The sequence below is a fragment of the Coralloluteibacterium thermophilum genome (assembly GCF_042654365.1).
In the GTDB taxonomy this organism is placed as follows: domain Bacteria; phylum Pseudomonadota; class Gammaproteobacteria; order Xanthomonadales; family Xanthomonadaceae; genus Coralloluteibacterium; species Coralloluteibacterium thermophilum.
The window spans coordinates 1-112712 of the sequence record NZ_JBHSGG010000017.1 but is presented as its reverse complement, the minus strand read 5'-3'; the positions used below and the strand labels follow the sequence as shown (position 1 = coordinate 112712).

Genomic DNA, 112712 nt, shown 5'->3' with positions numbered 1-112712 from the left:
GCTTCAACACCATGATGGACTGGGAGCGCGAGGACCTGATCCACAACATGGGCACCCTGCTCTCCGCCTGCGAACGCGACGTGCAGGAGCGCATGCTGTGGCACTTCTTCCTGGTCCACGACCAGTACGGCCAGGGCGTGGCGGAGAAGCTCGGCATGAGCGCGGACGACGTGCGCCACCTCGAGCCGCTCAAGGGCCAGGTGCTCACCGAGGAGGACCAGAAGCGCCTCGAAAACCTCGGCAACAACGGCGACACCATCGACCCCGACGTCTGGGGCCAGTGGACCAGCTCGGTGAAGAACCACCGCGCCACGGCGGAAGAGGTGCTCGAAGGCCGGCTTCCGTCGAGGAAGGAGGAAACGGAGACAGAGGCGGCCTGAACTCCGAACCGGCCGAACGGAAGAAGGCCCGCTCGAGCGGGCCTTCTTCGTTGGGAGAGGATCAGAACGGGATGTCGTCGTCCGGGAACGGATCGTCGCGCTGCGGGGGCGGTGCCTGCCGCGGGGCTTCGTTGCGCGGGCCGCCGCGGTCGTAGCCACCGCCACCGCCGCCGCGCGAGTAGCCGCCACCGGCACTGCCGCCACCGCCGCTGCGCTCGTAGCCGCCGCCACCGCCCTGGCCGCCGCGGCTGTAACCGCCGCCCTCGCCACCACCCGCGCCGGGGCCGCCGAGCATCTGCATCTCGTTGGCGACGATGTCGGTGGTGTAGCGCTCGATGCCGTCCTTGTCGGTGTACTTGTTGGTGCGCAGCGAGCCCTCGATGTAGACCTGGCGCCCCTTCTTCAGGTACTCGCCGGCGATCTCGCCGAGCTTGCCGAACAGCACCACGCGGTGCCACTCGGTGCGCTCCTGGTTCTCGCCCGTCTGCTTGTCGCGCCACTGCTCGGAGGTCGCGATGCGGATGTTGGTGATCGCGGAGCCGCTCTGGGTGTAGCGGGTCTCGGGATCGGCGCCGAGGTTGCCGACGAGGATGACTTTGTTGATGCCGCGCGCCATGGGCTTCGGATTCCTTAGCAAATGGCCCCGGAATGGGGCGAAACGGGCGCCGATGATACCCCTGCGCCGGCCCGGCGTCCCCGTGGGGGCACGCGCCGAGGGGTAGGAAAAGCTCGCGCCCGCCGCCGGACCGCGCCGCCGCCGCGCAGGGCGCGCACCGTATACTCGGCGGCTGTTTTCGCGCCCGCACCGCCCATGTCCGCATCCCTGCCCCAGGCCGCCCTCGACCTTCCTGCGATCCAGCGCCTGGCGCGGCCCGACATGGAGGCGGTGGACGCCCTGATCCGGCACCGGCTGGCGTCCGACGTGGTCCTGATCAACCAGGTCGCCGAGCACATCGTCGCCGCGGGCGGCAAGCGGCTGCGCCCGATGCTGGTGGTGCTGGCCGCGCGCGCGCTGGGCATCGAGGGCGCCGCGCACCACACGCTGGCCGCGATCGTGGAGTTCATCCACACCTCGACCCTGCTGCACGACGACGTGGTGGACGAGTCGGACCTGCGCCGCGGCCGGCGGACCGCCAACGCGCTCTGGGGCAATGCGCCGAGCGTGCTGGTCGGCGACTTCCTGTACTCGCGCAGCTTCCAGCTGATGGTCGAGCTGGACTCGATGCAGGTCATGCGCATCCTCGCCGACACCACCAACGCCATCGCCGAAGGCGAGGTGCTGCAGCTCCTGCACGTGCACAACCCGGACACGGACGAGGCCGCCTACCTGCGGGTCATCGAGCGCAAGACCGCCGTCCTGTTCGCCGCGGCCACCGAGCTCGGCGCCCTGCTCGCCGGGGCGGATGCGCCGACCGCAGCCGCCCTGCGCGAGTACGGGATGCAGCTGGGCTACGCCTTCCAGATCGCCGACGACGTGCTCGACTACACCGGCGACGCCGGCGCGCTGGGGAAGAACCTCGGCGACGACCTCGCCGAGGGCAAGGCGACCCTGCCGCTGATCCACGCGCTGGGCCACGCCGATGCCGCGCAGCGCGCGCGCCTGGCCGCCATCATCGAGCAGGGCGAGGTCGGGGCGATGCCGGAGGTCCTGGCGGCCATCCGCGCCAGCGGCGGGCTGGAGTACAGCCGCAGCGTGGCGCGTCGGCACGGCGCCGCCGCGGAAGCCGCGCTCGCCGACCTGCCCGACAACCCCTGGTTCGAGGCCCTGCGAGGCCTGGCGCGCTACGCGGTGGAGCGCGAACACTAGTCGCGAAAGCGGAGCCGCGCCTCCCGGCGGGGGGCGCTCCCGCGCCGGACTCCGGCGCCGGCGACTAGGCGGTGCAGATGCGGTCGCGGCCGCCGACCTTGGCCCGGTAGAGCGCCTCGTCCGCCCGCCGCATCAGGTCCGCGGGCGCCGCATCCTCCGCGACGAGCACCGCGGCACCGGCGCTGAAGGTCACCCGCAGCGCATCCATCCCGCCCCAGCCGCGATACGCGCCGAAGCGGGCGCGCAGACGCCCCGCCACCGCCAGCACTTCGTCCAGCCCCGTGTCGGGCAGGACCAGCGCGAACTCCTCGCCGCCGATGCGCGCGGCGGTGTCCGTGCCCCTGCACGCCTCGGCGAGCAGGCGCCCGACCTGGCGCAGCACCTCGTCGCCCACGGCATGCGAGTGCGCATCGTTGATCGCCTTGAAGCGGTCCACGTCCAGCAGCAGCACCCCGAGCGGCCGCTGCGTCCGACGGGCGGCCGCCACGCCGCGCGCCAGCGCCTCGTCGAAGCTGCGCCGGTTGGGCAGGCCGGTGAGGACGTCCTCGCGCGCCTGCCGCTCGAAGGTCTCGGCCTGGCTGCGCAGCCGGTCCAGCAGGACGTTCTTGTCGCTGTCGGCCTGCCGCAGCCGGTCCGCCTGGCGCTGCAGGGCCGCCGTGCGCTCGTCCACCAGTTTCACGAGTCGGTCGTTGATGGCGCGGTAGCGGCGGATCCGCAGGCGGTACAGCGCGGTCAGCAGCAGCGCCAGCGCGAACAGGCCCGCGGCCTGCACGCTGCGCCGCTGCCACCAGAGCGGAGCCACGGTGAAGCGCCAGACCGCCTCGCGCGCGCTCCACTCGCCTTCCGGGTGGGCCGCCGCGATCCGCAGCGTGTATTCGCCGGGCGGCAGGCCGATGATGTCCACGCTGCGCTGGCGGCCGCGCTCGATCCAGTCCGGGTCCAGCCCCTCGATGCGGGTGCGGAAGCGGATCCGCTCCGGCAGCAGGAAGCTCAGGCCGACGTAGGCGACCGCGATGCGCACGCCGCCCGGCAGGGACTGCCCGTCGCGCCAGGCCAGCGGCTGGCCGTCGGCCCACACCGAGGCGATCTGCGGCACCGGCGCGGGCCGGCCGCGGACGCCCAGCCAGCGCTCGGGGTCGACCACGCTGATGCCGCCTGCGGTCGCCATCCATACGCTGCCGTCGCGGCGGCGCAGCAGGCTCGGCCCCGAGCTGCCGTTGCCCTGGGCGTTCGACATGCCGTCGGTCTCGTCGTAGCGGTCCACCGGCAGGCGCGCCAGGCGGCCGTCGGCCACCGCATCCAGGTCGTCCATCCGCGCACGCAGCATGCCGCGGTTGCTGCTGATCCAGGCATTGCCGATGCCGTCCGCGACCACCTGGAACACGGTGTCCACCGGCAGCCCCTGCTCCAGCCCCACCCGTGCCAGCACGCCGCCCTGGTCGCGGTAGAGCCCGCGGTCGGTGGCGATCCACACGTCGTCGCCGATCGCCTGGAACCCGAACACGGTGCGGGCGCCGCTCAGGTCCGCGAGCGGGACGCTGCGCACACGCCCGTCGCGCAGCACGCTCGCGCCCTGGACCGACCCGACCCACAGCGCACCGTCGATCCAGGCCAGGGCGGTGATCAGCCCGCCCGGCAGCGCGCCCATCAGCGGCCGCTCGACCCGTCCGTCGACGATGCGCGCCGGCCCAAGCTGGGTCGCCACCCAGACCGCACCGCCGTCCGGCTCCGCCGCGATCGCGCGGACGTGCCCGCGGGGCAGCCCGTCGCTCGCGTCGTACTGCCGCAGCAGCCTGCCGCCGCGCACCTGGAACACGCGGCCCCCGAAGGCGCCCACCCAGAGGTCGCCATCCCCGGTCCGCGCGAGGCTGAGGACCGACGGCGGCACCTCCGCGTCCAGCACGAGCGGCTCGATCCGCCCGTCGGCCCGCACGCGGTCGAGCCCGCCTGCGCTGCCGACCCAGAGGTCGCCCGCATCGTCCTCCAGCAGTGCGCGGACGTAGTCGCCGCTCAGGCCGTCGCGCTGGGTGAGGCGGGTGAACAGGGTCTCGCGCAGGCGGAACAGACCGCCGTTGGCGCCGGCCCAGATGCTTCCTTCCGCATCCTCGAGCAGGTTCACGATGCGGCCCGGCGGCTGCACCTCGCCTCCCGGCAGCCGCTCCAGGCCGCGGGCGCCGATCCGGACCAGACTGCGGTTCTCGGTGCCGAGCCAGAGATCGCCGTAGCGGTCCTGCAGCAGGGCGGTGAGCGATCCGCGCCCGGGGACGCGATGCACCGGTTCGATCCCGTCGCCACGCAGGCGGTACAGCGTGTCGCCCGCGGCGATCCAGATGGCGCCGTCCGGCGCGCGATAGGGCCAGGCGAGCCCGCGCGGGAGCCGGAACGACTCCGGCGCGCGGCGCAGCGCGCCGTCGGCCTCGCGCACCATCAGCCCGTCCATGCCTCCGATCCAGATGCGGCCGTCGGCATCCGCGGCCATGCGCGGGAAGCTCAGCGCCAGTGGCACGCCCTCCGGCGCCTCGGCGTACTCGAAGCGGCCGTCGGGGTGCAGGCAGCCCAGGCCACGGCCCTCGAAGGACAGCCACAGCCGCCCCGCATCGTCCATCGCCATGGCATGGATGAGCACGCCCGGCCACGTGCCGCCGCTGTGCCAGAAGCGCCAGCTTCCGTCGGCCGCGCGACGGCCGAGGTTGCCTCGGGAATCGCTGAACCACAGGGCGCCCGCGGGATCGACGTACAACGCGCCGACCCCGTTGTCCGGCAGCGCGGGATCGGCGGTGCTGCGGTCGAACACCGTGAAGTCCAGGCCGTCGTAGCGGACCAGCCCCTCCCAGGTCGCGAACCAGAGATAGCCGTCGGGCGTCTGCGCGAGCGCGCGCACGGAGTTGTGCGGCAGCCCCTCCCGCGAGGTCCAGCGGTCCACGACGTAGTCGCGCAGCGGCGGCGCGGCGGGGGCGGCGGCCGTCGCGAGCCCGGGGACGAGCGCCAGGACGAGAAGGCAGAGGAACGACGGGCCCCATCGCGGCGGACGCGCAGGGCGCGGGGCGCATCGGGGCCGGAAAGCCAAGCCGAGCATCGCGGTCCGGAATCAATCGCCGCGCGACGCGTGGCCGGACGCGGGACGATACGCCGCCGCGGTCCGCCATGCAGGGGCGGTCGGAGCGGGACGGTCGGCGGCGCGATCGGCGAGCGTGGGCATGGTGGAGGAGACACGGGGGTCCGCCATTGTAGGCAGGAGAATGTGTCGGACGCCCGCGCGGGCAGAGCGGGCACGCACGCGCTCACGCCCGTCGGGCACCATGCCTCTCGACGCCGCTGCCGCCCCGCCCACCACGCATGAACTCGCTGATGATCCTCGGCGCCACCGGTCTCGTCGGTGGACACGCCCTCGCACAGGCAACGGCCGACCCGAGGGTCGGCCGCATCGTCGCCCCTACCCGCCGCCCGCTGGACCCACCCCGGCCGGGCGTGGAGAACCCGCCGCTCGACGTCGCGGCCCTGGAGCCCGGAGCGCCCTGGTGGTCCGTGGACGCCGTGATCTGCGCGCTGGGAAGCACCCGCCGCGAGGCCGGCTCCGCCGAGGCCTTCCGCGCCCTCGACCACGGTGCGGTGGTCGAGGCGCTGGGCATCGCCCGGCGCCACGGTTGCCGGGTGGCGGCTGTCGTGTCCTCGGTCGGTGCCGATGCGGATGCCCGCGCGCTCTACCTGCGCACCAAGGGGCAGATGGAACTCGACGCCGCCCGCCTCGGCTTCGAGTCGCTGACCCTGCTGCGGCCCGCCCTGCTGGAGGGCGACCGGCCGCGCACTCGTCCCCTCGAGCGCGCGGCGGGTGTCGCGATGCGCACGCTGGCCCCCCTCGTGCCGCGGCGCTATCGTGCCGTGCGGGCGGAGCGCGTCGCGCACGCCCTGCTCGCCAGTGTGATCGCCGCACGGCCGGGCGTTCACATCGTGGAGTCGGAACTGCTCTGACGCCGTGCCGCGGTTTCCCCAAACTGCGGCTGGCGGACGTTCCGTGTGCGTCGCGACGTCAGCGAGGCGCACCTGCATCGGCAGTCCCCTGCTCCGATGCTGCGGCACTGTCCGGTGGCGGGCGGAGACACCGCTGCGGACGCGCCGTGGACCATCTCGGGAAGAGATCCGGGAGCCACTTCCCTGTGGCGGCGCCTTTCGGCCAGAAGCCCGGTGCCGCCGGGCGGCGACGAAGCGAACGTTATGTGTTCAGCCCCATGTCAGCAACAGGCCGGTCGATCAGTATCACTGACGCCGACGTGTTTCGTCCTCGGATTCTGACCATCTCTGCCCGCCGCGGTCAGCGGAACCGGACATGTGGATGATAGTCTCGCTGTCAGTCCAGAAACACTGACGGAAAACGATTACAGCGTCCGGACCGCCGTATCGGCGGCCGAACGGCTCCGGGATGCCGCACAGTCAGAGCACTTCGTCGAGGAAAACCTCGACCATGGCGCGCGCGCGGCCGGCGGCGCGGGGGTCGTACACGCAGTTCGGATTGGCCTCGCCCGTCGCCGTCGGTTCCGCGAAGCAGTGTCGGGCGCCGGCGAAGTTGACGAACTGCCAGTCGGCGCCGACGGCGTCCATCTCGGCCTGGAAGGCCGCGATGTCCTCCGCACCCACCGCACTGTCGGCGGCGCCGTTGAGGACCAGGATCGGCGTGCGCACGCGCCCCTCGGCCGGCAGGCGCGAGGTCAGGCCGCCGTGCAGGCTGACCACCCCCGCCAGGCCGCCGAGGTCGGCCCGTGCCAGCTCGAGCACCGCCGTACCGCCGAAGCAGAAGCCCATGCCGGCGACGCGGCCCGCGTCCAGAGGCAGGTCCGGCGCAGCGCGCAGCGCCTCGACCGCGGCAGCCGCCCGATGGCGGAGTTCTGCCGGATCGGCATACATGCGCGTCGTCTGCGCACGCGCCTCGCCCGCGTCGGCAGGACGCACGCCCTTGCCGTAGACGTCGGCGACCAGCACCACGTAACGGTCGCCCGCGATGCGCCGGGCCTGGGCCACGGCGTCGTCCGTCACGCCCATCCAGTTCGGCACCATCACGATGCCCGGCCGCTGCGGCCCCGCATCGTCGTAGACCAGCACGCCTTCGAACGTCGTTTCGCCGACGCGCCACTCCAGGGTGCGCGACTGCATCGCGGCGGAGGCGACGAAGGGCAGCGTCGCGAGGCAGAGGGCGAACAGGCGGACGTAGCGCATGACGGCGGCTCCGGGTGGGGAGACCGCAGTTTAGGAGTGAGATATGAGGAATGGGCAAACGCGCGGGCGCGGGTCTGCCCGCACTCGTTTTCCCACTCCTACACGCGCGCTCCCCCCATCCCGGCCTTCCCGCAGGCGGGGAAAGGCGCACTCTTCGGTGAGGAGTGAGGCACGAGGAGTGAGAAACGACTGGAGCGCAGGGGCCCAAGGCCTCCTCACTCCCCCTCAAGCCACGCCCAGCCCCGGGATCGCGTCGAGCGCGGCGACGTCGAAGCCCGCGCAGGCGGCGAAGTCGCGGCCGCGGGCGGCGTAGTCGCGGTAGGCGTCGAAGCTGGGGGCGCCCGGCGACAGCAGGACGAGCCCCTCCCCCCGCAGTGCCGCCTGGGCGGCGCCGACGGCGCTGCGCATGTCCTGCGCCTGCACAAGGCGGCAGCGCTCCGGGTCCACCGCCGATGCCAGCAGGGCGTGGATGCGCGGGCCGTTGCGGCCCAGGGTCACGATCGCCTCGGGAGGCTGCGCCGCCACGTGCTCGGCGAAGGGCGTCCAGTCCAGGCCGCGGTCGTGCCCGCCGACGAGGATGGCCGTGCGGCGTCCGGCGAAGCACCGCAGCGCGGCGATGCTGGCGTGGGGGGTGGTGCTGATGGAGTCGTCGACGTAGTCGATGCCGTCGCGGCGGCCCAGCGGCTGCAGGCGGTGCGGCAGCGGGCGGAAGCCTTCCGCGGCCGCGGCGAGCGCGACGGCATCCAGGCCCATGGCCTCGACCGCGGCCAGGGCGGCGCAGAGGTTGCCGCCATTGTGCGCGCCGGGCGCGTGCAGCCGGGCCAGGTCGAACGCCCGCCGCACGCCGCGCCACACCGCGCCCTCGCGCACATGCCAGCCGTCTTCCCGGCCGAACCACGCCACCCGCGCCCCGCCCAGGGTCGTCGCGTCCAGCGCGGCGAGATGCGGATCGGCGGCATTGAGCACGGCCACGGCCGGACGCCCCTCGCGCAGCAGGGCCAGCTTGTCGGCGATGTAGCGGGCCTCGCCGCCGTGCCAGTCGAGGTGTTCGGGATACAGGTTGAGCACGACGGCGATGCCGACGCGGGTGTCGTGCCCGGCGAAGGCGTCGCGGGTCTGGTAGCTGGACAGCTCGATCGCCCAGGCGTCGGGCGGCGGGGCGACGTCCATCAGCTCGACCAGCGGCAGGCCGATGTTGCCGGCGAGCGCGGTGCGCAGGCCCGAGGCCCGCAGCAGGTGCGCGATCAGCGCCGTGGTCGTGCTCTTGCCCTTGGTGCCGGTCACGCAGACCGTCCGCGCCCCGGCGTGCTCGGCGAACCACAGCGCGCTGGCGCCGACGAAGCGCGTGCCGTGCGCCGCGGCGCCCTCCACCTCGGGGCGGTAGGGACTGATCCCCGGCGACTTCACGACGACCTCGAAGGACGCCAGCACCGCCGCATCCACGTCGCTGCGCGGGTGCAGCCCCGCGTCGCCGAGCGCCTCGACCTGCGCGACCTCCGCGGCCGCGCACAGCACCGTCAACGGCTGGGCGGGCAGGCGGGCGCGCAGCAGCGCGGCGGTCGCGCGACCTTCGCGGCCCCAGCCCCAGACCGCGACACTGCGGCCCTCAAGCTGCGAAAGCCGCACGCAGCCGCTCCCACAGCGCCGGCGGGACGCGATGCTCGCCGCCGGCGTCGAGCAGCGGCGCCAGGGCGAGCCCGTCCGCATCGAGCTGCGGCCGGATCTCCCGCGCGAAGCGGGCCACCAGTGCGTCCTCGGACCACGCCGGCGACGCGGCAAGCGCGGCGAAGGCCGCACGCGACTCGCGCGCCTCGCCCACGCACTCGAAGGGCTTGTGGTCGCGGTACTCGATCAGCGCATCGAAACCGGGCGCCTGCGCCGGCTCGTCGAGCAGGTTGCGGCCGAAGATCGCCACCAGCCGCGGCTTGGGCATGAAGTTCGCGAGCGCCAGGAACACGAAGTGGCACTTCGGGCACTGTCCGCACCAGCGGCTGGTGGGGCGCTCGCCCAGGATGTGGAAGTTGCGGTTGCAGCTCGAGAAGTGCGCGTCGTAGCGGTCGGTGCGCGCGAACTGCCGGGCCACCGCCAGCTCGGAGAACGGCCGCAGCAGCGAGTAGTACTGCAGGTCGGCGGCGACGTGCGCGGCGACGTGCTCGCCGAAGGCGCGCTCGAAGTCCCAGCCCTTGGACCACTGGTGGTTCACCTCGCCGCTGCCGGGGATCAGGCTGCCGTAGCTGGCCGAGCGCTCGTTGGAGAACACGACCTGGCCCGCCCCGTGCAGCAGGGCCGCGAGGACCAGGATGGCGGAGTTCACCGCCGTGACCGGAATGTGCCCGTTCCAGGCGCCCTGCCGGTTGTACTCGAACAGCTCGGGCGCGAGCGTGCGGCCGACGTTGAGCGTGGGCAGCCCGGTGCGCGCGGCGCAGGCCGCGATGAGCTGGGAGCCGCCGATCCAGGCCACCGTCTGCGCCACCCCGGCCGCGCGCAGCGCCTCGATGGAGACCAGCGAGTCCTTGCCGCCGCCGATGGCGGTCAGTGCGTGCGCCTCCAGGCCGAGCGCCGGAGCGGCCGGCGGCGGCGCATCGCCGTGGGGGAAGGCGATGCGGCCGCGCAGCGACAGCCCGTTGCGGTAGGCGAACTCGCCGAGGCCGTTCTCGTAGAGCGCGGTGAGCAGGCCCGCGGTCGCGGCGTCGATGGGCGCGCCCTCGATGCGGATCTCCGCCGGCACCGCCGCCTTGTAGTAGCTGACGCCGGCGACCAGATGCAGCAGGCGCAGGGCGCGCTGGACGGCCTCGGCCTTCGCGCCCTCCAGCACGAACGGCGCACCGGCGAAGCGCACGCGCTCGACCAGCTCCGGCCCGTCGTCGAAGGCGTAGACCAGCTCGGCCTCCCCGGTGGCGGGGTCCAGCCCGCAACGGACGAAGCGGAAGGCGGCGATCGCGTCGCGCCGGAAGCTCCACTCAGCCATCGATCGCCTCCTCGGCCGGCAGCGCGCGCAGGTTGTAGGTGTTGGCCATGACCATGCCGTAGGCGCCCGCGTCCGCCACCAGCAGCACGTCGCCCTCGGCGGTCGCCTCCGGCAGGCGCCGGCGGCGGCCGAGCACGTCGCCGCTCTCGCAGATCGGGCCGACCACGTCCGCCGGCGGCCCGGGCGGGGCGTCCAGGCGGCTCAGGTTGACGATGTCGTGGAAGGCGCCGTACAGCGCCGGACGCATCAGCGCGTTCATGCCGGCGTCGGCGCCGATGCGGCGCACGCCCTGCTTCTCCACCACCTGGGTCACCGACAGCAGCAGCACGCCCGCCTCGGCCACCAGCCAGCGCCCCGGCTCGATCCACAGCTCGTATTCGGGATGCGCCGCCTTCATCTCGGCCAGCTCGCGCGCATAGGCGTCGAGATCGAAGGCATCGGCCTCCGGGTCGTAGGCGATGCCCAGGCCGCCGCCCACGTCGAGCACCGCGACCGTGCCGATGCGCGCCGCGACCGAGGCCAGCACCGCGTGCACCTCGCGCCAGTGCGCGGCGTCGTGGATGCCGCTGCCGATGTGCGCGTGCAGGCCGACGATGCGCGCACCGGCATCGCGCGCGGCGTCCAGCAGCGCGGGCAGTGCGTCGAGCGCCAGGCCGAACTTGGCCCCCTTGCCGCCGGTGCGCACCTTCTCGTGGTGGCCGCTGCCGAAACCGGGGTCGATGCGCAGCAGCACGTCGCGCCCCGAGAACAGCTCCGGCCAGCGCCGCAGCGGCTGCACCGAGTCGATGGTCACGTGCACGCCGCGCGCCAGCGCATCGGCGTACTCCTCCCGCGGCGCGAAGCTCGGGGTGAACAGCACGCGGCGCGGGTCGAGCCCGGGCACGGTGGCGAACACGTGCGCCAGCTCGCCGGCCGACACGCACTCTAGCCCGCTGCCCTCCTCGACCAGGGCGCGCAGCACGGCCGGGTGCGGGTTGGCCTTGATCGCGAAGAAGCGGCGGTCCACGTGGGCGATGCCGGCGAGCGCGCGCGCCCGCTGGCGCACGGTCGCGACGTCGTAGACGTAGCGCGGGGTGCCCTGCCCCGCCACCGCGACCAGCGCGTCACGCGCGCCCTGCCACCAGCGCGTGCGCCGGCTACCCTCGGGCAGGCCGAGGCGGCGCCAGCTCGGGCCGAACACGGCGGTCTCGTCCACCGGCATGGCGCCCGAGGCGATCAGCATGGCGTGCAGCTTGGGGACCATGCCCTCGGCCAGCGCCTCGTCCACCACGAAGGTCAGGTTGAGGTCGTTGGAGGACTGCGAGATCAGGTGCACGCGCTCGCGGCCGAACTCGCTCCAGATGTCGGTGAGCTTGTGCAGCAGGCCACGGATGCCCCGGCCGACCAGGGTGATGGCCGCGCAGGGCGCGATCACCTTGACCCGGCAGACCTGGGCGAGGTCGGCGCACAGGGCTTCCAGCACGTTGGAGCTGACCAGGTTCTCGGACGGGTCGAGCGAGACCGTGATGTTGGTCTGCGAGGTGCCGATCAGGTCCACCGACAGCCCGTGCGCCTTGAACCGCGCGAACACGTCGGCGGTGAAGCCGACCTGCTGCCACATGCCGATGGACTCCATGGACACGAGCACGATCCCGCGCCGCGAGCTGAGCGCCTTCACGCCGGGGACGGGCGCGGCGCTCGCGCAGATCTCGGTGCCCGGCAGCGCGGGGCGGTCGGTGTCGCGGATCCACAGCGGCACGCCGGCGTCGCGGCAGGGCTGGATGCAGCGCGGATGCAGCACCTTGGCGCCGGTGGTGGCGATCTCCTGCGCCTCCTCGTAGTCGAGCCGGGTGAGCAGGCGCGCGTCCGGCGCCTGGCGCGGGTTGGCGCTGAACATGCCCGGCACGTCGGTCCAGATCTCCACCCGCCGCGCACCCAGCAGGGCGCCGAAGTAGGCGGCCGAGGTGTCGGAACCGCCGCGACCGAGGATGGCGGTGCCGCCGTCGTCGGCGCGGGCGATGAAGCCCTGGGTCAGCAGCAGGCGCGGCGCCTGCGCGGCGAAGCGGGCGCGCAGCGCGTCGTCGCGCGCGGTGGCGCAGGACACCGACAGCCGGCGCGCCCAGGCGCCCTGGTTCGGGATGGCCTCGGTGCGCAGCCAGTCGCGGGCGTCCATCCAGCCGATGTCGAGGCCCTGGCCCGCGAGATAGGCCGCGCCCAGGGTGGAGGAACAGAGTTCGCCCTGGGCCAGGACCTCGGCCTGCCAGTCGAGCGCCGCCCCGGCGCGGCGCGGATCGGCGGCGAGCCCGCGCAGCGCGGCGAAACGCGCGCCGAGCACGGCCTCGGGATCGAGGTCGAGCTCCAGGCAGAAGGCGCGGTGCCGCTCGACCAGCGCTTCGGCGGCGGCCGCGGTGGCGGCGGCATCCGCGTGCCCGTCGATCAGCGCCTGCAGCGCGTTGGTCACGCCCGACAGCGCCGACACCACGGTGACCACGCGCGCGCCGTCGCCCTCGGCGGTCGCCTGCATCAGGCGGCCGATGGTGTCCCAGCGGCTGCGTTTGGAGACGCTGGTTCCACCGAACTTGAGGACGATCCAGGGCGCGGCGGTCTCGCCGTGAGGTGCGGCTTGAGGCATGGGGTCTCGAACGGGAAAGGAGGCACCGGGCCCGGTGCGTGGGCGCATGATAGAGCGTGCCGTGCCCTTTGAGACGAGATGCGTCGGCCGTCGGCGGTGGGGCACCGGCAGCGCTGGGCCTGCGACGCGGCTATCCTGCCGCGCCCCGTCCAGCCGTTGCCGACATGTCCTCGAGCGCCTTCAAGCAGGTCGACGTCTTCGCCCGCTCCGCCTTCGCGGGCAATCCGGTGGCGGTGATCCTCGACGGCGTCGCGCTCGACGACGCCGCCATGCAGCGGATCGCGCGCTGGACCAACCTCTCCGAGACCACCTTCGTGCTGCCGCCGACGCAGCCGCAGGCCGACTACCGGCTGCGCATCTTCACGCCGGAGCGCGAGCTTCCCTTCGCGGGGCATCCCAGCGTCGGCAGCGCGCACGCCGTGCTGGAGGCCGGCCTTGCCGCGCCGCGCGAAGGCAGGCTGGTGCAGGAATGCGGCGCGGGCCTCCTGCCCGTGCGGGTGCTGGGCGAGGGCGAGGAGCGCGAACTCTTCGTGCGCGCGCCGGAACCCGCGCTGCGCCGCCTCGATGCCGCTCAGGTGGACGCGCTGCTCGGCGCGCTCGGGATCGGACCCGACGCCCTGGCCTCGCCCGCGGTACGGGCGATCGACATCGGGCCGGTGTGGATCACCCTGCGCCTGCGCGACGCCGCCCGGGTCCGGGCGCTGCGCCCGGACATGCGCGCGCTCGCCGCTGCGGCCGCCTCGGCCGGCGCGATCGGCGCGAACGTGTTCGGCAGCGAGGACGGCGGCGGGGCGGACTACGCGGTGCGCTCCTTCTGCCCCGGCGACGGCATCGACGAGGATCCGGTCTGCGGCAGTGGCAACGCCGCCGTCGCCGCCTGGCTGCGCGCCGACGGCGCGGCGCAGGGTGAGTGGGTCGCCAGCCAGGGCCGCGAGATCGGCCGGGACGGCCGCGTCGCCGTCCGCCTGGGCGCGGACGGGAGCATCGAGATCGGCGGGCGCGCCACAACCCGCATCGAGGGGTGGCTGCGGTTGCAGGGGTGAGCGACGAGAAGCGAGAACCGAGCGCATCGCTGCGCGCGATCCTCACTCATCACTCACTTCTCGCCCCCGCCCAGGCACAGGCGCGGGCGGCCAGGATCGCGGCAGATCGGCCGAGCAGCGGGTCGAGGTGGGCCAGGCCCGGCACCTCGATGGTCTCCGCGGCCCAGGCCCCGGCCATCGCGCGCATCGCCACCGGCGCCACGTCGCGATCGGCGCCGCCGATCACGACCAGGCAGGGGCAGGCCGCCGGAGCGACCGCCAGGCCACGCGCCACCGCATCGAGCACCGCCCCCGACTCGTCCCGCCAGCGCCGTAAGGCGTACAGCACCGTGGCGGGATCGGCATCGGGCATGGCCCGCCGGGTACCGGCGAGCGAGGCGCGCCCGCGCCAGGCCCGGACCGGCGGGCTCGGCGCCGGCTGGCCCGGATGCCAGGGCGCCGGCGGCGCCGGATTCACCAGCACCAGCCCGGCCACCGCCGTCCCTGCGCCCGCGGCGGCCGCCGCGAGCAGCCCGCCGAGGCTGGCGCCGACCAGCAACGGCGGCGGGCCGGCACGGCACAGGGCCTGCACCTGCGCCAGGTAGTCCTCGAAGCGCGTCGCCGCCAGGCCGCCCGCGACGGGCGACAGGTCCGGCGCCACCGTGCGCCAGCCCGCGGCCGCGAAGACCCGCCGCCAGATCGCCCACTCCCAGCCACCGCCGCCGGCGCCGTGGAGGAAGAGGGCTGGGGGTGGAGGTGGGGGCATGGCTGTCCGGGAATCGGGAATCGGGAATCGGGAATCGGGAATCGGGAATCGGGAATCGGGAATCGGGAGCAGGAAATCCGCCCTCGGCGCACCGGTCAAGCAGCATGTGCCGCCGCATGGGGAGCGATGCGCATCGGCAGCCTGTCGGAACCCTCAGGTCCCGATTCCCCATTCCCGATTCCCGCTCCTGCCGCCCCACCACGGTGACAGAGCGCGCAGCCCGGCTGCGCTAGGCTCCCTCCCCATGGACGCCCTCTCTCCGGCCCAGGCCGCGGTCCTCGCGGACGTGGTGCTCGCGGTGCACGCCGCCGTGGTCCTGTTCGCGGTGGGCGGGCTGCTGGCGATCGTGCTGGGCGGGCTGCTCGGCTGGCGCTGGGTGCGACGGCCCTCCTTCCGGATCGCCCACATCGGGCTGGTGGTGTTCGTGGCGCTGCAGGCGTGGCTCGACCGGCTGTGCCCGCTCACCGTCTGGGAACAGGCGCTGCGCGGCCATGCCGGGCAGCCGGTGCACGAGGTGGGCTTCATCGAGCACTGGCTGGGCGCACTGATCTTCTTCGAGGCACCGCCCTGGGTGTTCGTGCTCGCTTACACCGCGTTCGCGGCCGCGGTCGCCCTGGCATGGTGGTGGCTGCCGCCCCGGCGCGCCCTGCGCCAGCCCCGCTGACGCGCCGCGCGCGTCGCCGCCACCGTCGCGCGTCCGTCACCGCGGGGTGGGTCTTCTTCGTCCCGGCTGTACCACCCCGGCGTCCACCGACGCCGCCAACCCGGGAGACGCATCCATGAACCTTGGAACCATCCTGCTCATCGTCCTGATCCTGATCCTGATCGGCGCCCTGCCCAGCTGGGGCTACAGTCGGAGCTGGGGCTACGGTCCGTCCGGGATCGTCGGCGTGCTGCTGGTCGTGGTGATCGTGCTGCTCCTGCTCGGCATGCTGTAGCCGAAGCACGCACCGCGCCCGAGGGCCGCGCCTGCGCGGCCCTCGTCGTTTCTCCGCCTCAGGCCCTGGCGCGGCGCTTGGGGTGCAGCATGGTGCCGGTGCAGTTGGCCGCGCCGCACAGGCAGGTCCAGATCTTCTTCATCCGCGCGGTGTGCGGGACTTCGAGCGTGATGTGGTAGTCGTAGGTCAGCTCGTCGCCCGCCCGCACGTCCTTGATGGTCTCGATGAAGATGCGGTCGCGCTTCGGGTCGCCGCCGGCATCCTCCTCGATCACCGTCTCGCAGTTCGGGTCGTGGCTGTGGTTGGCCCAGCGCGCGATGTTGCCATCGACGTTGCCGTCGACGATGTAGGTGTCGTTGAGGGTGAACAGGAAGGTGTGCCCGCTCTCGCCGTCGTCGGCGTAGAGGCGGTCCGCCTGCCTGTGGGTGATCAGCCTGCCCTTGTACTGGATGAGGCGCGTGCCCTTGGGGATGTCGACGAGGGCGAACAGTCCGTTGCCGTGGATGGAGGAGCGGCGGGCTGCGATCTTGCGGGGCATCGGCGGTCCAGGCGTTGCAAAGCGTCCATTGTGGCCGGAACCGGCGCCACGCGCGATGCGCCAGCCTGCCTTCACCTCGACATGCGGTGCGTGAACGCCCGGCGCGCCCGGGCCGGGACCCGTGCCGGTCGGCTTGAGCAATCCGTACCAAATTAGTACCATTTCGGACTTTCCCGACCGGGACGTCCTTCCGTGCTGCGCGTCACCAAGCTGACCGACTACGCCACCGTCGTGCTGACCGTGCTCGCCGCGCGGCCGGGCGACGTGCACAGCGCGGCAGAGCTGGCCGACGCGGCGGGGCTGGAAGGCCCGACCGTGAGCAAGGTGCTCAAGCCGCTGGCGCAGGCCGGCCTGGTGGACGGGTTCCGCGGCGCGAGCGGGGGCTACCGGCTGGCGCGCGCGCCGGCCGACATCACCCTGATCGAGATCGTCGAGGCCATCGAGGGCCCGCTGGCGATCACCGCCTGCGCCGACCACGGCGGGCACTGCGACATCGCCGCCCGCTGCGGCGCCCGTGCGAGCTGGCGCCGCATCAACGACGTGCTCGCCGACACCCTGCGGGGAATGACCCTCGCCGAGATGCTCGCCCCTCCTCCTGCGCGACGCCGGGACATCCCCCTCAACGTCGCCAACGTTTGACATCCGACAGGCAGCCGCCATGGCCACCCAATCCCAGGACCTCCTCGACGCGCTCTCGCGCCGCTACAGCGCGGGCTTCGTCACCGACATCGAGACCGACTCGCTGCCCCCGGGGCTGAACGAGGACGTGATCCGCTTCATCTCCGCCAAGAAGGAGGAGCCGGAGTGGATGACGGAGTGGCGCCTGCGCGGCTACCGCCAGTGGCTGAAGATGACCCCGCCGAACTGGGCCAAGCTGCAGATCGCGGAAATCGACTTCCAGGCGATCAGCTACTACTCGGCGCCCAAGGCCAAGTACGCGAGCCTGGACGAGGTGGACCCCAAGCTGCTGGAGACCTACGACAAGCTCGGCGTGCCCCTGCACGAGCGCGCGCGCCTGGCCGGCGTGGCGGTGGACGCGGTGTTCGACTCGGTCTCGGTGGGCACCACGTTCAAGAAGGAGCTGGCCGAGAAGGGCGTGATCTTCTGCTCGATGTCCGAGGCGGTGCGCGAGCACCCGGAGCTGGTCCGCCAGTACCTCGGCTCGGTGGTGCCGGCCTCCGACAACTATTTCGCCGCGCTCAACTCCGCGGTGTTCTCCGACGGCAGCTTCGTGTTCATCCCCAAGGGGGTGCGCTGCCCGATGGAGCTCAGCACCTACTTCCGCATCAACTCCGGCCACACCGGGCAGTTCGAGCGCACGCTCATCATCTGCGAGGACAAGGGCTACGTGTCCTACCTCGAAGGCTGTACCGCGCCCATGCGCGACGAGAACCAGCTGCACGCGGCGGTGGTCGAGCTGGTCGCGCTCGAGGACGCGGAGATCAAGTACTCGACCGTGCAGAACTGGTACCCGGGCGACGAGGAAGGCCGCGGCGGCATCTACAACTTCGTGACCAAGCGCGGCGAGTGCCGCGGCGCGCGCAGCAAGATCACCTGGACCCAGGTCGAGACCGGCTCCGCGATCACCTGGAAGTACCCATCCTGCGTGCTGAAGGGCGACGACTCGGTGGGCGAGTTCCACTCCGTGGCGCTGACCCACCACCGCCAGCAGGCCGACACCGGCACCAAGATGATCCACATCGGCCGCAACACGAAGTCGAAGATCGTCTCCAAGGGCATTTCCGCCGGCCGCGGCCAGAACACCTACCGCGGGCAGGTGCGGGTGGAGCGCTCCGCCGCCGGCGCGCGCAACCACACCCAGTGCGACTCGCTGCTGATCGGCAAGGAGTGCGGCGCGCACACCTTCCCCTACATCGAGGTGCGCCACCCGGACGCCACCGTCGAGCACGAGGCCACGACCTCGAAGATCTCCGAGGACCAGCTCTTCTACTGCCGCGCGCGCGGCATCGGCGAGGAGGATGCGGTGTCGATGATCGTCGACGGCTTCTGCAAGCAGGTCTTCCGCGAACTGCCGATGGAGTTCGCGGTCGAGGCCAAGAAGCTGCTGGAAGTCTCGCTGGAGGGAGCGGTGGGGTGATGGGGTGAAGCGGGAAGAGGGATCGGGAAGAGGGACCTGGCGGTTCCATTTCCCGGCCCGGCTCCGCTTCGTCCCACGCGCCTGCAGGCCCTCCGTTCCCGATTCCCTCTTCCCCATTCCCGCTTCACCCCAACGACCATGCTCAAGATCGAAAACCTCCACGTCCGCATCAACGACCGCGAGATCCTCAAGGGCCTCTCGCTCGAGCTCGAGCCCGGCAAGGTCCACGCCATCATGGGGCCGAACGGCGCGGGCAAGTCCACGCTCGGCAACGTCCTCGCCGGGCGCGAGGGCTACGAGATCACGGCCGGCTCGGTCCGCTTCAAGGGCGAGGACCTGCTGGCGATGGAGCCGGAGGAGCGCGCCGCGGCCGGCGTGTTCCTGGCCTTCCAGTACCCGGTGGAGATCCCCGGGGTGAACAACACCTACTTCCTGCGCGCGGCGCTCAACGCCCAGCGTGCGGCCCGCGGCGAGCCGGAGCTGGACTCGATGCAGTTCCTCAAGCTCGTGCGCGAGAAGCTCGCGCAGTTGAAGTTCTCCGACACCCTGCTCCAGCGCGGCGTCAACGAAGGCTTCTCGGGCGGCGAGAAGAAGCGCAACGAGATCTTCCAGCTCGCGGTGCTCGAACCCGCGCTGGCCATCCTCGACGAGACCGACTCCGGCCTCGACATCGACGCCCTGCGCCTGGTCGCCGACGGCGTCAACACGCTGCGCGGCAGCGAGCGCAGCTTCCTGGTCATCACCCACTACCAGCGCCTGCTCGAGTACATCCGGCCGGACGTGGTCCACGTGCTGGCCGACGGCCGCATCGTCGAGACCGGCGGCCCCGAACTCGCCGAGCAGCTCGAGGCGCACGGCTACGCCTGGATCCGCGAGCGCGGCGCCCCCGCCGAGGCCGCACCGTGAACGCCCAGCTCTCGCCCCTGCTCGATTCGTTCCGGGCCGAGTTCGAGGCCGCGCCGCCGGCCGACCTCGACGGCGCCCACCTGCGCGACGCACGCCGCTACGCGCTCGCCGCGGCGCTGCGCGACGGCCTGCCGGGCCCGCGCAGCGAGGCCTGGAAGTACACCTCGCTGCGTCCGCTCGAACGCCGCAGCTTCGTGCCCGCGCCGGACGAGCGCGTGGCGGTCGATCCGGCCGTCGTGGCCGGCATCCCCACGCCGCGGCTGGTGTTCGTCAACGGGCATTTCGATCCCGGCCTCTCCGCCATCGACGACCTCCCGCAGGGCGTGCACCTGATCGCGCTCTCGCAGGCCCTGCGCGACTGCGATCCGCGCGAATGCGCCTTCCTGGCGCGCCGCTTCGACGGCGCGGAGGAGCTCTTCCCGCGCGTGAACTCGGCGCTCGCCATGGACGGCGTGATGCTCCGCGCCTCCGACGAGTCCGACGGCGCCACGCCGCTGCACGCGGTCTTCGTGGGCGCACCCGCCGCCGCCGACCGCGCCTGGCACCTGCGCCACCTGGTCGAGCTGCTGCCCGGCGCGCGCCTGACCCTGTGCGAGCACCATGTCGCGGCGGGCGAGCACGCCCACCTCGCCAACACGGTCATGCACGTCAAGCTGGAGGCGCGCGCGCGCCTGACCCACGTCCGCATCCAGGCCGAGGCCGCGGGCGCCAGCCTGATCCAGCGCACCGACGCCGCGCTCGCCGACGGCGCCGAGCTGCGCAGGCTCGACCTCGAGCTGGGCGGCGCGCTCTCGCGCCACGAACTCAACGCCGCCCTGCGCGGCCGCAACGCGCACGTGCACGCCAACGGCGTGCAGCTCGCCGGCGGGCGGCGCCACATCGACACCCGCCTCGCCTCGGACCACGCGGTGCCGGACACGACCTGCGAGCTGAACTGGCGCGGCATCGGCGCCGAGCGCGGCCGGGCCGTGTTCCACGGCGGCATCCTGATCCGCGCGGGCGCCGACCGCACCGACGCCAACCTCTCCAACAAGAACCTGCTGCTGTCGGAGGACGCCGAGGTGGACTCGCAGCCGGTGCTCGAGATCCACGCCGACGAGGTCAAGGCCGCCCACGGCACCACGGTCGGCAGCCTCGACCCTGCCGCGCTGTTCTACCTGCGTGCGCGCGGGGTGCCTGCCGCCCAGGCGCGCACCATCCTCACCGCGGCGTTCTGCCGGGAGACCCTGGCGGTGGTCGAGGACGAGGCCCTGCGCGCGCTCGCAGCCGCCCGCCTCGACGCCGCGCTGGCGGCGCTGCCGGCGGCATGAGCGCGCACGCGGACATCCCGGCCGTCCCGGACTGGGCGGCCGTGCGCGCGGACTTCCCGCTGCTGGAGCGCCAGGTCCACGGCAAGCCCCTGGTCTACCTCGATTCGGCGAACACCGGCCAGAAGCCGCGCAGCGTGATCGAGACGGTCGACGCCTTCTACCGCCGGCACAACGCCAACGTCAGCCGTGCCGTGCACGCGCTGGGCAGCGAGGCGACCGAGGCCTACGAGGCGGCGCGCGCGCGCCTGGCCGCCTTCGTCAACGTGCAGGCCGACGACCTCGTGCTCACCAGCGGCACCACCATGGCGATCAACCTGGTCGCCTACGCGTGGGCGCTGCCGCGCCTCGGCCCGGGCGACACCATCCTCACCACCCGCATGGAGCACCACGCCAACATCGTGCCGTGGCAGCTCGTGGCCGAGCGCACCGGCGCCACGGTGCGGGCGGTGGACGTCACCGACACCGGCGAGCTCGACGGCGATGCGGTGCGCGCCGCGCTGACGCCGGACGTGAAGCTGTTCGCCTTCACCCACGTCTCCAACGTGCTGGGCACGGTCAACCCGGTGCGCGAGTTCTGCCGCGAGGCGCGCCGGCGCGGCATCGCCACCCTGGTGGACGGCTCGCAGGCGCTGCCGCACCGGCAGGTCGACATCGCCGCGCTGGGCTGCGACTTCTACGCCTTCACCGGCCACAAGATGTGCGGTCCCACCGGCACCGGCGCGCTGTGGGCGCGCCGCGAGCACCTGCAGGCGATGCCGCCCTTCCTCGGCGGCGGCGAGATGATCCGCGAGGTCTCGTTCGAGCGCACGGTCTACAACGACCCGCCGCACAAGTTCGAGGCCGGCACGCCCAACATCGCCGGGCACATCGGCCTGGGCGCCGCGGTCGACTACCTGTCCTCGCTGGGCATGGCCCACGTCGAGGCGCGCGAGGCCGAGCTGCGCGCGCATGCGCTGGACGCACTGCGCGGCATCGAGGGCATCCGCGTGCTCGGTGCGCCGCGCGAGGCGGCCGCGGTGATCAGCTTCCTGGTCGAGGGCGCGCACGCGCACGACCTCGCGACCCTGCTCGACCTCGAAGGCATCGCGGTGCGCTCGGGCCACCACTGCGCGCATCCGCTGATGGCCTGCTTCGGCGTGGCGGCGACCTGCCGCATGTCGATGGCCTTCTACAACACGCACGCCGAGGTCGACGCCTTCGTGGCGGCGCTCGCCAAGGTGCGCCGGCTGCTGGCATGAGCCCGCCGGCCTCGCCACGCGCGGATAATCAGCGCATGGATCCCCGCACCCGCGCCACCCGGGCCTATGCCGCGCTCGCCGCCGCGCCCGACACCCGCTCGCTCGCCTTCCGCGACGCCACCGAGGCCGACGTCCCCGCCCTGGTGGCCCTGGTCACCGCCGCCTACCGCGGCGACGCCAGCCGCGTCGGCTGGACCACCGAGGCGGACCTGCTCGACGGCGAACGCATCGATCCCGAGCTGCTGCGCGCCGACCTGCGCCGTCCGCGCAGCCGCGTGCTGCTGCTCGAGGACGTCCGTCCCGCCGGCGCCGCGGCGCTGCTGGCCTGCGCGCACGTGGCGGACGAGGGCGGCACGGGCTACTTCGGCATGTTCGCGGTCCGTCCCGACCTCCAGGACGCAGGACTCGGCCGCCGCGTGCTCGCCGAGGCGGAGCGCGTGGCCGTCGAGGCCTGGGGCCTGCGGACCATGCGCATGACGGTGATCGACGTCCGCCACGAACTCATCGCCTGGTACGAACGCCGCGGCTACCGGCGCACCGGCATCCGCAAGCCGTTCCCGTACGGCGACCTGCGCTTCGGCGTGCCGCGGCGCGACGACCTGCGCTTCGAGGTCCTGGAGAAGGCGCTGCCGGGGGCCGCCGCATGAGCGCGATGGAGGGCTGGGTGCCCGTGTGCGCCACCGGCGAGCTGCTGCCGGGCGAGATGCGCCAGGTCTGGGACGGCGGAACGCCCATCGTGGTGGTCAACCTGGACGGCGCGCTCTACGCGCTCGAGGACCGTTGCAGCCACGAGGACTACGAGCTGTCCACGGGGCGCGTGGATCCTGCCGAGGGCAGCATCGAGTGCATCGTCCACGGCGCGCGCTTCGACGTGCGCGACGGCCGCGCCCTGTGCGCCCCGGCCTACACCCCGGTGACCAAGTTCCCCGTGCGGGTCGAGGACGGCCGCATCTGGACCCGCGACGACCGTTAGCGTCGCCGGCGGGCCCACTGTCGGGATTGCGCCTCGTCGGTGTGGGAGCGGCTTCAGCCGCGACGCAGCGGCATCCGCGCACCGCCTGCGCACGCTACGCCGGCGGCGCCTCAGGACGCGAGCTGGAGCAGGCGCGTCGGCACCGCGTAATCGGCCGGCCCGAGCAGGTCCACGCCGCAGCGCAGCGCGCCCAGCCAGTCGAGGAAGGCGGGAATGGCCGGTCCCTCCAGGGGCAGGCCGTGCTGGGGGACGACCAGCACCGGGTCGATCCGCCGCACCATGTCCGCCCACAGCGCGCAGGCGCGGTGGCTCGCCATGTAGCGGCGGTGGAAGCCCTCCATCCGGTGCACGTGGGCGGCGAAGTCCCGCACCGGTGCGTAGGCCTCGCCGGTGGGCACCAGCGAGGAGCCGACGTCGCCCGAGAACAGGATGCGGCTGACCGGATCGTAGAAGCCGAAGTTGCCCACCGAGTGCAGGAAGTGCGCCGGCACGGCGACGAGCCCGCGCTCGCCGAAGGGGATCACGCCGCCGGCGTCCTCCAGCAGGAGGTAGCGGTCGCGGCCGGTGTTCTTCTGGTAGTGCGGGACGCTGTGGGGGACGAAGCGCCCCCACAGCTTCGAGCACACCACGGTCGCCGAGGTGTACATGAGCCAGCGGTCGACCGCGCCGATGATGTCGGGGTCCTGGTGCGAGGCGATGATGTAGGTGAGGTCGGTCGGCTGCACGTAGCGCGTCATCGCGAGCGAGAGCGGCGTGTACAGGAGCGCCCCGCCCGGATCGATCAGCGCCGACTGCGCACCGTGCTGGATCAGGAACTGGTTGGCCTGCACGCCGTCCTCGCCGCGCACCAGGTCGCTGAACACCACGCAGCGGTGGACGTCGTCGTCGTACAGCACGTTCGGCATGATCGGGATCCGCGGCAGCAGGGAGCCGGGAGTCTCCGTCCGCCCCGCATGGGCGGGCGTTGATCCAGATCATGGACGTACGGCCGCCGCCGGCGCGCCCGATGCTCAGCCGGGGACGGGCAGCGGCCGCAGGCGGACGATGGCGAGTTCGGCGCAGCCCTGCAGGACGAGCCCGCGCACCGGCCCCGCATCGCGCAGCAGGCTGTCGCCGGCGCGCAGGCGCGCGTGCTCGTCGCGCCCGCGCCACTCGGCCTGGCCCGCGAGCACGTGCACGGCGAGCAGGTCGTCCGGCTCGATCCACGGCGACAGCCCCTTCGCCAGGCCGACGCGCTCCATGGCGGCGGTGCACGCGCCGCCGTCCCACAGCAGGTTCAGGGCTTCGCAGGGGCCGTCCAGCAGGCGGCAGTCCGGTGCCGGCGCACCGGGATAGGCCAGGGCCGCCTCGCCGGGCAGCACGCGCCGTTCGGCCCCGTCGGGAAAGCGCAGGACGAAGCCGTTGCCGCGGCACAGCAGCTGCAGCCGCTGCAGTTCCGGAAAGGCGGAGAAGACGCCGTCCTGCACGATCTCGGCCCGCGACAGGCGCCATGCCGGGCTGCCGCGCCCGGCGCGCGCGATCTCCACGGTGGTTCCACCGCCGTTGCGCCAGCGCTGCGCGATGCCGTCGACCGCGCGGACGACGCGCAGGCCCATCAGCCGAGCAGCTCCGCCAGGGCGCGCGTGCTGGCGCGCAGGGCCTCGTCCCATGGCAGGCCGACGATGGGTCGCCCGCTCCTGGCGTCGTCGAAGGTCTCGCGCTGGCCCGGCCCGAGCAGGTGCCGGTAGTCCACCGTCAGCTCGTCGCCGGCGGCGAGGTCGCGCGCGGCGAAGACGAAGCCGAGGTGCCACAGTCCGGTGGGCGCGAAGTCGTGGTTGACGAAGCACTCGTCGGGCCAGTCGAGGCTGACGGTGTAGCGGTCCTCGAACCAGCGCACCGAGGCCGCGAGCGCGTCGGCCGCGTCCGTGCGCGCCGCGATCTCCGCCCAGGACCAGGTGCGGTCGATGGCGTCCGGCGCGATCACCACCGCGCCGCGCGGCACCGCCTCCTCGAGGAACAGCCCGCGCCCGGCGCCGGGGATGCGCGAAGCGTCGATGCGGTAGCGCGGCTTGATCATGCCGGAGACGGGAAAGGGACGATCCTCGATTCTAGAGCGAGAGTCCCCTTCCGAGGCGAACGTCGCGGCCGTCCTGGCGACACGGCGCCGCTGCGCCGCGGAACGCCGCCCGGCCGCACGTCCCTGTGCGGCACCGGGCGACGGGAGCGCGGATCAGTCGGCGGCAGGCCCGGCCGCCGCGCCGGCATCGGCGTCGGTCGGCGCACTGCCGAGGCTGATGAGGTCGCGGTTGCGGTCCACGGTGGCGAGGCCGATGCCCTTGATGGCGGCCAGCTGGTCGGCGCTGCGGAAGGGACCATGGGCCTCGCGATAGGCGACGATGTCGCGCGCCTTCGCCGGCCCGACGCCGACCAGCACCCGTTCGAGGGTCGCTGCGTCGGCACTGTTGATGTCGACCTTGTCGGCAGCCATGGCCGGCAGCGCGAACAGCGCGGCGAGCGCGAGGGCGTGGAACGCGGTGGCGAACTTGCTCATGCGGTGACTCCTGTCGTGGTTGGGGTGGATGCGCCGGCGTCCGGCCGGCAGGGCGCAGTCTGGCGTCCGCCGCCTGCGCCGTCGGCGGCAGGCGACGCGGCGGCCGGAGCGAAAGCCCGGGCACCGCGCGTACGAAAAGTCGCACCCGGGGCGGGCGTCGGCGGCCGAGGCCCTAGAATGGGCGATCCGCTTCGACAGGAACCGCCATGTCCCGCTCCGCAGACACCGCCCGCTTCAACCAGTTCGTCGCCGCCAAGTGGGACGAAGAACTGATCCCGGTGCTCTCCGAGTACATCGCCATCCCGTGCAAGTCCCCGATGTTCGACGCCGACTGGGCGAAGAACGGCCACCTCGACGCCGCCATCGACCTGGCCGCGCGCTGGGTCGACAGGCAGGGGATCGAGGGCCTCCGGATGGAGGTCGTGCGCCTCGAGGGCCGCACGCCTTTGCTCTTCATCGAGATCCCCGGCACCGACGGCGCCGACGGGGACGACTGCGTGCTGCTCTACGGCCACCTCGACAAGCAGCCCGAGGTCACCGGCTGGGACGACGGCAAGGGGCCGTGGACGCCGGTTCTGGAGAACGACAGGCTCTACGGCCGCGGCAGCGCCGACGACGGCTACGCGCTGTTCGGCTCGATCACCGCCCTGCTCGCCGTGCGCGAGCAGAAGCTGCCGCACGCCCGCTGCGTGCTCATGATCGAGACCTGCGAGGAGTCGGGCAGCTACGACCTCCCCTACTACATCGACCACCTGGCGCCGCGCATCGGCACGCCCTCGCTGGTGGTCTGCCTGGACTCCGGCTGCGGCAACTACGAGCAGCTCTGGCTGACCACCTCCCTGCGCGGCATGACCGGCGGCAACCTCCGCGTCGAGGTGCTGGAGGACGGCGTGCACTCGGGCGACGCCTCCGGCATCGTGCCGTCGAGCTTCCGCATCCTGCGCCAGCTGCTCTCGCGGCTGGAGGACGAGGCGACCGGGCGGGTCCTTCCCGACGTGCTGCATGCGGAGATTCCTCCCGCGCGCATCGAGCAGGCCCGGCTCGCGGCCGAGGTGCTCGGCGACGAGATCCACGCCAAGTTCCCGCTGGTCGAAGGCCTGCGCCCGATGGGCGAGGACAACGCCGAGCGCATCCTCAACCGCACCTGGCGCCCGGCGCTGTCCATCACCGGCGCCGACGGCCTGCCGCCGCTCGGCGGCGCGGGCAACGTGCTGCGCCCCTCGACCGCGGTGAAGCTGAGCCTGCGGCTGCCGCCGACCGTGGACGGCGCCACCGCCGGCAAGGCCGTGAGCGCGCTGCTGACGCAGGATCCGCCGTACGGCGCCCGGGTGACGCTGGATCTCGAGAAGGCCTCCTCCGGCTGGAACGCGCCCGAGGCCCCGGCGTGGCTGAGCCAGGCGCTGGAGGACGCCTCGCAGGCCGCCTTCGGCAAGCCGCCGGTCTACATCGGCGAGGGCGGCAGCATTCCGCTGATGGCCCTGCTCGGGGAGAAGTTCCCCGCGGCGCAGTTCGTCATCACCGGCGTGCTCGGCCCGCACTCGAACGCGCACGGGCCCAACGAGTTCCTGCACATCCCGATGGTCAAGCGCGTCACCGCGTGCATGGCGCTGGTGCTCGCGCGCCACTACGAGAACCGCCCGGGCACGGCTGCGCGCGCGGCCTGACCGCCCGCCACGGCGAACCGGCGCGCTTCACCGACCCGTGATGCGCGCCGCCGAGAATGCGAGGCGCCGGAACCGCCGGCGCCACCTGGAGACGCGGCATGCAGGGCATTTTCGGTAGCGACAGCATCCTGTACATCATCCTGATCGGCTTCATCGCCGGCCTCGTCGCCCGCGCGCTGAAGCCGGGCAAGGACGCGATGGGCTGGATCATGACCATCGTGCTGGGCATCGTCGGCGCGCTCGCCGCCACCTTCATCGGCCGCGCGATCGGCTGGTACGGCCCCGACGAAGCCGCCGGCTTCATCGCCGCCGTCATCGGCGCCATCGTGCTGCTGGTGCTGTGGGGGATGTTCAGCGGGCGGAAGAGGCGCTGAGGGGGCGGGTGAAGCGGGTGGGGTGAAGCGGGAATCGGGAATGGAGAATCGGAGGGCGTGGCTCCGCCTTCCCGTTCCCTCTTCCCGATTCCCGCTTCATCCTTCCCGCCTCACCCCCGCCCATACACATCCTCGAACCGGACGATGTCGTCCTCGCCGAGGTAGCTGCCGGACTGCACCTCGATCAGTTCGAGCGGCAGCTTGCCGGGGTTCTCGAGCCGGTGGGTGACGCCGAGGGGGATGTAGGTGCTCTGGTTCTCGGAGAGCAGCAGCACCTCGTCGCCGCGGGTCACGCGGGCGGTGCCGCTGACGACGATCCAATGCTCGGCGCGATGGTGGTGCATCTGCAGGCTGAGGGTGCCGCCCGGCTTCACCGTGATGCGCTTGACCTGGAAGCGCTCGCCGGCGTCGATGGAATCGTAGGCGCCCCAGGGCCGGTAGACCTTGCGGTGCCAGGTCGCGTGCGCGCGGCCGGCGTCCTTGAGCCGCGCGACCACGTCCTTGACCCGCTGCACGTGGTCGCGGTGCGCCACCAGCACCGCGTCGGGGGTGTCGACCACCACCACGCCCTCCAGGCCGATGGTCGCCACCAGCTTCTCCGCGTGCACCAGGGTGTCGCGGCAGTCGATGCTGACCACGTCGCCATGGTGGGCGTTGCCGTCCGCGTCGCGCGGGCTGGCCGCCCACAGCGCCGACCACGAGCCCACGTCGCTCCAGCCGGCGTCCAGCGGCAGCACGGCGGCGTCGCGGGTCTTCTCCATGACCGCGTAGTCGATGGAGTCCGCCGGACAGGCCGCGAAGGCCTCGGCGTCCACGCGCACGAAATCGATGTCGCGCGCCGCGCGCGCCATCGCCTCGCGACAGGCGGCGAGGATGTCCGGCCGATGCTGCGCAAGCGCGTCGAGATAACGCTGCGCACGGAACAGGAACATGCCGCTGTTCCAGTAGTAGCCGCCCTCGTCCAGCCAGGCCTGGGCGGTGGCTGCGTCCGGCTTCTCGACGAAGCGCTCGACCGTGCGCACCGCGCCTGCGCGCGGCGCGCCGGCACGGATGTAGCCGTAGCCGGTCTCCGGCGCGGTGGGCACGACGCCGAAGGTCAGCAGCGCGCCCGCCTCGGCGGCGGGCCGCGCCTCCGCGACCGCGCGGCGGAAGGCCCCGGCGTCGTGGACGACGTGGTCCGACGGCAGCACCAGCAGCAACGGGTCGCCGCCGTCGGCGCTGGCCTGGAGGGCGGCGAGCGCGATGGCCGGAGCGGTGTTGCGCCCGACCGGCTCCAGCAGGATGGCCTCGGCGCCGGCATCGACCTGGCGCAGCTGCTCGGCGGCGAGGAAGCGGTGCGCCTCGTTCGCCACCACCAGCGGCGGCGCCTCGGCCAGGGGCGCGACCCGCAGCCAGGTGTCCTGCAGCATCGAACGCTCGCCCACCAGCGGCAGGAACTGCTTGGGATAGGCCTCGCGCGACAGCGGCCACAGGCGGGTGCCGGCGCCCCCGGAAAGCAGGACCGGACGCAGGGGATGGGACGAGGCTGAAGACATACGCAACGCTCTGGCGGTGGACGGTCGCACACGCGCTCGCCGCGCACGCGGCGCGAGTTTACCCTGTCGCCCCCACCCTGCCGCAGGCCGCCCTCCATGCCCCAAACCGCCCGCGCCGATGCACGCCTCGCCTGGACCCGGGGCGTGCTCGCGGACCCGTCGGCCATCCTGGAACGCGCATCCACCGATGCCGGTTTCCGCAGCTACTGGCGGGTCCACAGCGGCGGCACGAGCTGGATCGTGATGGACGCTCCGCCCGCGCTGGAGGACGTGGCGCCATGGCTCGCCGTCGCGCAGCTGCTGCGCGACGGCGGCGTGCACGTGCCGCAGGTCCACGCGCGCGACACCGGACAGGGCTTCCTGCTGCTGGGCGACATGGGCCGCCGGACCTACCTGGACGTGCTCGACGCCGACAACGCCGACGTCCTGTTCGACGACGCCATCGCCGCACTGATCGCGCTGCAGTCGATCGCACCGCCGGCCACGCTGCCGCGCTACGACCGCGCCCTGCTCGAACGCGAGCTCGCGCTGTTCCCCGACTGGTTCCTCGCACGCCACCTCGGGGTGTCGATGACGGCGGCGCAGCGCGACGCCTGGGATGCGCTCCGCGCCGTCCTGGTCGACGCAGCGCTCGCCCAGCCGCAGGTCCTGGTGCACCGCGACTACATGCCGCGCAACCTGATGCACTGCGAGCCCAACCCGGGCGTCCTCGACTTCCAGGACGCCGTGGTCGGCCCGATCGCCTACGACCCGGTGTGCCTGTTCCGCGACGCCTTCCTGAGCTGGCCGGTCGCGCGCGTGGACGCCTGGCTCGCGCGCTACCACGGGCTGGCGCACGCCGCCGGGTTGCCGGTGCCGTCGCTGGAACGCTTCCGCGAGGACGCCGACCTGACCGGCGCGCAGCGCCACCTCAAGGTGCTGGGCATCTTCGCGCGCCTGCACCATCGCGACGGCAAGCCGAAGTACCTCGCCGACGCGCCGCGCTTCCTGCGCTACCTGCTCGAGGCGGCGGCGCGCCGGCCTGCGCTGGCGCCGCTCGCCCCGCTGCTCGACGAACTGGTGCTGCCGCGCCTGGCGCCCGCACCGGCGGCATGAAGGCGCTGGTCCTCGCCGCGGGCAAGGGCGAGCGCATGCGCCCCCTCACCCTGCACACGCCGAAGCCGCTGCTCCCCGTGGGCGGCAGGCCGCTGATCGTCTGGCACCTGGAGAAGCTGGCGCGGCTCGGCATCGTGGAGGTCGCGATCAACACCGCCTGGCTGGCGCCGCGCCTGCGCGGGGCGCTGGGCGACGGCAGCGCGTGGGGGCTGCGCATCGCCTGGGCCGACGAAGGCGAGGAGCCGCTGGAGACCGGCGGCGCCCTGCTCAACGCCCTCCCGCTGCTCGGCGAGTCACCCTTCCTGCTCGTCAACGGCGACGTCTGGACCGACTTCGACTTCGGCACCCTCCCGCGCGAGCCGGACGGACTCGCGCACCTGGTGCTGGTGGACCGCCCGGCCTATGCCGCGCGCGGGGACTTCGCCCTGGATCGGGACGGCCGCGTGCGCGAGGCCGCCACGCCGCCGCTGACCTATGCCGGGCTGGGCGTGTACCGGCCGGAGATCCTGCAGGACTGGCGGAGGCACGTGCCGGCCGACCCGGGGACGCGCAGGACGCCGCCGCGCTTCCCGCTCGCGCCGCTCCTGCGCGCGCACATGGCCGACGGCCGGATCGCCGGTACGCACCATCGCGGCCGATGGACCGACGTCGGCACCCCGGAGCGCCTCGCGGCGCTGGACGCGGCGCTGGGCGGCAGCGGGTGAGCCCGCGCCGCGTCCTTCGGGACGCGGTGCGCGGACCGTCGGCGGCACGGAGCCGTTCTCGCGGGCGCCGCCTTCACGCCCCTCCCGACGGGCGAGGCCGCCCCAGCCGTCAGTCCTTCAGCAGGCCGCGCAGGAAGGCCACCGTCGGCCGCCGGCGCGCCGCCAGCGACTCGCGGTCGAGCCGGTCGAGCAAGGCGCCGAGCGAGGCCAGGTCGCGGCCGACGTGGGTCAGCAGCCAGTCGATGACCGCATCGTCGAGCTGCAGGCCGCGCGCGTCCGCGCGCCGACGCAGCACCGCGCGCCGGCCGCCGTCGTCCAGCGGCTGCAGGGGCACCCGGGTGCACTGGCCCAGGCGCGAGCGCAGGTCGGGCAGCTCGAGCGCCAGCGCGTTCGGCGCGCCCCGCGCCCCGTAGAGCAGCGTGGCGCCCGCGGCACGGGCACGGTTGTGGAAGTCGAACAGGGCGACCTCCGCCGCGCGCCGCCCGGCGACCGCGTCCAGGTCGTCCAGGGCGACGAGGTCGGCCGCCTCCTGGGCGGCCAGGGCCTCGGCGACGTGCGGACCGAGCGCGGCCAGCGGCAGATAGACCGCCTGCCGTCCCGCGCCGTCGGCGGCCGCGCAGGCCGCCAGCAGCAGATGGGTCTTGCCGCTGCCGGGTGCGCCCTCGAGATAGAGCCAGTCCGCGGCGGCGCCGGCGGCGACCGCCCGCACCAGGGGCAGCGCGACGCCGGCGGGATCGTGGAAGCCCTCGAAGCGCTGGTCCGGCGGGAAGCGCAGCGAGAGGGGAAGCTGTGGCGTGTTCAATCGTGGGGGGTCCTGCCCTCGTCGGGGAGGACGATGCGGCCCGGGCCCTCGTCGGGCCTCCGGACCAGCATGCCGCCGCCGTAGAGTTCGCTCTCGGTGTAGCGCTGGTAGAAGTGGCGGAGCACGACCATGGTCACCGCGGTCACCGGCAGCGCGACCAGCACGCCGATGAAGCCGAAGAGCTGGCCGAAGGCCATGACCGCGAAGATGACCGCGACCGGATGCAGCCCGATGCGGTCGCCGACCAGGCGCGGGGTCAGCACGTAGCTCTCCGCGAGCTGGACGACGGTGTAGACCAGCGCCACCAGCAGCAGGTGCTGCCAGTCGCCGTACTGCACCAGCGCCGCCACCGCGCCGAGCACGAAGCCGAGGATCGCGCCCAGGTAGGGCACGAAACTGGTGAGCCCGGTGATGAGGCCGATGATCAGCGCCATGTCGATGCCGATCAGCCACAGGCCCAGGGCATAGAGCGCGCCCAGCGCGAACATCACCGCGAGCTGGCCGCGGATGAAGCCGCCCAGCACGGTGTCGGACTCGCGCGCCAGGCGCACCACCGTGCCCTCGATCGAGCGCGGCAGCATCTCGCGCAGCTTGGTCATCATGACGTCCCAGTCCCGCAGGAAGTAGAACGTCACCACCGGGATCAGCACCAGGTTGACCGTCCACAGCACCACCGTCATGCCCGAGCGCGACACGGTGCCGAGGATGGTCGCGGCCACGCCGCCCGCCTGCCGCCAGTGTTCCTGCAGCATCTCCACCGCGTGCGAGGCGTCGACGTACTGGCCGAACTCGATGTTGAGCCGCGCCTCCAGCCAGGGCACGGCCGTGCCCATGAACCAGTCGCGGTAGCGCGGGAAGGCCTCGATCATGCGCATCACCTCGCGCTCCAGCAGTGGCAGCACGAGCAGCAGGATCAGCGCCAGGACGAGCAGCATCAGCGCGTAGACCAGCACCACGCCGGTCGTGCGCGAGCGCCCGCGGGCCTCGATGCGGTCGACGAACGGATCGCCCAGCCAGGCCAGCAGCGCCGCCACGATGAAGGGCGTGAGCACGGGCCCGAGCAACCAGATCAGGAAGCCGAGGGCCGCGGCAAGCGCCAGCATCTGCCAGCGACGGGTGTCGGAAGGAGTCATGGGGGTGGGATCCGTACGAATCTCAAGGACCGGTGCGCGCCCTGCGCGACCAGCGTACGACGTAATCGAGCCCGGCCGCGACGGTCAGCGCCGCCACCACCCAGATGCCCGCGGCCACCGGCGCGGCGACCTCGACGTCCAGGGCGAGCCCGGCCAGGGCGCCCAGCACCAGGGCCAGCTGCGCGAAGGTCGCCAGCTTGCCCAGCGCGCTCGGCGCGATCTCCAGCGGCCCGCGCCGCAACCGCCAGGCGACCGCCCCGACCAGCAGCACCAGGTCGCGCAGGAAGGTGAGCGCCGCGAGCCAGCCGGGCAGTACCCCGCCCAGCCACAGGCCGACGAACAGGGCGTTGACCAGCAGCTTGTCGGCCGCCGGGTCGAGCAGCGCCCCCAGCCGCGTGCGCCAGCCGCAGCGGCGCGCCAGAAGGCCGTCGAGCGCATCGGAGGCTGCTGCCAGCAGCGTCAGCCACAGCGCCGCCATGTGCGCCTGCGTGGCGAGCAGCCACACGATGGCCGGCGTCGCCGCCATCCGCGCGAGGGTGATGGCGTTGGGTACCCAGCGGCCGGGCACCGTCGCCGTGTTCATGGCCGCAGCAGGAACACCGGCCCGGCGCCGCCCGGCATGGACGTCAGCACGTCGCCCGAGGCCACGAGGTTCTCGAAGCCCACCAGACCGCTGGCGAGGTCGAGGGTCAGCCGCAGGCGGCCGCCGCCGGCCTCGGCCTCCGGCACGATCGACCGCACCACCGCCAGGCTCTGCAGATAGCCCATGAGCCGCAGGTAGTCGTCGCTGCCGTGCACGCCCTCGACCGTCACCACGACCGTCTCCGGCGTGCCCGCGACCGCCTCGACCGCGAAGCGGCGCGCCATCGCGTCCGCGGCGCCGTCGGCGCCCGCCGCCATGGCCTGGCGCGCGTCGGCCTCCTCGCTGGTCCAGCGTTCGAGCACCTCGCCGTCCACCACCAGCGCCCACTGGGCGGTCCAGCCGCCGGCGCCCCGGTAGAGCTTGCCCAGCAGGGCCGGCTCCCGCCCGGCGGCGGCGCGCGGCTGGAGCTCCCAGACCGGATCCACGTCCACCGCCCCGTCGCGCGGCAGCTGGAAGGCGAGGCCGCGCTCGGCGCCGCGCGTGCTCAACGGGCGCACCACGTTGACCTGCTGGGCATTGACCACGCGCGCGCCCCGGCCGTCGTCGATGGCCAGCAGCAGGGTCACCGGCGGCCGGGGGGCCGGCCAGGTGGGCAGTCCCGCGGCACCGACCAGCGCGTCGACGCCGCTGCGGTCGAAGCGCACCACCAGGGTCTGCCGGTAGGACGGCGCGCCGCCCGGCGTGGTGTCGGTGTCCTGGCGGTAGCTGTGCGAACGCTCCAGCGCCTGCGCCGAGCGCAACTGGCGCGCGACCAGCGGATGCCGGGGCGCCTCGGAATCGCCAGTCAGCTTGACCACGACCTGCGCGAGCGCGCGCGCGGTGGCGGCCGCGCGCTCCCCGTCGCCGCGCCCGGTCACCGGGACCTCGCCCGTGTACAGATCGGCGGCGGCATCCTGGGCCACGGCCGGCGCCAGGCCGATGCAGAGGCCCATGAGCAGGAGGACGCGGAGGATCGGGCGGGTCATTGGCGGGGTCTCGGTGAATGGAGCGAAGGCGCCGCATGGTGCCGCAGGGCCCCGTGGCCGTCCAACGTCGGCGCTGCGACCGGCGGGGCGCCTGCTAGAATTGGCGGCTCCCCGCCGCCGGTACCCAGCGTGAGCCAGACCCCATCCTCGTTGAGCTATCGCGATGCCGGCGTCGACATCGACGCGGGCAACGCCCTCGTCGAACGCATCAAGCCGATGGTCAGGCGCACCCTGCGCCCGGAGGTGCTGGGCGGGCTGGGCGGCTTCGGCGGCCTGTTCGCGCTGGGCGACCGCTTCCGCGACCCGGTCCTGGTCTCGGGCACCGACGGCGTCGGCACCAAGCTCAAGCTCGCACAGACCCTCGGCCGCCACGACACCATCGGCATCGACCTCGTCGGCATGTGCGTCAACGACGTCCTGGTGCAGGGCGCCGAGCCGCTGTTCTTCCTGGACTACTTCGCCACCGGCAAGCTCGACGTGGACACCGCGGCCGCCGTGGTCGGCGGCATCGCGCGCGGCTGCGAGCTGGCCGGCTGCGCACTGATCGGCGGCGAGACCGCCGAGATGCCGGACATGTACCCGCCGGGCGAGTACGACCTCGCCGGCTTCACCGTCGGCGCGGTGGAGCGCGAGCGCCTGCTGGACGGCGCGGCGGTGCGCGAGGGCGACCTGCTGCTGGGCCTGCCCTCCAGCGGCCCCCACTCCAACGGCTACTCCCTGATCCGGCGCATCCTCGAGCGCGCCGGCGATCCGCTCGACCTCGACCTCGACGGCGTGCGTCTCGCCGACGCGCTGATGGCGCCGACCACGATCTACGTCAGGCCCATCCTCGCCCTGCTGGAAAGCCACGGCGCCGCGCTGCACGCGATGGCGCACATCACCGGCGGCGGGCTCACCGAGAACATCGTGCGCGTGGTGCCGGAGGACCTCGGCGTCGAGATCGACGCGACCGCCCTGCCGCGTCCCGCCGTGTTCGACTGGCTGCAGCGCGAGGGCAACGTCGCCCAGACCGAGATGTGGCGCACCTTCAACTGCGGCATCGGCTTCGTGCTGGTGGTACCGGCCGAGGCCGTCGCCGCGGTGCGCGCCGCACTGGCGGAGCACCGGCTCGACGCGCTCGAGATCGGCCGGATCGGCCGCGCCGGGGGCGGGACGCGCGTCCGCATCGGCTGATGCGCATCGCGGTACTGGCCTCGGGCCGCGGCAGCAACCTCCGGGCCCTGCTCGACGCGCGCGCCGCGGGACGGCTGGACGCGGCCTTCGTCGGGACATTCTCCGACCGCCCCGGCGCCGGTGCGCTGGAGATCGCGCGCGCTGCGGGAATCCCGGCGCACGCCCTGCCGCCCCGCGCCTACGCGGATCGCGCCGCGCACGATGAAGCGCTGTTCAGCGCCGTCGCCGATGTTCAGCCCGATCTCATCGTGTGTGCGGGATACATGCGCCTCATCGGCGACGCCGCCGTCGCCCGTTTCGCAGGCCGCATGATCAACATCCATCCCTCGCTTCTCCCGGCCTATCGGGGGCTGCACACCCACCAGCGCGCGCTCGACGACCGCGTGCCGGTGCACGGTGCGAGCGTGCACTACGTGACCGCGGCGCTCGACGGCGGCCCGGTGATCGCGCAGGCCGAGGTCGCGGTACGGGCGGACGACGACGCGGAGCGCCTGGCCGCGCGCGTGCTCGCCCGCGAGCACCGCCTGCTGCCGGCCTGCGTGGCGCTGATCGCCGACGGCCGGCTGCGCCAGCTCGACGACGCGGTGGCGCTGGACGGCACCCGCCTCACGCGCCCGCTGCGCCTGGGCGACGACGATCGCCTGCACTGACGCACGCCCCCGGTTCCACAGGAGTCCGCCATGGTCCGCCTCGCCCTGCTGCTCGGCCTCGCCGCCCTCGCCCCCGCCGCCGCCCAGGCCAGCGGCCCCGCGCCCTACGAGGCGCGCTACGAAGTGCTGCGCAACGGCAGCGTGCTCGGCGAGGCCCAGGTGACCCTGCGCCAGACCGGCAGCGACACCTGGGAACTGAGCTCGCACACCCGCGGTACCCAGGGATTGGCCGCCGTGGCCGGCGCCGACATCACCGAACGCTCCACCTTCCGCTGGAGCGGCCGCGGCCCCGAGACCACCGGCTACCGCTACACGCAGAAGGTGGCCTTCAACAGCCGCGAGCGCAGCCTCGAGGTCGATCCCGCCGCCGGCCGGATCGTCAGCCGCGACCGCCGCGACGAGCACGTGCTGCCCTACACGCAGGGCGTCCTCGACCGCCAGATCGTGCCGGTGGCGCTCGCCCGCGACCTCGCCGCCGGGCGCCAGGAGGTCGAGTACCCGGTGGCCGACCGCCGCGAAGTGGAGACGCAGCGCTTCCGCGCCACCGGCAGCGAGCGGGTCGAGGTCCCGGCCGGCAGCGTCGACGCGACCCGCGTCGAGCGCGTCCGCGATCCGGGCGCCGGGCGCAGCACCACCATCTGGCTCGACCCCGCCCGCGACTACCTCCCCGTGCGCAGCGTCCAGCGCGAGCGCGACGGCGAGACCATCGAGATGCGGCTGGTGGGGGTTGAGAGGTAGCGGTCGCTGAGCAGGAGCGGGAATCGGGAATCGAAGACCGGACGATCCGAGGAACAGGCACTTCGACTGAGGGCCGCGTGCGGCGGGCACCCATCGAGACCCGCAGGTCCCGATTCCCACTTCCCCCTTCCCGCTTTACCCCTTACCGCACCACCCGCCTGATCCGCGCCCCCAGCATCCCCAGCTTCTCCTCGATGTTCTCGTAGCCGCGGTCGATGTGGTAGACGCGGTCGACGCTGGTGTCGCCCTGGGCGACGAGGCCGGCGAGCACGAGGGAGGCGGATGCGCGGAGGTCGGTGGCCATCAGCGGGGCGCCGCTCATGCGCTCGACGCCGCGGATGATGGCGGTGTTGCCCTCGACCTGGATGTCGGCGCCGAGCCGCTGCAGCTCGTGCACGTGCATGTAGCGGTTCTCGAACACCGTCTCGGTGATCACGCCGACGCCCTCGGCGACGGTGTTGAGCGCCATGAACTGCGCCTGCATGTCCGTCGGGAAGGCCGGGTAGGGCGCGGTGGTGAGGCTGACCGCCTTCGGGCGGCGTCCCTGCATGTCCACGGTGATGCTGTCCGCGTCGCTGGAGATGTGCGCGCCGGCCTCCTCGAGCTTGACCAGCACGGCGTCGAGCGAGTCGGCGCGGGTCCGGTGCGCGGTCACGCGGCCGCCGGTCATGGCGCCGGCGACCAGGAAGGTGCCGGTCTCGATGCGGTCCGGCAGCACGTCGTAGGTGCCGCCGGCCAGGCGCTCGACGCCCTCGATCACGATGCGGTTGGTCCCGGCGCCCTCGACCTTCGCGCCCATGGCGTTGAGGCAGTCGGCCAGGTCGACGACCTCGGGCTCCATGGCACAGTTCTCGAGCACGGTGGTGCCCTGGGCCAGGGCCGCCGCCATCATCACGTTCTCGGTGCCGGTGACCGTCACCAGGTCGAACACGAAGCGCGTGCCGCGCAGGCGCCGCGCACGCGCCTTGATGAAGCCGCCCTCGACCGCGATCTCCGCGCCCAGCGCCTGCAGGCCGCGGATGTGCTGGTCCACCGGACGGGTGCCGATCGCGCAGCCGCCGGGCAGCGACACCTCGGCCTCGCCGAAGCGCGCCACCAGCGGCCCCAGCACCAGGATGGAGGCGCGCATGGTCTTGACCAGGTCGTAGGGTGCGACGCGGCTGTCGACCCGGCGCGGGTCGGCGGTGATGCGCAGGTGGTCGCCGACGGTCAACTGCACGCCCATGCGGCCGAGCAGCTCCATCATCGTGGTGACGTCGTAGAGGTTCGGGACGTTGCCGATCTCCATCGGCCCGTCGGCCAGCAGGGTCGCGGCCAGGATCGGCAGCACGGCGTTCTTGGCACCGGAGATCTGCACGTCCCCGCTGAGGGGCGTGCCGCCGGTGATCTGGATCTTGGCCATCGGTGTCCTTGTGTCCGCGCCGGCGGCGTCAGCCGGCGCGCGCGGCTTCTTCGGGCGTGAGCGTCTTCAGCGCCAGCGCGTGGATGTCGGTGCCCATCTGGTCGCCGAGCGTGGCGTAGACCATGCGATGACGCGCCAGCGGGAGCTTGCCGGCGAAGGCCTCGGCGACCACGGTCGCCTCGAAATGCACGCCGTCCTCGCCCTGGACCTGCGCGCGGGCGCCGGGCAGGCCGGCTTCGATCATCTGGCGGATGGTGTCGGCGTTCATGCGGGAGCGGGTCTCGGGCGCCGCGGCGCGGGAAGGCGCCGGGTAGAATCACGGCCCGACATCTTAATCCCTACGCCCCGGCACCGGAATGCCCGACCTCGCAACCGCCGCTCCCACGCCCTCCACCGCCCCCGCCGACGACGCACTGATCGACAGCGCACGGCGCGTCATCGCCATCGAGACCCGCGCGCTGGACGCGCTGGACGCCCGCATCGACGGCAGCTTCGGCGACGCCTGCCGGCTGATGCTGGGCGCGCGCGGCCGGGTCGTGCTGCTGGGGCTGGGCAAGTCCGGCCACGTCGCGCGGAAGATCGCCGCCACCCTCGCCTCGACGGGCACGCCCGCGTTCTTCGTGCACGCGGGCGAGGCGAGCCACGGCGACCTCGGCATGATCGCCGAGCAGGACGTGGTGCTCGCGCTGTCGAACTCGGGCGAGACCGAGGAGCTGCTCACCGTCATTCCGCTGATCAAGCGCCAGGGCAACGCCCTGATCGCCATGACCGGCCGGCCGCAGTCGACGCTCGCGCGGCTGGCCGACGTCCACCTGGACGCCAGCGTGCCCGAGGAGGCCTGCCCGCTGAACCTGGCGCCCACCGCCAGCACGACCACCGCCCTGGTCCTGGGCGATGCGCTGGCGGTCGCCCTGCTGGAGGCGCGCGGCTTCACCGCGGACGACTTCGCGCGCTCGCATCCGGCCGGCGCGCTGGGCCGCCGGCTGCTGCTGCGCATCGCCGACGTCATGCACGACGGCGACACCGTGCCGCGGGTCCCCGCCGACGCGACGCTCGGCGAGGTCATCGCCGAGATGAGCCGCGGCCGGCTGGGCATGACCGCGGTGGTGGATGCGGAGCGCCGCCTGGTCGGCATCTTCACCGACGGCGACCTGCGTCGCCTGCTCAAGGACGTCCAGGTCGACCTCCGCGCCACGCCGGTGGCCGAGGTCATGACGCGCTCGCCCCGCACCATCGGCGCGGAGCGGCTGGCGGTGGAGGCGGCCCGCCTGATGGAGGAGTTCAAGATCAACGCGCTGGTGGTGGTGGACGAGGCGCGGCAGGTGGTCGGCGCGCTCAACGTGCACGACCTGCTGCGCGCGCGCGTGGTCTGACGCCGATGCGGCGGCTCGGCCTTTCCGACCTGGACCCCGCGCTGCGCGCCCGCGCCGCGGGCATCCGCGTGGCGGTCTTCGACGTCGACGGGACCCTGACCGACGGCCGGCTGTACTACGCGCCCGACGGCAGCGAACTCAAGGTGTTCCACGTGCACGACGGCCACGGCCTCAAGGCGCTGCGCAACGCGGGCATCGAGGTGGCGCTGTGCAGCGCCCGCCGGGTGGCCGCGGTGGACGCGCGCGCCCGCGACCTCGGCATCGGGCACGTCCACCAGGGCATCGGCGACAAGCGCGCGGCGGTGGACGCGCTGTGCGCGGAGCTGGGCGTGCCGCCGTCGGCGATGCTGTTCATGGGCGACGACCTCGCCGACCTGCCCGCCATGCGCGTGGCCGGGCTGGCGGTCGCGCCGGCGAACGCGCACCCGGAGGTCCTCGCCGAAGCGCACCTGGTGACGCGACTGGGCGGCGGCGCCGGGGCCGCGCGCGAGATCGCCGACCTGCTGCTCGCGGCCCGGGACGGCGCGGGATGAGCCCGGCCGCCCGGCGCATCGCCACCCTCGTCCTGTTCGTGCTGGCGGTGGCGACCGGCACCCTCGCCTGGCTGCTCCGGCCGCAGCCGCAGCCGCCGGAGTTCATCGGGCCGATGCGCTCGGACTACACCCTGGGCGACTACACCCTGATCGCGCTGGACGAGACCGGGCAGGAGTCGTTCTCCGTCACCGGCCCGCAGCTCGACCGCGACCCCCACACCGGCACCTTCACGCTGGACAAGCCATTCTTCAGCTTCCCGCAGGCCGAGGGCGGCGCGTGGGAGGCCCGTGCCGAGGACGCCTGGATCAGCGCCGACGGCGGCGAGGTCCGCCTGACCCGCGAGGTCGAGATCCTCGGCGCGCCGCGCGAGGACCAGGCCCGCATGCGCATCGAGAGCGAACGGATGACCGTGTTCCCGCGCGAGGAGCGCGCCACCAGCGACACGCTGGTGACCGTCACCGACCGCGGCTCTACCATGTCCGGCCACGGCATGGCCGTCGACCTGGCCACGCGCCACCTGCAACTCCACTCCCGGAGCCGTATCCGCTATGTGCCGACACCTCGCTAGCCTGAGCCTCGCGCTGCTCCTGACCGCCGCGGCCGCCGACGCGCTGGCGCGCTCCGAGGACCGCAACCAGCCGCTGGAACTGGACGCAGAGACCACCGACGGCTTCCTCACCGACGACGGCCAGACGACCTTCTCCGGCAACGTGGTCGCCACCCAGGGCACCCTGCACATCCGCGCGGACCAGGCGGTGGTGACCATGCGCAACGGCGACATCGTGCGCGTGGTGCTCACCGGGAACCCGGCGCGCATGCGCCAGGAGGACGACCAGGGCCAGCCGATGGACGCGCGCGCGCGCCGGGTCGACTACGACCTCTCGACCGACCAGATCGTGTTCACCGGCGGCGTCGAGATCGAGCAGCCGCGCGGCAGCCTGCGCGGCGAGCGGGTGTTCTACGACATGGCCACCTCGCGCGTGAACGCCGGCCAGTCCGGCGAGCGCGTGCGCATGGTCATCCAGCCGCGCACGGCGCAGGGCAACTGATGCTGGTCGCCACGGGCCTGCGCAAGCGCTACAAGCAGCGCGAGGTCGTCAAGGAGTTCGGCCTGACCCTGGACGCCGGCGAGGTGGTGGGCCTGCTCGGCCCCAACGGCGCCGGCAAGACGACCTGCTTCTACATGATCGTCGGGCTGGTGGCGGCGGACGCCGGCTCCATCGTGCTCGACGGCCACGACATCACCGGGCTGCCGATGCATGCCCGCGCCCAGCGCGGCCTCGGCTACCTGCCCCAGGAGCCGTCGGTGTTCCGGCGCATGACCGTCGCCGACAACGTGCGCGCGGTGCTGGAGCTGCGCCGCGACCTGGGTTCCCGCGAGGCGCGCGAGCGCGAACTGTCCGCCCTGCTCGAGGAGCTGCAGGTCTCGCACGTGGCCGAGCAGCTCGGCGCGAGCCTCTCGGGCGGCGAGCGGCGCCGCGTCGAGATCGCCCGCGCCCTGGCCGCGCGCCCGCGCATGATGCTGCTGGACGAGCCCTTCGCCGGCGTCGACCCCATCTCGGTGGGCGAGATCCAGAGGATCGTGCGCCACCTCAAGGCGCGCGGGATCGGCGTCCTCATCACCGACCACAACGTCCGCGAGACGCTCGGCATCTGCGACCGCGCCTACATCCTGAGCGGCGGCGGCGTCCTCGCCCAGGGCACGCCGGAGACCGTGCTCGCCAACGAGGACGTGCGCCGCGTCTACCTCGGCGAGAGCTTCCGCCTGTAGCGCCACGTCCCGCCGTGCTGGCCTTGCCGTCCGCAACGGCTATCCTTGCATCGTGCTGAAAGCGAGCCTCCAGACCCGCCTCGGGCAGCAGCTGACCCTGACGCCCCAGTTGCGGCAGGCCATCCGGCTCCTGCAGCTGTCGGCCGTGGAGCTGGAAGCCGAACTCAACGCCGCGCTGGAGAGCAATCCCATGCTCGAGCGGCCCGAGGACGCCGAGCCCGACCCCGCGCCCGCGGCCGCCGACGACGTCCGCACCGCCGAGCCGGCCGACGCCGCGCCGGAGCCCGAGACCGAGCCCCCGCTCGACTACGAACCGGAATGGAGCGAGCCGACCGAGCCGGCGCGCGGCCAGCGGGAGGACGGGGACGACTTCGACGGCGGCGGCGTCGCGCCCGACAGCCTGCACGACCATCTGCTCTGGCAGCTGCACCTCTCCGCGCTCTCCCCGCGCGACCGGGTCATCGGCGCCGCGCTGATCGAGGCCATCGGCGACGACGGCTACCTGGCCGAGCCGGTCGAGGCGATCCGCGCCGGCCTGCTGCCGGAGATCGACGCGAGCCCCGAGGAGATGTGCGCCGTGCTGTGCACCGTGCAGCACTTCGATCCCGTCGGCGTCGGCGCGCGCGACCTCGCCGACTGCCTGCGCATCCAGCTCGGCGTGCTCGCGCCGGACACCCCGGGGCTGGCGCTGGCGCGGACCCTCGTGCAGGGCCACCTGGAGGCGCTCGCGCGGCACGGCGCCGAGCGGCTGGCCGCGACCCTCGGCGTGCCCGCCGGGGAGATGACCACCGCCGTGGCCCTGGTCCGCAGCCTCGACCCACGCCCCGGCGCGCAGGTCAGCCCGCTGGCGCCGGAGTACGTCGCCCCCGACTGCGTCGCCTACCGCCAGGGCGGCGTGTGGCGCGTCGCGCTCGCCTCGGGGCAGCAGCCGCGCCTGGGCATCAACCGGCACTACGAGCGGCTCATCGCCACGACCGCGCGCGAGGACGCCAGCTATCTGCGCGGCCAGCTCCAGGAGGCGCGCTGGCTCATCAAGAGCCTGGAGACGCGCGCCGACACCCTGCTGCGGGTCGCGCGCTGCATCGTCCGCCAGCAGGCCGGCTTCCTCGATCATGGCCCCGAGGCGATGCGCCCGCTGACCCTGCGCGAGGTGGCGGAGGAGGTCGGCCTGCACGAGTCCACCGTCTCGCGCGCCACCACGCGCAAATACCTGCTGACGCCGCGCGGCACCTTCGAGTTCAAGCACTTCTTCGCCTCGGGCATCGCCACCGACAGCGGCGGCGCCGCGTCGAGCACGGCCATTCAGGCCATGATCCGCAAGCTGGTCGAGGCCGAGAACCCGCGCCGCCCGCTCTCGGACGCGCGCATGGCCGACGAGCTCAAGCGCGCCGGCATCCCGGTGGCACGGCGTACGGTGGCAAAATACCGGGAGGCGCTGAACATCCCGGCGTCCAGCGAACGCCAGCGCCTGCAGTAGGCGCCGGCGTCACCGCGGCGCCTGTATCGCTACGAAACCCCACGCGAGTAAGGAGGACAGCCATGCGGATCGACCTCACCGGCCACCAGATCGACCTCACTCCGGCGCTGCGCGACTACGTCGAGACCAAGCTCGACAAGCTGGCGCGCCACTTCGACCACCACCTCGAGGCGCGCGTGGTGCTCTCGGTGGAGAAGGTCGAGCACAAGGCCGAGGCGACCCTGCTGGCCGCGGGCCGGACCCTGCATGCGGACGCGACCGAGGAGAACATGTACGCGGCCATCGACGTCCTGCTCGACAAGCTCGACCGGCTGGTGCTCAAGCACAAGGAGAAGCTGACCGACCACCATCGCGGCGAGTCCGCCGCGCGTTCCGCCGACTTCGGCTAGCACTGCTCCGACCATGCCCCTTGCCCGACTGCTGAGCGCCGCGCGCATCGACTGCGCCAGCGCGCCCGACAAGTCCGCCGCCCTGGTGCGGCTGGCCGCCCTGCTGGAACCCGCCGTGGAGCGCCGCGGCCGCGTACTGCAGGCCCTGCTGGCACGGGAGCGCATCGGCAGTACCGCGCTGGGGCACGGTGTCGCGGTGCCGCATGCGCGGCTGGAGGACGACGGCGGCCGCGTGTGCGCCGCCTTCCTGCGCCTGTCCACGCCCATCGACTTCGGCGCCCCCGACGGGGCGCCGGTGGACCTGCTGCTGGCGCTCAGCATGCCGCAGCACTGCAGCGAGCACCTGCAACTGCTGGCCGAGGTGAGCGAGCGGCTCGGCGATCCGGCACTGCGCGAGGCCCTGCGCGCCGCACCGGACACCGCCGCGGTCCTGCGCCTGCTCCGGACCCGCGACGCCGCGGCGCACGGCTGACCATGCCCGGCGCCCGCATCACCGCCCTCGAGCTCTTCGACCAGCTCCGCGAACGCCTCCTGCTGAAGTGGGGCGCCGGGCAGCGCGGCGAGACGCGCGTGCTCGAAGCCGCGGAGACGGTCTCGCGCCGGCCGTCGCTGGCCGGCTACCTCAACGTCATCTACCCCAACAAGGTGCAGATCCTCGGGACCGAGGAGCTCACCTGGCTGGACTCCCTGGACTCGCGCCAGCGCTGGGAGACGATCGAGAAGATCATCCAGTTCCGCCCGCTCGCGATCGTCATCAGCAAGAACCAGGCCTGCCCCAGCGACCTGCAGATCGCTGCGGAGGAGTCGGACACGCCGCTGTGGCTGTCGCCGCGGCGCGGGCACGAGCTGTTCAACCACATCCAGTACCACCTGGCCCGCACGCTGGCGCCCCGGATCACGCTGCACGGGGTGTTCATGGAGATCTACTCCATCGGCGTGCTGATCACCGGCGACTCCGGCTCCGGCAAGAGCGAGCTGGCGCTGGAACTGATCACCCGCGGTCACCGCCTGGTGGCGGACGACGCGCCCGAGTTCACCCAGATCGCGCCGGACGTGCTCGACGGCACCTGCCCCGACCTGCTGCAGGATCTGCTCGAGGTCCGCGGCCTGGGCGTGCTCAACATCCGCGAGATGTTCGGCGACACGGCGGTGAAGCGGAACAAGTACCTGCGCCTCATCGTGCACCTGGGCAAGCCGATCGACGTGTCGACCGACGGCATCGAGCGCCTCACCGGCGACAGCAGCAGCCGCCACGTCCTCGACCTCGACGTGCCCCGCATCACCCTGCCGGTCATGGCCGGCCGCAACCTCGCGGTGCTGACCGAGGCCGCCGTGCGCGTGCACCTGCTGCGCAGCAAGGGCATCGACCCGGCCGCGGCCTTCATGGCGCGCCACACCCACTTTCTGCAACGCAGCGGCAGCTAGGGCGTGGCATGCCCCAGCAGCCGAACGCGACGCAGACGCCGACGCGCGGAAGCCCGCTCCGCCGGCGCCCCGCAGACCCATCCCGTTCCTGACGTGCGTGACGCCCGACGATGTCCGACTCCCCGAATTCCGATACCCGCCCCACCCTGATCGTGGTCAGCGGCCTGTCCGGCGCCGGCAAGTCGGTGGCGCTCAACACGCTGGAGGATCTCGACCTCTACGTCGCCGACAACCTGCCGGTCGCCCTGCTGCCGGACTTCGTGCGCTCCCTCGGCGACGATGCCCGCACCCGCGGCGGCGTCGCGGTGGGCGTGGACGTGCGCAACCGCGGCTCGGGCACCCTCCACGACATCGGCGAGATCCTGAGCGGCATCGGCGCGGCCGGCTACGACCATCGGCTGGCCTTCTTCGAGGCCTCGGACGCGGTGCTCCTGCGCCGCTACTCCGAGACCCGCCGCCGGCACCCGCTGAGCCACATCGGACTGCCGCTGGCGGACGCGGTCGCCCTGGAGCGCCAGCTCCTGCGCCCCATCCGGGCGATCGCCGACTACGTCATCGACACCACCGACCTCAACGTCCACCAGTTGCGGCGGCGGGTCATGACCGAGGTCAGCCTGCGCCGCCGCCCGGGGCTGTCGCTGCTGTTCGAATCCTTCGCCTACCGCCACGGCGTGCCGGCCGACGCCGACTTCGTGTTCGACGCCCGCTGCCTGCCCAATCCGCACTGGGACGCGCGCCTGCGCCCCCTGTCCGGCCGCGACGCGGCGGTGCGCGAGCACCTCGACGCCGACCCGCTGGTCCAGGCCTTCCTCGACAACGTCACCGCCTTCGTCGACGCCTGGCTGCCGCACTTCGAGTCGCAGACCCGCAGCTACCTGACCATCGCCGTCGGCTGCACCGGCGGGCGCCACCGCTCGGTCTACCTCGCCGAGGCGCTGGTACGGCACATGCGCGACAACGGCCGCGAGGACGCCGTCGCCTACCACCGGGAACTCGACTGAGGGCTCCGCCGACACGCGGGAGCCGCACGTGCATCTGCTAACCTCCCGCGCATGGCAGTCGGCATCCTCCTCGTCACCCATGAAGGCATCGGCCGCGCGTTGCTCGCGGTCAGCGAACGCCTGCTCGGACGCCTCCCGCTCCGGGTCGAGGCGGTCGAGATCCCCTTCGACGCGGACGCGGACAGCTGCCTCCCCGGCGCCAGCGGCGCGCTCCGACGGGTGGACGAGGGCGACGGCGTCCTCATCCTGAGCGACGTCTACGGCGCGACGCCCAGCCGGGTCGCGGCCAAGGTCGCGCAGCTCGGCACGCCCGCGCAGCGCATCTCCGGCCTCGGCCTGCCGATGCTGCTGCGTACCCTCAACTATCCAGAGACCGGCCTCGAGGAGCTCGCGCGCATCGCCGCCGCGGGCGCGAGGACGGGAGTGATCCAGAATGACGCCTGAGCCGAGCCCCGTCCCCGTTCCTGCCCACCATGCCCGGGAGGTCCGCCGTGGTTGAGCGGGAGGTCAGCGTCGTCAACCGGCTCGGGCTGCACGCCCGCGCCGCCGCGCGCCTGGTGCAGCTGCTGTCCAAGTACAAGTCCGACGCCGCCATCAGCGCCAAGGGGCGCACGGTGAACGGCAAGAGCATCATGGGCGTGATGCTGCTGGCCGCGGGCCAGGGCAGCACCGTCACCCTGCGCCTGGAAGGCGAGGACGAGACCGAGGCCCTGGACGCCGCCGCCGACCTGTTCGCGCGCGGTTTCGACGAGGAGGGCTGATGCCGCCCGCGCAGGTGGCCGATGCGTAGCGAATACGCCGGCCATGGCGTCTCGCGCGGGCTGGTGCTCGGGCGCGCCCGCATCCGCGAACCGCATGCGCTCGACATCGACCGCGCGCAGGTCGCGCCCGCGCAGGCCGAGGCCGAGATCGCGCGCCTGCACGCCGCCATCGATACCGCGCGTGCCGAGCTGCTCGGCGTGCGCGAGCGCCTGCAGGGGGAGCTGACCCACGAGATCGGCGAGTTCCTCGACCTGCACGGCATGCTGCTGGACGACCCGGAGCTGCGCAGCGGCCTCGACGAGCTGATCCGCAGCGGCCACTACACGGCCGAGTACGCGCTGCGCCTGCAGCGCGACCGGCTCGCGGCCGTGTTCGAGCGCATGGACGACCACTACCTGCGCAGCCGCGTGGAGGACCTCGACCACGTCGTCGGCCGGGTCCACGCGGCCCTGCACGCCTCCCCGGACGATGCGCTCCTGGGCATGGCCGGGGAGATCCTGGTCACCAACCTGGTGTCGCCCGCGGAGCTGGCGCAGATCCAGGCACGCGGTGTGGTGGCGGTCGTGACCTCGGGGGGAAGCGAGCACTCGCACGCGGCCATCCTCGCGCGCAGCCTGCACCTGCCGCTGGTGGTGGGCGCGCACGACACCCTGCTGCGGATCAACGAAGGCGACGCGATGCTCGTCGACGGCGAGACCGGGCAGATCATCGTCGAGCCCGACGCCGCGGACCTGCGCGCCTACCACAAGCGCCGCAAGGCGCTGGCGCGCGAGCGCAAGGCCCTGGAGCGGCTGCGGCACGCGCCCTCGCGCACGCGCGACGGCGTCGACGTCCGCCTGTACGCGAACGCCGAGTCGGTCGCCGACGTCACCGAGGCGCACGCCCTGGGCGCCGACGGCATCGGCCTCTACCGCACCGAGTTCCTGTTCCTGCAGCGCGCGGAACTGCCCGACGAGGAGGAACAGTTCCGCGCCTACCGCGACCTGGTGCTCGGGATGAACGGACGCCCGGTGACCATCCGCACGCTCGACATCGGCGGCGACAAGGCCGACGCGAGCGGCCTGGCGCCGCGGGGCGAGCCCAACCCCGCCCTCGGCGTGCGCGGCATCCGCCTGTCGCTGAACCACCCGGTGGTGTTCGGCACGCAGCTGCGCGCCATCCTGCGCGCCTCCGGCTACGGCCCGGTGCGGCTGCTGATCCCGATGGTCACGGCGCGCGAGGAGATCGCCGCGGTGCGCGCGCTGATCGCCCGCCACGCGGAGCGCCTGCGGGAGGAGGGCCACGCCTTCCGGCCGCGCCTGCCGGTCGGGACCATGATCGAGGTGCCCGCCGCCGCCCTCGGCTTCTCGGCCTTCGCCGACCTGCTCGACTTCGCCTCGATCGGCACCAACGACCTGACCCAGTACCTGCTCGCCGCCGACCGCGACAACGAGGCGCTGGGCGACCTGTATTCGCCGCTCAACCCGGCGGTGCTGCGCGTGCTGCGCGACGTCATCGCCACCGGCCAGCGCCGCGGCGTCGAGGTCTCGGTCTGCGGCGAGATGGCCGGCGACCCGCGCTACGTCCCGCTGCTGCTCGCGCTGGGACTGACCGACTTCAGCCTGCACCCCGACGGCCTGCTGGAGGTCCGCCAGGCGGTGCGCGCGGCCGACCTCGCCGCCCTGCGCCGGCGCGCGCCGGCCCTGCTCCGCTGCCGCGACCGCAGCGCCATCCTGCGCTGGCTGTCGGCCTCGGAACCGCGGAGCGAGTGAAGAGGAGTGGGCGACGGGAAAACGCCCGCCTGCCCCTCGTTTCTCACTCCTCTTCGCTCGCCTCCCCTCCGGGACAGGGCTCGGGGCCCGCGCGCAGGGTCGCCAGCACCTCCTTCGAGCGCCGGTCGACCAGCAGGAACCACGTGCCCGGGCGCACCCACTCGCCGGTCTCCTCGCGGCCGCGCGCCTGCGAGGTGCGCAGGAACTCGGCGCCGCCGCGGCTGCCGACCCGCACTTCCAGCCGGCGCTCGGGCTGGCCGGTGATCGACCAGGCCACCGTCGCCTTGTAGACGGTGTCGGGATGGCAGTCCGGCGCCTGCGGCGGCGACAGCGTGAACACCACGCCCGGCTGCGCGAACACCCGGTCCGGCGGCGTGGTGTCCGGCTTGCAGCCGGCGATGAGCAGCGCGCCCAGGCAGGCGGCGGCGAGACGGTGGCGGATCGACATGCGGCGCGAGCATAGGCGCAGCGCGCGCCGCATGCCACTGCGCGCCCTCCGGCAGCGTCCGGCCGCACGCCGCGCCGCGCGCGCCGGGGGATCCGCGTCGCCTGTGCGCATTCCGGCATCGCCGCGGGTGCGGCTTGTCCGGATAATGCGCGGACCGCTTCGGAGTTCCCATGGCCGACACCGCCCGCCATATCCGCGCCGCGCACCAGTTGCGCATCCTCTCGGATGCGCTCGACAGCGGCCGCCTCGGGCCGGTGCGGCGCCTGGTCAACACGCTGTCCCCCGCCGAGATCGGCAACCTGCTCGAATCGCTGCCGCCGACCCGGCGCAACGTCGTCTGGGGCCTGGTCGACCCGGAGGACGACGGCGAGGTGCTGCTGCACGTCGGCGAGGACGTGCGCGAGAGCCTGCTCGCGGAGATGGACCCGGACGAGATCGTCGCGGCGCTCGAGGACCTCGACATCGACGACCTCGCGGAGCTGATGGACGACCTGCCCGAGGCGGTCACCGCCGAGGTGCTGCGCTCGATGGACCGCGAGAACCGCGAGCGGCTCGAGCAGGCGCTGTCCTACCCGGAGGACACCGCCGGGCGCCTGATGAACCCGGACGTGGTCACCGTGCGCGCCGACGCCACCGTCGAGGTCGTCCTGCGCTACCTGCGGCTGCGGGGCGAGCTGCCGGAGAACACCGACCGCCTGTACGTGGCCAACCGCCGTCACCAGTACCTCGGCCAGGTCGCTCTTTCCGACCTGCTCACGCGCGAGCCCTCGACGCCGATCAACACCCTGATCGACGACGCGCAGCCCGCCATCCCGGTGCACACGCCGGCCAACGAGGTGGCCAACCGCTTCTCCGACCACGACTGGATCTCGGCGCCGGTGGTCGACGAGAACAACGTGCTGCTGGGCCGCATCACCATCGACGACGTGGTCGACATCATCCGCGACCAGGCCGAGCACCGCGCGCTCGGCGCCGCCGGCCTCGACGAGGACGAGGACCTGTTCGCCTCGCCGCTGCGGGCGATGCGCAGGCGCTCGCTGTGGCTCGGCATCAACCTGGCGCTGGCCTTCGTGGTGGCCTCGATCATCGGCCTGTTCGAGGCGACCCTGGAGCAGGTCGTGGCACTGGCGGTGCTCATGCCGATCGTCGCCAGCATGGGCGGCAACGCGGGCCTGCAGGCCATGACCCTGACCGTGCGCGGCCTCGCGCTCGGCCAGCTCGGCAGCAGCAACGTGCGCCCGCTGATGGTCAAGGAGATCACCGTGGGCGTGCTCAACGGCCTGCTGTGGGCGGTGGTCGTGGCCGCGGCCGCCGGACTGTGGTTCGGCAGTCCGATGCTGGCCCTCGCCATCGCGGCGGCCATGACCATCAACCTGGTGTTCGCTGCGGCGGCCGGCGTCGGCATCCCGCTGCTGCTGCGGCGGATGAACATCGACCCGGCCATCGCCGGCAGCATCGTGGTGACCCTGTTCACCGACGCGATCGGCTTCTTCGCCTTCCTCAGCATGGGCACCCTGCTGCTGGTGCCGTGACCGGCGCGGACATCGGGAGGCATGCTGTCCCGCCCCGCCGACGAGGAGACCCGACATGATCCGGACCGCCCTGATCGCGACCCTGCTGCTCTCGGCCTGTGCGGCTCCGCCGCGCGCCGCGCGCCCCGACGCGCCGCAGGGGACGTTCGTGGAGCGCAGCGTCGAGGTCGCCGGAGCGACGCATCGCTACCGGGTGTTCGTCCCGGCCGCGGCGGCGCCGCGGCCGGTGGTCCTGTTCCTGCACGGCTCGGGCGAGCGCGGCGACGACAACCGCGCGCAGCTCGAGGTCGGGCTGGGCCCGCACGTGCGCGCGCATGCCGCGACCTTCCCCGCCATCGTGGTCTTCCCCCAGTCGCCGGCCGGCAGCTCCTGGCGCGGCACGTCCGCGCAGGTCGCGCTCGCCGCGCTGGAGGCGGCCACCGCCGAGTTCGGCGGCGACCGCGACCGCACCTATCTCACCGGCATCTCCCGCGGCGGCTACGGCACCTGGGAAATCGCCCTGGCCGAGCCGGACCGCTTCGCGGCGGTGGTCCCGGTGTGCGGCGGCCTGACGCCGCCCCCGGCGCGGCCCGACCTGCACGTCGCCCCGGTGGCGGGCGACGCGGACCCGTTCGCCGCCGCGGCGGCCAGGCTGCGCGGCACGCCTGCGTGGCTCTTCCACGGCGGCCGGGACGATCTGGTCCCGCCCGAGCAGTCGCGTCGCATGGCGGCCGCGCTCGAGGCGGCCGGCGGCGAGGTGCGCTACACCGAATTCCCCGACGCCAACCACAACAGCTGGGCCCCGGCCTACGCGACGCCGGACCTCTGGCCCTGGCTGTTCGCGCAGCGCCGCCGGCCCTGAGTCAGGCGGCGCCCCCGCGCGCGGCCCGCTGCTCGGCGGCGGTCAGGGCCACCTTGTCGCGCAGGTAGGCGGGCTCGACCCGCTCGGGCGCGATCGCCCCGCCTTCGACGAAGGCAGCGAGGGCCAGACGCGCCAGGTCGCCGGCATGCGGCAGGGCCTCGGGATCGCAGGCCTGCAGCGCCGTGCCCAGCCGCGCCCGCAGGGCGCCCTCGCCGGCGGCGAAGCCGGTGCCGACGCCGATGCCCTCGAAGCCGTCGGGCAGTTGCAGCGCATCGGGAGCCCCCACCCGCTCGACGTCGCGGGCGCGCATGAGCCCGGCGGCATCGGGCGCGAACACACCGGCGTAGATCTCGCCCATGCGTGCGTCGATCGCGGCCAGGACCGGGCCCGGCGGCGCCTCGGCGACCGCCTTGGCGCGCATGGCGAGCACCGCCAGGGTCGAGACCGGCACCACGGGGCGATCGAGCGCCAGCGCGATGCCCTGGGCGATGGAGACCGCCAGGCGCACGCCGGTGAAGGCCCCCGGGCCACGCCCCACGGCGACGGCATCCAGCTCGCTGCGACGCACGCCCGCCTCGGCGAGCAGGGCCTCGGCCCAGGGCAGCACCAGCTCGGCGTGGCGGCGCGGGGCGATCTCGAAGCGCTCGATCACCGCGCCGTGCACGGCCACGGCGACCGAACAGGCTTCGGTGGCGGTTTCGATGGCGAGAAGCTTCATGGGATGGGCGGCACTGCGGGCAGCGCAGTGTAGCGGCGCCTCCAGGAGCATGGGTGGCAAAGGCCCCCGGCTGCAGCGCCGCCTGCGCGGCCGCCCCCCGGACGCTTCTAGCGCCCGCTCTCCTGGCCCTCGGGCTCGAAGCTCGACCAGAAGCGCAGCACCGGATCGTCCTCCTCCCCGGCCTCCGGCGGCGGCGCCCGCTCGGCCAGGAAGGCCCGCACCGCGCCGATGTCGCGCGTGCGCGGCAGCGGCGGCAGGCTGTCGAGGAAGACGCGGCCGTAGCTCCGCGTGGTCAGGCGCGGGTCGCACAGCACCAGCACGCCGGCGTCGGCGTGGGTGCGGATGAGCCGGCCCGCGCCCTGCTTGAGCGCGATGACCGCGTTCGGCACCTGCTCGTCCCGGAAAGGATTGCCGCCGCGCCGGCGCACCGCCTCCAGCCGCGCCTCGAGGACCGGGTCGTCGGGGGCGGCGAAGGGCAGGCGGTCGATGACCACCACGACCAGCGCCTCGCCGGCCACGTCCACGCCTTCCCAGAAGCTGGCGGCGCCGAGCAGCACCCCGTTGCCCGATGCGCGGAACCCGTCCAGCAGCACGTTGCGCGGCGCCGTGCCCTGGACGAACAGCGGCCACGGCGCGTGCGCGAGCAGGGCGGCGGCCTCGCGCAGCGCCCGGTGCGAGGTGAACAGCAGGAAGGCGCGCCCGCCGGAGGCCTCCAGCACCGGCCGCACCGCGGCCATCATCGCCGCGCCGAAGCTTCGCTGGCCGGGATCGGGCAGTCCGGGCGGCAGATAGCACAGCGCCTGCCGTCCCCAATCGAAGGGGCTCTGCTCGAGCAGGGTCTCGGGTGCCTCCAGGCCCAGCCGGTCCGCGATGTGCCGGAAACCGCCGCCGACCGCGAGCGTGGCGGAGGTGAAGATCCACGCGGCCTCGCTGCGCGCGCGGAAGGCCCGCAGCGGGCCCGCCACGTCGAGCGGCGTACGCTGCAGCAGGAAGCCCTGGGCCGAGCGCTCGTACCAGCGCACGTCCGGCCCGGGCGGCGGCGCGGGACGCGCCGCCCCCGCCGCCACGTCGTGGGGATCGGGCACCTCCGCCGCGCCCTCTGCCGCGCCCTCCGCACCGGGCCCGCCGCCGGTCCAGCGCAGGAGGCGCGCCCGCATCTCGGTCGCACGCGCGGCGCAGCCGGCGAAGCCGGGACTGGCATCGAGCAGCCCGCGCAGCGCGTCCAGCAGCACGGCCAGCGCATCGGCGAGGGCGTCGAAGGCCGGCGCCGCATCCGGATGGGCCAGCGCGCGCACGGCGGTCCCGCGCGGCGGCAGGGGCTCGAACGCCAGGCGCAGTTCGCGCACGCGCTGCTCGAGGCTGCGCACCGGCGCCTGCACCAGCGCCAGCGCGGCCGGGACCTCGGCGCACTCGGCCAGCACGTCGCGGGCGAGCCCGGCAAGCTGGCGCGCGCTGACGCCTTCCCCGAAGAACTGCGCGGCCAGCTCCGGCAACTGGTGGGCCTCGTCGAGCACGAAGGCCTCGGCACCGGGCAAGATCTCGCCGAAGCCTTCCTGGCGCAGGGCGAGATCGGCCAGCAGCAGATGATGGTTCACGACCACCAGGTCCGCCGCCTGGGCCTCGGCCCGCGCCTTCACCACGAAGCAGTCCGCCCAGAACGGGCATTCGCCGCCCAGGCAGTTCTCCGCGGTCGAGGTGATCTGCGGCCACAGCGGGGAGTCCTCGGGCAGGCCGTCGAACTCGGCGAGGTCGCCGCTGCGCGTGGCGCCGGCCCAGGCGAGCACCCGGTGCAGCAGGGCCATGCTCTCGCGCGAGGCGCGCGCCTCGCCGTGCGCGCGACGCGCCCGGTAGTGGCAGAAGTAGTTCGCGCGCCCCTTCAGCAGGGCCGCGCGCAGCCCGCTGCCGAGCGCGGCGCGCACCCGCGGCAGGTCGCGATGGAACAACTGGTCCTGCAGCGCACGGGTGCCGGTGGAGACGATGGTGCGACGGCCCGACAGCAGCGCGGGCACGAGGTAGGCGTAGGTCTTGCCGGTGCCGGTGCCGGCCTCGGCGATCAGTTCCCCGCGCGCCTCGACGACCGCGGCGACGCGCTCGGCCAGGCGCTGCTGCGCCGCGCGCGGCGCGTAGCCGGGAATGCCCCGCGCCAGCGCGCCGTCCTCGCCGAGCGCGGACGCGACCTCGGCCGCGAGCCCGTGCGCGGCGGCGTCTTCCGCCGGCGACAGGCGAAGGGAACCGGCCCCGCGGCTCTCCTCGGCCTGCACGTCCCGACGCCCGCTTCCCTCTTCCCGCTTCACCCCGGGGCCGCTACATCCTCACCGGCGGCTCGACCGTGCACGCCGCGACCCGCTCGCGCGCCTCCGCCTCGCCGGCGGCGTCGCCGGCATGCTCGGCAGCGAAGCGCAGCGTCGTCCAGTTGCGGCGGCACAACGGACCCAGCCGCGGGCCGAGCTCGAAGCTGCGCGCCGCCTGCTGCCGCGCACCGTCCCAGTCGCCGAGCATCAGCGCGTACTCGGCGCGCCGCTGCAGGATCTCGGGGTCGTCGGCGGAGATCTCGAGCGCCTGGTCGATGCGCGCCGCCGCGGAGGCGAAGTCGCCTTCGGCCTCGAGGCGTTCGGCGGCGTCGAGCAGGTCCTCGACGTGGGGATCGCGCAGCGGCTGCACGTCGAGCGCATCCACGCCGGTGCTGCCGGCGCCGCGGATCTCCACCAGGAGGGCCGCCGGGACGGCCGGCGGCTGTACCGCGGGCTGCGGCGCGGAGGGCGCCTGCGCGGTCTGTCCGCAGCCGGCGAGGACGCATGCGGTCGCCAGCGCGGCCGCCGTGGATCGGAACAGGGACATGGGGCTCACTCCGTCACGCTGTGGAAATCATACGGGGGCGCTCATCGCCGCTGGTAGGCGCTGCGGTCGAAGTCGTCGGTGTCGGGCGCGGCGCCGAACCAGTCGCGGATGCGGTCCATCGTGCAGCCGCGGTGGGCGCGGGGGGTCCAGCCCGCCACGAAAGGCAGGCGGCGCGCGCCGGGGCAGCTCTCGTCGGTCGTCGCGTACTCGCCCTGGGCGACCCAGGCCCACTCGATGCCCTCGCCGCCCACCCGCAGCGGCGAGGTCGGCAGCTTGGAGAACAGCGCCGACCACACCCGCATCGCGCCGGTGGCGCCGTACAGGCCGGCGACCTGGTTCTCGTCGTTGCCGACCCAGACGACGGCGAGGTGGTCGCCGCTCCAGCCGGCGAACCAGCTGTCGCGCCCGTCGTTGGTGGTGCCGGTCTTGCCGGCCGGGCTGAGCCTGCCCAGGCCGTCGGCGACGAGCCGCCGGCCGGTGCCGCTGGTGACCGCGCTCTGCAGCGCGATGGTGACCAGGCGCGCGGCGATGGCGTCGCCCTCGGTGGCCGGCGGCGGCGCGTCGTCGTAGCGGCTGAGCGCGACGTTCTGCGCATCGAGCACGCCGCGCACGACCTTGAGCGTCTGCACCTCGCCGCCCGAGGCGAGGAACTGGTAGAGCTGGGCCATGGCGAAGGGGCTGAGATCGACGGCACCGAGGATCAGCGCGGGATTCGGCTGCGCCCGCGCGCCGGCCAGCCGCTGCAGCAGCACCGCCAGGCCCTCCTGACCGACGTCCAGGCCGACCCGCACCGTCGCCTGGTTGTAGGACTGCGCGAGCGCGTCGATCAGGCGCACCGGCCCGTGGCTGCGGTTGTCCGAGTTCGACGGCGACCAGGTCTGGCCGTTGGGCAGGCGCAGGCTGATGGGTGCGTCGTCGACCGTGGTCGCCAGCGAGTAGCGGCCCGGCTGCACCAGGGCGAGCAGGTAGACGAAGGGCTTGAGCAGCGAGCCCACCGGCCGCTGCGCCTCCAGCGCACGGTTGAAGCCCGGCTGGTCCACGCGCCGGTTGCCGATCGCCGCCACCACCGCGCCGGTGTGGGTGTCCGTCACCACGAGGCCGGTCTGCAGCGGGGGGCCCTCCTTGCGCTCGATCTCGGGCAGCACCGTTGCGACGGCGCGCTCGGCGTAGGTCTGCGCCGAGGGCGCGAGCGTGGTCATCACCGAGAGGCCTGCGCCGCGCAGCGCATCCTGCGGGAAATCGTCCGCGAGCTGGCGGCGCACCAGGTCCATGAAGGCCGGGTAGCGGTTGGCGGCCACGCCCGGGCTCGAGGTGATGGAAAGCGGACGCGCGCGCGCCGCATCGCGCTCGGCCTCGGTGATGACGCCGGTCTCGGCCATCACCCCGAGCACCAGGTCGCGGCGCGCCTTGGCACGTTCCGGATAGCGCCGCGGATCGTAGTAGGACGGCCCGCGGATCATGCCGACCAGCATCGCGATCTCCTCGCTGCGCAGGCGCTGCGGATCGCGGCCGAACCAGAACTCCGCCCCGGCGACCATGCCGTGCACGGACTGCCCGCCGACCTGGCCGAGGTAGACCTGGTTGACGTAGGCCTCGAGGATGCGCCCCTTGTCGAAGCGCGCCTCGATGAGCACCGAGTACAGGGCCTCGTTGAACTTGCGCCAGTAGGTCTGCTCGCGGCTCAGGAACAGGTTGCGCACCAGCTGCTGGGTCAGCGTGCTGCCGCCCTGCACCACCTCGCCCTCGCGCAGGTTGGCCCAGAACGCGCGCGCGATGCCGCTGAAGTCGATGCCGCGGTGGTGCTTGAAGTCGCGGTCCTCCACGGCCTGCAGCGCGAAGATGAGCTGCTCCGGCAGGTCCTCCAGGCGGGCGAGGCGGCGCTCCTCCTGCTTCTGCCCGTAGAGGGTGGCGATGCGTGCCGGATCGAGGCGCGCCGCGCGCAGCGTCTCGCCGCTGTCGGCGTCCTTGAGCGTGGCGACGCGCCCGTCGGCCAGGGTCAGCTCGATCCGGCGCTCGGGCACGCGGCCGTCGACGTCCACGTAGCCGCGGCTGGCGATGCGGAAGCGCCCGCCCTCCCGCTCGTAGCTGCCGGCGGTGGCCGCTCCCGGCTCTTCGCGGTAGGCGGCCGCCCGCAGTTCGAGCTGGAGGGTCTCGGCATCCATCCGCAGGCCCGGCGAGACCACCAGCGGTCGCGCGTAGACGCGGGTGGGCACCTGCCAGCTCAGCTCGCCGAAGCGCGCGCGCACCACGCCGTCGAGATACCAGGCGTAGGGGATCAGGAAGCCGAGGAACAGCCCGGCAGCGGCGAGGATCGCGTACAGGACCCAGCGCTTCCAGGGCAGGACTGCGGTCGTGCGCTGCGGACGCGCACGCGAAGAGGCTTTCTTGGGCACGGGATGCGAAACTTGACGGTCGTTGGAACGGCGGACGCCCCCGGGCGACGCCGGTACCGAGCGCGATGGCGCTCCCTCTGGATACCGGAGACACCGTGAGTCGACCCGAGTCTAGCAGCCGCCCTTCCCGCACCGCCTGGGCCGCCCGGGGCGGTTCAGGAGCGGTTGCCGCGTGAGCGCGCGCCTCATCGCAGCCCTGCAGTACCTTCGCGCCCGCATGCACTCGGCGTGGCACCGCACCCGCGGCAGCCTGCGCACGCGCGGATTGCGCGGCACGGTCGAGCGCATCCTGCGGGAGTTCGCGCCGGCTCCCCGGGTCGCGCCCGCAGCGCTGTGGCTGCCGGACGCGGAGGCGCCCATCGCCCTGCCGGTCTCCGATACGCCGCGCGCCAGCATCGTGATCCCCGTGCACGGCCAGCTCGCGCACACGCTCGGCTGCCTGCGCGCGCTCTCGGTGCACGCGGACACACCGTTCGAGACGATCGTGGTGGACGATGCGTCGCCGGACGGGACGGCCGAGGCGCTGGCGGACGTCGCCGGACTGCGCCTGCACCGTCTCGCGGAGAACAAGGGCTTCATCGGCGCCTGCAACGCCGGCGCGGCGCTGGCCCGCGGGGAGATCCTGGTCTTCCTCAACAACGACACCGCACCGCAGCCGGGCTGGCTGGACGCCCTCGTCGGCACGCTCGACGCACACCCGGACGCGGGCATTGCCGGCGCGCAGCTGATCTACCCGGACGGGCGCCTGCAGGAGGCGGGCGGCCTGCTGTTCTCGAGCGGACACGCCTTCAACTACGGGCGCTTCGGCGCGCCGGCGGATCCGCGCCATGCGCACCTGCGCGAGGCCGACTACGTCTCCGGGGCCGCGCTGGCGGTCCGCGCGGACCTGTTCGCCCGCCTGGGCGGCTTCGATGCCGCGCTGCGGCCGGCCTACTACGAGGACGCGGAGCTGGCGATGCGGGCGCGGGCCGAGGGCTTCCGCACGCTCTACCAGCCACGCGCCCGGGTCGTGCACTTCGAGGGCGTCAGCGCCGGCACCTCGCTCGGCAGCGGCATGAAGGCGCACCAGGTGCGCAACCAGGCGCGCCTGTACGAAAAGTGGAAGGCGACGCTCGAGGCAGACCATCCGCCTCCGGGCACCGACCCCGACCTTGCCGCCCGCTGGCGCGCGCACCGGCGCGTGCTGGTGGTGGATGCGGAGATGCCGCGGCCGGATCGGGATTCGGCTTCGCTGCGCCTGTTCAACCTCATGCGCCTGCTGCGCCAGCGCGGCGATGCCGTCGCGTTCTTTCCTGCGGACGGCAAGCCCGATCCGCGTCACGGACAGGCGTTGCAGGACATGGGCGTCGAGGTCTGGAGCGAGCCCTGGCTGGGCGGGGCGCCGCGCTGGTTCGCCAACCGTGGCCGCAACCTCGACGCGGTGATCGCCTGCCGCCACTTCGTGGCGGCTCCCCTGTTCGAGCTGACCCGCCGCCACGCCCCCCGCGCGCGCTTCATCTTCGACACCGTGGACCTCCACTTCGTGCGCGAGCTGCGGGCGGCGGAACTGTCGGGAGACGCCGCGGCGCGGCGTGCGGCCGAAGCCACGCGCGCGCGCGAGCTGGCCCTGATCCGCCGCGCCGACCTGACCTGGGTGGTGAGCGAGGCCGAACGCGCGCTGCTGGGCGAACTCGTCCCCGGCGCGCGAGTGGACGTGCTCTCGAACGTGCACGCCGTCGCCGGCCGCGGGCAGCCCTTCGCGGCACGACGCGACCTGGTGTTCGTCGGCGGCTTCCGGCATCCGCCGAACGCGGATGCGGTGCTCTGGCTGGGCACGGAGATCTTCCCCGCCATCCGCGCCCGCCTTCCCGACGTGGCGCTGCACGTCATCGGCGCGGATCCGCCCGAGGCGGTGCGCGCGCTGGGCGAACGGCCGGGCATCCGGATCCACGGCTACGTCCCGGACATCGCGCCCTACATGGACGGCTGCAGGCTCGCGCTGGCGCCGCTCCGCTTCGGTGCCGGCGTCAAGGGCAAGATCAACCTGAGCATGGCCCACGGACAGCCGGTGGTCGCGACCTCCTGCGCGGTCGAGGGCATGCACCTCGAGGACGGCCGCGACGTGCGCGTGGCCGACTCCGCCGAGGCCTTCGCCGCGGCCGTGGCCGACCTGTACGAAGACCGCACCGCCTGGGAACGCCTCGCCGAAGCGGCGCTCGCCAACGTGGAGCGGCACTTCTCGTTCGAGGCGGCGGGCGCCGCGCTGGCCCGCGCGCTGGACGCGCCGCTGCGCGGCGCCTGAGCGCGCCGGCCCGTCGGCGGCGCCCTCAGTTCTGGATCGCGCCGGCCTGCTCCAGGCGCGCGTACATCGCCGGCAGGGCGACGCTGCCCGGGTCGAGCTCGCGCGCGGCATCGACGGCGCGGCGCGCGGCGGCGAGTTCGCCCGCGCCGAGGCGTTCGTCGGCGACCGCCAGATAACGCGCCGCGAGGCGTCCGCGCCAGGCCGGCAGCCGCCCGTCCGCCGCGTTCAGGGCCGCCAGCGCATCCAGGCAGCCGGACGCGCGCCCGAGACTGTTGGCGGCGAGGGCCTCCTCGTAGCAGCGCACCGCAGCGGGCTCCAGTCGTGCCATGGCCTCCTCGACGCGCGGATCGTCCGGCGCGATGCCGCGCGCGGCGCGCAGCTTGTCCCAGGCGCTGTCGCCGGGGGGATCGACCAGGTCGCCGCGCGCCAGCGCCCGGCGCGCGTCCTCGAGCAGGCGCTCGAGGTCGCCCTCGCCCCGCTCCACCGCCAGCGCCCCGCCCTCGCTGCGCGCCCGCGAGCGCAGCACGCGCTGCTCCGCGGTGCGCAGCTGCGGGATGTCCGGCGCCAGCTCGCGCGCGGCAGCCAGCTCGGCCTCGGCGACGGCGAACTGGAAGTCCTCCGCGGCGCGCTCCGCGCGAAGGGCGTAGGCGGCGGCGACCCGCTCCAGCCCCCGCCGCACGCGCTGCGCCTCGCCGCCGGCGTCGCGCGCGTTCTCGTAGCCGGCGCGGGCGCGGTCGAGCTGCCCCGCCGCGAGCGCCGCATCGGCGGCGCGGAAGTAGGTCTCGGTCTGGCGTGCGCGTGCCTGCTCGGCCTCCGCCAGCCTGGCGCGCACGGGCGGCAGGTCGACGTGCGCCGGATCCGCCTCGATCACGCGGTCGACCAGCTCGCGCGCCGCCGCGAGCTCGCCGGCCTCCAGTTGCCGCGTCGCGCGGTGGAGGAGGTCCGCCAGGACCGCGCTGCGGCCCGCGGTGGCGACGCTGTTGCCGGCATCGCCCTGCAGCGCCTTGTCGTAGAGGGCGAGCGCACTGTCGCCGCCGCCGTCGAGGTTGCCGGCGCGCTGCGCGCTGCGCGCTGCTGTCACCTGCCGCGCCGTCGCCTCGCTGCCGCCCTCGCTGCGCCGCAGTTCGTCCTCGAGCGGACGCAGCTCGGCGGCCGGCAGCGCCAGCGACCGCGCCAGCGCGAGTGCGTCGCGGGCGGCGTCGTGCTCGCCGCGCGCCAGTGCCTCGCGCGCGCGGGCGAGCGCCGCCGCGCCGACGCGCCGCAGCCCTTCGCGCGCACCGGCATGGTCCGGCTGCAGGGCGAGCACGGCGGTGTAGAGCTCACGCGCCCCGCGGCCGTCCGCGGTGCTGAGGCGGCCGTCCGCCAGTGCGGCGTCGCCCTCCGCCATCAGCTGGTTCTGCCGCGGCTCGGGGAACAGGCGCTCGCCGATGGGTTCGCGCCACAGGTAGAGGCAGACGCCGAGTCCGAACAGCAGCGCGATGCCGAACACCCACCACGCGCCCGCCCCGCCACGCGCCCGCGGCTCGCGTTGCCGCCTGCGGTGCGCGGTGCGGCCCGGCCGGCGCGGCCGATAGTCCAGCGTCTCGTCCGGCTGCGGTGGACGCGGGTCGGCGGCGTCGTCGCCGCGCCCGATGCGCGGTTCGATGCGGCCGTTCATGGCATCGGAAGGAGGGGGCGGACCATCCGCGAAGCATAGCCCCGGGCCATGAATCGCACCTCACCGCCGCCGGCGCGCCTCGAGCACCCCCGGGACCGCCGCGAGCTTGCCCAGCAGGCGGCCGAGCTGCTCGAAGTCGGACACCTTCAGCGTCAGGCGCAGCACCGCGCGCCCGCGCGCGTCGTCGACGTGCGACTGGATGCCGAGCACGTGGGCGCCCTCCTGTGCGATCAGGTTGGTGAGGTCCTTGAGCAGGTAGCGGCGGTCGACCGCGTGGATCACCACATCCGCACCGTAGCTGGCGGTGCCCTGGCGGCCCCAGTCGACCGGCAGCACCCGTTCCGGATGACGCACGGCGAGGCGCTCGAAGGCCGCGCAGCCCTGGCGGTGGATGCTCACGCCGCGCCCGCGCGTCAGGTAGCCGACGATGGCGTCGCCGGCGACGGGCTGGCAGCAGCGGGCGAGCTGGGTGAGCAGGTTGCCCACGCCCTCCACCGTGAAGGCCTCGCTCGGCCGCGCCGGCCGCACGCGGCGCTCGGGCAGCGCCGCCTCGGGGGCCGGTGCGGCGGCCGCCTGGGCCTGCTCGTGCAGCGCGCGCGCGACCTGGTGCGGCCCGACGTCGCCGAGCGCCACCAGCACGTAGAGATCGTCCACAGACCCGGCGTGGAAGCGCGCCAGCACCGGCACCAGGTCGGCGTGGTGCAGGGCGAGCCGCTTCAGCTCCTTCTCGAGGTGCTCGCGCCCCGCGGCGACGTTGCGCGCGCGGTCGAGCTTGTGGAACCAGGCGCGCACCTTGTCGCGCGAGCGCGCGCTCACCAGGTAGCGTGCCCCGGCCTGCAGCCAGTCGCGGCGGGGTGCCGCGGTCTTGCCGGTGAGGATCTCGACCTGGTCGCCGGTGGCCGGCGCGAAGTCGAGCGGCACGATGCGCCCGTTGACCTTGGCGCCGACGCAGCGGTGCCCGACCTCGGTGTGCACGTGGTAGGCGAAGTCGAGCACGGTGCCGCCGCGCGGCAGGTCGATCACCTCGCCGCGCGGGGTCAGCAGGTAGACGCGGTCCTCGACCAGCTCCGCCGACAGCCCCGCCATGAGCGCCCCGTCGTCGGCCTGCGCCCCCTCCTGCGTCTCGAGCAGGCGCCGCATCCAGGCGATCTTGCGCTCGAAGGCGGCGGCGCGGCTGCCGCCGCCACCGCCCTCCTTGTAGCGCCAGTGCGCCGCCACGCCCAGCTCGGCCTGGGCGTGCATCTCGTGCGTGCGGATCTGCACCTCGAGCGTCTTGCCCTCGGGCCCCACCACGGCCGTGTGCAGGGAGCGGTAGTCGTTGCCCTTGGGCTTGGCGATGTAGTCGTCGAACTCCGCCGGGATCGGCACCCAGGTCGCGTGCACCACGCCCAGCGCCGCGTAGCAGGCGGCCACGTCGTCCACCAGCACGCGCACCGCGCGGATGTCGTAGAGCTCGCCGAAGGGCACGTCCTTGCGCTGCATCTTCTTCCAGATGCTGTAGATGTGCTTCGGCCGCCCCGCCACCTCGCCGCGGATGCCGTGCGCGGCCAGTGCCTCGCGCAGGCGCGCCTTGACCGCCTCGATCCAGCGCTCGCGGTCGGCGCGCTTCTCGTCGAGCAGGGCGGCGACCCGGCGGTAGGTGTCCGGCTGCAGGTAGCGGAAGGCGAGGTCCTCGAGCTCCCATTTGAGCTGCCAGATGCCGAGGCGGTTCGCCAGCGGCGCGTGGATGTCGGCGGTGAGCCGCGCCAGCGCCACGCGCTCGTCCTCGGGCAGGCCGGCGGCGGCCCGCAGCCGCGCCAGCTGGCGGGCGAGCAGGACGAGGATCACGCGCAGGTCGCGCACGATCGCCATCAGCAGCCGCCGCAGGCCCTCGGTCCCGGCCGCACCGGCCTGCTCGGCGTGCAGCGACCAGACCTTCTCGGCCGCCTGCTGACCCTCCAGCAGGGGCGGCAGCCCGGGAAGCTCCGCGACCAGCGCGGGCAGGAGCGGCTGCAGGTCGGCACGCGCGTGCAGGATGGCCGCGACGTGCACCTCGCGCTCCGCGCCCAGCCCCGTCAGCAGGCCCAGGGTGACGGCCAGCTCCGTCTCCGCGCGCGCATCGTCCTCCGGCCCGGCGGCGAGCCGCTCGGCGAGCACGGCCGGAAGCAGCGCACGGCCGCCGTCCTCGAGCCAGCGGGCGAGTGCCCGGCCCTGGGCCGGGGAGGGAGGCGGTGGAACGGACGCGGGCAACACCTTGGAAACCGGCACGGAGGAGCGGATTACACTAGCCCAAACTTCACCCGCCGGAGTCCGTCCATGCCTGCTCCGCTTCGCGTCGCGCTCGCCCTCGTCCTCGTCGCCTGCGGCTCCCCCGCGGCCGCGCAGTCGTTCTCCCTGCAGTCGCGCATGAGCCCGGAGGAATTCCGCGCCGCGGGGCTCGACAGGCTCAGCGAGGAGGAACGCCGCAACCTCGATGCCTGGCTGCGCCGCGAGTTCGGCCAGCGCGAGGAGACCGTGCGGTCCGAGGTCCTGGCCGAGGAGCGCGAGGCGCGCCGCGGCCTGCCCGAGAGGACGAGCCGCGCGCCGATCGAGAGCACCCTGCCCGGCACGTTCCGCGGCATCCGCGCGGGGCAGCAGTTCGAACTCGAGAACGGCCAGGTGTGGGCGCAGGTCGAGCCCACCAGCCTGGTCACCCGCGAACTGACCGATCCGCGCGTCGTGATCCGGCCCGGCCTCGTCGGCACCTGGTATCTGCGCCTCGAAGGCTACGGCACCACCTTCAAGGTCCGGCGCGTCCGCTAGCCGACCCCGTTTTCCACCGGAGCACCTCCATGATCCGTTTCCACCCGCTCGCCCTCTCCTTCGCCCTGGCCCTGCTCGCAGCCGGCGCCTCGGCCGCCGACGACACGCCGCTGCGCGAGACCCTCGGCGCCGAGGAATTCCACGCCATGGGCCTGCACAAGCTCGACGGCGAGGAGCTCGCCCGCCTGGAGGCCTGGCTGGCGCGGCGGGACGCCACGGCGACGGAGGCCACCGCGCAGCACGCGCCGCCGAGCGACTTCGGCCGCCGCCAGAGCGCCCCGGCCCGCGAGGAGCAGACCCTGCGCATGGTCGGCACCTTCCGCGGATGGCGCGGAGAGGGGGACATCTTCGAGTTCGAGAACGGGCAGCGATGGCAGGTGCGCAACACGCCGGCCTACGTGGCGCCGCGTGCGAGCCACGCGCCGACGGTGACCATCTCTCCCGGCTCGCTGGGCTCCTGGCTGATGCGGGTCGAGGGCCACCCGATCCGCGCGCGCGTCAACCGCGTCGACTGAGCCCTTCCAGCCTGCGCGCCAGGCGCTTCGGGGAGACGGCGCCGCGGGTGCCGAGTTCCTGGGCGAACAGGGACACGCGCAGTTCCTCCAGCTCCCAGCGCAGGGCCTGCCACTCGGGATCGTGGGCGAGCCCCGCCGCGCGCGCCTCGGCCAGGGCCTGCACGAAGGGCGCGATCTCCAGCATGCGCTGCTGGTCGCGCGCCGGGTCGCGCTTGGCGCGCTCGGCCCGCAGCAGCATCGCGCGCAGGTAGCGCGGGAACTCGGTCAGCGCCTCGGCGGGCGTCTCCCGCAGGAAGCCCGGATGGACGAGCGCCTCGAGCTGGGCACGCAGGTCGTCGAGGTTGCCGCGGGCCCAGCCCATCAGGGGCGCTTCCAGTGCGGGGCGCAGCGCGCCCACGGCCTGGAGGATGGCCTCGGCGAGCTCCAGCCGGCGCACCGCCTCGGGAAACAGCGCCTTCGCCGCCTGTTCGCGGCGGGCCTCGAACGCGGCCGCGTCGCGGATGCCGCCGAGGCCGTCGCCGAGCACCGCCGACAGCGCCGCCTCGACGAGATCGCCGCGCAGCTGGTCGGCGGACTCGATGGTGGCGTAGAGCAGGCCGGTCTTCGGCGTCACCGGCAACTGCCTGCGGGCCTGGCGGATGCGGTCGTCCAGCGCGATGGCGAGCAGCCGCCGGACCCCTCCGGGATGGGCCGCGTCGGCCGCCGCACGATCGGCGAACACGCGCAGCGCGGCCGCATCGCCGGTGTCCACCAGCGCCGGATACGCGGGCACGCCGGCATCGCCGGGGATGGAGACCGGGATCGGTGTCTCCGGAAACGCCACCAGCCCCTCCCGCGCCATGCCCTGCGCGGCATGCGCGGCGAAGGCGCGCTCGGCATCGCGGGCGAAGCGCGCGCGCAGCGCGTCCAGGTCGCGCGACATCGCCAGCACATTGCGGCCGCTGCGGTCGAGCAGGCGGACGTTCATGCGCAGGTGCGGCTCCAGCGCGGCCACGTCGAAGTCGGTCGGCGCCAGCGCCGCGCCGGTCGCCCGCGACAGGAAGCGCGCCAGTTCGCCGGGCAGGCTGTCGGCGCTCGGCTGCGGGAAGGCCTCGGCGAAGGCGCGGGCGAAGTCCGGCGCCGGCACGTAGTTGCGCCGCTGCGCCTTCGGCAGGCCGCGGATCAGGGCGGTCGCCAGTTCCTCGACGAAGCCCGGGGCCAGCCAGGACAGCCGCGCGGCGTCCAGCGCGTTGAGCAGGTGCAGCGGGACATCCAGGGTGACGCCGTCGTCCTCGGCGCCGGGCTCGAAGCGGTAGTGCATCGCCAGGCGCACGTCGCCGAGCGCGAGGTACCTGGGATAGCGGTCGGCCTCGCTGCCCTCGCCGGGCAGCAGTTCGGCGAGCGACCACTGCAGCGCCGCCTTGCCGGCCGCGTCCAGCGTCCGGTACCAGCTCTCCAGCGCCACGGCGCTGTTGATGTCGGCCGGCAGGCGGTCGAGATACCAGCGCGCCTGCCAGTCTGCGTCGGCGACCAGCCCCACCCGGCGCAGCTTGGCCTCCTCCTCCCTGGCCTTCTCCAGCGTCGCGAGGTTGCGCTCGAGGAAGGCGACGCGGGTGTCGACCTCGCCCGGCACCAGTCCCTCGCGCACGAAGATCTCGCGCGACTCCAGCGGGAACAGGGCGCCGTAGTGCACCGGCCGCCTGGGTGCGAGCACCAGGCCGAACAGGGAGATCTGCTCGCTGCCGATCACCCGCCCCTGCGCCCGCGACCAGTGCGGATCGTGGTAGCGGCGCGCGAGGAGGTGCGGAAGCTCGGCGATCGCCCAGTCCGGCTCGATGGCCGCGTTCATCAGGCCCCAGACCTTCTGGGTGTCGAGCAGCACGGCCGAGAGCATCCACGGCGGCGGCTTCGAGGCCAGCGAGGAACCGGGGAACACCTGGTAGCGCCGCCCGCGCGGCCCCTCGTAGAGCTGCTTGTCGGCGCGGTGGCCGACCTGGGTCGGCAGGCCCGCGATCAGCGCGCGGTGCAGCGCCGGGTACTTGGCCGGCTCGCTGTTCTCGGCCCAGCCGAGATCGCCGACCAGCACGTGCAGCTGGCGGTGCAGCTCGCGCCATTCGCGCATGCGCAGGAAGCCGAGGAAGCGCTTGCCACACCAGTCGCGCAGCTTCGACTGGGTGAGTTCCTCGTGCGCCGTGCGATAGGCGGCCCAGAGGTTCAGCACGCCGACGAACTCGCTGCGCGGATCGTTGAATTCCGCGTGCGCCTGGTCCGCCGCCTGGCGTGCGTCGGCCGGGCGCTCGCGCGGATCCTGGATGCCGAGGAAGGCGCAGATCACCAGCGCCTCGCGCAGGCAGCCGTGGGCGTTCGCGGCGACCAGGATGCGCGCGAGCTTGGGATCGACCGGCATCCGCGCCATCGCGCGGCCGACCGCGGTGAGCCGGCGCGCATCGTCGACCGCGCCGAGTTCGACGAGCTGCTGCCAGCCGTCGGCCACCGCGCGCGGGTCCGGCGCTTCCAGGAAGGGGAAGTCCTCGATGCGGCCGAGGCGCGCGTCGAGCATGCGCAGGATCACGCCGGCCAGCGAGGCGCGCAGGATCTCGGGGTCGGTGAACGCGGGCCGCGAGAGGAAGTCGCTCTCGTCGTAGAGCCGGTAGCACACGCCCGCGGCCACGCGCCCGCAGCGGCCGGCGCGCTGGTTGGCGCTGGCCTGGCTGATCTTCTCGATGTGCAGGCGGTCGAGCTTCTGCCGCGGGCTGTAGCGCTTGACCCGGGCCACGCCCGGGTCGATCACGTAGCGGATGCGCGGGACCGTGAGCGAGGTCTCGGCCACGTTGGTGGCGAGCACGATGCGCCGCTTCGGCCCCGGGTTGAACACGCGGTCCTGGTCGCGCGCGGAGAGCCGCGCGTACAGGGGCAGCACCTCGGTCTCGCGGTACTTGCGGCGCTCGAGCGCCTGGTGGGTGTCGCGGATCTCGCGCTCGCCCGGCAGGAACACCAGGGTGTCGCCACGCGGGTCCTCGCGGGCGATCTCGTCCATCGCGGCGACGATGGCCTCGACCATCGAGCGCGGCTCCTGCGCGCCCTCCTCGTCATCGCCGGCCGCCTGCGCGCCGCCGCGCCAGCGCACCTCGACCGGATGGCTGCGCCCGGCCACGTCCACCACCGGCGCGTCGCCGAAGTGCTTCGCGAAGCGGCCGGTGTCGATGGTCGCCGAGGTGACGATCAGCTTGAGGTCGGGCCGGCGCGCCAGCAGGGTCTTGAGGAAGCCGAGCAGGAAGTCGATGTTGAGGCTGCGCTCGTGCGCCTCGTCGACGATGATCGTGTCGTAGGCCGACAACCAGCGGTCCGAGGCGATCTCGGCGAGCAGGATGCCGTCGGTCATGAACTTGATGTGGGTGCGCTCGGACACGTTGTCGGTGAAGCGCACCTGGAAGCCCACCGCGCCGCCGATCTCGCTGCCCAGCTCCTCCGCCACGCGCCGCGCCACCGCGCGCGCGGCGATGCGGCGCGGCTGGGTACAGCCGATCATGCCGGCCACGCCGCGCCCGGCCGCCAGGCACAGCTTGGGAAGCTGCGTGGTCTTGCCCGAGCCCGTCTCGCCCGCGACGACCACCACCTGGTGGCTGCGGATCAGCGCGACGATGCGCTCCGCCTCGCGCGCCACCGGCAGGTCCTCGGGGAAGGTCGGCGTGGGCGCCTGCGCGCGCCGCGCCGCATGGGCCGCGCGCGAGGCCGCCAGCGCGGCCTCGTAGCGCTCGCGCAGCGCCGGTTTCGCACCGGGCCTGCGCGCCTCCCCGCGCAGGCGCAACAGGCGCCCGCGGTCGCGGCTGAGGGTCTCCTCGAACTCGGGTGGGAACGACGGGGCGGGAGCGGCGCTGGGCTTCACGATAGACATCGACTATGGGCGCGATCCGGCGAATTCATTTGGCCTGAACGCATCCGGCCCATAATTCTAAGGTCCATCCTTCCTGGAGACGCGCAATGGCCACCCCGGAGAACACCGTGTCCAAACTCGAGAAACCGGACCCGCAGATCCGCATCGGCATCGACGAACAGGACCGCACGCAGATCGCCGAGGCGATGACGCGGCTGCTCGCCGACACCTACACGCTCTACCTCAAGACCCACAACTTCCACTGGAACGTGACCGGGCCGCACTTCAATTCGCTGCACAACATGTTCGAGACCCAGTACAACGAACTGTGGACGGCGACGGACGAGATCGCCGAGCGCATCCGTGCCCTGGGCGTGTTCGTGCCGGGCTCGGGCAAGCAGTTCTCCGAGCTGTCGTCGATCGCCGAGGAGACCGGCATCCCCGACTGGGAATCGATGCTCCGCCAGCTCGTGGAAGGCCACGAGGCCGCGTCGCGCAGCGCGCGCGAGGTCTTCAAGGTCGCGGACGAGGCCAACGACCAGCCCACCGCCGACCTGGTGACGGAGCGCATGACCCACCACGAGAAGACCGCCTGGATGCTGCGCTCCATGCTGCAGTAGGCAGACTCCCCCGCCTGTTTTCCCGACGACGCCCGGCCCCGCGCCGGGCGTCGTTGTCTCCGCGTGTCGCTGCGTGTTTCACGCGTGCCACGGGCCCTGCATGCGTGGCCCGTGTGCGTTCAGCGGCCGCTCATGCCGGTGCTAAGTTCGAGGCGTTTCCAGGTCGGCCCGCCCTGTACGGGTCGCTGCCACCAACGCGGAGAACTCACGATGAAGCACAGCAAGCTGGCCCAGGCGCTCGCGCTCGGCCTCGCCATGGGCGCCGGCGCGGGCCTCGTCCACGCCCAGTCCCCCACGACCCAGGACGCCACCGAGCGCGTCATCGTCCAGTTCAAGCCGGGCGCCAAGGCCAGCCTGACCCACGCGCTCAGCCAGGAGCGTGCGGTCGTGCACCACAGCCTCGACCGCCAGAACGCCGTCGCCGTCACCGTGCCCGCCGCGGCGGTCGAGCGCCTGCGCCAGCGCGCGGACGTGGTCAAGGTGGAGGTCGACGCCAAGCGCTATCCGATGGCGGAGACCATCCCCTACGGCATCGACCTGGTGAAGGCGCGCGACCTGTGGGACGCCGACCGCGACGGCCAGATCGACGACGACGCGGTCACCGGCGCCGGCACCACGGTCTGCGTGATCGACTCCGGCCTCCAGGCCAACCACGTCGACTTCCAGGGCGTGGACGTCATCGGCGGCCATCCGAGCAACTGGAACACCGACGTCTGCGGCCACGGCACGCACGTCGCCGGCACCATCGCCGCCGCCTACCAGGGCGAGGGCGTGGTCGGCGTGAGCCCCGGCGAGGTGTCGCTGTTCATCGTCAAGGTGTTCGGCAACGGCAACGCGGGCAACTGCACCTGGAGCTATGCCTCCGATCTCGTCGACGCCGCCAACCGCTGCGCGGACGCGGGCGCCGACGTCATCAACATGAGCCTCGGCGGCAGCAACGCCATCGCCGCGGAGGAGGCCGCGTTCAACGCGCTCGCCCAGCAGGGCATCCTGAGCATCGCCGCGGCGGGCAACGCCGGCAATACCTCCTACAGCTACCCGGCCTCCTACCCGGTGGTGATGTCGGTCGGCGGCGTCGACATCAACAAGGACGCCTACACGAGCTCCCAGCGCAACGACCAGGTCAGCGTGGCCGCCCCCGCGGTCTCCGTGCTGAGCGCCTACTACGTGCAGGAGGCCGAGCTGACCGTGGGCGGCCAGACCTTCTTCGCCCAGTCGATGGAGGGCAGCACCGAGACCGCGGCGACCGGCGAGCTCGTCGATGGCGGCCTGTGCACGGCGAGCGACAGCGCCTGGGCCGGGAAGGTCGTGCTGTGCGAGCGCGGCGAGATCAGCTTCGAGGAGAAGAACGGCAACGTCGCGGCCGCCGGCGGCGTCGCCTCGGTCATCTACAACAACGTCCCGGGCGCGATCGGCGGCACGGTGGTCAGCTCGACCATCCCCGCTCTCGACATCAGCCAGGCCGACGGCCAGTACATCGCCGCCAACCTGCTCGGGCAGAGCGCGACCGCCTCGGCCATCCCCACGCTCTCCGACACGGCCCTCGCCTACAACTCGGGCACCTCGATGGCCACTCCGCACGTCGCGGGCGCCGCCGCGCTGCTCAAGAGCGCCGATCCGACCTGGACCAACTACCAGATCCGCCGCGCGCTGGAGCAGACCGCCGAGGACCTGGGCGCGCCGGGCTACGACACGACCTTCGGCCACGGCCTGATCGACATCCCCGCCGCCCTGGCGCGGCTGGTCGACGACCCGGGCGATCCGGGCCCGGATCCCGAGCCCGAGCCCGAACCCCGCGACGAACTGCAGAAGGGCGTGCCGGTGACGGGCCTCTCGGCCGCGACGGGGCAGGTCCTGACCTACCAGTTCGACGTGCCGGCGAACGCGACGAACCTGAGCGTCGCGATCTCCGGCGGGACCGGCGATGCCGACCTGTACGTGCGCTTCGGCGGCGAGCCTTCCACCACCGTCTACGACTGCCGCCCCTACCTCGCCGGCAACAACGAGACCTGCACCTTCCCGACGCCGGAAGCTGGCACCTGGTACGTCGACGTGCGCGCCTACAGCGCGTTCAGCGGCGTCGCCCTGCTGGCCGACTGGCTCGAGCCGGGCGACGCGGTGCCGGTGAGCAGCGGCGAGCTGGTGCGCGACCTCGCAGGTGCCGCCGGCGACGAGCTCGTCTACACCATCGAGGTGCCGGCCGGCGCCGCCAGCCTGCGGGTGCAGACCTCCGGCGGCAGCGGCGACATCAGCCTGTACGCGGCGGAGGGCGTCGAACCGGATGCCGACGCCCACGACTACGCCTCGCAGCGCCCGGGCAACAACGAGCTCATCACGATCGCCAATCCGGCGGCGGGCACCTGGTACTTCAAGGTGATCGGCGAACGCGCCTTCGCGCGCGCGACCTTCCGCGCCACGGTCAACTGACCTGATCCCCGTTCAGGTGAGTCGGGCCCCGGCGTCGGCCGGGGCCCTTTTTTTGCGCGTGCCCGCACCGCCGTCCAGCGCGGCGAACGTCCGGCTTGCTACCCTTGTGCGGATGCACGAGTCCCCGCACGCCCTGCTCCAGCGCGTCTTCGGCCACGACGACTTCCGCGGCCCGCAGCGCGAGATCGTCGAGCACGTGGTGGCCGGACACGACTGCCTGGTGCTCATGCCCACCGGCGCGGGCAAGTCGCTGTGCTACCAGGTGCCGGCGCTCGCGCGCCGCGGCACCGGCATCGTCGTCTCGCCCCTCATCGCGCTCATGCAGGACCAGGTCGAGGCGCTGGAACAGCTGGGCGTGGCGGCGGCCTTCCTGAACTCCTCGCTCGACGCGGCCAGCGCGATGGAGGTGGAGCGGCGCCTCGTCGACGGCGAGCTCGACCTGCTGTACGTGGCCCCGGAGCGGCTGCTGACCGCCCGCTTCCTGTCCCTGCTCGACCGCGCGACCATCGCGCTGTTCGCCATCGACGAGGCGCACTGCGTGTCGCAGTGGGGCCACGACTTCCGGCCCGAGTACCGGGAGCTCAACGTCCTGCACGAGCGCTGGCCGCAGGTGCCGCGCATCGCGCTGACCGCCACCGCGGACCCGCCCACCCAGCGCGAGATCGCCGAACGCCTCGACCTCGCCGACGCCCGCCACTTCGTCAGCTCGTTCGACCGCCCCAACATCCGCTATCGCGTCGTCCCCAAGACCAACGCGCGGCGCCAGCTCCTGGACTTCCTCGAGGACCATCGCGGCGAGGCCGGCATCGTCTACTGCCTGTCGCGCCGCAAGGTGGAGGAGACCGCCGCCCTGCTGCGCGAGCAGGGCATCGACGCCCTGCCCTACCACGCCGGGCTGGATGCGGGCGTCCGCGCCGCCAACCAGCGCCGCTTCCTGCGCGAGGACGGCGTGGTGGTGGTGGCGACCATCGCCTTCGGCATGGGCATCGACAAGCCCGACGTGCGCTTCGTGGCGCACATGGACCTGCCCAAGTCGCTCGAGGGGTACTACCAGGAGACCGGCCGCGCGGGCCGCGACGGCGAACCCGCGCAGGCCTGGCTGTGCTACGGCCTGGGCGACGTCGTCCTGCTCAAGCAGATGATCGAGTCCGGCGAAGCCAGCGACGAACGCAAGCGCGTGGAGCGCGCCAAGCTCGACGCCCTCCTCGGCTACTGCGAGAGCACGCGCTGCCGCCGCCAGACCCTGCTCGCGGCCTTCGGCGAGACCTACCCGCAGCCCTGCGGCAACTGCGACGCCTGCCTCGACCCGGTCGAGACCTGGGACGCGACGGTGGCCGCGCAGAAGGCGCTGTCCTGCGTCTACCGCAGCGGCCAGCGCTTCGGCGCGACGCACATGATCGACATCCTCCGCGGCGCCGACACCGAGCGCATCCGGCAGCTCGGGCACGACGGTCTCAGCACCTTCGGCATCGGCACCGAACTGGACGCCTGGCAGTGGCGCAGCGTGTTCCGCCAGCTCGTCGCCGCGGGCTGGCTGGCGGTGGACGCGGAAGGGCACGGCGGCCTCCACCTCACGCCGGCCGCGCGCCCGGTGCTGCGCGGCGAGGTGAAGGTGGCCCTGCGCCGGGACGTCCGCCGCGGCCGCGAGCGCAGCCGCTCGGCCCGGGTGGACAGCGCGCCCGCGCTCGACCCCGCCGACGCCGCCGTGTTCGAACGGCTCCGCGCCCTGCGCGCCCGCCTGGCGCGCGAGCAGAACGTGCCGGCCTACGTGATCTTCCACGACGCGACCCTGCGCGCCATCGCGTTCTCGCGTCCGGCACGCCTGAGCGAACTGGCCTCGATCGACGGGGTCGGCAGCAGCAAGCTGCAGCGCTACGGACAGGCGGTGCTGGACGCGCTCGCCGAGGCGGACTGAGCCCCGGCCGACGGCGTCAGGCCGGCAACGCGACGTCGTGCAGGGGCGGGAAGACCGGCATGCCGTCCGGGCCCACGTCGACCACCGCCACGATGTAGGCCTCGGCGATCATGTTCGCCGCCCTGAGGCTCATCGCCGTCGCCACGCCCGGCGCGCACGGCCACACCGCGTCGACGCCGTTGCCCACCACATGGATCGCGGGGACGTAGACGTCCTCGCCCTCGATGGCCGGTACGCAGGTGCTCGCCGGTTCGAGCCGGAATCCTCTTATCGTGCGCATGATGCTGCCTTGCTGCCCTCCCGGACACGATAGCCGCCGGCGCAGCCGCGTGCGTCCGGAAATTTCACGCTGGCGTTCACGCGGACGCGACGCGGCGTTCGCCGTTCCGGCGACCACACCCTCTGCGCAGCCAGTGCGGCGACGCGGACGACGCGCGCATTCGGACCTCCGCAACCAGCCCAGCCCTCCGCCCCCTGCGCACGAACGGAGGGCTGCAGAGGGAGGTCCATCGACGGGCCACGTCCGGCAAACCACCAGGCCACAGCCCAACGGGCACACAGCGCCGCGATGAGGAGCGTCCAGGACCTCGGCATCCCTGCGGTCGGGCACGGCTGCCGGGCCGCGAGCATGGCTGGGCGCCATGCGCAACCCGTCGTCGATGGGGTGGTGGGCCGTGTTGGATTCGAACCAACGACCAGCGGATTAAAAGTCCGATGCTCTACCGACTGAGCTAACGGCCCACAGCGCCGCGCGGCGGCATGCGCCGCGGGGCGGAGGAGTCTACCCGATGCGCCGCGCGATGTCCGTCAAGCGTAGCGGGTGGGATCGGCCACGCCGGCTGCCGCGAAGCCTTCGGCGCGGAGCCGGCAGGCGTCGCAGGCGCCGCAGGCGCGCCCGTCCAGATCGGCGCGGTAGCAGGAGACGGTCTGCGCGAAGTCGACGCCCAGCCGCAGCCCCTCGCGCACGATGTCCGCCTTCGACAGGGCGATCAGCGGTGCCCGCACGTGCAGCGGCCTGCCCTCGACGGCGGCCTTGGTGGCGAGGTTGGCGAGCCGTTCGAAGGCCTCGACGAAGGCCGGACGGCAGTCGGGGTAGCCGGAGTAGTCCACCGCGTTGACGCCGCAGTAGATGTCGCCGGCGCCGAGCACCTCGGCCCAGCCGAGCGCGACCGAGAGCATGATCGTGTTGCGCGCCGGGACATAGGTGACGGGGATGCCGTCGCCACCGCTCGCCGGCACGTCGATGTCGTCGGTCAGCGCCGACCCGCCGATGGCGCGCAGGTCCACCTGCACGGTCTTGTGCGCGACCGCACCGAGCATGTCCGCGACGCGGGCCGCGGCGGCCAGCTCGGAGGTGTGGCGCTGTCCGTAGGACACGCTCAGGGCGTGGCAGGCGAAGCCCGCCTCGCGCGCCATGGCGAGGACGACTGCGGAATCCATGCCTCCGGAAAGGAGGACGACGGCGTTGCGGGTACTCATGCGTGTGCGTTGCATCGGAGAAGGGGCAGTCTAGAGCGTCTCACGCCCTTCGAGGTGGGTACGCTGCGGTGCCGGGGACGCCGGGCTGCCGAGCGCGCGCGCGTCACGTTGCCAAGGGTGGGACGCAGCCGGCTCAACGGCCCTGCGCGTCGTTCCACAGCAGCTTGTGCAGCTGCAGCTGGAAACGCACGTCGAGGCGGTCGGCCACGATCCAGTCGGCGAGCGCGGTCGGGTCGACCTGCCCGTGGCTCGGCGAGAACAGCACCTCGCAGCGGGCGGCGAGGCCGTGCGTCCTCACCACCTCGCGGGCCCACTCGTAGTCCTCGCGGCCGCAGACGACGAACTTCACCTGGTCGCGCGCCGTCAGCAGCGGAAGATTGCTCCAGAGGTTGCGTGCAGCCTCGCCGGAGGCCGGCGTCTTGATGTCGAGCACGCGCGAGACGCGCGGGTCCACCGCGGAGACGTCGAGCGCACCCGAGGTCTCCAGCGACACCGTGAGCCCGGCGTCGCAGAGCCGGCGCAGGAGGATCAGGCAGCGCTTCTGCGCGAGCGGCTCGCCGCCGGTGACGCAGACGTGGCGGACGCCGAAGCCCACCACCTCGTCCACCAGCGCGTCGATGTCGCGCCAGGCGCCACCGTGGAAGGCGTAGGCGGTGTCGCAGTAGACGCAGCGGAGCGGGCAGCCGGTCAGGCGCACGAAGACGGTCGGCCGGCCGATGCTGAGCGACTCGCCCTGCAGGGACAGGAAGACCTCGGTGATGCGCAGCCGCTCCGGGGCGGCCGCGTCATCCGGCATGGCCGCAACGGGAGAAGGCTGGACGGACATCATGGAACCCTGGGCGGCGCGGCCGCGATGATACGCGGCGGCCGGCCGGCGCGGTCGGATCAGCGCTGGCGGTCGAGGACCAGCCCGCGCAGGCGGCCGTCGGCCAGCGAGGCCTCGGGCGTACCGGGATACTGTTCGAGCACGCGGCGGAGGGTGGCCTCGCCGGCGTCGTACTGGCGCAGCTCGAGCTGCGAATAACCCGCCTTCAGCAGGGCGCCGGGCGCCTTGTCGGAATCGGGGTAGCGCTGGACGAGGGTCTGGAAGGCCTCCAGCGCCAGGTCGTAGTTCTGGGTGACGTAGTAGGACTCGCCCAGCCAGTAGTTGGCGTTGTCGATCAACGCGCTCTGGGGATGACGCTCGATGAAGCTGCGGAAGCGCGCTGCGGCGTCGGCGTACTGGCCCTCCTTCAGCGCGTCGAACGCGGCCTGGTAGTCGGCGCGTTCGGTCGCGGGATCCGCGGGCGCCGCGGCGGCGCCGTCGGTCCCGAGCTGGGAGCCCGGGATGACGGACTGCCCGACCCGGCGCAGCTCGGCGACGGGTTCGCTGACCGGCGCGGCCGCGCCTTCGCCGCCCTGCCGCCCGAGCTCCGGGGGCTCCATGAGCGTGCCGTCGGCACCGCCGCCGGCAGGAAGCTGGCCACCTTCGATGCGGCCGATGCGGGCATCGAGGTCGACATATTGCTGGCGACTGCGCGTCCGGAGCTGCTCGAGCTCCGCCTGCATCGACTCGACCTGGCCGCGCAACGCCTGGAGCTCCGACTGGAGCTGCATCATGCGGTTGACCTGCTCGAACGAGGACTCGCTGCCCTGGCGGGCCTGCTGCTGTTCGAGTGCGGCCACGCGATCGGCGAGGCTCGCGCGTTGCGCAGATACCGGAGCGGCGGCCACGAGGGCCGCCGCTACGATCGCGACTTGCAGGAAACGTACGTGCATTTCGCTCTTTTGCTTCAGGCGCGGGATCAGCGCGCGGTGTAGACGATCTCGACGCGACGGTTCTGCTGCCAGCAGGACTCGCCCGACTGCGTGCAGACCGGACGCTCCTCGCCGTAGCTGACGACGGTCAGCTGGCTGGCCTGGCCGCCCGCACCGGTCAGCGCCGAGTTCACCGCGTTCGCGCGGCGCTCGCCCAGACCCAGGTTGTACTCGCGGCTGCCGCGCTCGTCGGCGTGGCCCTCGAGGGTGATGCGGGCCATCGGACGGTCACGCAGGTACTTGGCGTGGCAGCCGATGATCTGCTGGAACTCCGAGCGCAGGGTGTCCTGGTCGAAGTCGAAGTAGACCACGCGCTGGCGCAGGCAGGCGTCGCGGTCCAGATCCTCGGGGGTGTAGGCGCCGGCGGTGGTGCTCGGAGCGGTGGCGGTCGGCGGCGGGGTGGTGGGCTCCGGCGGCAGCTCCTCGCGGGTGCGCTTGGTGCAGGCGCCAAGCGAGACGACGATGGCTGCGGCGAGCAGAACGCGGGTGGTGGTGTTCATGGTGAGTCCTCGGTGATCGGATGCAGTTTTAGCTTTTTTGTGGCCCGTCCTAAACAACCGTGCCCTGAGGTCCGTGAGGAGACCGTCAGCGCTGCCTAAACGGCGACCAGGCGGGCTCCCGGACATCGCCATCGGCGAGAACCAAACGCTGGCGCACCCGCCCGTCGGCGGACACGCTGTACAACACGCCACGCGAACCGTCCCGCGCAGCGTAGAGAATCATGCTCGCGTTGGGCGCGAAGCTCGGCGACTCGTCCAAGCTGCCAGGCGAGAGTGTCTGCCAGCGCCCCTGCCCCCCCTGGCTGCGATCCAACAGCGCAATACGATAAACGTTGCCCGAGCCCTGCGCCACAGCGATCTTCTGGCCGTCGGCGGAGACCGTGGCGCGGGCGTTGTAGGTGCCGTCGAAGGTCACGCGCGTGGCCTCGCCGCCGCTCGCGGGCACCTGGTAGATCTGCGGGCGGCCGCCGCGGTCGGAGGTGAAGTAGATGGTGCGGCCGTCGGGCGACCAGGTGGGCTCGGTGTCGATGGCCCAGTGATTGGTGATCTGGGTGAGCTGGCGGCTGCCCAGGTCCATCACGTAGATCTCGGGGTTGCCGGTGCGCGACAGGGTCAGCGCCAGGCGGTTGCCGTCCGGCGAGAAGGCCGGGGCGCCGTTGATGCCGCGGAAGCTGGCGACCACCTCGCGTGCGCCGGTGGCGATGTCCTGGATGTAGATGGACGAGTTGCCGCGCTCGAAGCTCACGTAGGCCAGGCGGCGGCCGTCCGGGCTCCAGGACGGCGACAGCAGCGGTTCGCGCGAGCGCACCACGGTCTGCGGGTTGTAGCCGTCGGAGTCGGCGACCACCAGCGCGTAGTTGATGTCGCGGCCGGTGCCGGAGGCGGTCACGTAGGCGATGCGGGTCCAGAACGCGCCGCGCACGCCCAGGATCTTCTCGTAGATGCGGTCGGCGATCTGGTGCGCCACGTCGCGCATGCCGTTGACCCGGCCGGCCATGGCCATGCCCTCGAGGCGCTCCTGGCGGGCGACGTCGTACAGCTCGTACTCGACGCGGTAGCCGCCGTCCGGGTTGTCGAGGATGCGCCCGACCACCACGAAGTCCTGGCGCAGCAGGCGCCAGGTGGCGAAGTTCAGCTCGGCGCCGCGGCTCGGGCGCTCGACCATGTCGCGCTCGGGCAGGGTGCGGAACTGCCCGGACCGGGCGAGGTCGGCGCTGATGACGGCTGCGATGTCGGTGTCCGGGGCGGCGGAGGCGCCCTGGTACTGCATGGGGACGATCGCGATGGGCAGCGCCTGCGCCTGCCCGCCGACGATGTCGATGTCCAGGCCTTGCGCCTGCGCGCGCAGGACCGACAGCCACGGCAGGCAGAACACGGCGAGGAGAACGACGAGTCGTTTCATGCGTAGGGGCTTCCTGGAAATGCGGTGGCCGCCGGACGACCGGTGCGGGCAGCGCGAGTTGATAACAGCCTGTTCATGAACACCGGATCAAGCGCGCCGTTCATCGATCCTGGGCCTGGAAGTTGAGGTTGAGCTGGCGCTCGAACACGGATTCGAAGCCCTGGTAGGGCAGCGGCGCGGCGCGCAGCACCGCCGCCTCGACCGACCGCCTGCCGAGCGCGTCGAAGGGGCAGCTCGGGTCCACCTCCGCGCTGATCACCTCGCCCCCGGGGATCTGGATGATCCGGATGCGGCAGCGCTGGCCCAGCGGGACGGTCTCCGGCCGGGTCCAGTTGCGCAGGATGGCCTCCTGGATCGCCAGCGCGTACTGCGCGCGCAGGCTGGTGTCGGTGCCGTTGTTGCCGGGCGGCGGCGAGGCGCTGCTGGCGGCGGCCTCGCGCGCGGCGGCCTTGTCCAGGGCGGCCATGCGCTGCTCCTCGCGGCGGCGGGCCTCCTCGGCCTCGGCACGCTGGCGGCGGATGTCCGCCAGCTGCCGCTCGCGCTCGAGGCGGCGCTGTTCGGCGCGCCGCTGGCGCTCCTCGGCCTCCTGCTGGCGCTGGCGCTCGGTGAGGTCGATCTGCTCCTGCCGGCGCCGCTCCTCCTGCTCGCGTTCGCGCTCGGCGCGCTCCAGGGCGATGCGCTCGATGCGCTCCTGCTCGACCTGGGCAGGATCGGGCACCTGCTCCTGGGGCTGCGGCTGCTGCTGTTGCTGCGCGTCCTGCGGGCGCGGCTCGGGCACCGGCTGCGGCGGCGGCGTGGTCTCCTCCGGCTCCGGGCGCGGCGGCGGGGTCGGCTCCGGACGCGGGGGCGCCGGGGTGGCGGCCTTGGCCGGCGCCTTGCTCGGCAGCTCGAAGGCGTCCGGGTCCATCACCAGGGTCGCCTCGATCGGCGGCCCCGCCACGGACACCGGCGTGCTGCTGCGGGTCCAGAACATGCCGGCCACCATCACCACGAGGATCAGCAGGTGCAGGCCGATCGCGTAGACGAAGGCGCGGACCTGGTCGGCGCGGGTCTCCATCGGGTCAGCGCGACTCCGGCGGCGAGGACAGCAGCAGCACGCGGCCGACGCCGGCCTGCTGCATCAGCGCCATGCCCTGCATGATCACGCCGTACTCGGCGCGGGTGTCGCCGGCGACGTAGACCGGCACGTTCGGGTTGTTGCGGGCGAAGGCGCCGACCCTGGCGATCAGGGTGGCCTCGTCGAGCTCCTCGCGGGGCGCCTCGGCCAGGCGCAGGAAGTAGCGCCCGTCGGCGGTCACCTCCAGGACGACCGGCTCGCCCTCGTTGTTGATGCCGCGCGCGTTGGACTGCGGCAGGTCCACCTCCACGCCGAGGTTCAACAGCGGCGCGGTGACCATGAAGATGATCAGCAGCACGAGCATCACGTCGATGTAGGGGACGACGTTGATCTCGTTCTTGAGCTTGCGGCGCGCGCGGCGCCCGGAAAACGTGGTGGACATGGCAGGCTCCGTCGGTAGCCCGGCGCGCGGCGCCGGGCGCGGCGATCATTCGTCGTCGAGGTGGGCCTGGCGCTGCAGGATCGAGGAGAACTCCTCGGCAAAGGCTTCGTAGCGCACGGCCAGGCGCTCGACCTTGGTCGCGTAGCGGTTGTACGCCACGACCGCCGGGATGGCTGCGAACAGGCCCATCGCCGTCGCGATCAGCGCCTCGGAAATGCCGGGCGCGACGGTGGCGATGGTCGCCTCGCGCATGCTCGCCAGGCTGTGGAAGCTGATCATGATGCCCCACACCGTGCCGAACAGGCCGACGTAGGGGCTGACCGAGCCGATCGAGGCCAGCAGCTCCACGTTCTGCTCCAGCGCATCGACCTCGCGCGAGAGCTGGGCCCGCATGGCGCGCTGGGCGCCCTCGAGCTGGGTCCGGGAGTCCACCGTGCGCTTCTTGGAGAGACGCCCGAACTCGCGGAAGCCGGCCTCGAAGATCGCCTCCATGCCGTGCACCTCCCGGTTGCGCTCGGAGGCGTTGCGGTAGAGCTGGGCGAGGTCGACGCCGGACCAGAACTTGTCCTCGAAGTCCTCGGCCTCGTCGAAGGCGCGGATGAACACCTTGCGCTTGCGGAAGATGATGACCCAGGAGGCGACCGACGCGGCGAGCAGGATCAGCATCACCAGCTGCACGGGGATGCTGGCGTGCAGGATGAGCTCGAGGTAGTTCAGGCCGCCGGAGGCGGCGGCGACGCTCGCCGCGGCCTCCGGGAAGGCCATGGCGGTCGCTTCCGCGCCCTCGGGAAGCGGCGTGGCGGTGGCGGCGGCGAAGACGGGGATCGGGGTCATCCAGTGGCTCCAGGTGGATCGGTCTCCGCGGCCAGCCAGTCCGGCAGCGCCCGCGGCTTGAAATCTCGGTTGATGCAGGCGACGCGCACCTCGGCCTCGACCAGTACCTCGTCGCCGCGGCACACGCGCTGGGCGAAGGTCATGCTCGCGCCGCGGCGCGCGCCGACCTCCACCGTCACGTCCAGCAGATCGTCCAGGCGCGCGGGTCTGCGGAAATCCAGCCGCATGCCGCGCACCACCAGGAGGATGTCCTCGCGCTCGCCCAGCTCGCGCTGCCCGAACCCCTGCGCGCGCAGCCACTCGGTGCGGGCGCGCTCGAGGAAGCGCACGTAGCTGGCGTGGTAGACCACCCCGCCGGCGTCGGTATCTTCCCAGTAAACCCGGGTCGGAAAGATGAACATTCGCAAACCTTTATGACCCTTCGTTGCCATTCGACTCGAACAGGTCGGCCGGCGGCGCCTTGCCCGCCAGCCCGAAGTGGCGGTACGCCCGGGCGCTGGCCATGCGGCCGCGCGCGGTGCGCACGAGATAGCCCTGCTGGATGAGGTAGGGCTCGATCACGTCCTCGATGGTGCCGCGCTCCTCGGAGAGCGACGCGGCCAGGGACTCGACGCCGACCGGGCCGCCGTCGAAGTGCTCGATGAGGGTGCGCAGCAGCCGGCGGTCCAGCTCGTCGAAGCCCTCCGGGTCGACCTTGAGCATCTGCATGGCCGCCTGCGCCGCCTCCAGGGTGATCCGGCCGCCGGCCATCACCTGCGCATAGTCGCGCACCCGGCGCAGCAGGCGGTTGGCGATGCGGGGCGTGCCGCGCGAACGCCGGGCGATCTCGCCCGCGCCCGCGGCGTCGCACGCGATGCCCATGATCTGCGCGGAGCGGCGCACGATGCGGGTCAGCTCTTCGGCCGAATAGAACTCCAGGCGCTGCACGATGCCGAAGCGGTCGCGCAGCGGCGCCGTCAGCAGGCCGGCGCGCGTGGTCGCGCCGATCAGGGTGAAGGGCGGCAGATCGAGCTTGATCGAGCGCGCCGCGGGGCCCTCGCCGATCATGATGTCGATCTGGAAGTCCTCCATCGCCGGGTACAGCACCTCCTCGATCACCGGCTGCATGCGGTGGATCTCGTCGATGAAGAGGACGTCGTGCGGCTGCAGGTTGGTCAGCAGCGCCGCCAAGTCGCCGGCACGCTCGATCACCGGGCCCGACGTCTGGCGCAGGCCGACACCCATCTCGTTGGCGATGACCTGGGACAGCGTGGTCTTGCCCAGCCCCGGCGGCCCGAAGATCAGCACGTGGTCGAGCGCCTCGCCGCGGCGCTTGGCCGCCTCGATGTAGATGCCGAGCTGCTCGCGCACCGGCGCCTGGCCGAGGTACTCGTCCAGGCGGCGGGGGCGGATGCTGGCCTCCAGCGCATCGTCCTCTCGGGTGGCGCCGGCCGCGATGATGCGCGCGTCGTTCATCGGCCAATGGTCGCACGACTGCCCGTGCGCGGCGTAGCGGGCGGGTGGACGTCCGGGCACACTACGCGCCGCTGCGGATGGTCCGCAGGAGAGCGGCGTTGCTGCGACAGGGCATCCGACATCCGGCACGGCTGGTCCCGATCGCGTTCCTGGGCGCCATCCTGGTCGGCACGCTGCTCCTCATGCTGCCGGCCGCCCGCGCCGACGCCGGCGCGGCGCCGTTCCTCACCGCACTCTTCACCGCGACCTCGGCCGTCTGCGTGACCGGGCTGGCGGTCGTGGACACGCCGACCTACTGGTCCGGTTTCGGCCAGGGCGTGATCCTGGCGCTGTTCCAGGCCGGCGGGTTCGGCATCATGACCGGCGCCACCCTGCTCGGTCTGCTGGTCGCACGCCGGCTCAGGCTGGCGACGCGCCTGGTCGCCCAGGCCGAGACCCGAAGCCTGGGCCTGGGCGACGTCATGGGCGTGCTGCGGCTGATCGTGCTGGTGACGCTGGCGGTCGAGGCGCTGGTCGCCTGCCTGCTCGCCCTGCGCCTGCACTTCGGGCACGACGAGCCCTGGCCGACCGCCCTTTGGAACGGGCTCTTCCAGGCCGTCTCCGCCTTCAACAACGCGGGCTTCTCCACCTACTCCGACAGCATGACGGCGTTCGCGAGCGACCCGATGGTGCTGCTGCCGATCATGCTCGCGGTCGTCCTCGGCGGCCTGGGCTTTCCGGTGCTCTACGAGCTGCGCCGGCGCCCGCTCGGCTGGCGACACTGGACGGTGCACAGCAAGATCACCCTGCTCGGTACCGCCATCCTTCTCGGCGGTGGCGCGCTGGTGATCGGCGCCTACGAATGGGGCAACGCCGCGACGCTCGGCGCCCTCGCGCCAGGCGACCGGGTGCTCGGCGCCCTGTTCCACTCGGCCATGGCGCGCACCGCCGGCTTCAACAGCGTCGACGTGGGCGCCATGACCGCCGAGACGCTGGCCGCGCACTACGCGCTCATGTTCATCGGCGGCGGGAGTGCCGGTACCGCCGGCGGCATCAAGGTGACGACCTTCTTCCTGCTCGGCTTCGTCGTCTGGGCGGAGGTGCGCGGCAGCCGCGACACCACGGCCTTCGGCCGCCGCATCTCGCTGGAGACCCAGCGCCAGGCGCTCAGCATCGTACTGCTCGGCGTGGCCGTGCTGGCCGTCGGCACCCTGGCGCTGCTGACCGCCACCGACGAGCCGCTGCCGGCAGTGATGTTCGAGGCGATCTCGGCGTTCGCGACCGTCGGGCTCTCCACCGGGATCACCGCGCGCCTGCCGGAGGCCGGGCAGGCGGTGCTGATCGTGCTCATGTTCGTGGGCCGCGTCGGTACCATCACCGTGGCGACGGCACTCGCACTGCGCAGCCGCCACGCCCCCTTCCGTTATCCAGAGGAGCGCCCCATCGTTGGCTAGGCAGGCATCCCAGGGCGGCGACAGCGTCGTCGTCATCGGCCTCGGCCGCTTCGGCGGCGCGGTGGCCAGTTCCCTCGTCCGCCTCGGACACGACGTGCTCGGCATCGACGAGAATCCGGAGGTGGTCCAGCGCTGGGCGGACGAGCTCACCCACGTGGTCCAGGCGGACACCACCAACGCGGAGACGCTGCGGCAGCTCGGCGTGGGCGACTTCGACCGTGCCGTGGTCGGCATCGGCAACGACATCGAGGCCAGCGTCCTCACCGTGCTCGCGCTCGAGGACCTGCACGTCCGCGACATCTGGGCCAAGGCGACCAGCACCAAGCACGGCCGCATCCTCGAGCGCACCGGCGCACACCATGTGGTCTACCCCGAGGCCGCCATGGGCGAGCGCGTCGCGCACCTCGTCGACGGCAAGATGATCGACTTCATCGAGTTCGACGACGGCTTCGCCATCGCCAAGACGGCGGCACCGCGCGAGGCCTTCGGCAAGACCCTCAGCGAGTCGGAGCTCCGCACCCGGTACGGGGTCACGGTGGTGGGGCTGAAGCGCAGGAAGAACGACTTCACCTACGCCAAGGCCGACACCATCGTGGAACCCGGCGACATCCTCATCGTGTCCGGCGCGACGCGGAAGGTGGAGACCTTCGCCGCGCGCACCTGAGCGGCCGGGCTCAGATCTCGATCTGCGCGCCGAGCTCGACCAGGCGGTTGCCGGGAATCCGGAAGAAGCCGGTCGCCGGCGCGGCGTTGCGCAGCATCACCGCGAACAGCCGGTCGCGCCACACCGGCATGCCCCGGCGCGCGCGGGCGACCACCGTCTCGCGGCTGGCGAAGTAGGTGGTCTCCATGGGATCGAACACCAGGTCGCTCTGGTCGCAGGCCTGCATCAGCGCCAGCGGCACGTCCGGCGTCTCCATGAAGCCGAAGCGCACCCGCACCTTGTGGAAGCCGTCGCCCAGCGACTCGACCAGCAGGCGCCTGTGCGAGTACGGCACCGCGAGGATCTCGACCGTCAGGAAGACGTTGGTCTCGTGCAGCACCTTGTTGTGCTTGAGGTTGTGCATCAGCGCCTGCGGCACGACGCTGTTGTCCGAGGTGAGGAAGATCGCCGTGCCCGGCACCCGCACCGGCGGCGCCAGCATCAGGCTCGGCAGGAAGTCCACCAGCGGGATGCCGATCTTGCGCAGTTCCTCGCTCAGCAGCGTGCGCCCCCGCCGCCAGGTGCGCAGCAGGGTGAACAGCACCACGCCCAGCAGCACCGGGAACCAGCCGCCCTGCAGGACCTTGGCGCCGTTGGCGATGACGAAGGCGATGTCGAAGACCAGGAACAGCAGGCACAGCGGCAGCACGAAGCGCCGCCAGCTCGGCCACAGCGCACGCGCCACGATCGCCAGCAGCAGGGTGTCGATGAGCATGGTCATCGACACCGAGATGCCGTAGGCGGTGGCGAGCGCCGAGGAGGTCTGGAAGCCCAGCACCAGCGCCACCACGATCACCATCATCGACCAGTTGATCGCCGGGATGTAGATCTGGCCGATGGCCTCGCTGGAGGTGTGCTTGATCTGCATGCGCGGGATGTAGCCCAGCTGCATGGCCTGCCGCGCCACCGAGAAGCCGCCGGTGATGACCGCCTGCGAGGCGATCACGGTGGCGGCGGTCGCCAGCACGATCATCGGGATGCGCCCCCACTCCGGCACGCCGATGTAGAACGGGTTGCGGATCGCAGTGGGGTCCTCGAGCACCAGGGCGCCCTGGCCGAGGTAGTTCAGCATCAGCGACGGCAGCACGAAGAAGTACCAGGCGTAGCGGATGGGCCTGGCACCGAAGTGGCCCATGTCGGTGTAGATGGCCTCGCCCCCGGTCACCGCCAGCACCACCGCGCCCAGGATGAAGATGCCGTGCCAGCTGTGGTTGATGAAGAACTGCACCGCCCAGTACGGGTTGATGGCCTTCAGCACCTCGGGCTCGTGCAGGATGTTGACCACGCCCAGCACCGCCAGCACCAGGAACCACAGCCCGGTGATCGGCCCGAACACCCGCCCGACCCTGGCCGTGCCGAAGCGCTGGGTCGCGAACAGCGCCACCAGCACCAGCACGGTGAGCGGCACGATCCAGCTGTGCAGCTGCGGCGCCACCACCTCCAGCCCCTCGATCGCCGAGAGCACGGAGATCGCCGGCGTGATCACCCCGTCGCCGAAGAACAGCGAGGCGCCGAACACCCCGAGGATGCCGACCAGGTAGGTGGATTTCGAGCCGCTCGGCATGGTGCGCTGGGCCAGCGCCATCAGCGCCATGATGCCGCCCTCGCCCTCGTTGTCGGCGCGCATGATGATGGTCACGTACTTCAGCGTGACCACCAGCATCAGCGACCAGAACACCAGCGACAGCAGGCCGAGCACGGTGTCGTGGTTGGCGACCAGGCCGTAGTGCGGGGAGAAGGCCTCCCGGATGGTGTAGAGCGGGCTGGTGCCGATGTCGCCGAACACCACGCCGATGGCGCCGACGATGAGGCCGGCGAGGCCGATGTTGCCGTGGCCGCCCTGCTCGGCGGAGCGCGCGTTGCGCGGGTCGCGGGGGGTGGCGCTCATCGCGGTGCGGCCTCGGACGGCGGACGGGACATCGCTACACCCGCAGCGCCGATTTGAGCGCCTTGCGGATGATCGCCTCGGGGCCGTCGCCCTCCTCGGCCACCTTGTCCGCCATGCGCTGCGCCTCGGCCGGCTTGTAGCCGAGCTGTTGCAGGGCGATCACCGCCTCCGAGCGCGCGTCCATCGGGATGCCCCCCGCCTGCGCGGGCAGCGCGCCGGGGGCGCCGCCGGCGAGCTCGGCCGCGCGGTCGCGCAGCTCCACCACCATGCGCTCGGCGGTCTTCTTGCCGATGCCGGGAATGCGGGTGAGCGCGGTGACGTCGCCGGCCTGCACCAGGCGCGCGAACTCGTCCACGCTCACCCCGGAGAGGATGGCGAGGGCGATCTTGGCGCCGATGCCGGTCACCTTCTGCACGTCGCGGAACAGCCGCCGCTCGGGCTCGCGGAGGAAGCCGTAGAGGGAGACCGAGTCCTCCTTCTGCGCGTAGTGGGTGAACAGCACGACCTCGCGGCCCACGTCGGGCAGGTCGTAGATCGTGCTCATCGGCGCCTCCAGCTCGTAGCCCACGCCGTTGACGTCGATCACCAGCCACGGCGGCTGCTTGTGCGCGAGGATGCCCTTGAGTCGTCCGATCATCGTCCGGTCTTCTTGGATCAGCGGCGCGTGCCGCGGCGGCGGAGCAGCGCGGAGGCGAGTACGCCCGTGCGCGCGGCAAGGAGGCGCGAATGCGCATGGGTGATGGCCACCGCCAGCGCGTCGGCGGCGTCGGCCTGCAGGCGACCGTCGACGTTCAGCAGCACGCCGACCATGTGCTGGACCTGGGTCTTCTCGGCCGCGCCGCGGCCGACCACGGCGTTCTTGATCTGCATCGGCGAATACTCGTGCACCGGCAGGCCGCAGTGCACCGCTGCGCAGATCGCCGCGCCGCGCGCCTGGCCGAGCTTGAGCGCCGAGTCCGGATTGCGCGAGACGAACACGCGCTCGATGGCGACCTCCTGCGGCCGGTGCGTCTCGATGAGGCCGCAGATGCCGTCGAAGATCGCCTTGAGCCGCAGCGGGAAGTCCTCGGCGCCGCCCACCGCCAGCGCGGCGTGGAAGACGTGGGCGGGGCGCCCCAGGGCGTCGGCGTCGACCACGCCGATCCCGGTGCGGACCGAGCCGGGATCGATGCCGAGCACGCGGGCGCCGGCCGCATCCTGGACGGGTTGCGGCGGGCGGATCGGGGGGATCGGAGCGGCCATGGCGGTGTGACGGCGTCCCGGCGGCGCATGGTGCGGTGCGGAAAGCGGCGCAGTGTGCACCAGGGCGGGGCCGGGGTCACCCCCTGCCCTGCGTCAGGCGTAGGCGTCGTGGCCGAGGTCGGCGTTGTGGTAGACGTTCTGGACGTCGTCGATGTCCTCGAGCCAGTCCAGCAGCTTGACGATCTGCCGGGCGGTGTCGCCCTCGGCGGCGACGTCGTTGTCGGCGCGCAGGGTGACCTCGGCCTCGTCGGGCGCGAGCCCGGCATCGAGCACCGCCTTGCGGACGGCCTCGAAGTCCTCCGGCGCGGCCAGCACCTCGATGCTCCCGTCGTCGTGGACCCGGATGTCCTCGGCGCCCGCCTCGATGGCGATCTCGGTGATGCGCTCCTCGTCCGCGCCCGCGGCGAACGCGACCACGCCGAGCTTGCGGAACATGAAGGCCACCGAACCGTCGGTGCCGAGGTTGCCGCCGAACTTGTTGAAGGCGTGCCGCACGTCGGCCACGGTGCGGTTGCGGTTGTCGGTGAGCGTATCGACGATCACCGCCACGCCGCCCGGGGCATAGCCCTCGAAGCGGATCTCCTCGTACTCCACGCCCTCGAGCTCGCCGGTCGCCTTCTTGATCGCGCGCTCGATGACGTCCTTGGACATGTTGGCCGACAGGCCCTTGTCCACGGCGGCGCGCAGGCGCGGATTGTTGGCGGGGTCCCCGCCACCCGCACGGGCGGCGACGCCGATCTCGCGGATGATCTTGGTGAAGATCTTGCCGCGCTTGGCATCGCTGGCGTTCTTGCGGGCCTCGATCGACGGTCCTCTACCCATGGGGTGCTCTTCGCGTGTGCTGGAGTGACGGGGGCGGGATTTTACTCCCGCGGGCGGTCCGGGAAACGCCCGTGGCGCAGGAAGGCCGCGCAGGCCGCCGCGGCCTCCGTGGAGAACAGCAGCCCCGAATGCGAGGCGTGGACCACGCAGTGCCCGGCCAGCCGCGGCGAGCGCGTCTCCGCCAGCGCCACCGAGCCGTCGTGCGGGCCGTCGAAGCGGCGCACCACCGCCCCCAGTCCGTGCGGCGCGTCGCCGGCGATCATGCCGACGCAGCAGTCGCCCCAGTCGCATGCCCCTGCCGCCAGCGCCTCGCGCGCGCAGCCGAGCAGGACGCGCCCACCGGGCAGGCGCGCCACGCTGGCCGCGGTCGGACTGGGCGAGAGCGGGCTGCCGAGACAGACGATGCGGCGCACCGCACCCGGCGCCGCGGCGGCCGCGCGCACGGCCAGCAGGCCGCCCAGGGAATGCCCCACCAGATGCGCCGGCGGGCCGCCGCGGATCGCCTCCAGCAGGCGCCGGACGCACGCTTCGTGCGCCTCCCGCACGCTGCCGTAGCCGAAGCGCTCCGGTGCGAAACCGGCGGCACGCAGGCGCCGGGCGAGCGGCGCCATCGACCACGGCCCCATCCACAGGCCGTGGATCAGCAGGACGCGGGACGCGCCGGCGGCGGCCTCCGCGCTCATCGCAGCGCGCGGTTGAGCCAGGCGCGCGCGAAACGCAGGTCGCGCTCGACCGTGGGCACCGACACACCGAGGGCCTCGGCGATGTCCGCATGGCCCATGCCGCCGAAGTAGCTCATCTCGATCGCCCGCGCCGCGCGCGCGTCCTCCTCCGCCAGCCGCTCCAGCGCCTGGTGCAGGGCCAGCACGTCGATGGCTGCGGTGGCGTCGGGATCCGCGCCCGCGCCGACCGCCGACAGGGTGACCTGCTCGCCCCCGTCGCGCTTGGCGGCGGCCAGGGCGCGGGCGTGGTCCACGAGGACGGAGCGCATCTTGAGCGAGGCGACCGCGCAGAAGTGCGCGCGGTCGGCGAAGGTCGCCTCGCGCCCGAGCATGCGCAGCAGCGCCTCGTTCACCAGCACCGTGGGCTGCAGCAGTCCGTCGCCGCGGCTGCCGCGCAGCTGCGAGGCGGCCATGTCGCGCAGCGTGTGGTAGACCATCTCCACGAGCCGGTCGCGCGAGGCGTCGTCGCCGTCGCGCCAGGCCCGAAGCAGCAGTGTCGCCTGTTCAGCCATCCCCTCGCCCAACCGGCAGCGCCGCCGGATCCCGGCGGATTCTAGCCGCGGGCGCCGGGCTCAGGCCTTCGGCCGCACCTGCACGTGGACCTCGGCCAGCTGCGCATCCGGGATCGGCGAGGGCGCGGCCGTCATCAGGTCCTGCGCGGTGGTGGTCTTGGGGAAGGCGATGACGTCGCGGATCGACTCGGTGCCCGCCATCAGCGCCGCGATGCGGTCGATGCCGAAGGCGATGCCGCCGTGCGGCGGCGCGCCGAAGCGCAGCGCGTCGAGCAGGAAGCCGAACTTGGCCTGCGCCTCCTCGGCGCCGATGCCGAGCAGCTCGAACACGGCCGCCTGCATCGAGGAACGGTGGATGCGGATCGAGCCGCCGCCGATCTCGTTGCCGTTGAGCACCATGTCGTAGCCGCGCGACACCGCGGTCCGCGCGTTCGCGCGCAGGTCGGCCTCGTCGTCCACGGCCGGCGCGGTGAACGGGTGATGCAGTGCGACGTAGCGCCCCTCCTCCTCGTCCCACTCGAACATCGGGAAGTCGGTGACCCACAGCGGCTTCCAGCCGTTGCCGACACGGCCGAGGTCGCGGCCGACCTTGAGCCGCACCGCGCCCATGAAGTCGCACACCACCTTGTAGGGCCCCGCGCCGAACAGCAGCAGGTCGCCGGACTGCGCGCCGGTCGCGGCCAGCACCGCCGCCAGCACCGCGTCGTCGAGGAACTTGGCGATGGGCGAGTTCACGCCCTCGCGGCCCTTGGCCTCGTCCTCGACCTTGATCCAGGCCAGGCCCTTGGCGCCGAACTTCGCCGCATGCGCGCCGAGCTCGTCGATCTGCTTGCGCGACAGCGCCGCGCCCTCGGGCACGCGCAGCGCGGCGACCCGGCCCTCGGGATGCGAGGCCCAGTCGGCGAACACCTTGAAGTCGCAGCCGGCGACCGCCGTGGCCACGTCGACCAGTTCGAGGTCGATGCGCAGGTCCGGCTTGTCCGAGCCGTAGCGGCGCATGGCCTCGGCGTAGGTCATGCGCGGGAAGGGGGCATCGAGCTCGACGTCGACGACCTCGCGGAACACCGTGCGGATCATCTCCTCCGTGGTGGCCTGCACCTCGCGCTCGTCGACCCAGGCGAACTCCATGTCGAGCTGGGTGAACTCGAGCTGGCGGTCGGCGCGCAGGGCCTCGTCGCGGAAGCAGCGCGCGATCTGGTAGTAGCGGTCGAAGCCCGCGACCATGAGGATCTGCTTGAACAGCTGCGGCGACTGCGGCAGGGCGTAGAACTCGCCGGGATGCATACGCGCAGGCACCAGGAAGTCGCGCGCGCCCTCGGGCGTCGCCTTGGTGAGGATGGGCGTCTCGATGTCCTGGAAGCCGCGCTCGTCCAGCCAGCGCCGCAGCGCCTGCACCAGGCGGATGCGGGTGCGCATCATGCGCTGCATCTCGGGCCGGCGGAGGTCGAGGTAGCGGTAGGTGAGGCGCGCTTCCTCGCCGGGCGTCTCGTGCAGGTAGAACGGCAGGGTCTCGGCCTTGTTCAGCACCTCGATGCGGCTGGCCACGATCTCGACCCTGCCGGTGCGGATCTTCGCGTTGACGCTGTGGCGCGCGCGCACCGTGCCGGTGATGCGCAGGCAATCCTCGTAGCCGACCTCGGCCGCGATCTCGAACACCGCCCTGTCGTCCGGCTCGGCCACCACCTGCACGATGCCCTCGTGGTCGCGCAGGTCGATGAAGCACACGCCCCCGAGGTTGCGGGCGACGTCGGCCCAGCCGCACAGGGTGACGGTCTGGCCGATCAGCGCCTCGTCGACGAGGCCGCAGAAATGGGTACGCATGGAGGGTCCGGTGCCGGGAAAAAGCGAGCCGGCAATGGTAGGGCCGGGCCGGACGGGGGGCAATTCGGGGTGAAGCCGGGAATCGGGAATCGGGAAGCGGGAAAGGCCCAGGCCCGGCTCCCGGCCGCCTTCACTTCGCCCGCCGCGCGACGGAAGACCGCATCAGCGCGCGCTTCAGGTCCCGAGTCCCTCTTCCCGATTCCCGCCCCGAACTACCGAAGACAGGGAGGCGGGAATGGAAAAAGCCAGGCCGCGCTCGTCCTTCCACTTCGCCCGCCCGTGACGAAAGCCGCCACGCCAACACGCGCTCCGGGTCCCGATTCCCTCTTCCCGATTCCCGCTCCTACTCATGCCCCCACGGCGCCGGCGGGGCCTCGATCTCCCGGGTCAGGTCGAAGCGCACGCGGAACAGGCGGTCGGTGCCGGGGCGGGCGAGTTCGTAGACGAAGGTCTCGCCGGGCTCGATCTCCATCGCCCACACGTTGACGACGGAGGCCACCAGGCCCTCGCGCTCGAACAGGGCGACGGAGTCGGCATCGACCGGGAACTCCTGGCGCTGCGCGGTCCCGGGCGCGTCGGTGTCGCCGCCGTACATGGTGAGCACGTCCTCGCTGCCGTCCTCGTGGCGGTGGTCGTGCTTGAGGCGCAGGCCGGTGTCGGTGCGGGTGATCACCCAGGTGCGCGAGCGGTCCTCGCCCACGTGGAAGGGCACCTTGATCTCGCCGTCGGCGCATTCGCGCACGTGCATCACCAGTTGCTGGCCGGCGAACGCGCTGTCCGGCTGCGCGGGCACGTCGGTCTCGATCTCGCCGGCGAAGGCCTGTCCGCAGTGCTGCGCGAGCGCCGCGAGGAAGGCGTCCGCAGGCGCCGCCTGGGTCGCGGGCGCGGCCGCCCCGGTGCTGTCGGAGGCCGGCGGTGCGGGCGGCGCGGAGGGCTCGCCGCCACCGCAGGCGGTCAGGAGAAGGGCGCCGGCGACGGCGAACGAAAGGGTGTAGGGACGGAGTCGGTTCATGCCCCGACCCTAACCGCGCCGGCCGGCGAGCACAACGCGGCGCAGGCGGCGCGGTTGGGCCGGAGGGCCCCCCGTGCTAGAATTCGCCTTGCAGCACGTGCGCTTACGCGCCCATGGCCCCATGCCGGCTGCGTCTTCCGGTGGCCCCGCCACCACCTCCGTTCGCCCGCCGTCGTCGCGGGCGATGTCCTCCGGCGACGTGCGTGTCGCCACTCCTCGCGATGGCCGGCAACGGCGTTGTCCTTTCCGCGAAGGAGCCATCGCAGGTTCAGCACAACGAAGGGGAACCGCGTGACCCGAACCGAGACCACTTCCGCATCCTTCCGTCCGCTCCCGCGCCAGCACCCCTGGCTGCTGGCGACCGATCTCGACGGCACCTTCCTCGCCGGCAGCCCCGAGCGGCGCCACGAGCTCTACCAGTTGCTCTCCGCGCGCACCGACCTGCGCCTGGTCTACGTGACCGGGCGCGGCCTGGAGTCGGTGCTGCCCCTGCTCTCCGATCCGTCCCTGCCGCGACCGGACTACATCGTCTGCGACGTCGGCGGAACCCTCGTCGACGGCCGCACCCTCCAGCCGGTGCAGCCCCTGCAGGAGGGCATCGATGCGCGCTGGCCCGGCGAACGCAAGGTGATCGAGGCGCTCGGCGCCTGGCCCGGCCTCGAACGCCAGGACGTGCCCCAGGACCGCCGCGTGTCCTACTTCTGCGAGCCGGGCGCGGTCACCGACGCGCTGCGCGCCCACGTCGAGAGCATGGACCTCGACCTGCTGTACTCCGCGGACCGCTACCTCGACGTGCTGCCGCGCGGCGTGAGCAAGGGCGCGGCCCTGGTCGCGCTGGCCGAGCACCTGGACGTGCCGCGCGACTCCATCCTCGTCGCGGGCGACACCCTCAACGACCTGTCGATGTACCAGCACGGCTTCCGCGGCGTGTGCGTGGGCGAGTCGGAGATCGGGCTGCTGGCCCAGACCGAAGCGCTGGGCCACGTGCTGCACGCCCGCGAACCGGGCTGCGGCGGCATCCTGGAGGCGCTGGCGCATTTCGGCCTGCACGACGCGCCGCCGGTGCCCGCCGGGGTGGGCAACGCGCCCTGCGGCGAATCCGAGCTGGTCATCGTCTACCACCGCCTGCCGTACGAGGAGTACGTCGCCGACGGCGAGGTGAGGCGCCGCAGCCACGCGTCGCCGAACGGCATCATCCCCACCCTGCTGAGCTTCTTCGGCCAGGGCCGCAAGGGCTCCTGGGTCGCCTGGACGCAGCATGCCGGCGGCGAGGGTTTCGAGCCCAACACGATGGTGGATGCCGAACGCTACCCGGGGCTCACCGCCTCGCGCGTGGCCCTGAGCAAGACCGAGGTCGACATCTTCTACAAGCAGTTCTCGAAGGAGGCCTTCTGGCCGCTGCTGCACACCTTCTGGGAACGCGCGCGCTTCCGCGAGGACCACTGGCGCGTCTATCTGCGCGTCAACCGCGCCTTCGCCGAGCGCGCCGCGGCCGAGGCCGCGCCGGGGGCCACGGTCTGGATCCACGACTACAACCTGTGGATGGTCCCGGCCTACCTGCGCGAGATGCGCCCGGACCTGCGCATCGCCTTCTTCCACCACACCTACTTCCCCTCGGCCGACGTGTTCAACGTGGTGCCGTGGCGGCGCGAGATCCTCGGCAGCCTGCTGCAGTGCGACTACGTCGGCTTCCACATCCCGCGGCAGGTCGAGAACTTCGTCGACGTGGTGCGCGGCGTGCAGCCGGTGACCGTGCTGGAGCGCGAGCCCTGCGCGCCGCGCTACCTCACCTACGGGTGCGCGGTGGGCATCGAGCGCATGACCAGCGCGCTGCGCACGCACGGCCGCACCGTGCGGCTGGGCGCGCATCCGGTGGGCCTGGACCTGGACCGCGTGCGCAACGCCCTGCGCAGCGACGTGGTCCGCCAGCGCCGCGCCGAGCTGGAACAGGCCTTCGCCGGACGCAAGCTCATCCTCTCGGTCGAGCGGCTCGACTACACCAAGGGCACGCTGGAGAAGCTGCAGGCCTTCGAGCAGATGCTGGCCAGCGACCCGGAGCTGCACGGCAACGTCTCGCTGCTGTGCATCTGCGTGCCGGCGGCGCGCGAGATGACGGTCTACGACGAGCTGCAGCACAAGATCGAGCAGGCGGTGGGCCGCATCAACGGCCGCTTCTCCCGCGTCGGCTACGTGCCGGTGCAGTTCTTCTTCCGCGCGCTACCGTTCGAGGAGGTCGTCGCCTACTACGCCGAGGCCGACGTGATGTGGATCACCCCGCTGCGCGACGGGCTCAACCTGGTGTGCAAGGAGTACGTCGCCACCCAGGGCCTGACCCGCGGCGACGGCGTCCTGGTGCTGTCGGAGTTCGCCGGCGCCGCCGCCGAGCTGAAGGGCGCGCTGCTCACCAACCCGCACGACACCAGCGACCTGGCGACCGTCTGCCTCAACGCGCTGCGCATGCCGCGCGCCGAGCGCCGCAGCCGCATCCGCGGCCTGGTCGACATCGTGCGCCACCACGACATCGCCCGCTGGGGGCAGGGCTTCCTCGCGGCGGTGGACGCGACGGCGGGCGAGACCGCCGCGACCGAGGCGGACGCGGCGCTGACCGGCTGAGCGACGCGGAGCGAGAAGGACCAGCGTGCTTCTCTCGTTCCTCGCTCCTCATCTCTCACTTCTCGCCCGAAGAGCGCCCCCTCCCCAACCCTCCCCCGCTGTCCGCGGGGGAGGGGGCTGGTGGGCTTGAGCAGTGAATGGAGTGGAGAGGAGTGAGAAACGAGACGGGCGTGCTTCGCTCGTTCCTCGTTCCTCATGTCTCACTTCCCGCAGCAGAAGCGCCCCTCCCCAACCCTCCCCCGCTGTTCGCGGGGGAGGGGGCTGGTGGGCGTGGGCAGTGAATGGAGAGGAGTGAGAACCGAGAGGACGGGCGTGCTTCGCTCGTTCCTCGCCACTCATCTCTCGCTTCTCGCCAAAGAGCGCCCCCTCCCAACCCTCCCCCGCTGTCCGCGGGGAGGGGGCTGGTGGGCTTGAGCAGTGAGTGGAAAGGAGTGAGAAACGAGAGGACGGGCGTGCTTCGCTCGTTCCTCGTTCCTCACCTCTCGCTTCTCGCCGAGAAGCGCCCCCTCCCCAACCCTCCCCCGCTGTTCGCGGGGGAGGGAGCTGGTGGGCTTGAGCAGTGAGTGGAGAGGAGTGAGAACCGAGAGGACGGGCGTGCTTCGCTTGTTCCTCGCTCCTCATGTCTCACTTCCCGCAGCAGAAGCGCCCCCTCCCCAACCCTCCCCCGCTGTTCGCGGGGGAGGGGGCTGGTGGCTTGAGCAGTGAGTGGAGAGGAGTGAGAAACGAGAGGACGGGCGTGCTTCGCTCGTTCCTCGTTCCTCATCTCTCGCTTCTCGCCGAGAAGCCCCCTTCCCAACCCTCCCCCGCTGTCCGCGGGGAGGGGGCTGGTGGCTTGAGGAGTGCGTGGAGAGGAGTGAGAAACGAGGGCGGGCAGCCGCGTTGTCTCTCGTTTCTCACTTCTCCCGCCTCACTTCTCGCTGTAAAGCCCCTTCCCCCGCCTGCGGGGGAAGGCTGGGATGGGGGTGAGCGCGCGCCGCGCGCTGCCTGCGGAAGCGCGTGGAGAGAAGCCGGGGTGGACAGCCGTGCCTACTCTCCTTCCTCACTCCTCATGTCTCGCCTCGAACGCACCGCTGCTCAGGCCGCCGGCTTGGCCGCGGGCGCTTCGGCCTTCGGCGCGGGGGCCGGAGCGGGGGCCGGGGCGGCGGACTCGCCGCCGGATGCCGTACCCGAGGGTGCGCTGTCGCCGGCGAGGTTGCGCTTGGTGTCGCCGTCCTTCTTGAAATCGGTCTCGTACCAGCCGGACCCGGCGAGCCGGAAGGCCGGCGCGGTCACCTGCCGCCCCACCGCGGACGCGCCGCAGGCGGGGCAGGTCTCGGGATCGGGGTCGGAGAGCTTCTGGAGCCGGTCGAAGGCATGGCCGCAGGCGCTGCAACGGAAGGCGTAGATGGGCATGGCGAAGAAGGATGCTTGGAAAGCCTGGGCAGGCATTGTGGGGCGGCATCGCGCCTTTTCAACTCGTGCCGGCACGGGCTCGCCGGGAGCCCAGCCTCTTCGGACGCGCGGCTCGCCCGATGCGAAGCCGGCGCCCGGAAGCACGGATCGCCCGGGATCGGCTGCGACCGCGATCCTGCACGACACGCATCGCGACCGATGCCGCTCCAACCGCCCGGCCGCTTCGCATTCACGTGGTACGGCATGGCAGGCTCTACCATCCGCGCGCCCGCCGTCCCCCTGCCGATGCTCCAGACCCTGCGTCCCATCGCCTCGCTGCTCCTCGGCGTCGCCCTGCTCCTCGGCGGCACCGGCCTGCTGAACACCCTGATCCAGTTGCAGGGCAGCACGCTCGGCTTCTCGGACACCCTGCTCGGCGCGCTGACCTCCGCCTACTACCTGGGCTTCCTGGCCGGCACCTTCATCGGGCCGCCGCTGGTGCGACGGATCGGGCACATCCGCGCCTTCGGCTTCTACGCGGCCACCTGCGCCTGCGGCGTGCTGCTGCACGCGCTGGCCGAGGCGCCGGCGCTGTGGATGGTGCTGCGCGTGGTGGTCGGCATGGCCCTGGTCGGGCTCTACACGGTGATCGAGAGCTGGCTCAACGCGCAGGCCGGGCCGACCCAGCGCGGCAGCGTGTTCGCCAGCTACATGATGGTCAACCTCGGCGCACTGGCGGTGGCGCAGCAGCTGCTGCGCGTGGACCTCGACCCGGTCCTGCTGCTGTTCGTCCTGTCCGGCCTGCTGGTCACCGCCTCGACGCTCCCGGTGCTCATCACCCGCATGAGCCAGCCCGTGCTGGCGCCCACGCCGCGGCTGGCGGTACGTCGCCTGTTCGCGACGGCGCCCACCGCAGGCGTCGGGGCCATCGTCTCGGGCCTGGCCATGGGCGCGTTCTGGGGCATGGTGCCGGTCTGGGGCATGCGCATCGGCCTGGACGCGGCCGAGATCGGCACGTACATGAGCGTCGCCATCGTCGGCGGCGCCGCGCTGCAGATCCCCCTCGGCCGGCTCTCCGACCGCCGCGACCGCCGCCTCGCCCTGGCGATCGTCTGCGCCCTCGCCTGCGCGCTCGCCCTCGCCGCGCCGCTCACGGCCGACCTCAGGCTGACGCCCTACGCGATCGCCTTCCTCTACGGCGGCATGGCCTTCGCGGTCTACCCGATCGTGGTGGCGCACCTGCTCGACCACCTGTCGCCGGAAGAGGTGCTCGCCGCCAGCAGCAGCGTGCTGCTCCTCAACGGCCTGGGCTCGGCCATCGGCCCGCTGATCGCGGGCGCGCTGATGGGCGCGCTCGGCCCCGGCGTGCTGTTCGCATGGTTCGCCGCCACGCAGGGCGGTCTCGGCGCCTACGCGCTGTACCGCTACTACGCCTTCCGCCGCGCGCGCGCGCTCGAACCGCACTTCCAGCCGATGCTGCGGACCACGCCCGAGGCGCTGGGCCTCATCGTGGAGAACGAGAACGCGGACGGAGCGACGCCTGCGGACCCGGAGGCCGGGTCGCAGGCGCCCACGCCGCCGCGGTGAGGCGACGCCGGCTCAGGCCGAGGCCGCCTCGATGCGCTCGTAGAGTTCCAGCCACTCGACCTCGAGCGCCTCGCGCTCGCGCGCCAGCTCCGCCTGGCGGCGCGCAAGGTCGGCGGCGGCGCTGCCGTCGCCGCCGTAGAGCGCCGGGTCGGCCAGCCGCGCCTCCAGTTCGGCGGCCTCGTCCTGCAGGCGCGCCATCAGTTCCTCGACCCGCTTGAAGCGGCGGCGCTCGCCGTCGCTGAGCGGGCGCGCGGCGGGCGCACGCGGCGCCGGTGCCGGCGCGGGCGCCACCTTGGCCTGCTCGGGCTTGCGCTCCTTCGGCTCGCTGCCGCGCGCGCGCAGCCAGGCGGCGTATTCGTCGAGGTCGCCCTCAAAGGGCTCCACCCGCCCGTCGGCGACGCGCCAGAAGGTCTCGCAGACCAGGCCGATGAGATGGCGGTCGTGCGACACCATGACGATGGCGCCGGGGAAGTCGGCGAGCGCCTCGGCCAGCGCCTCGCGCATCTCCAGGTCGAGGTGGTTGGTCGGCTCGTCGAGCAGCAGCACGTTGGGCTTGCGCCAGGCGATCAGCGCCAGCGCCAGGCGGGCGCGCTCGCCGCCGGAGAACCCGTCGATGACCTCGAAGGCGCGGTCGCCCTGGAAGTTCCAGCGCCCCAGGAAGTCGCGGAAGGACTGGGTCTGGGCCTCGGGGGAGATCTCGCGCAGGTGGTCGATGGGCGACTGCCCCTCGTGCAGCGACTCCACCGTGTGCTGGGCGAAGTAGCCGATGCGGAGGTCGGGATGCGCCGCGCGCTCGCCGGCGAGCGGCGGAAGCTCGCCGACCAGCGTCTTGACCAGGGTGGACTTGCCCGCGCCGTTGGGCCCGAGCAGGGCCACGCGGTCGCCGGATTCGAGGCCGAAGCCGACGCCATCCAGGATGCGCGCGTCGCTGCCGTCGGGGTTGCCCCCGGGGTAGCCGGCGACCACGTCGCGCAGGCCGATGAGGGTGTTCGGCATCTTCACCGGCTCGGGGAAACCGATGCGGATCTCGCGCTCGGCGCGCACGGCCTCGGTGCCGGCCAGCTTCTCCAGGCGCTTCATGCGACTCTGCGCCTGCTTGGCCTTGCTCGCCTTGGCCTTGAAGCGGTCGATGAAGCTCTGCAGGTGGGCGCGCTCGGCCTGCTCCTTCTCGAAGGCGATCTGCTGCTGGCGGAGCTGCTCGGCGCGCTGCCGCTCGAAGGCGGTGTAACCGCCGACGTAGAGCTTCGCGCCGCCGCCGTGCAGGTGCAGCGTGTGGGTCGCCACCCCGTCGAGGAACTCGCGGTCGTGCGAGATCAGCAGCAGGGTGCCGGGGTAGCGCAGCAGCCACTGTTCGAGCCAGAGCACGGCATCGAGGTCGAGGTGGTTGGTCGGCTCGTCGAGCAGCAGCAGGTCGGACGGCGTCATCAGCGCGCGGGCGAGGTTCAGGCGTACGCGCCAGCCGCCGGAGAAGTCGGACACCGGCTTCTGGTGGGTCTCGGACGCGAAGCCCAGGCCGTGCAGCAGCCGGCCGGCGCGCGCGGAGGCGTCGTAGCCGTTGAGCTCGGCCAGGCGCTGGTGCGCCGCGGCCACGCCGTCCCAGTCCTCGGCCTCGGTCGCGCGCTGTTCCGCGACCAGCGCCGCGTGCACCTCGGCGTCGCCGGAGATCACGAAGTCGATGGCGGGATCCGGCAACGAGGGCGTCTCCTGCGCCACGCTGGCCATGCGCACGCGGCTGGGCAGATCGACGTCGCCGCGGTCGGGTTCGAGCTCGCCCTTCAGCGCGGCGAACAGGCTGGACTTGCCGGTGCCGTTCCGGCCGACCACGCCGACGCGGTAGCCGGCGTGCAGGGCGAGGTCGACGTCGGACAACAGCAGCCGCTCGCCGCGGCGCAGGGCGAAGTTTCGGAAGGCGATCATGGAGCGCGACCTGGAGGGGGACCGTCGCGACACGCGAGGGCTGGCCGCCGATTTTAGCCTGCCGCGCCCAGCGCGTCCGGACGGCCGCCCGCCCGGCGGGCGCGGCCCGGCTCCGTCGGGAACGCCGGCGTCCCAGCGGCGGACGCCCGGCGTCGCGTCGATGCGCTTGCAGTTCCGTTACAGCCACGTTAAAGGAGCTGAACGTTGTGCGTCGCAACAGCCATCCACCACCCGGGGAGAGCAGCATGCCCACGCGTTCCGTCCTGCGTTCCGCCGTCTTCACCGCCCTCGCCGCCGGCGCCCTGCCGGCTCTCGCGCAGCAACCGGCCCCCACCGCCCTCGACCGCATCATCGTGACCGGCACCCGCGTGGCCGACCGCACGGTGGCCGAGTCGATCTCGCCCATCGACGTCATCACGCCCGAGGCGCTGCAGGCCACCGGGACCACCGAGCTCGCGACCGCGCTTTCGCGCGTGCTGCCCTCGCTCAACTTCCCGCGCCCGGCCGTCTCCGACGGCACCAGCGCGATCCGCCCGGCACAGCTGCGGGGCATGGCGCCGGACCAGGTGCTGGTCCTGGTCAACGGCAAGCGCCGCCACACCACGGCCCTCATCAACGTCAACGGTACCCAGGGCCGCGGCTCGTCGCCGGTGGACTTCAACGCGATCCCGATCTCCGCCATCGAGCGCGTGGAGGTGCTGCGCGACGGCGCCTCCGCGCAGTACGGCTCCGACGCCATCGCCGGCGTGGTCAACGTGGTGCTCAAGGGCAGCGCCGGCAGCGGCAGCATCGGCGCCCACTACGGCATGCACTCGGCCGGCGACGGCGAGCGTCTCGGCCTGTCCGGCGACGGCGGGATCGCGCTGGGCGACGGCGGCTTCCTGCACGTGGCCGGGCAGGTCGCGCACCAGGGCCTGACCAACCGCGCGCGCCCGTTCGCCGGAACGCCCTCGCCCACCAACCCGCCGCTGGGCGAGAAGGTCTCGGTCACCGGCGATCCGACGACCGACCTCGCGGCCATCGCGCTCAACACCGAATACGCGCTGGGCCCGGCGGCGACGCTCTACGCCTTCGGCATGGCCTCCAACCGCGACATCACCTCGAACGGCTTCTTCCGCGCCGCGACCAATCCCTCGCAGAACATCCCCGAGATCTATCCCGACGGCTTCCTGCCGCTGATCAACAACAGGCCCAAGGACCGCTCCCTGGTCGCCGGCGTGCGCGGCCAGGCCGGCGAATGGGACTGGGACCTCAGCTACAACTACGGCTACAACCGGCTGTCGTTCGACATCGAGAACACCCTCAACGCCAGCCTGGGCCCGACCTCGCCGACCTCCTTCTACGCGGGCGCGCTGGAGACCACGCAGAACATCCTCAACCTCGACGTGGACCGCAGTCTCGACTGGGGACTGGCCTATCCGGTGAACCTGGCCTTCGGCGCGGAGTACCGGGAGGAGAAGTGGAACCAGTCGCCGGGCGAGCCGCTGTCCTACGCGCTGGGCCCGTTCTTCCCGCCCTACCTGCCCGGCGCGCAGGTGTTCTCCGGCTTCCAGCCGGGCGACGCCGGCGCCTACGACCGCCACAGCTACGCGGTGTATGCCGACCTCGAGGGCAACCTGACCGAGCGCTTCTCGGCGGGCATCGCCGGCCGCTACGAGGACTACAGCGACTTCGGCAGCAAGTTCTCCGGCAAGCTCTCGGGCCGCTTCGAGTTCTCCGACGCCGTGGCGCTGCGCGGCACGGCCTCCACCGGCTTCCGCGCACCCTCGCTGCAGCAGCAGAACTTCCAGTCGACCGCGACCAACTTCATCGGCGGGGTGCCGTTCGAGATCCGCACCTTCGGCGTGGACAACCCGGTCGCGCAGGCGCTGGGCGCGGAGCCGCTGAAGGCGGAGGCGTCGACCAGCTACAGCCTGGGCCTCGTGCTCCAGCCCGCGGCGGCGCTCTACGTCACGGTGGACGCCTACCAGATCGAGGTCGACGACCGCATCGTGCTGTCCGAGAACCTCACCGGCCCGGCGGTGCAGGCCTTCCTCGCCGAGCGCGGCATCTTCGGCGTCAACGGGGGCCGCTACTTCACCAATGCGGTGGACACCCGCACGCGCGGAGTGGACGCGGTGGCGACGTGGCGCACCGCCCTCGCCGCCGGCAGCCTCGACCTCACCTTCGGCTACAACTACAACAGGACCGAGATCCGGGCGATCGCCCCGAATCCGCCGGAACTCACCAGCGGCGGACTCGACCTCGAGCGCATCGGCAGGGTGGAGCAGGGCCGCATCGAGCGCGGCGCGCCGCGCGACAAGGTGCTGCTGTCCGGCCTGTGGAACGTGGGCGACTGGAGCTTCAGCGCGGCGGCCACCCGCTACGGCGAGTTCACCGTGCTGCAGACCGCGGCGTCGAACGACCAGACCTTCGGCGCCAAGTGGGTGCTCGACCTCGCCGCGACCTACCGGGTCGGCGGCTGGAACCTCACCCTGGGCGCGGACAACGTACTGAACGAATACCCCGACGAGGTGCTGTTCGCCAATTCCACCGGTGGCCAGTACCCCTACAGCAATGCCTCGCCGTTCGGCTACAACGGCGCCTTCGTCTACGGGAAGGTAGGCTTCGACTGGTAGGGTCGGCCGGGCCCGGCAGGTCTCCGCACGCGACGCCCGGCCCCGCCGGGCGTCGCCGTCTTTTTTCCGCGGCGCGGCGCCCGGCCCCATTGATCGGGGCGGCAGGAGGCCGCACCTGAAGAAGCCGACCCCCGCCAGGAGAGCCGATGCCGCACCACACCGACCTCATCGACATCATCGCCGTCGGGCTGGGACTGGCCTTCGTGCTGGGCGCACTGGCCAACCGCCTGCGGCTGTCGCCCCTGGTGGGCTACCTGCTCGCGGGCGTCGTGGTCGGTCCCTACACCCCGGGCTTCGTCGCGGACAGCGACCTCGCGGTCCAGCTCTCGGAACTCGGCGTGATGCTGCTGATGTTCGGCGTCGGCCTGCATTTCTCGCTCGACGACCTGCTGAAGGTGAAGTCGATCGCGATCCCCGGCGCGGTCGTGCAGATCGGCGCCGCGACCGGCCTGGGCTGGCTGCTGGCCTGGCTGCTCGGCTGGAACACCCTCGAAGGCCTGGTGTTCGGTCTCGCGCTGTCGGTGGCGAGCACCGTGGTGCTGCTGCGCGCGCTGGAGGAGCGGCGCCTGCTCGACACCACGCGGGGGCGGATCGCGGTCGGCTGGCTGATCGTCGAGGACGTGGTGATGGTGCTTGCGCTGGTGCTGCTGCCCGCGCTGGCCGGCGCCTTCGGCAGCAACGGCGCCGGCGCGGCGTCCGCCGCGGCGAGCGCGGTCGGGCAGGACTCCATCCTCGCCGTGGTGGGGCTGACCCTGCTCAAGGTCGCGGCCTTCGTGGCGGTGATGCTGGTCATCGGCCGCCGCGTGATTCCCTGGGTGCTGGAGCGCGTGGCCGGCACCGGCTCGCGCGAGCTGTTCACCCTGTCGGTGCTGGCGATCGCGCTGGGCGTCGCCTTCGGTTCGGCCGCGCTGTTCGGGGTGTCCTTCGCGCTGGGCGCCTTCTTCGCCGGCATGCTGCTCAACGAGTCCGAACTCAGCCACAAGGCCGCCAACGACTCGCTGCCGCTGCGCGACGCCTTCGCGGTGCTGTTCTTCGTGTCGGTGGGCATGCTGTTCGACTGGCGCATCCTGATCGACCAGCCCCTCCAGGTACTGGCGACGGTGGCGATCATCGTGATCGGCAAGTCGGCCGCCGCCTTCGTCATCGTGCGTGCTTTCGGGCACCCGACCTCGACCGCGCTGACCATCTCGGCGAGCCTCGCCCAGATCGGCGAGTTCTCCTTCATCCTGGCGGGTCTCGGCGTCGCCCTGGCGATCCTGCCGGAGGACGGGCGCGACCTCATCCTCGCCGGCGCGCTCCTGTCGATCATCGTCAACCCGCTGATCTTCGCGGCGCTCGACCGCTGGCAACTCCGCCGCGACACGGAGGAGGCCGAGCGGACCGCCGCCGGCGCCGCCGCCGAGCGCCAGGCCGGTCCGACGCTGGAGGGCGAGAACCACGCGATCCTGGTCGGCTTCGGACGCGTCGGCAGCCAGCTCGCGCCCTTGCTGCGCAGCCGCGGCGTGCCGGTGATCGTCATCGACAGCGAGGCCGACCTGGTCGCCGCCGCCCACGCCGCGGGCATCCCGGCGATCCGCGGCAACGCGGCCTCGGCGCCGGTGCTGGCCGAGGCCTTCCCCGAGCGCGCCGCCATGGCGGTGGTCGCCATTCCGCAGGCACTGGAAGCCGGCGAGGTCATCGCCCGACTGCGCGAGGCCAACCCCGCGCTCACCGTCTTCGCCCGCGCGCACAGCGACGCCGAGGTGCGCCACCTGATCGAACGCGGCGCCGACGGCGCGGTGATGGCCGAACGCGAGCTCGCCTACAGCATGGCCGAGATGATCCTCGCCGCCCCCGCCTACCGGAAAGGCTCGATCGCCCCGGTCTAGGGCGACGGGACTTGGGTGGAGCCTGGGCTTGGGCTTGGGCTTGGGCCTGGGGCCTGGGGCCTGGGGCCTGGGGCCTGGGGCCTGGGGCCTGGGGCCTGGGGCCTGGGGCCTGGGGCTTTGGGCTTTGGGCTTTGGGCTTGGGGCTTGGGGCTTGGGGCTTGGGGCTTGGGGCCGAGGAGGGTCCGTCCCGCGCCCCATGCCCCATGCCCCATGCCCTGTGCCCTGTGCCCCACGCCCCACGCCCGCACCAAAACAAAAGGGCCGCCCACCGGGCGGCCCTTCGCACATCGCGGGTACGCGACGCTTACTTGCCGAGACGCTTGGCGATGGCCTGGCCGAGATCGCCGGGCGACTTGACCGTGGTGACGCCGGCCTTCTCCAGCGCGGCGAACTTGCCGGCCGCCGTGCCCTGGCCGCCGGAGGCGATCGCGCCGGCATGGCCCATGCGCTTGCCGGCCGGGGCCGAGGCGCCGGCGATGAAGCCGACCACCGGCTTGGTCACGTACTCGGAGATGAACTCCGCGGCCTCTTCCTCGGCGCTGCCGCCGATCTCGCCGACCATGATGATGCCCTCGGTCTGCGGGTCGTCCTGGAAGAGCTGCAGGGCGTCGATGAAGTTCATGCCCTGGATCGGGTCGCCGCCGATGCCGATGCAGGTCGACTGGCCGAGGCCGGCGTCGGTGGTCTGCTTCACGGCCTCGTAGGTGAGGGTACCGGAGCGCGAGACGATGCCGATCTTGCCGGGCTTGTGGATGTGGCCCGGCATGATGCCGATCTTGCACTCGCCCGGGGTGATGACGCCGGGGCAGTTCGGGCCGATCAGCACGGTGTCGGGATAGCTGGTGTCGAGGGTGTGCTTGACGCGCAGCATGTCCAGCACCGGGATGCCCTCGGTGATGCACACGATGACGCGGATGCCGGCGTCGGCCGCCTCGAGGATGGCGTCGGCCGCGAACGGCGGCGGCACGTAGATGACCGAGGCGTTGGCACCGGTCTCGACCACCGCGTCCTGCACGGTGTTGAAGACCGGCAGGCCGATGTGCTCGGTCCCGCCCTTGCCCGGGGTGACGCCACCGACGACCTTGGTGCCGTACTCGATCATCTGCTCGGCGTGGAAGGTGCCCTGCTGGCCGGTGAAGCCCTGGACGATGACCTTGGTGTCTTTGTTGACCAGAACGCTCATGTGATTCGAATCCTTGGATGTTGGGCGCTGCGTCCCGCGTGCGGAGCCGGCCGGGGCTGCCGTGTCGTCGGCGCCCCGGCCCGCGCGTGCGGGACGGACGGGATCAGGCCGCGGCGGCCGCGACCGCCTTCTTGGCGCCGTCGTTGATGTCGTCGGCGGGCTGGATGGCGAGGCCGGAGTTCTTCAGCAGCTCCTTGCCCTTCTCCACGTTGGTGCCTTCGAGGCGCACGATCACCGGGATCTTGACGCCGACCTCCTTGACCGCCGCGATGATGCCCTCGGCGATCATGTCGCAGCGGACGATGCCGCCGAAGATGTTGACGAAGATCGCCTTGACCTTGTCCGAGGACAGGATGAGCTTGAACGCCTCGGTCACGCGCTCCTTGGTCGCGCCGCCGCCGACGTCGAGGAAGTTGGCCGGCTCGCCGCCTTCCAGCTTGATGACGTCCATGGTCGCCATCGCGAGGCCCGCGCCGTTGACCATGCAGCCGATGTTGCCGTCCATGGTCACGTAGTTGAGGTTGTGCTGGGTCGCCAGCACCTCGGCCTCGTCCTCCTGGCGGACGTCGCGCAGGGCGACGAGCTTGGGCTGGCGGAAATCGGCGTTGTCGTCGGAGTTGACCTTGCCGTCGAGCACGACCAGGTTGCCGGCGGTGTCGATGGCGAGCGGGTTCAGCTCGACCAGGGCGAGGTCGCGCTCGTTGAACAGCTTGAACAGGCCCAGCATCAGCTTGGTGAGCTGGCCGATCTGCTTGACGTTCAGGCCCAGCGCGAAGCCGAGCTGGCGGCACTGGTAGGGCTGCAGGCCCTGGACGTAGTTGACGCTGAGGTTCTGGATCGCATCCGGGTTGGTGCGCGCCACTTCCTCGATCTCGACGCCGCCCTCGGCGGAGGCGATGAAGGTGATCGACTTCGACGAGCGGTCGACCAGCATCGACAGGTAGAGCTCCTTGGCGATGTCCGAGGCCTCGGTCACCAGCACGGTATCGACCGGCAGCCTGCGGCCGGCGGTCTGGTAGGTCTCCATCTGCGTGCCGATCAGCGCCTTGGCGGCGTCCTCGACCGCCTCGAGCGACTTGCACAGCTTGACGCCGCCGGCCTTGCCGCGGCCGCCGGCGTGGATCTGCGCCTTCACCACCCAGAAGTCGCCTCCCAGGGCCTTGGCGGCGGCGACCGCCTCTTCGGGAGAGCGCGCGACGCGCCCGGCGGGGACAGGAATGCCGTACTCGGCGAAGAGTTCCTTGGCCTGATACTCGTGGAAATTCATGCGTCACCAGTTCTGGAGCGAAGGGGATGCGGCGCGGCGCCGCGGCGTCGGGTGCGGGCTGGCGCGCGGCACGGCCCGTAGTGCGCCGGCCATTCTCGCCGACCGCCCGGTCCAACGCAAAGCGCTGCACCGCAGCAGGGCCCCCGATCGGCCCGGCCGGGCACCGGCATCCCTTTCCCCGCGGACAGCGGGGAGGGTCGGGGTGGGAGCGCTTCTGCTGCGAGAAGCGGGAGATGAGGAGTGAGGAACGCGTGGTGCGACTGCTCGTTTCTCGTTCCCTCCTCGCTCCCCAAGCAGCGCGCTGCGCGCGCCTCACCCCCATCCCAGCCTTCCCCCGCAAGCGGGGGAAGGGGCTTTTGCGGCGAGAAGTGAGTGGATGAGGAGTGAGGAACGAGAGGAAGCGCACGCACCGGCCCCCGCTTCTCGCTCCTCCCCACTCAACTCCTCGGCCGACCAGCTCCCTCCCCCGCGGACAGCGGGGGAGGGTTGGGGAGGGGGCGCTTCTGCTGCGAGAAGCGAGCGATGAGGAGTGAGAAACGCGTGGCGCGACTGCTCGTTTCTCGTTCCCTCCTCGCGCCCCAAGCAGCGCGCTGCGCGCGCCTCCCCCCATCCCGGCCTTCCCCGCAGGCGGGGGAAGGGGCTTTTGCGGCGAGAAGTGAGTGGATGAGGAGTGAGGAACGCGTGGTGCGACTGCTCGTTTCTCGTTCCCTCCTCGCTTCCCAAACAGCGCGCTGCGCGCGCCTCACCCCCATCCCAGCCTTCCCCCGCAAGCGGGGGAAGGAGCGGGTCGCGCACGGAAGGCTGCGCTCTCTACCCCCATCGTCGCTCTTTCCCTACCGCGCCTCGTCACACACCCTACGCAGCACCGGCAGCCCCTCCCCCGCGCAGCGGGGGAGGGTTGGGGTGGGGGCGCTTTTCGGCGCGGAGCAAACGACTGGAAGCGAGCAAGCAACGCGCTGCGCGCGCTCCCCCACCACCCCGCCCTTCCCCCGCAGGCGGGGGAAGGGGCCTGGTTGCGGAGGAGTGAGGGATTGAGGAGTGAGAACGAAAGAAGCACGACTGCCCACCCTCGTTCCTCACTCCTCCCACTCACTCCTCAAGCCCGACCAGCTCCCTCCCCCGCGCAGCGGGGGAGGGTTGGGGAGGGGGCGCTTCTGCTGCGAGAAGCGAGGGATGAGGAGTGAGACAACGCGCGACAGGCCTGATTTCGTTTGTCGCTCCTCCCTGCTCACCCCTCGGCCGCCCCTTCCCGCCGGCACAGCGGGGAAGGGGCCGAGCGCTGGCGTCCGCCCACGAAGGGCATGACACGCTCTAGACTCGCCGCGTCCCCGGGGAGGACCTTCCTTGCCAGCCACCGCCCTGCATCCGCGCGCCGACCGCGAGACGGTCTCGGCGCTGCGCCGCGAGCTGTACGTCTTCGCCCTCTACCGGGTGCTGGAGGGGGTGCTGTTCGTGTTCCTGGCCTACAGCCCGCTGGCCTGGAGCATGATCGACGGCCTGCGCGTGCCCTGGTTGGCCTACCTGGCGGCGCCGCTCTACCTGGTCGTGGGCCTGGTGCTGCTGGCGCTGAGCCGCGAGGCGCGGCCGCCGGTCCACGTGCAGGCCGGCGTGGGGCTGGCCTGCGACGTGCTCGCCATCGGCACGGCGATGCACACCCTGGGCGGCGCCGAGAGCGCGGCGGCCCTGATGCTGATGATCAACGTCGGCGCGGGCGCCCTGCTGATGCCGCTGCGCGTCGGCATCGCCGCGGCGGTGCTGGCGGCGCTGACCGTGACCGGCCAGTACGTGTGGGGCGTGCTGAGGACGCCCGACTTCGACCGCTCCCTGGTCGAGACGGTGATGTTCACGGCGATGTACCTCGCCACGGCGACCTTCTGCCACCTCATGGGCATCCAGACCCGGCGCGCCGAGGCGCTGGCGCAGCGCCGCGGCGAGGACGTCAGCAACCTTGCCGAGATCAACGAGCTCATCCTCCGGCGCATGCGGACCGGCGTGCTGGTGGTGGACTCGGCGCACCAGGTGCGGGTCGCCAACGAGGCGGCGCGCGCCGCGATGGGCCACCCGCCCGGGGGCAGCCGCGCGCTCGCGGACCTTGCGCCCGAGCTCTCCCGGCGCCTGTGGCACTGGCGCAACGCCCGCACGACCAGCGGCGACGCGGTGGCCCTGGCCGCCGACGCACCGCAGGTGATCCCGCACTTCGCGCGCATGCGCCTGGAGGGCGAGGAGCTGTTCCTGTGCTTCCTCGACGACGTCTCCCTGCTGTCGCGCCGCGCCGAGGAGCTGACCCTGCGCGCGCTCGGCCGCCTGTCGGCGAGCATCGCCCACGAGATCCGCAATCCGCTTGCGGCGATCAGCCACGCCACCCAGCTCATCGAGGAGTCGGACACCCTGAGCGAGGGCGACCGCCGCCTGGTCGAGATCGTCTACGCGCAGTGCCAGCGCCTCAACGGCATCGTCAACAACGTGCTGGCGCTGGCCCGGCGGGAACGCTCGCAGCCGGAGCGGATCGACCTGGTGCGCTGGGCGCGCGGCTTCGTCGACGACTACCGCGCGGGGCATCCGCAGGCGGGCGACGGCCTGCAGGCCTTCAGCGACCTCCGTCACCTGACCGCACTGGTGGATCCCGACCAGCTCCACCAGGCGGTGACCGTGCTGGTCGACAACGCCATGGTCTACGGCCACCTCCCGGACGAGGCGCCGCGCGTGGCGCTGATGACCCGCACCGCGCCCAACGGCGCCGCGCTGCTCGAGGTCGTGGACCGCGGCCCCGGCATACCCGCCGCGGTCGTGGAGCGGCTGTTCGAACCCTTCTACACCACCAGCGAGCACGGCACCGGCCTCGGCCTCTACATCGCCCGCGAGCTGTGCGAGGCCAACCAGTGCACGCTGGAGTACGCGTCGGTGCCGGGCGGCGGCAGCTGCTTCCGCATCACCCTGCCCCACGGGAAAGGCTTGCTGGCAGGCCAGCAGAACTGACCCATCGCGCAGCACCGACGCTCCGCGGCAGAAAGTGCCGAAAACTGGCCGTTCCGGGCCGAGTCGGCTATGGTTGCGCCCCATTCGGGGGAATGGCAGCAGCGGGGAGAGGTTGGCGTGCGCAGTGCGCTGGTGGTGGACGACGAGCACGACATCCGTGAGCTGCTGGTCCTGACGTTGAGCCGCATGGGCCTGCGCGTGGACACGGCGGCCGACCTTGCCGGTGCGCGCGCCCAGCTCGCCGAGAACAGCTACGACCTCTGCCTCACCGACATGCGGCTGCCCGACGGCAGCGGGCAGGCGCTGGTCGAGCACATCGCCCAGCGCCACCCGGAGACGCCGGTGGCCATGATCACGGCCCACGGCAACGTCGACGCGGCGGTGACCGCGCTCAAGGCCGGCGCCTTCGACTTCGTCAGCAAGCCGGTGGACCTGGGCGTGCTCCGCGGGCTGGTCCAGCACGCGCTGCAGCTGCAGGAGCAGCGCCGCAGCGGCGGGACCGCCGGACACCGCCTGCTCGGCGACTCCGAGACCATGCAGCGCCTGCGCGCGACCGTGGCCAAGCTCGCGCGCAGCCAGGCGCCGGTGTACATCAGCGGCGAGTCCGGCACCGGCAAGGAGCTCGTGGCGCGCCTGATCCACGAGCAGGGCCCGCGTGCGGCGGGGCGCTTCGTCCCGGTCAACTGCGGCGCCATCCCCGCGGAACTGATGGAGAGCGAGTTCTTCGGCCACAAGAAGGGCAGCTTCACCGGGGCGCACGCGGACAAGGAAGGCCTGTTCCAGGCCGCGCGCGGCGGCACCCTGTTCCTCGACGAGGTCGCCGAGCTGCCCCTGCACATGCAGGTCAAGCTGCTGCGCGCGATCCAGGAGAAGTCGGTACGCCCGGTCGGCGCGGCGACGGAAGCGCCGGTGGACGTGCGCATCCTCTCCGCCACCCACAAGGATCTCGCGCGGCTGGTCGAGGAAGGCCGCTTCCGTCACGACCTCTACTACCGCATCAACGTGATCGAGCTGAAGGTGCCGCCCCTGCGCGACCGCCGCGAGGACATCGCGCAGCTCGCCAATGCCATCCTCCTGCGTCTCGCCGACGCGCACGACCAGCCGGTGGCCACCCTGGGCGAGGACGCCCAGGCCGCGCTGGCCGGCTACCACTTCCCGGGCAACGTGCGCGAGCTGGAGAACATCCTCGAACGCGCGGTGGCGCTGTGCGAGGGCAACCTCATCACCGAGGCCGACCTGCTGCTGCCCGCCGGCCGCGAGCGCGGCCCCGCGCCGGCCCCCGCACCGGCCCCGGCGGCAGCTCCGGCCGCAGCGCTTCCGCAACCGCCCGCGGAAGCCGCCCGCGCCGCCGGCGAGGGGCCGCTGCCGCATGCGCTGGAGCAGATCGAGCGCGAGGCCATCGTCCGCGCGCTGGAGGAGTGCCGCTACAACAAGACCAAGGCGGCGGCCAAGCTCGGCATCACCTTCCGGGCGCTGCGCTACAAGCTCAAGAAGCTCGGCATCGACTGAGGCCGGCGCCCGGCCGCGGCATCACGCAGCCTGCGCGGTCCGGCGCGGAAGCTGCGCCGCCCGGACCTCGCCCCACGCGCCCATGCCATCCGCATCCGACGCCCGGGCCGGCGACACCCGAGGCCGCCACGGCGGCCGCGCGGTGCCCGGCCTCCGCATCGACAGCTACAACCTCGCACTCCGCGAGGGCGACGGCTTCGTTGGCGACCGCGCCAGCCAGCGCGCCTTCCGCCACCTGCTCGACGCGCGCCGGCGCGACCAGCGCACCGGCCCCGAGGACCCCTTCGGCGACACGCCGTCGACGGAGCTGTCGAAGGCGGCGATCGACGAGATCCTGCTCGGCGGCGACCCCGATGCCGCACACCTGGTGCACGGCGCCATCGAGGACTACGCCGGCTGCCTGGCCGATGTCGTCCGCCGCTTCCTCGGGACGCCGGAATGGCGGGGCGTCGAGCGCATCGTGCTCGGCGGCGGCCTGCAGGAGAGCCGCGTCGGCGGTCTCGCGGTGCGCCGGGCGGAGGTTCTCCTGCGCCATGCGGGCGTGGCCGTCCCGCTCTGCCCCTTGGGCAACGACGCCGACCACGGCGGCCTGCTCGGCTGGGTGCAGCTCGCCCCGGCGCCCGTCCTCGCCGGCTACGAGACCTTCCTCGCGGTGGACATCGGCGGCACCAAGATCCGCTGCGGCCTGGTCGCCCCCTGCCGCGAGGAGGCCGCCGACGGCAGCGCGGCCACCGTGCTGCGGCACATGGCATGGCGCCACCGCAGCGACCGGCCTTCGCGCGAGCAGGCCGTGCGCGAGCTGGCGGCCATGCTCAACGGCCTGTCGGCGCAGGCCCGCACGGTCGGCATCCGCGTCGCGCCCTTCGTGGGCATCGCCTGCCCGGGCGAGATCCTCCCGGACGGGCGCATCGCCCGCGGCGCCCAGAACCTGCCGGGCGACTGGGAAGCGGAGGATTTCAGCCTGCCGCGCGCACTCGACGGGCTGATCGACGCCATCGACGGCGGCGCCCCGCAGGTGGTCATGCACAACGACGCCGTCGTGCAGGGCCTCAGCGAACGCCCGCGCATGCAGGACACCCGCCGCTGGGGCGTCCTCACCGTCGGCACCGGGCTGGGGAACGCCAGCTATACGAACGGTGACGACTAGATGTGATCTCTCAGTAGGTTGTTCACCCGGGGCATCTCTGGAAGATGGGGGTTGCGAAGCCA

The 112712-nt window shown here is 72.8% G+C and carries 100 protein-coding genes and 1 tRNA gene (1 of these 101 running past the window's edge); 50 read left to right on the top strand and 51 right to left on the bottom strand.

Annotated features, from left to right (window positions below):
* Positions 1-380: the end of a catalase gene (locus tag ACFO3Q_RS06730; protein WP_377003874.1), read on the top strand. It extends 1330 nt beyond the left edge of the window; only the last 380 of its 1710 coding nucleotides appear in the window; its start codon lies beyond the left edge, outside the window; the stop codon is at positions 378-380.
* Between the two features lie 61 nt (positions 381-441).
* On the opposite strand, the gene ssb is transcribed toward ACFO3Q_RS06730, so the two are convergent.
* Complete coding sequence (gene ssb, locus ACFO3Q_RS06725; protein WP_377003873.1) at positions 442-996, bottom strand: single-stranded DNA-binding protein; 555 nt, start codon at positions 994-996, stop codon at positions 442-444.
* A 195-nt stretch (positions 997-1191) separates the two neighbouring features.
* Between ssb and ACFO3Q_RS06720 the strand changes: the two genes are divergently transcribed.
* Entirely contained in the window at positions 1192-2187 is a 996-nt protein-coding gene (locus tag ACFO3Q_RS06720) for a polyprenyl synthetase family protein (protein WP_377003872.1), read from the top strand.
* A 64-nt stretch (positions 2188-2251) separates the two neighbouring features.
* Here the strand turns inward: ACFO3Q_RS06720 and ACFO3Q_RS06715 are convergent, their stop codons facing one another.
* Positions 2252-5263, bottom strand: coding sequence for a diguanylate cyclase (locus ACFO3Q_RS06715; RefSeq protein ID WP_377003871.1), 3012 nt, complete (start codon positions 5261-5263; stop codon positions 2252-2254).
* A 260-nt stretch (positions 5264-5523) separates the two neighbouring features.
* Here ACFO3Q_RS06715 and ACFO3Q_RS06710 point away from each other — a divergent pair, with 260 nt between their 5' ends.
* Complete coding sequence (locus tag ACFO3Q_RS06710) at positions 5524-6156, top strand: Rossmann-fold NAD(P)-binding domain-containing protein (protein ID WP_377003870.1); 633 nt, start codon at positions 5524-5526, stop codon at positions 6154-6156.
* Between the two features lie 459 nt (positions 6157-6615).
* On the opposite strand, the gene ACFO3Q_RS06705 is transcribed toward ACFO3Q_RS06710, so the two are convergent.
* From ACFO3Q_RS06705 to ACFO3Q_RS06690, 4 genes are all read right to left on the bottom strand, one after another.
* Positions 6616-7395 carry a dienelactone hydrolase family protein gene (locus tag ACFO3Q_RS06705; RefSeq protein WP_377003869.1) on the bottom strand — a complete coding sequence of 260 codons (780 nt, stop codon included), beginning with the start codon at positions 7393-7395 and terminating at the stop codon, positions 6616-6618.
* A gap of 225 nt (positions 7396-7620) precedes the next feature.
* Positions 7621-9021: a UDP-N-acetylmuramoyl-L-alanine--D-glutamate ligase gene (gene murD, locus ACFO3Q_RS06700; RefSeq protein ID WP_377003868.1), complete on the bottom strand. Its 1401-nt coding sequence runs from the start codon at positions 9019-9021 to the stop codon at positions 7621-7623.
* Positions 9002-10363 carry a UDP-N-acetyl-alpha-D-muramoyl-L-alanyl-L-glutamate epimerase gene (murL, locus tag ACFO3Q_RS06695; RefSeq protein ID WP_377003867.1) on the bottom strand — a complete coding sequence of 454 codons (1362 nt, stop codon included), beginning with the start codon at positions 10361-10363 and terminating at the stop codon, positions 9002-9004. Before murL ends, murD begins: the two co-directional genes overlap by 20 nt.
* Complete coding sequence (locus ACFO3Q_RS06690; protein WP_377003866.1) at positions 10356-12974, bottom strand: bifunctional aspartate kinase/diaminopimelate decarboxylase; 2619 nt, start codon at positions 12972-12974, stop codon at positions 10356-10358. The genes murL and ACFO3Q_RS06690 overlap by 8 nt, the downstream gene beginning before the upstream one ends.
* 164 nt (positions 12975-13138) lie before the next feature.
* Here ACFO3Q_RS06690 and ACFO3Q_RS06685 point away from each other — a divergent pair, with 164 nt between their 5' ends.
* A complete protein-coding gene (locus tag ACFO3Q_RS06685) occupies positions 13139-14017 on the top strand; it encodes a PhzF family phenazine biosynthesis protein (RefSeq protein ID WP_377003865.1) in 879 nt (292 codons plus the stop codon).
* A gap of 49 nt (positions 14018-14066) precedes the next feature.
* Here the strand turns inward: ACFO3Q_RS06685 and ACFO3Q_RS06680 are convergent, their stop codons facing one another.
* Positions 14067-14762, bottom strand: a complete 696-nt coding sequence (locus tag ACFO3Q_RS06680; protein ID WP_377003864.1) for an alpha/beta fold hydrolase — start codon at positions 14760-14762, stop codon at positions 14067-14069.
* 244 nt (positions 14763-15006) lie between these two features.
* Here ACFO3Q_RS06680 and ACFO3Q_RS06675 point away from each other — a divergent pair, with 244 nt between their 5' ends.
* Both ACFO3Q_RS06675 and ACFO3Q_RS06670 read left to right on the top strand, forming a co-directional pair.
* Complete coding sequence (locus ACFO3Q_RS06675; RefSeq protein ID WP_377003863.1) at positions 15007-15426, top strand: DUF2784 domain-containing protein; 420 nt, start codon at positions 15007-15009, stop codon at positions 15424-15426.
* 115 nt (positions 15427-15541) lie between these two features.
* Positions 15542-15700 carry a DUF3309 family protein gene (locus ACFO3Q_RS06670; protein WP_377003862.1) on the top strand — a complete coding sequence of 53 codons (159 nt, stop codon included), beginning with the start codon at positions 15542-15544 and terminating at the stop codon, positions 15698-15700.
* 58 nt (positions 15701-15758) lie between these two features.
* Here ACFO3Q_RS06670 and ACFO3Q_RS06665 read toward each other — a convergent pair whose 3' ends face one another.
* On the bottom strand, positions 15759-16238 hold the full coding sequence (locus ACFO3Q_RS06665) for an SET domain-containing protein (protein ID WP_377003861.1): 480 nt from the start codon (positions 16236-16238) through the stop codon (positions 15759-15761).
* A 192-nt stretch (positions 16239-16430) separates the two neighbouring features.
* Here ACFO3Q_RS06665 and ACFO3Q_RS06660 point away from each other — a divergent pair, with 192 nt between their 5' ends.
* The 7 genes from ACFO3Q_RS06660 (at position 16431) to ACFO3Q_RS06630 (ending at position 22763) form a co-directional block, all read left to right on the top strand.
* Positions 16431-16877, top strand: a complete 447-nt coding sequence (locus tag ACFO3Q_RS06660; protein ID WP_377003860.1) for an SUF system Fe-S cluster assembly regulator — start codon at positions 16431-16433, stop codon at positions 16875-16877.
* Positions 16878-16896: 19 nt separating this feature from the next.
* Complete coding sequence (gene sufB, locus ACFO3Q_RS06655; protein WP_377003859.1) at positions 16897-18336, top strand: Fe-S cluster assembly protein SufB; 1440 nt, start codon at positions 16897-16899, stop codon at positions 18334-18336.
* A 138-nt stretch (positions 18337-18474) separates the two neighbouring features.
* Positions 18475-19242 carry a Fe-S cluster assembly ATPase SufC gene (gene sufC, locus ACFO3Q_RS06650; protein ID WP_377003858.1) on the top strand — a complete coding sequence of 256 codons (768 nt, stop codon included), beginning with the start codon at positions 18475-18477 and terminating at the stop codon, positions 19240-19242.
* A gap of 80 nt (positions 19243-19322) precedes the next feature.
* Positions 19323-20552, top strand: coding sequence for a Fe-S cluster assembly protein SufD (gene sufD, locus ACFO3Q_RS06645; protein WP_377003958.1), 1230 nt, complete (start codon positions 19323-19325; stop codon positions 20550-20552).
* Positions 20549-21790, top strand: a complete 1242-nt coding sequence (locus tag ACFO3Q_RS06640) for a cysteine desulfurase (RefSeq protein WP_377003857.1) — start codon at positions 20549-20551, stop codon at positions 21788-21790. The genes sufD and ACFO3Q_RS06640 overlap by 4 nt, the downstream gene beginning before the upstream one ends.
* 35 nt (positions 21791-21825) lie before the next feature.
* The gene (locus tag ACFO3Q_RS06635) at positions 21826-22437 is read left to right on the top strand and encodes a GNAT family N-acetyltransferase (protein WP_377003856.1); all 612 of its coding nucleotides are present in this window, start codon (positions 21826-21828) and stop codon (positions 22435-22437) included.
* Between the two features lie 5 nt (positions 22438-22442).
* A complete protein-coding gene (locus ACFO3Q_RS06630) occupies positions 22443-22763 on the top strand; it encodes a non-heme iron oxygenase ferredoxin subunit (protein ID WP_377003957.1) in 321 nt (106 codons plus the stop codon).
* A 110-nt stretch (positions 22764-22873) separates the two neighbouring features.
* Here ACFO3Q_RS06630 and ACFO3Q_RS06625 read toward each other — a convergent pair whose 3' ends face one another.
* From ACFO3Q_RS06625 to ACFO3Q_RS06610, 4 genes are all read right to left on the bottom strand, one after another.
* Positions 22874-23668: an oxygen-binding di-iron domain-containing protein gene (locus tag ACFO3Q_RS06625; RefSeq protein WP_377003855.1), complete on the bottom strand. Its 795-nt coding sequence runs from the start codon at positions 23666-23668 to the stop codon at positions 22874-22876.
* A gap of 105 nt (positions 23669-23773) precedes the next feature.
* The gene (locus ACFO3Q_RS06620) at positions 23774-24358 is read right to left on the bottom strand and encodes a HutD/Ves family protein (RefSeq protein ID WP_377003854.1); all 585 of its coding nucleotides are present in this window, start codon (positions 24356-24358) and stop codon (positions 23774-23776) included.
* Positions 24358-24819: an SET domain-containing protein-lysine N-methyltransferase gene (locus ACFO3Q_RS06615; RefSeq protein ID WP_377003853.1), complete on the bottom strand. Its 462-nt coding sequence runs from the start codon at positions 24817-24819 to the stop codon at positions 24358-24360. The genes ACFO3Q_RS06620 and ACFO3Q_RS06615 overlap by 1 nt, the downstream gene beginning before the upstream one ends.
* Before the next feature lie 153 nt (positions 24820-24972).
* On the bottom strand, positions 24973-25293 hold the full coding sequence (locus ACFO3Q_RS06610) for a ComEA family DNA-binding protein (protein ID WP_377003852.1): 321 nt from the start codon (positions 25291-25293) through the stop codon (positions 24973-24975).
* A 206-nt stretch (positions 25294-25499) separates the two neighbouring features.
* Between ACFO3Q_RS06610 and ACFO3Q_RS06605 the strand changes: the two genes are divergently transcribed.
* Together ACFO3Q_RS06605 and ACFO3Q_RS06600 are read left to right on the top strand one after the other, a co-directional pair.
* A complete protein-coding gene (locus ACFO3Q_RS06605) occupies positions 25500-26957 on the top strand; it encodes a M20 family metallopeptidase (RefSeq protein ID WP_377003851.1) in 1458 nt (485 codons plus the stop codon).
* 98 nt (positions 26958-27055) lie between these two features.
* Positions 27056-27331 carry a GlsB/YeaQ/YmgE family stress response membrane protein gene (locus ACFO3Q_RS06600; protein WP_377003850.1) on the top strand — a complete coding sequence of 92 codons (276 nt, stop codon included), beginning with the start codon at positions 27056-27058 and terminating at the stop codon, positions 27329-27331.
* 110 nt (positions 27332-27441) lie between these two features.
* Here ACFO3Q_RS06600 and ACFO3Q_RS06595 read toward each other — a convergent pair whose 3' ends face one another.
* Positions 27442-28866 (bottom strand): mannose-1-phosphate guanylyltransferase/mannose-6-phosphate isomerase, encoded by a 1425-nt coding sequence (locus tag ACFO3Q_RS06595; protein ID WP_377003849.1) that lies wholly within the window; start codon positions 28864-28866, stop codon positions 27442-27444.
* A 96-nt stretch (positions 28867-28962) separates the two neighbouring features.
* On the opposite strand from ACFO3Q_RS06595, the gene ACFO3Q_RS06590 reads away from it, so the two are divergent.
* Both ACFO3Q_RS06590 and murU read left to right on the top strand, forming a co-directional pair.
* Positions 28963-29961, top strand: coding sequence for an aminoglycoside phosphotransferase family protein (locus ACFO3Q_RS06590; RefSeq protein ID WP_377003848.1), 999 nt, complete (start codon positions 28963-28965; stop codon positions 29959-29961).
* Positions 29958-30665: an N-acetylmuramate alpha-1-phosphate uridylyltransferase MurU gene (gene murU, locus ACFO3Q_RS06585; RefSeq protein ID WP_377003847.1), complete on the top strand. Its 708-nt coding sequence runs from the start codon at positions 29958-29960 to the stop codon at positions 30663-30665. Before ACFO3Q_RS06590 ends, murU begins: the two co-directional genes overlap by 4 nt.
* 109 nt (positions 30666-30774) lie before the next feature.
* On the opposite strand, the gene hda is transcribed toward murU, so the two are convergent.
* Genes hda through ACFO3Q_RS06565 form a run of 4 tightly spaced genes read right to left on the bottom strand, consistent with a single transcriptional unit; the run spans position 30775 to position 34208 of the window.
* Entirely contained in the window at positions 30775-31467 is a 693-nt protein-coding gene (hda, locus tag ACFO3Q_RS06580; RefSeq protein ID WP_377003846.1) for a DnaA regulatory inactivator Hda, read from the bottom strand.
* A complete protein-coding gene (locus ACFO3Q_RS06575; protein ID WP_377003845.1) occupies positions 31464-32600 on the bottom strand; it encodes an AI-2E family transporter in 1137 nt (378 codons plus the stop codon). The genes hda and ACFO3Q_RS06575 overlap by 4 nt, the downstream gene beginning before the upstream one ends.
* A 22-nt stretch (positions 32601-32622) precedes the next feature.
* The gene (locus tag ACFO3Q_RS06570) at positions 32623-33183 is read right to left on the bottom strand and encodes a CDP-alcohol phosphatidyltransferase family protein (RefSeq protein WP_377003844.1); all 561 of its coding nucleotides are present in this window, start codon (positions 33181-33183) and stop codon (positions 32623-32625) included.
* Positions 33180-34208, bottom strand: coding sequence for a DUF2066 domain-containing protein (locus ACFO3Q_RS06565; protein ID WP_377003843.1), 1029 nt, complete (start codon positions 34206-34208; stop codon positions 33180-33182). Before ACFO3Q_RS06565 ends, ACFO3Q_RS06570 begins: the two co-directional genes overlap by 4 nt.
* Before the next feature lie 99 nt (positions 34209-34307).
* Between ACFO3Q_RS06565 and purM the strand changes: the two genes are divergently transcribed.
* The 3 genes from purM to ACFO3Q_RS06550 are packed head-to-tail and all read left to right on the top strand — an operon-like array spanning position 34308 to position 36769.
* Complete coding sequence (purM, locus tag ACFO3Q_RS06560) at positions 34308-35381, top strand: phosphoribosylformylglycinamidine cyclo-ligase (protein WP_377003956.1); 1074 nt, start codon at positions 34308-34310, stop codon at positions 35379-35381.
* A complete protein-coding gene (gene purN, locus ACFO3Q_RS06555; RefSeq protein ID WP_377003842.1) occupies positions 35381-36031 on the top strand; it encodes a phosphoribosylglycinamide formyltransferase in 651 nt (216 codons plus the stop codon). Before purM ends, purN begins: the two co-directional genes overlap by 1 nt.
* Before the next feature lie 30 nt (positions 36032-36061).
* Entirely contained in the window at positions 36062-36769 is a 708-nt protein-coding gene (locus tag ACFO3Q_RS06550; protein ID WP_377003841.1) for a DUF3108 domain-containing protein, read from the top strand.
* Positions 36770-36911: 142 nt separating this feature from the next.
* Here the strand turns inward: ACFO3Q_RS06550 and murA are convergent, their stop codons facing one another.
* Together murA and ACFO3Q_RS06540 are read right to left on the bottom strand one after the other, a co-directional pair.
* Positions 36912-38171, bottom strand: a complete 1260-nt coding sequence (gene murA / locus ACFO3Q_RS06545; RefSeq protein WP_377003840.1) for a UDP-N-acetylglucosamine 1-carboxyvinyltransferase — start codon at positions 38169-38171, stop codon at positions 36912-36914.
* 28 nt (positions 38172-38199) lie between these two features.
* A complete protein-coding gene (locus ACFO3Q_RS06540; protein WP_377003839.1) occupies positions 38200-38439 on the bottom strand; it encodes a BolA family protein in 240 nt (79 codons plus the stop codon).
* Between the two features lie 88 nt (positions 38440-38527).
* Between ACFO3Q_RS06540 and ACFO3Q_RS06535 the strand changes: the two genes are divergently transcribed.
* The 13 genes from ACFO3Q_RS06535 (at position 38528) to ptsP (ending at position 48654) form a co-directional block, all read left to right on the top strand.
* Positions 38528-39544 (top strand): KpsF/GutQ family sugar-phosphate isomerase, encoded by a 1017-nt coding sequence (locus ACFO3Q_RS06535; RefSeq protein ID WP_377003838.1) that lies wholly within the window; start codon positions 38528-38530, stop codon positions 39542-39544.
* A gap of 5 nt (positions 39545-39549) precedes the next feature.
* Entirely contained in the window at positions 39550-40077 is a 528-nt protein-coding gene (locus ACFO3Q_RS06530; RefSeq protein WP_377003837.1) for a KdsC family phosphatase, read from the top strand.
* Positions 40074-40646: an LPS export ABC transporter periplasmic protein LptC gene (lptC, locus tag ACFO3Q_RS06525; protein ID WP_377003836.1), complete on the top strand. Its 573-nt coding sequence runs from the start codon at positions 40074-40076 to the stop codon at positions 40644-40646. The genes ACFO3Q_RS06530 and lptC overlap by 4 nt, the downstream gene beginning before the upstream one ends.
* Positions 40627-41127 (top strand): lipopolysaccharide transport periplasmic protein LptA, encoded by a 501-nt coding sequence (gene lptA, locus ACFO3Q_RS06520; protein WP_377003835.1) that lies wholly within the window; start codon positions 40627-40629, stop codon positions 41125-41127. The genes lptC and lptA overlap by 20 nt, the downstream gene beginning before the upstream one ends.
* Positions 41127-41849: an LPS export ABC transporter ATP-binding protein gene (gene lptB / locus ACFO3Q_RS06515; RefSeq protein ID WP_377003834.1), complete on the top strand. Its 723-nt coding sequence runs from the start codon at positions 41127-41129 to the stop codon at positions 41847-41849. Before lptA ends, lptB begins: the two co-directional genes overlap by 1 nt.
* A gap of 55 nt (positions 41850-41904) precedes the next feature.
* Positions 41905-43326: an RNA polymerase factor sigma-54 gene (locus tag ACFO3Q_RS06510; protein ID WP_377003955.1), complete on the top strand. Its 1422-nt coding sequence runs from the start codon at positions 41905-41907 to the stop codon at positions 43324-43326.
* 62 nt (positions 43327-43388) lie between these two features.
* Positions 43389-43715, top strand: a complete 327-nt coding sequence (hpf, locus tag ACFO3Q_RS06505) for a ribosome hibernation-promoting factor, HPF/YfiA family (protein ID WP_377003833.1) — start codon at positions 43389-43391, stop codon at positions 43713-43715.
* Between the two features lie 13 nt (positions 43716-43728).
* Positions 43729-44187 carry a PTS sugar transporter subunit IIA gene (locus ACFO3Q_RS06500; RefSeq protein WP_377003832.1) on the top strand — a complete coding sequence of 153 codons (459 nt, stop codon included), beginning with the start codon at positions 43729-43731 and terminating at the stop codon, positions 44185-44187.
* A 2-nt stretch (positions 44188-44189) separates the two neighbouring features.
* On the top strand, positions 44190-45140 hold the full coding sequence (hprK, locus tag ACFO3Q_RS06495) for an HPr(Ser) kinase/phosphatase (RefSeq protein ID WP_377003831.1): 951 nt from the start codon (positions 44190-44192) through the stop codon (positions 45138-45140).
* A gap of 110 nt (positions 45141-45250) precedes the next feature.
* Positions 45251-46141 (top strand): RNase adapter RapZ, encoded by an 891-nt coding sequence (gene rapZ / locus ACFO3Q_RS06490; RefSeq protein WP_377003830.1) that lies wholly within the window; start codon positions 45251-45253, stop codon positions 46139-46141.
* A 51-nt stretch (positions 46142-46192) separates the two neighbouring features.
* Positions 46193-46585, top strand: coding sequence for a PTS sugar transporter subunit IIA (locus ACFO3Q_RS06485; RefSeq protein ID WP_377003829.1), 393 nt, complete (start codon positions 46193-46195; stop codon positions 46583-46585).
* A gap of 47 nt (positions 46586-46632) precedes the next feature.
* Positions 46633-46902 (top strand): HPr family phosphocarrier protein, encoded by a 270-nt coding sequence (locus ACFO3Q_RS06480; RefSeq protein WP_377003828.1) that lies wholly within the window; start codon positions 46633-46635, stop codon positions 46900-46902.
* Between the two features lie 21 nt (positions 46903-46923).
* On the top strand, positions 46924-48654 hold the full coding sequence (gene ptsP / locus ACFO3Q_RS06475; protein WP_377003827.1) for a phosphoenolpyruvate--protein phosphotransferase: 1731 nt from the start codon (positions 46924-46926) through the stop codon (positions 48652-48654).
* A gap of 43 nt (positions 48655-48697) precedes the next feature.
* On the opposite strand, the gene ACFO3Q_RS06470 is transcribed toward ptsP, so the two are convergent.
* Positions 48698-49102 carry a hypothetical protein gene (locus ACFO3Q_RS06470; RefSeq protein ID WP_377003826.1) on the bottom strand — a complete coding sequence of 135 codons (405 nt, stop codon included), beginning with the start codon at positions 49100-49102 and terminating at the stop codon, positions 48698-48700.
* A 170-nt stretch (positions 49103-49272) separates the two neighbouring features.
* Between ACFO3Q_RS06470 and mgtE the strand changes: the two genes are divergently transcribed.
* Together mgtE and ACFO3Q_RS06460 are read left to right on the top strand one after the other, a co-directional pair.
* On the top strand, positions 49273-50634 hold the full coding sequence (gene mgtE / locus ACFO3Q_RS06465; RefSeq protein WP_377003825.1) for a magnesium transporter: 1362 nt from the start codon (positions 49273-49275) through the stop codon (positions 50632-50634).
* Between the two features lie 55 nt (positions 50635-50689).
* Positions 50690-51475, top strand: coding sequence for a carboxylesterase family protein (locus ACFO3Q_RS06460; RefSeq protein WP_377003824.1), 786 nt, complete (start codon positions 50690-50692; stop codon positions 51473-51475).
* A 1-nt stretch (position 51476) separates the two neighbouring features.
* On the opposite strand, the gene tsaB is transcribed toward ACFO3Q_RS06460, so the two are convergent.
* The 4 genes from tsaB to mrcB all read right to left on the bottom strand — a co-directional run bounded on the left by tsaB (position 51477) and on the right by mrcB (position 57424).
* Positions 51477-52193, bottom strand: coding sequence for a tRNA (adenosine(37)-N6)-threonylcarbamoyltransferase complex dimerization subunit type 1 TsaB (tsaB, locus tag ACFO3Q_RS06455; RefSeq protein WP_377003823.1), 717 nt, complete (start codon positions 52191-52193; stop codon positions 51477-51479).
* Between the two features lie 107 nt (positions 52194-52300).
* The gene (locus ACFO3Q_RS06450; protein ID WP_377003954.1) at positions 52301-54415 is read right to left on the bottom strand and encodes an ATP-dependent DNA helicase; all 2115 of its coding nucleotides are present in this window, start codon (positions 54413-54415) and stop codon (positions 52301-52303) included.
* Positions 54416-54497: 82 nt separating this feature from the next.
* Positions 54498-55031, bottom strand: coding sequence for a tetratricopeptide repeat protein (locus ACFO3Q_RS06445; RefSeq protein ID WP_377003822.1), 534 nt, complete (start codon positions 55029-55031; stop codon positions 54498-54500).
* A gap of 41 nt (positions 55032-55072) precedes the next feature.
* Positions 55073-57424, bottom strand: coding sequence for a penicillin-binding protein 1B (mrcB, locus tag ACFO3Q_RS06440; RefSeq protein ID WP_377003821.1), 2352 nt, complete (start codon positions 57422-57424; stop codon positions 55073-55075).
* 217 nt (positions 57425-57641) lie between these two features.
* Here mrcB and ACFO3Q_RS06435 point away from each other — a divergent pair, with 217 nt between their 5' ends.
* A complete protein-coding gene (locus ACFO3Q_RS06435; RefSeq protein WP_377003953.1) occupies positions 57642-59705 on the top strand; it encodes a glycosyltransferase in 2064 nt (687 codons plus the stop codon).
* A 25-nt stretch (positions 59706-59730) separates the two neighbouring features.
* On the opposite strand, the gene ACFO3Q_RS06430 is transcribed toward ACFO3Q_RS06435, so the two are convergent.
* Together ACFO3Q_RS06430 and ACFO3Q_RS06425 are read right to left on the bottom strand one after the other, a co-directional pair.
* Positions 59731-61362: a hypothetical protein gene (locus ACFO3Q_RS06430; RefSeq protein ID WP_377003820.1), complete on the bottom strand. Its 1632-nt coding sequence runs from the start codon at positions 61360-61362 to the stop codon at positions 59731-59733.
* Between the two features lie 60 nt (positions 61363-61422).
* A complete protein-coding gene (locus ACFO3Q_RS06425; RefSeq protein ID WP_377003952.1) occupies positions 61423-63594 on the bottom strand; it encodes a RelA/SpoT family protein in 2172 nt (723 codons plus the stop codon).
* Between the two features lie 63 nt (positions 63595-63657).
* Between ACFO3Q_RS06425 and ACFO3Q_RS06420 the strand changes: the two genes are divergently transcribed.
* A complete protein-coding gene (locus ACFO3Q_RS06420; RefSeq protein WP_377003819.1) occupies positions 63658-64143 on the top strand; it encodes a hypothetical protein in 486 nt (161 codons plus the stop codon).
* A gap of 29 nt (positions 64144-64172) precedes the next feature.
* The gene (locus ACFO3Q_RS06415; RefSeq protein ID WP_377003818.1) at positions 64173-64658 is read left to right on the top strand and encodes a hypothetical protein; all 486 of its coding nucleotides are present in this window, start codon (positions 64173-64175) and stop codon (positions 64656-64658) included.
* Here the strand turns inward: ACFO3Q_RS06415 and hrpA are convergent.
* Positions 64642-68532: an ATP-dependent RNA helicase HrpA gene (gene hrpA / locus ACFO3Q_RS06410; RefSeq protein WP_377003817.1), complete on the bottom strand. Its 3891-nt coding sequence runs from the start codon at positions 68530-68532 to the stop codon at positions 64642-64644. The two genes, ACFO3Q_RS06415 and hrpA, sit on opposite strands and share 17 nt — an antisense overlap.
* A gap of 86 nt (positions 68533-68618) precedes the next feature.
* On the opposite strand from hrpA, the gene ACFO3Q_RS06405 reads away from it, so the two are divergent.
* The 3 genes from ACFO3Q_RS06405 (at position 68619) to recQ (ending at position 73473) form a co-directional block, all read left to right on the top strand.
* Positions 68619-69131, top strand: a complete 513-nt coding sequence (locus tag ACFO3Q_RS06405) for a Dps family protein (protein ID WP_377003816.1) — start codon at positions 68619-68621, stop codon at positions 69129-69131.
* A 210-nt stretch (positions 69132-69341) separates the two neighbouring features.
* A complete protein-coding gene (locus ACFO3Q_RS06400) occupies positions 69342-71558 on the top strand; it encodes a S8 family serine peptidase (RefSeq protein WP_377003815.1) in 2217 nt (738 codons plus the stop codon).
* Positions 71559-71670: 112 nt separating this feature from the next.
* Positions 71671-73473, top strand: a complete 1803-nt coding sequence (recQ, locus tag ACFO3Q_RS06395; protein WP_377003814.1) for a DNA helicase RecQ — start codon at positions 71671-71673, stop codon at positions 73471-73473.
* 16 nt (positions 73474-73489) lie between these two features.
* Here the strand turns inward: recQ and ACFO3Q_RS06390 are convergent, their stop codons facing one another.
* From ACFO3Q_RS06390 to ruvB, 12 genes are all read right to left on the bottom strand, one after another.
* Positions 73490-73753: a hypothetical protein gene (locus ACFO3Q_RS06390; protein ID WP_377003813.1), complete on the bottom strand. Its 264-nt coding sequence runs from the start codon at positions 73751-73753 to the stop codon at positions 73490-73492.
* A 385-nt stretch (positions 73754-74138) separates the two neighbouring features.
* Positions 74139-74214, bottom strand: a tRNA-Lys gene (locus tag ACFO3Q_RS06385).
* A gap of 66 nt (positions 74215-74280) precedes the next feature.
* Positions 74281-74952, bottom strand: a complete 672-nt coding sequence (gene queC / locus ACFO3Q_RS06380) for a 7-cyano-7-deazaguanine synthase QueC (protein WP_377003812.1) — start codon at positions 74950-74952, stop codon at positions 74281-74283.
* Positions 74953-75085: 133 nt separating this feature from the next.
* Complete coding sequence (gene queE, locus ACFO3Q_RS06375; protein ID WP_377003811.1) at positions 75086-75781, bottom strand: 7-carboxy-7-deazaguanine synthase QueE; 696 nt, start codon at positions 75779-75781, stop codon at positions 75086-75088.
* A 56-nt stretch (positions 75782-75837) separates the two neighbouring features.
* Positions 75838-76710 carry a tol-pal system protein YbgF gene (gene ybgF, locus ACFO3Q_RS06370; RefSeq protein ID WP_377003810.1) on the bottom strand — a complete coding sequence of 291 codons (873 nt, stop codon included), beginning with the start codon at positions 76708-76710 and terminating at the stop codon, positions 75838-75840.
* A gap of 26 nt (positions 76711-76736) precedes the next feature.
* Positions 76737-77249, bottom strand: a complete 513-nt coding sequence (gene pal / locus ACFO3Q_RS06365) for a peptidoglycan-associated lipoprotein Pal (RefSeq protein WP_377003809.1) — start codon at positions 77247-77249, stop codon at positions 76737-76739.
* Positions 77250-77334: 85 nt separating this feature from the next.
* Positions 77335-78651: a Tol-Pal system beta propeller repeat protein TolB gene (tolB, locus tag ACFO3Q_RS06360; RefSeq protein ID WP_377003808.1), complete on the bottom strand. Its 1317-nt coding sequence runs from the start codon at positions 78649-78651 to the stop codon at positions 77335-77337.
* 100 nt (positions 78652-78751) lie between these two features.
* Positions 78752-79708 carry a cell envelope integrity protein TolA gene (tolA, locus tag ACFO3Q_RS06355; protein WP_377003807.1) on the bottom strand — a complete coding sequence of 319 codons (957 nt, stop codon included), beginning with the start codon at positions 79706-79708 and terminating at the stop codon, positions 78752-78754.
* Positions 79709-79712: 4 nt separating this feature from the next.
* Positions 79713-80150 carry a protein TolR gene (tolR, locus tag ACFO3Q_RS06350; RefSeq protein WP_377003806.1) on the bottom strand — a complete coding sequence of 146 codons (438 nt, stop codon included), beginning with the start codon at positions 80148-80150 and terminating at the stop codon, positions 79713-79715.
* Between the two features lie 45 nt (positions 80151-80195).
* A complete protein-coding gene (gene tolQ, locus ACFO3Q_RS06345; protein WP_377003951.1) occupies positions 80196-80915 on the bottom strand; it encodes a protein TolQ in 720 nt (239 codons plus the stop codon).
* A 65-nt stretch (positions 80916-80980) separates the two neighbouring features.
* On the bottom strand, positions 80981-81385 hold the full coding sequence (gene ybgC, locus ACFO3Q_RS06340; RefSeq protein ID WP_377003805.1) for a tol-pal system-associated acyl-CoA thioesterase: 405 nt from the start codon (positions 81383-81385) through the stop codon (positions 80981-80983).
* Between the two features lie 10 nt (positions 81386-81395).
* Complete coding sequence (gene ruvB / locus ACFO3Q_RS06335; protein WP_377003804.1) at positions 81396-82439, bottom strand: Holliday junction branch migration DNA helicase RuvB; 1044 nt, start codon at positions 82437-82439, stop codon at positions 81396-81398.
* A gap of 98 nt (positions 82440-82537) precedes the next feature.
* Here ruvB and ACFO3Q_RS06330 point away from each other — a divergent pair, with 98 nt between their 5' ends.
* Both ACFO3Q_RS06330 and ACFO3Q_RS06325 read left to right on the top strand, forming a co-directional pair.
* Positions 82538-83872, top strand: a complete 1335-nt coding sequence (locus ACFO3Q_RS06330; protein ID WP_377003803.1) for a TrkH family potassium uptake protein — start codon at positions 82538-82540, stop codon at positions 83870-83872.
* Positions 83865-84536, top strand: coding sequence for a potassium channel family protein (locus ACFO3Q_RS06325; protein ID WP_377003802.1), 672 nt, complete (start codon positions 83865-83867; stop codon positions 84534-84536). Before ACFO3Q_RS06330 ends, ACFO3Q_RS06325 begins: the two co-directional genes overlap by 8 nt.
* Before the next feature lie 10 nt (positions 84537-84546).
* Here ACFO3Q_RS06325 and ACFO3Q_RS06320 read toward each other — a convergent pair whose 3' ends face one another.
* From ACFO3Q_RS06320 to ACFO3Q_RS06285, 8 genes are all read right to left on the bottom strand, one after another.
* A complete protein-coding gene (locus ACFO3Q_RS06320) occupies positions 84547-86463 on the bottom strand; it encodes a potassium transporter Kup (RefSeq protein ID WP_377003801.1) in 1917 nt (638 codons plus the stop codon).
* Between the two features lie 34 nt (positions 86464-86497).
* Positions 86498-87100, bottom strand: coding sequence for a Holliday junction branch migration protein RuvA (gene ruvA / locus ACFO3Q_RS06315; RefSeq protein WP_377003800.1), 603 nt, complete (start codon positions 87098-87100; stop codon positions 86498-86500).
* A 17-nt stretch (positions 87101-87117) separates the two neighbouring features.
* Positions 87118-87705, bottom strand: a complete 588-nt coding sequence (gene ruvC, locus ACFO3Q_RS06310; RefSeq protein WP_377003799.1) for a crossover junction endodeoxyribonuclease RuvC — start codon at positions 87703-87705, stop codon at positions 87118-87120.
* A 93-nt stretch (positions 87706-87798) separates the two neighbouring features.
* On the bottom strand, positions 87799-88527 hold the full coding sequence (locus ACFO3Q_RS06305) for a YebC/PmpR family DNA-binding transcriptional regulator (RefSeq protein WP_377003798.1): 729 nt from the start codon (positions 88525-88527) through the stop codon (positions 87799-87801).
* Between the two features lie 41 nt (positions 88528-88568).
* A complete protein-coding gene (locus ACFO3Q_RS06300) occupies positions 88569-89210 on the bottom strand; it encodes an esterase/lipase family protein (protein WP_377003797.1) in 642 nt (213 codons plus the stop codon).
* The gene (locus ACFO3Q_RS06295) at positions 89207-89761 is read right to left on the bottom strand and encodes an ECF-type sigma factor (protein ID WP_377003796.1); all 555 of its coding nucleotides are present in this window, start codon (positions 89759-89761) and stop codon (positions 89207-89209) included. Before ACFO3Q_RS06295 ends, ACFO3Q_RS06300 begins: the two co-directional genes overlap by 4 nt.
* A gap of 60 nt (positions 89762-89821) precedes the next feature.
* Complete coding sequence (aspS, locus tag ACFO3Q_RS06290; protein ID WP_377003795.1) at positions 89822-91582, bottom strand: aspartate--tRNA ligase; 1761 nt, start codon at positions 91580-91582, stop codon at positions 89822-89824.
* Between the two features lie 343 nt (positions 91583-91925).
* A complete protein-coding gene (locus ACFO3Q_RS06285; protein ID WP_377003794.1) occupies positions 91926-92594 on the bottom strand; it encodes a hypothetical protein in 669 nt (222 codons plus the stop codon).
* A 291-nt stretch (positions 92595-92885) separates the two neighbouring features.
* Here ACFO3Q_RS06285 and ggpS point away from each other — a divergent pair, with 291 nt between their 5' ends.
* Positions 92886-95207, top strand: coding sequence for a glucosylglycerol-phosphate synthase (gene ggpS, locus ACFO3Q_RS06280; protein ID WP_377003793.1), 2322 nt, complete (start codon positions 92886-92888; stop codon positions 95205-95207).
* 1074 nt (positions 95208-96281) lie between these two features.
* Here the strand turns inward: ggpS and ACFO3Q_RS06275 are convergent.
* Positions 96282-96599, bottom strand: coding sequence for an FmdB family zinc ribbon protein (locus tag ACFO3Q_RS06275; RefSeq protein WP_377003792.1), 318 nt, complete (start codon positions 96597-96599; stop codon positions 96282-96284).
* 243 nt (positions 96600-96842) lie between these two features.
* On the opposite strand from ACFO3Q_RS06275, the gene ACFO3Q_RS06270 reads away from it, so the two are divergent.
* A complete protein-coding gene (locus tag ACFO3Q_RS06270) occupies positions 96843-98165 on the top strand; it encodes an MFS transporter (protein ID WP_377003791.1) in 1323 nt (440 codons plus the stop codon).
* Between the two features lie 12 nt (positions 98166-98177).
* On the opposite strand, the gene ACFO3Q_RS06265 is transcribed toward ACFO3Q_RS06270, so the two are convergent.
* Positions 98178-100082, bottom strand: a complete 1905-nt coding sequence (locus tag ACFO3Q_RS06265) for an ABC-F family ATP-binding cassette domain-containing protein (protein ID WP_377003790.1) — start codon at positions 100080-100082, stop codon at positions 98178-98180.
* A gap of 245 nt (positions 100083-100327) precedes the next feature.
* Between ACFO3Q_RS06265 and ACFO3Q_RS06260 the strand changes: the two genes are divergently transcribed.
* Positions 100328-102700, top strand: coding sequence for a TonB-dependent receptor plug domain-containing protein (locus ACFO3Q_RS06260; RefSeq protein ID WP_377003789.1), 2373 nt, complete (start codon positions 100328-100330; stop codon positions 102698-102700).
* Between the two features lie 146 nt (positions 102701-102846).
* Positions 102847-104568 (top strand): YbaL family putative K(+) efflux transporter, encoded by a 1722-nt coding sequence (ybaL, locus tag ACFO3Q_RS06255; RefSeq protein WP_377003788.1) that lies wholly within the window; start codon positions 102847-102849, stop codon positions 104566-104568.
* A gap of 304 nt (positions 104569-104872) precedes the next feature.
* Here the strand turns inward: ybaL and sucD are convergent, their stop codons facing one another.
* Complete coding sequence (gene sucD / locus ACFO3Q_RS06250) at positions 104873-105751, bottom strand: succinate--CoA ligase subunit alpha (protein WP_377003787.1); 879 nt, start codon at positions 105749-105751, stop codon at positions 104873-104875.
* A 103-nt stretch (positions 105752-105854) separates the two neighbouring features.
* Entirely contained in the window at positions 105855-107018 is a 1164-nt protein-coding gene (gene sucC / locus ACFO3Q_RS06245) for an ADP-forming succinate--CoA ligase subunit beta (RefSeq protein WP_377003786.1), read from the bottom strand.
* Positions 107019-108362: 1344 nt separating this feature from the next.
* On the opposite strand from sucC, the gene ACFO3Q_RS06240 reads away from it, so the two are divergent.
* The 3 genes from ACFO3Q_RS06240 to ACFO3Q_RS06230 all read left to right on the top strand — a co-directional run bounded on the left by ACFO3Q_RS06240 (position 108363) and on the right by ACFO3Q_RS06230 (position 112650).
* On the top strand, positions 108363-109994 hold the full coding sequence (locus ACFO3Q_RS06240; protein ID WP_377003785.1) for a sensor histidine kinase: 1632 nt from the start codon (positions 108363-108365) through the stop codon (positions 109992-109994).
* A 117-nt stretch (positions 109995-110111) separates the two neighbouring features.
* Positions 110112-111503, top strand: a complete 1392-nt coding sequence (locus ACFO3Q_RS06235) for a sigma-54-dependent transcriptional regulator (protein ID WP_377003784.1) — start codon at positions 110112-110114, stop codon at positions 111501-111503.
* An 82-nt stretch (positions 111504-111585) separates the two neighbouring features.
* Positions 111586-112650 (top strand): ROK family protein, encoded by a 1065-nt coding sequence (locus ACFO3Q_RS06230; RefSeq protein ID WP_377003782.1) that lies wholly within the window; start codon positions 111586-111588, stop codon positions 112648-112650.
* Positions 112651-112712: the final 62 nt, after the last annotated feature.

Coding starts and splice junctions, on each gene's coding strand:
- ACFO3Q_RS06305 (WP_377003798.1), bottom strand. CDS start 88,527: ATGGGTAGAGGACCGTCGATCGAGGCCCGCAAGAACGCCAGCGATGCC.
- ACFO3Q_RS06690 (WP_377003866.1), bottom strand. CDS start 12,974: ATGCCTCAAGCCGCACCTCACGGCGAGACCGCCGCGCCCTGGATCGTC.
- ACFO3Q_RS06550 (WP_377003841.1), top strand. CDS start 36,062: ATGGTCCGCCTCGCCCTGCTGCTCGGCCTCGCCGCCCTCGCCCCCGCC.
- lptC (WP_377003836.1), top strand. CDS start 40,074: ATGAGCCCGGCCGCCCGGCGCATCGCCACCCTCGTCCTGTTCGTGCTG.
- ybgF (WP_377003810.1), bottom strand. CDS start 76,710: ATGCACGTACGTTTCCTGCAAGTCGCGATCGTAGCGGCGGCCCTCGTG.
- recQ (WP_377003814.1), top strand. CDS start 71,671: ATGCACGAGTCCCCGCACGCCCTGCTCCAGCGCGTCTTCGGCCACGAC.
- ACFO3Q_RS06530 (WP_377003837.1), top strand. CDS start 39,550: ATGCGGCGGCTCGGCCTTTCCGACCTGGACCCCGCGCTGCGCGCCCGC.
- ACFO3Q_RS06540 (WP_377003839.1), bottom strand. CDS start 38,439: ATGAACGCCGACACCATCCGCCAGATGATCGAAGCCGGCCTGCCCGGC.
- ACFO3Q_RS06275 (WP_377003792.1), bottom strand. CDS start 96,599: ATGCCCATCTACGCCTTCCGTTGCAGCGCCTGCGGCCATGCCTTCGAC.
- ACFO3Q_RS06705 (WP_377003869.1), bottom strand. CDS start 7,395: ATGCGCTACGTCCGCCTGTTCGCCCTCTGCCTCGCGACGCTGCCCTTC.
- ACFO3Q_RS06680 (WP_377003864.1), bottom strand. CDS start 14,762: ATGCCCCCACCTCCACCCCCAGCCCTCTTCCTCCACGGCGCCGGCGGC.
- ACFO3Q_RS06285 (WP_377003794.1), bottom strand. CDS start 92,594: ATGAACCGACTCCGTCCCTACACCCTTTCGTTCGCCGTCGCCGGCGCC.
- ACFO3Q_RS06460 (WP_377003824.1), top strand. CDS start 50,690: ATGATCCGGACCGCCCTGATCGCGACCCTGCTGCTCTCGGCCTGTGCG.
- ACFO3Q_RS06615 (WP_377003853.1), bottom strand. CDS start 24,819: ATGATCAAGCCGCGCTACCGCATCGACGCTTCGCGCATCCCCGGCGCC.
- mgtE (WP_377003825.1), top strand. CDS start 49,273: ATGGCCGACACCGCCCGCCATATCCGCGCCGCGCACCAGTTGCGCATC.
- lptB (WP_377003834.1), top strand. CDS start 41,127: ATGCTGGTCGCCACGGGCCTGCGCAAGCGCTACAAGCAGCGCGAGGTC.
- ACFO3Q_RS06605 (WP_377003851.1), top strand. CDS start 25,500: ATGTCCCGCTCCGCAGACACCGCCCGCTTCAACCAGTTCGTCGCCGCC.
- ACFO3Q_RS06500 (WP_377003832.1), top strand. CDS start 43,729: ATGCCCCTTGCCCGACTGCTGAGCGCCGCGCGCATCGACTGCGCCAGC.
- ACFO3Q_RS06720 (WP_377003872.1), top strand. CDS start 1,192: ATGTCCGCATCCCTGCCCCAGGCCGCCCTCGACCTTCCTGCGATCCAG.
- ACFO3Q_RS06270 (WP_377003791.1), top strand. CDS start 96,843: ATGGCAGGCTCTACCATCCGCGCGCCCGCCGTCCCCCTGCCGATGCTC.
- ACFO3Q_RS06575 (WP_377003845.1), bottom strand. CDS start 32,600: ATGACTCCTTCCGACACCCGTCGCTGGCAGATGCTGGCGCTTGCCGCG.
- queE (WP_377003811.1), bottom strand. CDS start 75,781: ATGATGTCCGTCCAGCCTTCTCCCGTTGCGGCCATGCCGGATGACGCG.
- ACFO3Q_RS06630 (WP_377003957.1), top strand. CDS start 22,443: ATGGAGGGCTGGGTGCCCGTGTGCGCCACCGGCGAGCTGCTGCCGGGC.
- ruvB (WP_377003804.1), bottom strand. CDS start 82,439: ATGAACGACGCGCGCATCATCGCGGCCGGCGCCACCCGAGAGGACGAT.
- ACFO3Q_RS06265 (WP_377003790.1), bottom strand. CDS start 100,082: ATGATCGCCTTCCGAAACTTCGCCCTGCGCCGCGGCGAGCGGCTGCTG.
- queC (WP_377003812.1), bottom strand. CDS start 74,952: ATGAGTACCCGCAACGCCGTCGTCCTCCTTTCCGGAGGCATGGATTCC.
- tolQ (WP_377003951.1), bottom strand. CDS start 80,915: ATGGCCTTCCCGGAGGCCGCGGCGAGCGTCGCCGCCGCCTCCGGCGGC.
- ACFO3Q_RS06295 (WP_377003796.1), bottom strand. CDS start 89,761: ATGGCTGAACAGGCGACACTGCTGCTTCGGGCCTGGCGCGACGGCGAC.
- ybaL (WP_377003788.1), top strand. CDS start 102,847: ATGCCGCACCACACCGACCTCATCGACATCATCGCCGTCGGGCTGGGA.
- ACFO3Q_RS06715 (WP_377003871.1), bottom strand. CDS start 5,263: ATGCTCGGCTTGGCTTTCCGGCCCCGATGCGCCCCGCGCCCTGCGCGT.
- sufC (WP_377003858.1), top strand. CDS start 18,475: ATGCTCAAGATCGAAAACCTCCACGTCCGCATCAACGACCGCGAGATC.
- ssb (WP_377003873.1), bottom strand. CDS start 996: ATGGCGCGCGGCATCAACAAAGTCATCCTCGTCGGCAACCTCGGCGCC.
- ACFO3Q_RS06470 (WP_377003826.1), bottom strand. CDS start 49,102: ATGTCGATCCGCCACCGTCTCGCCGCCGCCTGCCTGGGCGCGCTGCTC.
- lptA (WP_377003835.1), top strand. CDS start 40,627: ATGTGCCGACACCTCGCTAGCCTGAGCCTCGCGCTGCTCCTGACCGCC.
- sucD (WP_377003787.1), bottom strand. CDS start 105,751: ATGAGCGTTCTGGTCAACAAAGACACCAAGGTCATCGTCCAGGGCTTC.
- murU (WP_377003847.1), top strand. CDS start 29,958: ATGAAGGCGCTGGTCCTCGCCGCGGGCAAGGGCGAGCGCATGCGCCCC.
- ACFO3Q_RS06590 (WP_377003848.1), top strand. CDS start 28,963: ATGCCCCAAACCGCCCGCGCCGATGCACGCCTCGCCTGGACCCGGGGC.
- tsaB (WP_377003823.1), bottom strand. CDS start 52,193: ATGAAGCTTCTCGCCATCGAAACCGCCACCGAAGCCTGTTCGGTCGCC.
- murA (WP_377003840.1), bottom strand. CDS start 38,171: ATGGCCAAGATCCAGATCACCGGCGGCACGCCCCTCAGCGGGGACGTG.
- ACFO3Q_RS06390 (WP_377003813.1), bottom strand. CDS start 73,753: ATGCGCACGATAAGAGGATTCCGGCTCGAACCGGCGAGCACCTGCGTA.
- ACFO3Q_RS06565 (WP_377003843.1), bottom strand. CDS start 34,208: ATGACCCGCCCGATCCTCCGCGTCCTCCTGCTCATGGGCCTCTGCATC.
- tolR (WP_377003806.1), bottom strand. CDS start 80,150: ATGTCCACCACGTTTTCCGGGCGCCGCGCGCGCCGCAAGCTCAAGAAC.
- ACFO3Q_RS06320 (WP_377003801.1), bottom strand. CDS start 86,463: ATGAGCGCCACCCCCCGCGACCCGCGCAACGCGCGCTCCGCCGAGCAG.
- tolB (WP_377003808.1), bottom strand. CDS start 78,651: ATGAAACGACTCGTCGTTCTCCTCGCCGTGTTCTGCCTGCCGTGGCTG.
- aspS (WP_377003795.1), bottom strand. CDS start 91,582: ATGCGTACCCATTTCTGCGGCCTCGTCGACGAGGCGCTGATCGGCCAG.
- sucC (WP_377003786.1), bottom strand. CDS start 107,018: ATGAATTTCCACGAGTATCAGGCCAAGGAACTCTTCGCCGAGTACGGC.
- ybgC (WP_377003805.1), bottom strand. CDS start 81,385: ATGTTCATCTTTCCGACCCGGGTTTACTGGGAAGATACCGACGCCGGC.
- pal (WP_377003809.1), bottom strand. CDS start 77,249: ATGAACACCACCACCCGCGTTCTGCTCGCCGCAGCCATCGTCGTCTCG.
- ACFO3Q_RS06420 (WP_377003819.1), top strand. CDS start 63,658: ATGCCTGCTCCGCTTCGCGTCGCGCTCGCCCTCGTCCTCGTCGCCTGC.
- ACFO3Q_RS06230 (WP_377003782.1), top strand. CDS start 111,586: ATGCCATCCGCATCCGACGCCCGGGCCGGCGACACCCGAGGCCGCCAC.
- ACFO3Q_RS06640 (WP_377003857.1), top strand. CDS start 20,549: ATGAGCGCGCACGCGGACATCCCGGCCGTCCCGGACTGGGCGGCCGTG.
- rapZ (WP_377003830.1), top strand. CDS start 45,251: ATGTCCGACTCCCCGAATTCCGATACCCGCCCCACCCTGATCGTGGTC.
- ACFO3Q_RS06535 (WP_377003838.1), top strand. CDS start 38,528: ATGCCCGACCTCGCAACCGCCGCTCCCACGCCCTCCACCGCCCCCGCC.
- ACFO3Q_RS06610 (WP_377003852.1), bottom strand. CDS start 25,293: ATGAGCAAGTTCGCCACCGCGTTCCACGCCCTCGCGCTCGCCGCGCTG.
- ACFO3Q_RS06435 (WP_377003953.1), top strand. CDS start 57,642: ATGCACTCGGCGTGGCACCGCACCCGCGGCAGCCTGCGCACGCGCGGA.
- ACFO3Q_RS06600 (WP_377003850.1), top strand. CDS start 27,056: ATGCAGGGCATTTTCGGTAGCGACAGCATCCTGTACATCATCCTGATC.
- sufB (WP_377003859.1), top strand. CDS start 16,897: ATGGCCACCCAATCCCAGGACCTCCTCGACGCGCTCTCGCGCCGCTAC.
- ACFO3Q_RS06485 (WP_377003829.1), top strand. CDS start 46,193: ATGGCAGTCGGCATCCTCCTCGTCACCCATGAAGGCATCGGCCGCGCG.
- hprK (WP_377003831.1), top strand. CDS start 44,190: ATGCCCGGCGCCCGCATCACCGCCCTCGAGCTCTTCGACCAGCTCCGC.
- ACFO3Q_RS06415 (WP_377003818.1), top strand. CDS start 64,173: ATGATCCGTTTCCACCCGCTCGCCCTCTCCTTCGCCCTGGCCCTGCTC.
- ACFO3Q_RS06430 (WP_377003820.1), bottom strand. CDS start 61,362: ATGAACGGCCGCATCGAACCGCGCATCGGGCGCGGCGACGACGCCGCC.
- ACFO3Q_RS06710 (WP_377003870.1), top strand. CDS start 5,524: ATGAACTCGCTGATGATCCTCGGCGCCACCGGTCTCGTCGGTGGACAC.
- ACFO3Q_RS06620 (WP_377003854.1), bottom strand. CDS start 24,358: ATGGGCCTGCGCGTCGTCCGCGCGGTCGACGGCATCGCGCAGCGCTGG.
- ACFO3Q_RS06400 (WP_377003815.1), top strand. CDS start 69,342: ATGAAGCACAGCAAGCTGGCCCAGGCGCTCGCGCTCGGCCTCGCCATG.
- ptsP (WP_377003827.1), top strand. CDS start 46,924: ATGCGTAGCGAATACGCCGGCCATGGCGTCTCGCGCGGGCTGGTGCTC.
- ACFO3Q_RS06670 (WP_377003862.1), top strand. CDS start 15,542: ATGAACCTTGGAACCATCCTGCTCATCGTCCTGATCCTGATCCTGATC.
- ACFO3Q_RS06625 (WP_377003855.1), bottom strand. CDS start 23,668: ATGCCGAACGTGCTGTACGACGACGACGTCCACCGCTGCGTGGTGTTC.
- purN (WP_377003842.1), top strand. CDS start 35,381: ATGCGCATCGCGGTACTGGCCTCGGGCCGCGGCAGCAACCTCCGGGCC.
- ACFO3Q_RS06665 (WP_377003861.1), bottom strand. CDS start 16,238: ATGCCCCGCAAGATCGCAGCCCGCCGCTCCTCCATCCACGGCAACGGA.
- ACFO3Q_RS06300 (WP_377003797.1), bottom strand. CDS start 89,210: ATGAGCGCGGAGGCCGCCGCCGGCGCGTCCCGCGTCCTGCTGATCCAC.
- ACFO3Q_RS06595 (WP_377003849.1), bottom strand. CDS start 28,866: ATGTCTTCAGCCTCGTCCCATCCCCTGCGTCCGGTCCTGCTTTCCGGG.
- ACFO3Q_RS06675 (WP_377003863.1), top strand. CDS start 15,007: ATGGACGCCCTCTCTCCGGCCCAGGCCGCGGTCCTCGCGGACGTGGTG.
- ruvC (WP_377003799.1), bottom strand. CDS start 87,705: ATGGCCGCTCCGATCCCCCCGATCCGCCCGCCGCAACCCGTCCAGGAT.
- tolA (WP_377003807.1), bottom strand. CDS start 79,708: ATGGAGACCCGCGCCGACCAGGTCCGCGCCTTCGTCTACGCGATCGGC.
- ACFO3Q_RS06445 (WP_377003822.1), bottom strand. CDS start 55,031: ATGTCCCTGTTCCGATCCACGGCGGCCGCGCTGGCGACCGCATGCGTC.
- ACFO3Q_RS06685 (WP_377003865.1), top strand. CDS start 13,139: ATGTCCTCGAGCGCCTTCAAGCAGGTCGACGTCTTCGCCCGCTCCGCC.
- ACFO3Q_RS06405 (WP_377003816.1), top strand. CDS start 68,619: ATGGCCACCCCGGAGAACACCGTGTCCAAACTCGAGAAACCGGACCCG.
- ruvA (WP_377003800.1), bottom strand. CDS start 87,100: ATGATCGGACGACTCAAGGGCATCCTCGCGCACAAGCAGCCGCCGTGG.
- ACFO3Q_RS06570 (WP_377003844.1), bottom strand. CDS start 33,183: ATGAACACGGCGACGGTGCCCGGCCGCTGGGTACCCAACGCCATCACC.
- hpf (WP_377003833.1), top strand. CDS start 43,389: ATGCGGATCGACCTCACCGGCCACCAGATCGACCTCACTCCGGCGCTG.
- ACFO3Q_RS06635 (WP_377003856.1), top strand. CDS start 21,826: ATGGATCCCCGCACCCGCGCCACCCGGGCCTATGCCGCGCTCGCCGCC.
- hrpA (WP_377003817.1), bottom strand. CDS start 68,532: ATGTCTATCGTGAAGCCCAGCGCCGCTCCCGCCCCGTCGTTCCCACCC.
- murL (WP_377003867.1), bottom strand. CDS start 10,363: ATGGCTGAGTGGAGCTTCCGGCGCGACGCGATCGCCGCCTTCCGCTTC.
- ACFO3Q_RS06260 (WP_377003789.1), top strand. CDS start 100,328: ATGCCCACGCGTTCCGTCCTGCGTTCCGCCGTCTTCACCGCCCTCGCC.